This window comes from Hansschlegelia sp., assembly GCF_035538955.1.
Lineage (GTDB): Bacteria > Pseudomonadota > Alphaproteobacteria > Rhizobiales > Methylopilaceae > Methylopila.
Map to the genome: position 1 here is coordinate 166,716 of NZ_DATLJK010000014.1, position 113,308 is coordinate 280,023.

At 68.3% G+C, this 113,308-nt stretch carries 105 protein-coding genes, 1 tRNA gene and 1 riboswitch (2 of these 107 only partly in view); of the genes, 66 read left to right on the forward strand and 40 right to left on the reverse strand.

Translation table 11 applies throughout. From position 1 onward, the window contains the following. Positions 1-183, forward strand: partial view of a CTP synthase gene (locus VM780_RS10235; protein WP_325447170.1) — the final stretch only. 1,446 nt of this gene lie to the left of the window's left edge; 183 of the gene's 1,629 nt are visible here — the last part of the coding sequence; its start codon lies beyond the left edge, outside the window; its stop codon occupies positions 181-183. A 23-nt stretch (positions 184-206) separates the two neighbouring features. Here VM780_RS10235 and VM780_RS10240 read toward each other — a convergent pair whose 3' ends face one another. After that, a complete protein-coding gene (locus tag VM780_RS10240) occupies positions 207-1,235 on the reverse strand; it encodes a hypothetical protein (protein WP_325447171.1) in 1,029 nt (342 codons plus the stop codon). Positions 1,236-1,425: 190 nt separating this feature from the next. Further along, on the reverse strand, positions 1,426-1,872 hold the full coding sequence (queF, locus tag VM780_RS10245) for a preQ(1) synthase (RefSeq protein WP_325447172.1): 447 nt from the start codon (positions 1,870-1,872) through the stop codon (positions 1,426-1,428). Between the two features lie 169 nt (positions 1,873-2,041). On the opposite strand from queF, the gene eno reads away from it, so the two are divergent. From eno to recO, 3 genes are all read left to right on the forward strand, one after another. Then, positions 2,042-3,328: a phosphopyruvate hydratase gene (gene eno / locus VM780_RS10250; RefSeq protein ID WP_325447173.1), complete on the forward strand. Its 1,287-nt coding sequence runs from the start codon at positions 2,042-2,044 to the stop codon at positions 3,326-3,328. Positions 3,329-3,399: 71 nt separating this feature from the next. After that, positions 3,400-4,326, forward strand: coding sequence for a cation diffusion facilitator family transporter (locus VM780_RS10255; RefSeq protein WP_325447174.1), 927 nt, complete (start codon positions 3,400-3,402; stop codon positions 4,324-4,326). Positions 4,327-4,504: 178 nt separating this feature from the next. After that, positions 4,505-5,233: a DNA repair protein RecO gene (gene recO, locus VM780_RS10260; protein WP_325447175.1), complete on the forward strand. Its 729-nt coding sequence runs from the start codon at positions 4,505-4,507 to the stop codon at positions 5,231-5,233. Positions 5,234-5,236: 3 nt separating this feature from the next. Here the strand turns inward: recO and VM780_RS10265 are convergent, their stop codons facing one another. Continuing rightward, entirely contained in the window at positions 5,237-6,100 is an 864-nt protein-coding gene (locus VM780_RS10265; RefSeq protein ID WP_325447582.1) for an ATP-binding protein, read from the reverse strand. Positions 6,101-6,410: 310 nt separating this feature from the next. On the opposite strand from VM780_RS10265, the gene yajC reads away from it, so the two are divergent. The 5 genes from yajC (at position 6,411) to VM780_RS10290 (ending at position 10,716) form a co-directional block, all read left to right on the forward strand. Continuing rightward, entirely contained in the window at positions 6,411-6,755 is a 345-nt protein-coding gene (gene yajC / locus VM780_RS10270) for a preprotein translocase subunit YajC (RefSeq protein ID WP_325447176.1), read from the forward strand. Between the two features lie 42 nt (positions 6,756-6,797). After that, positions 6,798-8,408: a protein translocase subunit SecD gene (secD, locus tag VM780_RS10275; RefSeq protein WP_325447177.1), complete on the forward strand. Its 1,611-nt coding sequence runs from the start codon at positions 6,798-6,800 to the stop codon at positions 8,406-8,408. Positions 8,409-8,426: 18 nt separating this feature from the next. After that, positions 8,427-9,392, forward strand: a complete 966-nt coding sequence (secF, locus tag VM780_RS10280) for a protein translocase subunit SecF (protein WP_325447178.1) — start codon at positions 8,427-8,429, stop codon at positions 9,390-9,392. A gap of 86 nt (positions 9,393-9,478) precedes the next feature. Further along, on the forward strand, positions 9,479-9,865 hold the full coding sequence (locus tag VM780_RS10285) for an Mth938-like domain-containing protein (RefSeq protein ID WP_325447179.1): 387 nt from the start codon (positions 9,479-9,481) through the stop codon (positions 9,863-9,865). Next, entirely contained in the window at positions 9,862-10,716 is an 855-nt protein-coding gene (locus VM780_RS10290; protein WP_325447180.1) for a phytoene/squalene synthase family protein, read from the forward strand. The genes VM780_RS10285 and VM780_RS10290 overlap by 4 nt, the downstream gene beginning before the upstream one ends. Before the next feature lie 7 nt (positions 10,717-10,723). Here VM780_RS10290 and VM780_RS10295 read toward each other — a convergent pair whose 3' ends face one another. Next, positions 10,724-11,329: a TIGR00730 family Rossman fold protein gene (locus tag VM780_RS10295; protein ID WP_325447181.1), complete on the reverse strand. Its 606-nt coding sequence runs from the start codon at positions 11,327-11,329 to the stop codon at positions 10,724-10,726. Between the two features lie 138 nt (positions 11,330-11,467). On the opposite strand from VM780_RS10295, the gene VM780_RS10300 reads away from it, so the two are divergent. From VM780_RS10300 to VM780_RS10315, 4 genes are all read left to right on the forward strand, one after another. Then, positions 11,468-12,913, forward strand: coding sequence for a LysM peptidoglycan-binding domain-containing protein (locus tag VM780_RS10300; protein WP_325447182.1), 1,446 nt, complete (start codon positions 11,468-11,470; stop codon positions 12,911-12,913). A gap of 106 nt (positions 12,914-13,019) precedes the next feature. Next, positions 13,020-14,996, forward strand: coding sequence for an ABCB family ABC transporter ATP-binding protein/permease (locus VM780_RS10305; protein ID WP_414652811.1), 1,977 nt, complete (start codon positions 13,020-13,022; stop codon positions 14,994-14,996). Between the two features lie 53 nt (positions 14,997-15,049). Further along, positions 15,050-15,757 carry a phosphatidylserine decarboxylase gene (locus tag VM780_RS10310; protein WP_325447183.1) on the forward strand — a complete coding sequence of 236 codons (708 nt, stop codon included), beginning with the start codon at positions 15,050-15,052 and terminating at the stop codon, positions 15,755-15,757. 2 nt (positions 15,758-15,759) lie between these two features. Continuing rightward, positions 15,760-16,581, forward strand: a complete 822-nt coding sequence (locus VM780_RS10315; RefSeq protein ID WP_325447184.1) for a phosphatidylcholine/phosphatidylserine synthase — start codon at positions 15,760-15,762, stop codon at positions 16,579-16,581. Positions 16,582-16,590: 9 nt separating this feature from the next. Here VM780_RS10315 and VM780_RS10320 read toward each other — a convergent pair whose 3' ends face one another. Next, positions 16,591-16,800, reverse strand: a complete 210-nt coding sequence (locus VM780_RS10320; RefSeq protein ID WP_325447185.1) for a hypothetical protein — start codon at positions 16,798-16,800, stop codon at positions 16,591-16,593. A gap of 294 nt (positions 16,801-17,094) precedes the next feature. Here VM780_RS10320 and VM780_RS10325 point away from each other — a divergent pair, with 294 nt between their 5' ends. Next, positions 17,095-18,297, forward strand: coding sequence for a lytic murein transglycosylase (locus VM780_RS10325; protein WP_325447186.1), 1,203 nt, complete (start codon positions 17,095-17,097; stop codon positions 18,295-18,297). An 82-nt stretch (positions 18,298-18,379) separates the two neighbouring features. On the opposite strand, the gene VM780_RS10330 is transcribed toward VM780_RS10325, so the two are convergent. Further along, positions 18,380-18,769, reverse strand: a complete 390-nt coding sequence (locus VM780_RS10330) for a hypothetical protein (protein ID WP_325447187.1) — start codon at positions 18,767-18,769, stop codon at positions 18,380-18,382. A 152-nt stretch (positions 18,770-18,921) separates the two neighbouring features. Between VM780_RS10330 and VM780_RS10335 the strand changes: the two genes are divergently transcribed. The 5 genes from VM780_RS10335 to VM780_RS10355 are packed head-to-tail and all read left to right on the forward strand — an operon-like array spanning position 18,922 to position 24,384. Next, positions 18,922-20,175 carry a hypothetical protein gene (locus VM780_RS10335; protein WP_325447188.1) on the forward strand — a complete coding sequence of 418 codons (1,254 nt, stop codon included), beginning with the start codon at positions 18,922-18,924 and terminating at the stop codon, positions 20,173-20,175. A 26-nt stretch (positions 20,176-20,201) separates the two neighbouring features. Further along, a complete protein-coding gene (locus tag VM780_RS10340) occupies positions 20,202-20,876 on the forward strand; it encodes a precorrin-8X methylmutase (RefSeq protein ID WP_325447189.1) in 675 nt (224 codons plus the stop codon). Then, positions 20,873-21,598, forward strand: coding sequence for a precorrin-2 C(20)-methyltransferase (locus tag VM780_RS10345; protein ID WP_325447190.1), 726 nt, complete (start codon positions 20,873-20,875; stop codon positions 21,596-21,598). The genes VM780_RS10340 and VM780_RS10345 overlap by 4 nt, the downstream gene beginning before the upstream one ends. Next, positions 21,595-23,277, forward strand: a complete 1,683-nt coding sequence (gene cobJ / locus VM780_RS10350) for a precorrin-3B C(17)-methyltransferase (protein ID WP_325447191.1) — start codon at positions 21,595-21,597, stop codon at positions 23,275-23,277. The genes VM780_RS10345 and cobJ overlap by 4 nt, the downstream gene beginning before the upstream one ends. A 9-nt stretch (positions 23,278-23,286) precedes the next feature. Further along, positions 23,287-24,384 (forward strand): cobalt-precorrin-5B (C(1))-methyltransferase, encoded by a 1,098-nt coding sequence (locus VM780_RS10355; protein WP_325447192.1) that lies wholly within the window; start codon positions 23,287-23,289, stop codon positions 24,382-24,384. 9 nt (positions 24,385-24,393) lie between these two features. Here the strand turns inward: VM780_RS10355 and cobM are convergent, their stop codons facing one another. From cobM to VM780_RS10370, 3 genes are read right to left on the reverse strand one after another with little or no spacing between them, the layout of a single operon-like run. Next, a complete protein-coding gene (gene cobM / locus VM780_RS10360; protein WP_325447193.1) occupies positions 24,394-25,152 on the reverse strand; it encodes a precorrin-4 C(11)-methyltransferase in 759 nt (252 codons plus the stop codon). Positions 25,153-25,159: 7 nt separating this feature from the next. Continuing rightward, positions 25,160-26,410, reverse strand: coding sequence for a precorrin-6y C5,15-methyltransferase (decarboxylating) subunit CbiE (gene cbiE, locus VM780_RS10365; protein WP_325447194.1), 1,251 nt, complete (start codon positions 26,408-26,410; stop codon positions 25,160-25,162). 33 nt (positions 26,411-26,443) lie between these two features. Beyond that, positions 26,444-27,310 (reverse strand): cobalt-precorrin-6A reductase, encoded by an 867-nt coding sequence (locus tag VM780_RS10370; RefSeq protein WP_325447195.1) that lies wholly within the window; start codon positions 27,308-27,310, stop codon positions 26,444-26,446. Here VM780_RS10370 and cobA point away from each other — a divergent pair. Both cobA and VM780_RS10380 read left to right on the forward strand, forming a co-directional pair. Further along, positions 27,278-28,135, forward strand: a complete 858-nt coding sequence (gene cobA / locus VM780_RS10375; protein WP_325447196.1) for a uroporphyrinogen-III C-methyltransferase — start codon at positions 27,278-27,280, stop codon at positions 28,133-28,135. The two genes, VM780_RS10370 and cobA, sit on opposite strands and share 33 nt — an antisense overlap. Beyond that, positions 28,132-29,439, forward strand: coding sequence for a cobyrinate a,c-diamide synthase (locus tag VM780_RS10380; protein ID WP_325447197.1), 1,308 nt, complete (start codon positions 28,132-28,134; stop codon positions 29,437-29,439). The genes cobA and VM780_RS10380 overlap by 4 nt, the downstream gene beginning before the upstream one ends. Here the strand turns inward: VM780_RS10380 and VM780_RS10385 are convergent. Continuing rightward, entirely contained in the window at positions 29,377-29,841 is a 465-nt protein-coding gene (locus VM780_RS10385) for a DUF1636 domain-containing protein (RefSeq protein ID WP_325447198.1), read from the reverse strand. The genes VM780_RS10380 and VM780_RS10385 overlap by 63 nt on opposite strands. 110 nt (positions 29,842-29,951) lie before the next feature. Between VM780_RS10385 and cobD the strand changes: the two genes are divergently transcribed. After that, positions 29,952-30,947 carry a threonine-phosphate decarboxylase CobD gene (gene cobD, locus VM780_RS10390; protein ID WP_325447199.1) on the forward strand — a complete coding sequence of 332 codons (996 nt, stop codon included), beginning with the start codon at positions 29,952-29,954 and terminating at the stop codon, positions 30,945-30,947. A gap of 3 nt (positions 30,948-30,950) precedes the next feature. Then, a complete protein-coding gene (gene cbiB, locus VM780_RS10395) occupies positions 30,951-31,931 on the forward strand; it encodes an adenosylcobinamide-phosphate synthase CbiB (RefSeq protein ID WP_325447200.1) in 981 nt (326 codons plus the stop codon). Between the two features lie 3 nt (positions 31,932-31,934). Here the strand turns inward: cbiB and VM780_RS10400 are convergent, their stop codons facing one another. The 9 genes from VM780_RS10400 to VM780_RS10440 form a co-directional block, all read right to left on the reverse strand. After that, positions 31,935-33,404 (reverse strand): cobyric acid synthase, encoded by a 1,470-nt coding sequence (locus VM780_RS10400; protein ID WP_325447201.1) that lies wholly within the window; start codon positions 33,402-33,404, stop codon positions 31,935-31,937. Positions 33,405-33,450: 46 nt separating this feature from the next. After that, positions 33,451-34,056, reverse strand: a complete 606-nt coding sequence (gene cobO / locus VM780_RS10405; RefSeq protein WP_325447202.1) for a cob(I)yrinic acid a,c-diamide adenosyltransferase — start codon at positions 34,054-34,056, stop codon at positions 33,451-33,453. Then, on the reverse strand, positions 34,040-37,795 hold the full coding sequence (gene cobN / locus VM780_RS10410) for a cobaltochelatase subunit CobN (RefSeq protein ID WP_325447203.1): 3,756 nt from the start codon (positions 37,793-37,795) through the stop codon (positions 34,040-34,042). The genes cobO and cobN overlap by 17 nt, the downstream gene beginning before the upstream one ends. Before the next feature lie 106 nt (positions 37,796-37,901). Beyond that, positions 37,902-38,942, reverse strand: a complete 1,041-nt coding sequence (gene cobW / locus VM780_RS10415) for a cobalamin biosynthesis protein CobW (protein WP_325447204.1) — start codon at positions 38,940-38,942, stop codon at positions 37,902-37,904. After that, positions 38,939-39,478, reverse strand: a complete 540-nt coding sequence (cobU, locus tag VM780_RS10420) for a bifunctional adenosylcobinamide kinase/adenosylcobinamide-phosphate guanylyltransferase (RefSeq protein WP_325447205.1) — start codon at positions 39,476-39,478, stop codon at positions 38,939-38,941. Before cobU ends, cobW begins: the two co-directional genes overlap by 4 nt. 7 nt (positions 39,479-39,485) lie before the next feature. Continuing rightward, a complete protein-coding gene (locus VM780_RS10425) occupies positions 39,486-40,184 on the reverse strand; it encodes a CbtA family protein (RefSeq protein ID WP_325447206.1) in 699 nt (232 codons plus the stop codon). A gap of 10 nt (positions 40,185-40,194) precedes the next feature. After that, the gene (locus VM780_RS10430) at positions 40,195-40,380 is read right to left on the reverse strand and encodes a CbtB domain-containing protein (RefSeq protein ID WP_325447207.1); all 186 of its coding nucleotides are present in this window, start codon (positions 40,378-40,380) and stop codon (positions 40,195-40,197) included. A gap of 31 nt (positions 40,381-40,411) precedes the next feature. Then, positions 40,412-40,612: riboswitch (cobalamin riboswitch) on the reverse strand. A gap of 46 nt (positions 40,613-40,658) precedes the next feature. Beyond that, entirely contained in the window at positions 40,659-41,012 is a 354-nt protein-coding gene (locus VM780_RS10435; RefSeq protein ID WP_325447208.1) for a hypothetical protein, read from the reverse strand. Then, on the reverse strand, positions 41,009-42,352 hold the full coding sequence (locus VM780_RS10440; protein ID WP_325447209.1) for an aspartate aminotransferase family protein: 1,344 nt from the start codon (positions 42,350-42,352) through the stop codon (positions 41,009-41,011). The genes VM780_RS10435 and VM780_RS10440 overlap by 4 nt, the downstream gene beginning before the upstream one ends. Positions 42,353-42,741: 389 nt before the next feature. Between VM780_RS10440 and VM780_RS10445 the strand changes: the two genes are divergently transcribed. Both VM780_RS10445 and VM780_RS10450 read left to right on the forward strand, forming a co-directional pair. After that, the gene (locus VM780_RS10445; RefSeq protein ID WP_325447210.1) at positions 42,742-44,007 is read left to right on the forward strand and encodes a porin; all 1,266 of its coding nucleotides are present in this window, start codon (positions 42,742-42,744) and stop codon (positions 44,005-44,007) included. 298 nt (positions 44,008-44,305) lie between these two features. Further along, on the forward strand, positions 44,306-45,676 hold the full coding sequence (locus tag VM780_RS10450) for a carbohydrate porin (RefSeq protein ID WP_325447211.1): 1,371 nt from the start codon (positions 44,306-44,308) through the stop codon (positions 45,674-45,676). A 51-nt stretch (positions 45,677-45,727) separates the two neighbouring features. Here the strand turns inward: VM780_RS10450 and VM780_RS10455 are convergent, their stop codons facing one another. After that, positions 45,728-47,809, reverse strand: coding sequence for a lytic transglycosylase domain-containing protein (locus VM780_RS10455; RefSeq protein ID WP_325447212.1), 2,082 nt, complete (start codon positions 47,807-47,809; stop codon positions 45,728-45,730). A gap of 281 nt (positions 47,810-48,090) precedes the next feature. Between VM780_RS10455 and dapA the strand changes: the two genes are divergently transcribed. Continuing rightward, a complete protein-coding gene (gene dapA, locus VM780_RS10460; RefSeq protein WP_325447213.1) occupies positions 48,091-49,023 on the forward strand; it encodes a 4-hydroxy-tetrahydrodipicolinate synthase in 933 nt (310 codons plus the stop codon). A gap of 13 nt (positions 49,024-49,036) precedes the next feature. Continuing rightward, a complete protein-coding gene (smpB, locus tag VM780_RS10465; protein ID WP_325447214.1) occupies positions 49,037-49,513 on the forward strand; it encodes an SsrA-binding protein SmpB in 477 nt (158 codons plus the stop codon). 36 nt (positions 49,514-49,549) lie between these two features. On the opposite strand, the gene VM780_RS10470 is transcribed toward smpB, so the two are convergent. Beyond that, positions 49,550-50,215 (reverse strand): uracil-DNA glycosylase, encoded by a 666-nt coding sequence (locus tag VM780_RS10470; RefSeq protein WP_325447215.1) that lies wholly within the window; start codon positions 50,213-50,215, stop codon positions 49,550-49,552. 12 nt (positions 50,216-50,227) lie between these two features. Beyond that, positions 50,228-50,815 (reverse strand): NYN domain-containing protein, encoded by a 588-nt coding sequence (locus tag VM780_RS10475; RefSeq protein WP_325447216.1) that lies wholly within the window; start codon positions 50,813-50,815, stop codon positions 50,228-50,230. Between the two features lie 173 nt (positions 50,816-50,988). On the opposite strand from VM780_RS10475, the gene rpoZ reads away from it, so the two are divergent. From rpoZ to VM780_RS10580, 21 genes are all read left to right on the forward strand, one after another. After that, on the forward strand, positions 50,989-51,375 hold the full coding sequence (rpoZ, locus tag VM780_RS10480; RefSeq protein WP_325447217.1) for a DNA-directed RNA polymerase subunit omega: 387 nt from the start codon (positions 50,989-50,991) through the stop codon (positions 51,373-51,375). A gap of 159 nt (positions 51,376-51,534) precedes the next feature. Further along, on the forward strand, positions 51,535-53,748 hold the full coding sequence (locus tag VM780_RS10485; protein ID WP_325447218.1) for a bifunctional (p)ppGpp synthetase/guanosine-3',5'-bis(diphosphate) 3'-pyrophosphohydrolase: 2,214 nt from the start codon (positions 51,535-51,537) through the stop codon (positions 53,746-53,748). Positions 53,749-53,774: 26 nt separating this feature from the next. Continuing rightward, positions 53,775-54,530, forward strand: a complete 756-nt coding sequence (locus VM780_RS10490) for a pyridoxine 5'-phosphate synthase (RefSeq protein ID WP_325447585.1) — start codon at positions 53,775-53,777, stop codon at positions 54,528-54,530. Then, positions 54,527-54,928: a holo-ACP synthase gene (gene acpS, locus VM780_RS10495; RefSeq protein WP_325447219.1), complete on the forward strand. Its 402-nt coding sequence runs from the start codon at positions 54,527-54,529 to the stop codon at positions 54,926-54,928. The genes VM780_RS10490 and acpS overlap by 4 nt, the downstream gene beginning before the upstream one ends. 94 nt (positions 54,929-55,022) lie before the next feature. Next, a complete protein-coding gene (lepB, locus tag VM780_RS10500; protein ID WP_325447220.1) occupies positions 55,023-55,787 on the forward strand; it encodes a signal peptidase I in 765 nt (254 codons plus the stop codon). Beyond that, positions 55,784-56,494 carry a ribonuclease III gene (gene rnc, locus VM780_RS10505; RefSeq protein WP_325447221.1) on the forward strand — a complete coding sequence of 237 codons (711 nt, stop codon included), beginning with the start codon at positions 55,784-55,786 and terminating at the stop codon, positions 56,492-56,494. Before lepB ends, rnc begins: the two co-directional genes overlap by 4 nt. Beyond that, positions 56,491-57,420, forward strand: coding sequence for a GTPase Era (era, locus tag VM780_RS10510; RefSeq protein ID WP_325447222.1), 930 nt, complete (start codon positions 56,491-56,493; stop codon positions 57,418-57,420). The genes rnc and era overlap by 4 nt, the downstream gene beginning before the upstream one ends. A 159-nt stretch (positions 57,421-57,579) precedes the next feature. After that, positions 57,580-59,403, forward strand: a complete 1,824-nt coding sequence (locus VM780_RS10515; RefSeq protein WP_325447223.1) for a potassium/proton antiporter — start codon at positions 57,580-57,582, stop codon at positions 59,401-59,403. Positions 59,404-59,437: 34 nt separating this feature from the next. Continuing rightward, positions 59,438-59,749 (forward strand): septum formation initiator family protein, encoded by a 312-nt coding sequence (locus VM780_RS10520; protein WP_325447224.1) that lies wholly within the window; start codon positions 59,438-59,440, stop codon positions 59,747-59,749. A 152-nt stretch (positions 59,750-59,901) separates the two neighbouring features. Next, positions 59,902-60,984 carry a pyruvate dehydrogenase (acetyl-transferring) E1 component subunit alpha gene (pdhA, locus tag VM780_RS10525; RefSeq protein ID WP_325447225.1) on the forward strand — a complete coding sequence of 361 codons (1,083 nt, stop codon included), beginning with the start codon at positions 59,902-59,904 and terminating at the stop codon, positions 60,982-60,984. A gap of 67 nt (positions 60,985-61,051) precedes the next feature. Continuing rightward, a complete protein-coding gene (locus VM780_RS10530; RefSeq protein ID WP_325447226.1) occupies positions 61,052-62,560 on the forward strand; it encodes a pyruvate dehydrogenase complex E1 component subunit beta in 1,509 nt (502 codons plus the stop codon). Further along, a complete protein-coding gene (locus tag VM780_RS10535) occupies positions 62,557-63,234 on the forward strand; it encodes a hypothetical protein (protein WP_325447227.1) in 678 nt (225 codons plus the stop codon). The genes VM780_RS10530 and VM780_RS10535 overlap by 4 nt, the downstream gene beginning before the upstream one ends. Before the next feature lie 17 nt (positions 63,235-63,251). Continuing rightward, a complete protein-coding gene (locus VM780_RS10540; protein ID WP_325447228.1) occupies positions 63,252-63,854 on the forward strand; it encodes a Uma2 family endonuclease in 603 nt (200 codons plus the stop codon). A gap of 6 nt (positions 63,855-63,860) precedes the next feature. Beyond that, positions 63,861-65,219: a pyruvate dehydrogenase complex dihydrolipoamide acetyltransferase gene (locus tag VM780_RS10545; RefSeq protein ID WP_325447229.1), complete on the forward strand. Its 1,359-nt coding sequence runs from the start codon at positions 63,861-63,863 to the stop codon at positions 65,217-65,219. A 70-nt stretch (positions 65,220-65,289) separates the two neighbouring features. Continuing rightward, positions 65,290-65,670 (forward strand): tautomerase family protein, encoded by a 381-nt coding sequence (locus VM780_RS10550; RefSeq protein ID WP_325447230.1) that lies wholly within the window; start codon positions 65,290-65,292, stop codon positions 65,668-65,670. Further along, positions 65,670-66,281, forward strand: coding sequence for a nucleoside 2-deoxyribosyltransferase (locus VM780_RS10555; RefSeq protein ID WP_325447231.1), 612 nt, complete (start codon positions 65,670-65,672; stop codon positions 66,279-66,281). Before VM780_RS10550 ends, VM780_RS10555 begins: the two co-directional genes overlap by 1 nt. Beyond that, on the forward strand, positions 66,274-67,713 hold the full coding sequence (gene lpdA, locus VM780_RS10560) for a dihydrolipoyl dehydrogenase (protein ID WP_325447232.1): 1,440 nt from the start codon (positions 66,274-66,276) through the stop codon (positions 67,711-67,713). Before VM780_RS10555 ends, lpdA begins: the two co-directional genes overlap by 8 nt. Before the next feature lie 84 nt (positions 67,714-67,797). Beyond that, positions 67,798-68,055, forward strand: a complete 258-nt coding sequence (locus tag VM780_RS10565) for a GlsB/YeaQ/YmgE family stress response membrane protein (protein WP_325447233.1) — start codon at positions 67,798-67,800, stop codon at positions 68,053-68,055. 153 nt (positions 68,056-68,208) lie between these two features. Further along, complete coding sequence (lipA, locus tag VM780_RS10570; protein ID WP_325447234.1) at positions 68,209-69,186, forward strand: lipoyl synthase; 978 nt, start codon at positions 68,209-68,211, stop codon at positions 69,184-69,186. A gap of 17 nt (positions 69,187-69,203) precedes the next feature. Beyond that, a complete protein-coding gene (locus tag VM780_RS10575) occupies positions 69,204-70,154 on the forward strand; it encodes a nitronate monooxygenase family protein (RefSeq protein ID WP_325447235.1) in 951 nt (316 codons plus the stop codon). Between the two features lie 165 nt (positions 70,155-70,319). Further along, positions 70,320-70,967, forward strand: a complete 648-nt coding sequence (locus tag VM780_RS10580; RefSeq protein ID WP_325447236.1) for an outer membrane protein — start codon at positions 70,320-70,322, stop codon at positions 70,965-70,967. Positions 70,968-71,146: 179 nt separating this feature from the next. Here VM780_RS10580 and VM780_RS10585 read toward each other — a convergent pair. Beyond that, positions 71,147-71,236: transfer RNA gene (locus VM780_RS10585), tRNA-Ser, on the reverse strand. Positions 71,237-71,761: 525 nt separating this feature from the next. Here VM780_RS10585 and VM780_RS10590 point away from each other — a divergent pair. From VM780_RS10590 to mazG, 8 genes are all read left to right on the forward strand, one after another. Next, positions 71,762-72,739, forward strand: coding sequence for a septal ring lytic transglycosylase RlpA family protein (locus VM780_RS10590; protein ID WP_325447237.1), 978 nt, complete (start codon positions 71,762-71,764; stop codon positions 72,737-72,739). 77 nt (positions 72,740-72,816) lie between these two features. Next, positions 72,817-74,019 carry a D-alanyl-D-alanine carboxypeptidase family protein gene (locus tag VM780_RS10595; RefSeq protein ID WP_325447238.1) on the forward strand — a complete coding sequence of 401 codons (1,203 nt, stop codon included), beginning with the start codon at positions 72,817-72,819 and terminating at the stop codon, positions 74,017-74,019. Further along, the gene (tmk, locus tag VM780_RS10600) at positions 74,019-74,672 is read left to right on the forward strand and encodes a dTMP kinase (protein WP_325447239.1); all 654 of its coding nucleotides are present in this window, start codon (positions 74,019-74,021) and stop codon (positions 74,670-74,672) included. The genes VM780_RS10595 and tmk overlap by 1 nt, the downstream gene beginning before the upstream one ends. After that, on the forward strand, positions 74,669-75,736 hold the full coding sequence (locus VM780_RS10605) for a DNA polymerase III subunit delta' (protein ID WP_325447240.1): 1,068 nt from the start codon (positions 74,669-74,671) through the stop codon (positions 75,734-75,736). The genes tmk and VM780_RS10605 overlap by 4 nt, the downstream gene beginning before the upstream one ends. Positions 75,737-75,764: 28 nt before the next feature. Continuing rightward, the gene (gene metG, locus VM780_RS10610) at positions 75,765-77,327 is read left to right on the forward strand and encodes a methionine--tRNA ligase (protein ID WP_325447241.1); all 1,563 of its coding nucleotides are present in this window, start codon (positions 75,765-75,767) and stop codon (positions 77,325-77,327) included. After that, positions 77,324-78,142 (forward strand): TatD family hydrolase, encoded by an 819-nt coding sequence (locus tag VM780_RS10615; protein ID WP_325447242.1) that lies wholly within the window; start codon positions 77,324-77,326, stop codon positions 78,140-78,142. Before metG ends, VM780_RS10615 begins: the two co-directional genes overlap by 4 nt. After that, positions 78,139-78,975: an MBL fold metallo-hydrolase gene (locus VM780_RS10620; protein ID WP_325447243.1), complete on the forward strand. Its 837-nt coding sequence runs from the start codon at positions 78,139-78,141 to the stop codon at positions 78,973-78,975. Before VM780_RS10615 ends, VM780_RS10620 begins: the two co-directional genes overlap by 4 nt. A 214-nt stretch (positions 78,976-79,189) precedes the next feature. After that, entirely contained in the window at positions 79,190-80,017 is an 828-nt protein-coding gene (gene mazG / locus VM780_RS10625) for a nucleoside triphosphate pyrophosphohydrolase (protein ID WP_325447244.1), read from the forward strand. A 16-nt stretch (positions 80,018-80,033) separates the two neighbouring features. Here the strand turns inward: mazG and VM780_RS10630 are convergent, their stop codons facing one another. Then, positions 80,034-80,927, reverse strand: coding sequence for an alpha/beta hydrolase (locus VM780_RS10630; protein ID WP_325447245.1), 894 nt, complete (start codon positions 80,925-80,927; stop codon positions 80,034-80,036). A 173-nt stretch (positions 80,928-81,100) separates the two neighbouring features. On the opposite strand from VM780_RS10630, the gene parE reads away from it, so the two are divergent. The 4 genes from parE to VM780_RS10650 all read left to right on the forward strand — a co-directional run bounded on the left by parE (position 81,101) and on the right by VM780_RS10650 (position 86,687). Continuing rightward, positions 81,101-83,140, forward strand: coding sequence for a DNA topoisomerase IV subunit B (gene parE, locus VM780_RS10635; protein WP_325447246.1), 2,040 nt, complete (start codon positions 81,101-81,103; stop codon positions 83,138-83,140). A 300-nt stretch (positions 83,141-83,440) separates the two neighbouring features. Next, positions 83,441-83,773, forward strand: a complete 333-nt coding sequence (locus VM780_RS10640; RefSeq protein ID WP_325447247.1) for a hypothetical protein — start codon at positions 83,441-83,443, stop codon at positions 83,771-83,773. Between the two features lie 227 nt (positions 83,774-84,000). Next, positions 84,001-85,491, forward strand: a complete 1,491-nt coding sequence (locus VM780_RS10645) for a DEAD/DEAH box helicase (protein WP_325447248.1) — start codon at positions 84,001-84,003, stop codon at positions 85,489-85,491. Positions 85,492-85,622: 131 nt separating this feature from the next. After that, positions 85,623-86,687, forward strand: a complete 1,065-nt coding sequence (locus VM780_RS10650) for a GGDEF domain-containing protein (protein ID WP_325447249.1) — start codon at positions 85,623-85,625, stop codon at positions 86,685-86,687. A 21-nt stretch (positions 86,688-86,708) separates the two neighbouring features. Here VM780_RS10650 and VM780_RS10655 read toward each other — a convergent pair whose 3' ends face one another. The 9 genes from VM780_RS10655 to VM780_RS10695 all read right to left on the reverse strand — a co-directional run bounded on the left by VM780_RS10655 (position 86,709) and on the right by VM780_RS10695 (position 95,573). Then, positions 86,709-87,830 carry an alkene reductase gene (locus tag VM780_RS10655; protein ID WP_325447250.1) on the reverse strand — a complete coding sequence of 374 codons (1,122 nt, stop codon included), beginning with the start codon at positions 87,828-87,830 and terminating at the stop codon, positions 86,709-86,711. 171 nt (positions 87,831-88,001) lie between these two features. After that, entirely contained in the window at positions 88,002-88,388 is a 387-nt protein-coding gene (gene sufA / locus VM780_RS10660; protein ID WP_325447251.1) for a Fe-S cluster assembly scaffold SufA, read from the reverse strand. Positions 88,389-88,460: 72 nt separating this feature from the next. Continuing rightward, the gene (locus VM780_RS10665) at positions 88,461-88,856 is read right to left on the reverse strand and encodes a VOC family protein (protein ID WP_325447252.1); all 396 of its coding nucleotides are present in this window, start codon (positions 88,854-88,856) and stop codon (positions 88,461-88,463) included. A 58-nt stretch (positions 88,857-88,914) separates the two neighbouring features. Beyond that, positions 88,915-89,283, reverse strand: coding sequence for an SUF system Fe-S cluster assembly protein (locus tag VM780_RS10670; RefSeq protein WP_325447253.1), 369 nt, complete (start codon positions 89,281-89,283; stop codon positions 88,915-88,917). Between the two features lie 13 nt (positions 89,284-89,296). Beyond that, on the reverse strand, positions 89,297-90,550 hold the full coding sequence (locus tag VM780_RS10675; RefSeq protein WP_325447254.1) for a cysteine desulfurase: 1,254 nt from the start codon (positions 90,548-90,550) through the stop codon (positions 89,297-89,299). 80 nt (positions 90,551-90,630) lie between these two features. After that, the gene (gene sufD / locus VM780_RS10680; protein WP_325447255.1) at positions 90,631-91,947 is read right to left on the reverse strand and encodes a Fe-S cluster assembly protein SufD; all 1,317 of its coding nucleotides are present in this window, start codon (positions 91,945-91,947) and stop codon (positions 90,631-90,633) included. A 14-nt stretch (positions 91,948-91,961) separates the two neighbouring features. After that, a complete protein-coding gene (gene sufC, locus VM780_RS10685; protein ID WP_325447256.1) occupies positions 91,962-92,711 on the reverse strand; it encodes a Fe-S cluster assembly ATPase SufC in 750 nt (249 codons plus the stop codon). Between the two features lie 121 nt (positions 92,712-92,832). After that, positions 92,833-94,302 carry a Fe-S cluster assembly protein SufB gene (gene sufB / locus VM780_RS10690; RefSeq protein WP_325447257.1) on the reverse strand — a complete coding sequence of 490 codons (1,470 nt, stop codon included), beginning with the start codon at positions 94,300-94,302 and terminating at the stop codon, positions 92,833-92,835. 89 nt (positions 94,303-94,391) lie between these two features. Then, on the reverse strand, positions 94,392-95,573 hold the full coding sequence (locus VM780_RS10695; protein WP_325447258.1) for a cysteine desulfurase family protein: 1,182 nt from the start codon (positions 95,571-95,573) through the stop codon (positions 94,392-94,394). A 151-nt stretch (positions 95,574-95,724) separates the two neighbouring features. On the opposite strand from VM780_RS10695, the gene VM780_RS10700 reads away from it, so the two are divergent. Next, complete coding sequence (locus VM780_RS10700) at positions 95,725-96,414, forward strand: alpha/beta hydrolase (protein ID WP_325447259.1); 690 nt, start codon at positions 95,725-95,727, stop codon at positions 96,412-96,414. Positions 96,415-96,426: 12 nt separating this feature from the next. Here the strand turns inward: VM780_RS10700 and VM780_RS10705 are convergent, their stop codons facing one another. After that, entirely contained in the window at positions 96,427-97,521 is a 1,095-nt protein-coding gene (locus tag VM780_RS10705; protein WP_325447260.1) for an anhydro-N-acetylmuramic acid kinase, read from the reverse strand. A 24-nt stretch (positions 97,522-97,545) separates the two neighbouring features. Further along, positions 97,546-98,877, reverse strand: coding sequence for a tlde1 domain-containing protein (locus VM780_RS10710; RefSeq protein ID WP_325447261.1), 1,332 nt, complete (start codon positions 98,875-98,877; stop codon positions 97,546-97,548). Between the two features lie 233 nt (positions 98,878-99,110). Here VM780_RS10710 and tyrS point away from each other — a divergent pair, with 233 nt between their 5' ends. Then, positions 99,111-100,370 carry a tyrosine--tRNA ligase gene (gene tyrS, locus VM780_RS10715; RefSeq protein WP_325447262.1) on the forward strand — a complete coding sequence of 420 codons (1,260 nt, stop codon included), beginning with the start codon at positions 99,111-99,113 and terminating at the stop codon, positions 100,368-100,370. Between the two features lie 15 nt (positions 100,371-100,385). Here tyrS and VM780_RS10720 read toward each other — a convergent pair whose 3' ends face one another. Continuing rightward, positions 100,386-103,709: a DUF3971 domain-containing protein gene (locus VM780_RS10720; RefSeq protein WP_325447263.1), complete on the reverse strand. Its 3,324-nt coding sequence runs from the start codon at positions 103,707-103,709 to the stop codon at positions 100,386-100,388. Positions 103,710-103,980: 271 nt separating this feature from the next. Between VM780_RS10720 and VM780_RS10725 the strand changes: the two genes are divergently transcribed. Together VM780_RS10725 and VM780_RS10730 are read left to right on the forward strand one after the other, a co-directional pair. Continuing rightward, the gene (locus tag VM780_RS10725; RefSeq protein ID WP_325447264.1) at positions 103,981-104,454 is read left to right on the forward strand and encodes a peroxiredoxin; all 474 of its coding nucleotides are present in this window, start codon (positions 103,981-103,983) and stop codon (positions 104,452-104,454) included. A 76-nt stretch (positions 104,455-104,530) separates the two neighbouring features. Next, positions 104,531-105,739, forward strand: coding sequence for a M23 family metallopeptidase (locus tag VM780_RS10730; RefSeq protein WP_325447265.1), 1,209 nt, complete (start codon positions 104,531-104,533; stop codon positions 105,737-105,739). 202 nt (positions 105,740-105,941) lie between these two features. Here VM780_RS10730 and prfB read toward each other — a convergent pair. Beyond that, positions 105,942-107,073 (reverse strand): peptide chain release factor 2 gene (gene prfB, locus VM780_RS10735; protein WP_325447266.1). Its coding sequence is split into 2 segments (ribosomal slippage): positions 105,942-107,003 and positions 107,005-107,073, totalling 1,131 coding nucleotides; the frame shifts between segments, so codons are not numbered across the junction. Positions 107,074-107,233: 160 nt separating this feature from the next. Here prfB and VM780_RS10740 point away from each other — a divergent pair. Next, the gene (locus VM780_RS10740; protein ID WP_325447267.1) at positions 107,234-107,539 is read left to right on the forward strand and encodes an EthD family reductase; all 306 of its coding nucleotides are present in this window, start codon (positions 107,234-107,236) and stop codon (positions 107,537-107,539) included. 7 nt (positions 107,540-107,546) lie between these two features. Here the strand turns inward: VM780_RS10740 and VM780_RS10745 are convergent, their stop codons facing one another. The 3 genes from VM780_RS10745 to VM780_RS10755 all read right to left on the reverse strand — a co-directional run bounded on the left by VM780_RS10745 (position 107,547) and on the right by VM780_RS10755 (position 111,986). Next, the gene (locus tag VM780_RS10745) at positions 107,547-108,101 is read right to left on the reverse strand and encodes a cation transporter (protein ID WP_325447268.1); all 555 of its coding nucleotides are present in this window, start codon (positions 108,099-108,101) and stop codon (positions 107,547-107,549) included. Positions 108,102-108,159: 58 nt separating this feature from the next. After that, entirely contained in the window at positions 108,160-110,619 is a 2,460-nt protein-coding gene (locus VM780_RS10750) for a penicillin-binding protein 1A (protein WP_325447269.1), read from the reverse strand. Between the two features lie 140 nt (positions 110,620-110,759). Next, positions 110,760-111,986 (reverse strand): N-acetylmuramoyl-L-alanine amidase, encoded by a 1,227-nt coding sequence (locus tag VM780_RS10755; RefSeq protein WP_325447270.1) that lies wholly within the window; start codon positions 111,984-111,986, stop codon positions 110,760-110,762. Positions 111,987-112,721: 735 nt separating this feature from the next. Here VM780_RS10755 and VM780_RS10760 point away from each other — a divergent pair. Beyond that, positions 112,722-113,308: the 5' end (the start) of a ribonuclease E/G gene (locus VM780_RS10760; RefSeq protein WP_325447271.1), read on the forward strand. 2,065 nt of this gene lie beyond the right edge of the window; the window shows 587 of its 2,652 coding nt (coding positions 1-587); the start codon lies at positions 112,722-112,724; its stop codon lies beyond the right edge, outside the window.

Consider the following 113,308-nt stretch of genomic DNA (forward strand, 5'->3'; position numbering starts at 1 on the left):
AACGGCCTGATCTTCTCCGGCATGTCGCCCGACGGCCTGCTGCCGGAGATCGTCGAGTACGCCGATCATCCCTGGTTCCTCGGCGTGCAGTTCCACCCGGAGCTGAAGTCGCGGCCGTTCGAGCCGCATCCGCTGTTCGCCTCTTTCGTCGAGGCGGCGCTGATGCAGAGCCGGCTGGTCTGAAGGCCCAGCCGACTTCCGGCTCCTCAGGCCTGCGCGACCAGATAGCCGCCGGCGCGATCGTAGCGGATAAGGGCGGCCGGCGAGACATGCACGCCGCCGACCCAATGGTCGACGCGGTTGAGGACCCGGTGGTCGGCGCGACCCGCCAGCACCGCGCGGCCTGCCTTGGTCAGCCGCACGGGCGCGCGCGCGAACTCTGCATAGCCTTCGCCGATCGACTGCCGACCGAGACCGCAATAGGCCTGTGAAGGGCCGGGCAGTCCTTCGATCAGCGGCCGGTCCGCGAAAGCGAGCCCGTCGAGCCGCCGGAAAAAGCTGGCGTCGCCAAGAAACTGAGCGTCGTCCTGACGCGTCACGTCGCGGAACAGCTCGCCGCTCGTGGCCTCTCCTTCGGCGAGGCGACCGAGCGTGCGCTCCTCCGTGAGCGTCAGCCCCCGCAGCGGATCCGGCAGTTCGGCGAGCAGCCGCTTCAGCGCCGGTCCGAGGTGCGGCAGCGCTTCGACGTCGCGCGCGGCGAGCCGCGCCAGGGCATGCGGGGTCGGCGAGGTGAAGGCGCTCCACGCTTCGCTGGCGAGCGCGAGCTGCTCTTCCGTCACCGGCTGCGCGGAGCCCGAGAGCCGGCGCATTGCGTCGGCCGGCTGCCGGCCGAGATAGTCGTCCGCCTGAACGAGATAGAGGCCGTCCAGCCGCCGTTCGGAGCGGAAGAAGTCGAGGATCTGCAGGAGCTGGAGCTGGTCGTAGAGATCGTGCTCGAGCCAGATCTCGATGCGCGGGAAGCAGACGTGACGGCGCACGGTCGCGTCGCGTGCGCGGAATTCGGCGGCCACCTCGTCGGGCGCGATCCCGAGATCGGCGGCGATGAAAGCGGCGCGGATCGCCGACAGCCGCTCCAGGCCGCTGATCGCCGGCACGGGACCGTCATGCAGGACGTCCCGCCACGGCAGGATCGAGCGTGCGACCCCGGCCTCCTCGAGCCGCGCGGCCGCGCTGTCGCCATTGGTGATGACGAGCGTGTCGGGCCGGCTGGCGCCGTCAGTCTTCTGGGGTTTCATGAAGCAGTCTCCCGCCGACGGATCGTTGGTGTTCGGCGGCTGCGAATCTTTCTGCTTCGTGGGGCGTTTCCGGGGCGGCCCGCTCACGAATCCGAGGGCTCAAGCGCTTCTCGGGACGAGGAGTCCTCCGGCGACGATCCGCAACAGACCGATGACGGCGAAAGCCGCATTTACGCCGCTTCCAGCCGGCTCAGCCGCGGCCACGATAGGGCGGCACGCCTTGATCCGGCGCCCAGACGTTTTCCGGCAGCGTCCCATGCTGCCAGAACACGTCGATCGGGATGCCGCCGCGCGGATACCAGTAGCCGCCGATCCGCAGCCAGCGCGGCGCGATCTCGGCGACGAGCCGTTTGCCGATCCCGACGGTGCAGTCCTCATGGAAAGCGCCGTGATTGCGGAACGCGCCCAGGAACAGCTTGAGCGACTTGGACTCGACCAGCCAGTCGCCCGGCACGTAGTCGATCACGAGATGTGCGAAGTCAGGCTGGCCGGTCACCGGGCACAGCGAGGTGAATTCCGGCGCTATGAAACGGGCGACATAATTCGTGTCCGCGTGCGGGTTCGGCACCCTGTCGAGCGTGGCTTCGTCGGGGGAGGTCGGCAGCGGCGTCTGCTTGCCGAGCTGAAGATCGGTCATCTGGGTTCTCGGAGTGCGTCATTCGGCTAGGCCGCCTCTCGGGCGGCCGGAGCGGGGCGGCGTCTACGACGGATGTAGCGTCGCAGCGGGCGTTCCGCGACTTTCACGTGTCGCATGGTTCCTTTAGAGGTGCGGCGCCGCTCACTCGGAAAGCCGGAGCTCTGCGCCCATGACCGCCATTGTCGACATTGTCGCCCGCGAAATTCTGGACAGCCGCGGCAACCCGACCGTCGAGGTGGACGTCACGCTCGAGGACGGCTCGCTCGGCCGCGCGGCGGTTCCCTCCGGCGCCTCGACGGGCGCGCATGAGGCGGTGGAGCTGCGCGACGGCGACAAGAAGCGCTACGGCGGCAAGGGCGTGACCAAGGCGGTCGACGCGGTCAATGGCGAGATCTTCGACGCGATCGGCGGCTTCGAGGCCGAGGCGCAGGTCCAGATCGACGAGACGCTGATCGCGCTCGACGGCACGCCGAACAAGGAGCGCCTCGGGGCCAATGCCATCCTGGGGGTCTCGCTGGCGGTCGCCAAGGCGGCGGCGGCGGCGGGCGCCGCGCCGCTCTACCGCTATGTCGGCGGGACCTCGGCCCGTGTCCTGCCGGTGCCGATGATGAACATCGTCAATGGCGGCGCGCATGCCGACAACCCGATCGATTTCCAGGAATTCATGATCATGCCGGTCGGCGCGGAGAGCTTCTCCGAGGCGCTGAGGACCGGCGCCGAGATCTTTCATGTGCTGAAGAAGCAGCTCAAGGACGCTGGCCACAACACCAATGTGGGCGACGAGGGCGGCTTCGCGCCGAACCTGAAGTCGGCCGAGGAGGCGCTCGGCTTCGTGATGAAGGCGATCGAGACGGCCGGCTACCGGCCGGGCGAGGACGTCTTCCTGGCGCTCGACTGCGCCTCGACCGAGTTCTTCAAGGACGGCAAGTACGTCTATGAGGGGGAGGGCGCGACGCGCGACCCGCAGGCGCAGGCCCGCTACCTCGCCGACCTCGTCTCCAACTACCCGATCGCCTCGATCGAGGACGGCATGGCGGAGGATGACTGGGAGGGCTGGAAGGCCGTCACCGATCTCTGCGGGAGCAAGACGCAGCTCGTCGGCGACGACCTGTTCGTCACCAACGTGGCGCGGCTTTCGGACGGCATCCGGCGGGGGGTCGCCAATTCGATCCTGGTCAAGGTCAACCAGATCGGCTCGCTGACCGAGACCCTCGCGGCGGTCGATATGGCGCACCGAGCCGGTTACACGGCGGTGATGTCGCACCGCTCCGGCGAGACCGAAGACTCCACCATCGCGGACCTCGCCGTCGCGACCAATTGCGGGCAGATCAAGACAGGATCGCTCGCCCGCTCCGACCGGGTCGCGAAGTACAACCAGTTGCTGAGGATCGAGCAGGAGCTCGGCGCGACCGCCAAATATGCGGGCAGGGCGGCGCTGAAGGCGCTCGCCGGCTGAACGGCCGGAGTGTTCTAGCATAACGTCGCGCCCCAAAGGTATCACGGCCCGGTCTTGAGGAGACCGGGCCAATGCATGACCACGCGGCGCACGATCACAGCCACGGCGCGGGACATTCGCACGCGCCGGCGAGCTACGGGCGCGCCTTCGCGGTCGGCGTGGCGCTCAACGTCGTCTTTGTGCTGGTCGAGGTCGTCTATGGCGTCCTCGCCGATTCGACCGCTCTGCTCGCCGACGCCGGGCACAATCTCTCAGACGTGCTCGGTCTGTTGGCGGCCTGGACCGCAGCGACGCTGGCGCAGCGCCCGCCCTCGGGCCGTTACACCTACGGCATGCGCAGCACATCCATTCTCGCCGCGCTGTTCAACGCGCTGCTGCTGCTCGCGGCGGTCGGCGGGATCGTCTGGGAGGCCATCCGGCGCTTCGCCGAGCCTGTGAGCGTCGCCGGAATGACGGTGATGGTGGTGGCGGCGATCGGCGTCGCCGTGAACGGCGCCACCGCCGCGCTCTTCATGAAAGGGCGCCGGGACGACATCAACATCAGAGGCGCCTTCCTGCACATGGCGGCGGACGCCGGCGTCTCGGCGGGCGTGATCCTCGCCGGCCTCGCGATCGTCTACACGGGCGCCGCCTGGATCGACCCCGCAGCCAGCCTCGCGATCGCTGCGCTGATCTTCTGGAGCACGTGGGGCCTGCTTCGGGACAGCGTGACCATGTCGCTCGACGCCGCGCCGCGAGGTCTGAACGTCGAGGAGGTCGCGGCTTTTCTGGGCGACCGCCGCGGCGTCACCGAAGTCCACGATCTTCACGTCTGGTCGATGAGCACCACCGAGGTGGCGCTGACGGCGCATCTGGTGATTCCGTCGGGCCATCCTGGCGACGACTTCCTGCGCGGCCTGCAGCATGATCTTCACGTCCGCTTCGGCATCGCGCATCCGACCATCCAGGTCGAGCGGGCCGCCGAGACCTGTCCTCTCGCTCCGCCGCACGTCGTTTGAGGCAGGCCGTGCCGTCGCGGCCCGCGTTGTGCTGAAAGAGCAGGAGCGGGTGTGGCGGCGACATTAGCTAGTTGCGGCATGCCCCCCGGCGCGTTTTCTGCGGCTTCACGGCGGCGGACGGGAAGCTTGCGGCTCGCCGCCGTGGACGCCGCCGCGCGCGGGCGCCATTTTCCTCCTGATGCAATGGACCGATGACGGCTTGATCCTCGGGGTGCGGCGGCACGGCGAGACCTCCGTGGTGCTGGAGCTCTTCACGCGCGCCCATGGCCGTCATCTCGGGCTGGTGCGCGGCGGACGATCGCGCAGGCTGCAGGCGGCGCTCCAGCCAGGAAATACGGTGCGGGCGACATGGCGGGCGCGACTCGAGGACCATCTCGGCGCTCTCACCGTCGAGCCGCTCTTCGCGCGGGCCGGCCGGCTGATGGAACGGGCGGACGCGCTGCACGGCGTCGGCCATCTCGGCGGGCTGCTGCGCCTTATCCCTGAGCGCGATCCGCATGAAGCGCTCTACGAGGCGGCGGAGATCGTCGCCGATCATCTGGACGATCCGACGAGCGCGCCGGCGCTGCTGGTCCGGCTCGAGCTTGCGGTGCTGGCGGAGCTCGGCTTTGGACTGGATCTGTCGAGTTGCGCCGCCAGCGGCGGGACCGAGGACCTGATCTACGTCTCGCCGAAGTCGGGGAGGGCGGTCGGCCGCGAGGCGGGCGCGCCCTACGCCGAAAAGCTGTTCGCGCTGCCGCCATTTCTGGTGGCCGGCGGGGCCAACGCGTCCCCCACCGCTGCGGACGTGGCGGCGGGCTTCGCGCTCACCGGCTACTTCCTCGACACGCGGGTCTGGGCGCCCCGCGGCATGCGGCCGCCGGACTCGCGCGCCGCCTATCTGGCCCTGCTGCGCCGCGCCGCCTGAACGTCAGGCTCCGGCGCGCCCGGCGAAATCCTGGATGAACTGCCAGGCGACACGCCCGGAGCGGGAGCCGCGCGTGGTGGCCCATTCGAGCGCCTCGCGCCGCAGGTCCTCCGGCTCCGCCTCCAGCCCGAAATGCCGGGCGTAGCCGGTCACCATCGCAAGATATTCGTCCTGGCTGCAGCGGTGGAAGCCGAGCCAGAGGCCGAAGCGGTCCGACAAGGAGACCTTCTCCTCGACCGCCTCGCCGGGATTGATCGCGGTCGAGCGCTCGTTCTCGATCATCTCGCGCGCCAGAAGATGCCGACGGTTGGAGGTCGCGTAGAACAGCACGTTCTCGGGCCGTCCTTCGATGCCGCCGTCGAGCACCGCCTTGAGCGACTTGTAGGAGGTGTCCTCGAGGTCGAAGGAAAGGTCGTCACAGAACAGCACGAACGGGTAGGGCGCCGGCCGCAGCAGGCCCATGAGAATCGGCAGGGTCTCGATGTCCTCGCGATGGATCTCGACGAGCTTGAGCTTGGGCCTCCCCTCCGCTTCGAGGGCAGCCGAGACGGTCGCGTGAGTCGCTTTGACAAGCGAGCTCTTGCCCATGCCGCGCGCGCCCCACAGCAGCGCGTTGTTCGCGGGCTTGCCGCGCGCGAAGCGGAAGGTGTTGTCGAGCAGCTGGTCGCGGGCGCGATCGATTCCCTTCAGGAGCACCATGTCCACGCGCGACACCTTCGCGACCGGCGAAAGCCGCCGCTCGGGCGCCTGCCACACGAAGGCGTCGGCGGCGGAAAAGTCCGGCGCTTCTGCGCGCGCCGGGGCCATGCGCTCCAGCGCGTCGGCGATCCGCGCCAGCAGCGCGTCGCGCGTGTCGGTCGCCGGCATAGAGTAGAACGGGTCGGACAAGGCTCTGCTCGCTCTTGGGATTGCGACGCCTGAGCCACCAAGCGCCAGCGGCAGCCGTGGTAGCGGCGCGCGCCGGCAGCGTCCACCGCTGCAGGCGACTGGGGAGGGCTGCGTCGGCCTCATGTCCGACGAAAGGAGAAGAGCTCGCCGCCGGCTGAGGCGTGATTTGATTTCATGGGGGCCGTGGCTATAGTCCGCGCGCTTTCGCCGGGGCCCGCTCCGGCGGCGTTCCCCAAGGTTGAAGCCGGCTCTCCAGAGCGAGGCGGAAGACCCCGCCATCGGAGCTCTCATGTTGATCACCCCCGCCTTCGCTCAGACGGCCACGGGCGCCGCGCCCGGAGGATCGGAGTTCCTGATCCAGCTCCTGCCTTTCGTGCTGATCTTCGTGATCATGTGGTTCCTGATCCTGCGCCCGCAGCAGAAGCGCGCGAAGGAGCACCGGGAGATGATCAAGAACGTCCGCCGCGGCGACACGATCGTGACCTCGGGCGGGCTGATCGGGAAGGTCAGCAAGGTCGTCGATGACGCGGAAGTTCAGGTCGAGATCGCCGACAACGTGCGGGTCCGGCTGGCGCGCGGGATGATCGCCGAGGTTCGCGCCAAGGGCGAGCCGGTCAAGACCGAGGCCCCCTGACGCTCATCGTCAGGAGACCGCCAGCAGGACTTTCGGCGCTCCATGCTCTATTTTTCAACCTGGAAGACGGTCGCAGTCATTGCGCTCTGCGCCCTCGGCATCCTGTTCGCGCTGCCGAACGTGCTGCCGCAGTCCGTGCGCGACCAGTATCCGAGCTGGTTCCCGGCGAGGACCGTGGTGCTCGGCCTCGATCTGCAGGGCGGCTCTCAGCTTCTGCTTGAGGTCGACGGCGACGCGCTGCGCAAGTCGCGCGCGACGGCGCTTCAGGAAGACGTGCGCCGGGTGCTGCGCGAGGCCCGCATCGGGACCACCGCGATCCAGCTGAACGGCAACACCGTCTCGGCGACCCTGCGCGATCCGTCCCAGCGCGATCTGGCGCTCGAGAAGTTGCGGACGCTCGCCACTCCGGTCGGAGGCTCGCTGTTCGGGGGCGCCGGGCCGGTGGAGGTCGACGTCTCCTCACAGGGCGACCGCGGCGTCGCCGCGACGCTGACGGAAGCCGCTCTACAGGCCCGGATCCGCTCAGCCGTCGACCAATCGCTGCAGATCGTCGACCGCCGCGTGAATGAGCTCGGCACCGTCGAGCCGTCGATCCAGCGCGAGGGCGCGGACCGCATCCTGCTTCAGGTGCCGGGCCTTCAGGACCCTCAGCGGCTGAAAGATATCCTCGGCCAGACGGCGAAGCTCGAATTCCGCCTCGTCGATCTGTCGATGCCCCCCGAGCAAGCCGCGGCCGGGCGCCCTCCCGAAGGTTCGGAGGTTCTGCAGGAGGACCGCGGCGGTCAGACGGCCCCGATCCTGGTCGAGAAGCGCGTGCTGGTGTCGGGCGAAGATCTCACCGACGCCCAGGCCGGCTTCAACCAGCAGACTCACGAGCCGATCGTCAATTTCAAGTTCAACACCAAGGGCGCGCGCGCCTTCGGCGAAGTCACGCAGGCGAATGTCGGCAAGCCGTTCGCCATCGTGCTCGACGACAAGGTGATCTCGGCGCCGCGCATCAATGAGCCGATCACCGGCGGCCAAGGGCAGATCTCCGGCAACTTCACCGTCCAGAGCGCCAACGACCTCGCCGTGCTGCTGCGCGCCGGCGCGCTGCCCGCGCCTCTGACGGTCATCGAAGAGCGCACCGTCGGCCCGGGCCTCGGCCAGGATTCGATCAACGCCGGCACCCGCGCGACCTGGTACGCCGCGCTGTTCGTCGTCGTCTTCATGTTCGCGACCTACGGCGTGTTCGGCTTCTTCGCGAACATCGCGCTCGCGATCCACGTCATCTTCATCTTCGCGCTGATGTCGCTGCTCGGCGCGACGCTCACGTTGCCCGGCATCGCCGGCATCGTGCTGACGATCGGCACGGCGGTGGACTCGAACGTGCTGATCTACGAGCGGATCCGCGAGGAGTTCCGGGCCGGCCGCAGCATGGTGTCTGCGATCGAGGCCGGCTTCCGGCACGCCTTCGCGGTCATCTTCGATTCCAATTCGACCATGGCGATCGCCGCGGTCATCCTGTTCCTGCTCGGCTCGGGCCCGGTGCGCGGCTTCGCGGTCGTCTTCCTGCTCGGCATCCTGACGACGGTCATCACCGCCGTGACGATGACGCGCATGATGATCGCCGTGTGGTACCGCCGCACGCGGCCGCAGACCATGCCGTTCTGACGGAGCCAAGCGAGACCCATGCGCCTTCTCCGCATCTTCCCCGACGACAGCAAGTTCCGCTTCGTGCGCTGGCGCGTGCTGAGCTTCCCGTTCTCCGCGGCAATCTCGGTGTTGACCATCGTGCTGTTTCTCACGATGGGCCTGAACTTTGGGATCGACTTTACCGGCGGCACGCTGATCGAGATCCAGCCCAAATCGGGCGCGGCCGATCCCGGCGCTGTCCGGACGCTCGCGCGGAGCTTTGAGGTCGGCGACGTCGAGGTGCAGGAAATCGGCTCAGCCGGCGACATCTCGGTGCGCTTCCGCACGCAGCCGGGCGGCGAGGCGGCGCAGAGCGCACTGGTTCAGCGGGCCCGCGCGGCGTTCGAGAAGGACTTCAACATCCGGCGCGTAGAGACTGTCGGGCCGCGCGTCTCGGGCGAACTGGTCCAGTCCGGAACGCTCGGCGTCGTGCTCTCGATCGTAGCGGTGCTGGCCTACCTTTGGTTCCGGTTCGAACTGCAGTTCGCGATCGGCGCCATCATCGGCACGCTGCACGACATCGTTCTCACGCTCGGCTTCTTCGTGATCACCCGCGAAGAGTTCAACATGACCTCGATCGCTGCGATCCTGACGATTGTCGGCTATTCGCTGAACGAGACCGTGGTGGTGTTCGACCGCACGCGCGAGCTGCTGCGCAAATACAAGAACCTGCCGACCCCCGAGCTGCTCGATCTCTCCATCAACTCGACGATGTCGCGCACGGTGATGACCGCCACGACGACGGCGCTGTCGCTGCTCGCCTTGGTGCTGTTCGGCGGCCAAGCGATCCAGGGCTTCGCCAACGTGATGCTCTACGGCGTCATCATCTGCACCTATTCGGCGATTTTCGTTTCGAGCCCGATGCTGATCTATCTCGGCGTGAAGACCTCGGCGCGCGCCGCGGCGGACGACAAAGCGGCGGCCGCGGCGAAGGCGGCTGCGATCTCTCGCCGGCCCGCCTGAGGCGCCGCGTCCCCAGGGTCGCGGACCGGCGCGGTGGCGGCGGCCGCGGCTAAGCGGTAGGTCGTTCTGGTGAAGCGAGCGGCCTCATGCCTTTTGCCGAAGAAGACGAGCGCCATCTCCCGGGACGTCACCCGATCGACGCCTATGGCGGCGGCGGTTTCCGCTTCGGGGAGCTATCCCATCGCGGCTCGCTGCTCGCGACGCCGTCGGGCATGTGGGCGTGGCGCTGCGCGGCCGCATCCGAGTTCGACGAGGCGGCTTTCGAGCGCGTGTTCCGGGAGGCCGAGGCCATCGACACGCTGCTGATCGGCACAGGCGTCGATCTTGCGGCGCTGAAGCCGGGGCTGCGACAGGCTTTTCGGGACGCAGGGCTCGTCGTGGAGGTGATGGCGACCGGCGCCGCCGCGCGCACCTGGAACGTGATGATCGCCGAAGAGAGGCGGGTGGCGGCGGCGCTGCTCGCAGTCCCATGAACGAAACCGGCGCGCCACGGGTGGTCGTCGGCGATCCGATCGCCTCGCTGGCGCGGGACTGGGACTTCGACCGCTACGCCTCCACCTTGTTCGCGCCCGCCGCGGCGCGACCGCATCTTCTGGCGCTCTACGCCTTCGACGCCGAGCTCGCACGCGTTCGTGGGCTGGTCCGCGACCCCATGGTCGGGGAACTCCGCCTGCAATGGTGGCGCGACGCGTTGAACGATCCCGAGCGGGCGGACGCCGTGGCCCACCCGGTCGCGCGGGCCCTGGAAGCCGCGGCCCGCTATGGTCGGCTGCCGCGCCAGGCGCTGCTCGACCTCGTCGACGCCAGGACGGACGACCTCTATGACGATCCGATCGCCTCGTCCGGCGAGCTCGAGGGCCGTCTGGGCGCGACGTCGTCCGCCGTGCTGCGACTCGCCTCGCTGATCTGCGCCGCCGGCGTCGACCCTGGCGGCGCGGAGGCTGCGGGTTACGCGGGAGTGGCGCGCGGTATCGTCCGGCTGCTGCGCCGGCTGCCTCGTTCGAACGCCCTGCTGCCTGTGGACCGAATGGCTGCGCTCGGCGTCGTTCGGGAGGACTTCTTCCAGACCCGCGCGACCCCGGAGCTTGGCTCGCTCACGGCCGAGCTTCGCGACCTTGCGCGGCAGAGGCTCCGTGAGGCGCGAGCCGCGGCGAGGGCGCTTGATCCTGTAGCCGCGCCAGCCTTTCTGCCGATCGCTGTTCTGGAAGGCGATCTCAAGCGGCTCGACCGCGCCCCGTCTCCGCTTGCGCCCCCGCCGGAGCCGGCGCGCTGGCGACGGCTGCTGCGGCTGTGGCGCGCGAGCCGCCGGGCGCCCCCCTTCTGATCTCCCGTCAGAGCTGCTCGAGAGTGGCCGCCGAGGCCTCGTCGTCCAGCGCCTCCAGAAGCGGGGCGGCGCCTTCGAGCGCAGGAAGAATGTCCTCGATGCGGTTCGCAACCAGATAGGGCAGCGCGAGCCCCTGCCTCAGGAAGCCGTGCTCAGCCATGTGATCGAGCAGCGCCAGCAGCGGCGACCAGAAGCCAAACAGGTCGGCGATCAGGATCGGCTTGTCGTGACGGCCGAGCTGCGCCCAGGTCAGCTGCTCGACAAGCTCCTCGAGCGTGCCGATGCCGCCCGGTAGCGCCACAAACGCGTCCGACCGTTCGAACATCAGTCGCTTTCGTTCATGCATGTCGGCGGTGACGAGCAGTTCCTGCACATCGCCAAGCATCACCTCCCGGTCGACGAGGAACTGCGGGATAATTCCGGTGACGTGCCCGCCGGCGTCGAGAGCGGCGCGCGCGACCGCCCCCATCAGGCCGATATTGCCGCCGCCATAGACGAGGCCGACCCCAGCCTCAGCGAGCGTGCGGCCGAGATCCTCGGCCGCAGCCATGTAGTCGCGGCGCCCGCCAGGGCTGGAGCCGCAATAGACGCAAACGTTCTTGATCTGATTCATCTGTTGAGATGGCCCCGCCGCTTCGACTGCGGTCAAGGCGCGTTCCTTCCTGCGTTTTTCATACAGATAGTGTGCATCCACGCTGGTTCCCTTGTAGGAGAGTCGAATTGAACCCTCTGTGACGGATGTGCTTCTGCCATGGCGATGGACCCCGCGGTCAGGAACGGCTTCGCGATCGGTTTCGCGGTCGTCGCCGGGCTCGTCGCCCTCTACGCTTGGCGCGAAGGTGGCCTGAGCCGGCTCGGCGCGGGTCCGGAAGGACCCGGCGAGCTAAGCGCGCCGCCCGCGCAGGATCGGGCGCCGCCGCAGGCTCCGAGCGAGGCGAAGCCCGAAGCGAAGGCTGAACCGCCGGCTGGTCCGAGCCCGCCTCCAGCGGAAGCCGCTCCCGAGTCGCGCACAACGCCGAATCCTTCAGCCCCGCCCGCGGATCAGCCGTCCTCCCCCAAAGCGTTAGTTCAGCCTCCGCAGGCGTCGACGCCGACCGCGGAGCGGCCCGCCGCGGCTCCGCCGCGCGCATCCGCTGGCGCGACCTTCGACGTGGTGCGGGTCGAGCCGTCGGGCGAACTCGTCGTGGCCGGGCGCTGCGCCGGCCCATGCGACGTCGAGCTTCTCGCGAACGGGCGCCCCCACGACGCCGCGAAGGCCGATCCGCAGGGCCAGTGGGCGATGACGCCGCCGCCGCTCGCGCCCGGCGATTACGAGCTGGCGCTCAAGACGCGTGGGCCCGGGGGCGATGAGCATGTCTCGCAGCAGAGCGTCACCGTCTCCGTGCCGCAGCCTCCGTCCAAGGATGTGATGGTTGTGCTGAACGAGCCGAACGCGCCCTCCAAGATCCTGCAGAAGCCCCAAGCCCCCTCGACTGCGAAGGCGGAGGCTCCGGCAGAGGAGGCGCGGCGCGCAGCCCCTGCCGCGGCGGCTGGCGGGGAGTCTCGGCTCTCAATCGGGGCGGTGGACGCAGAAAGCGGGCGGTTCTTCGTGCAGGGGGCGGCGCCTCAGGGCGCCAACCTGCGCATCTATCTCAACGACGCCTTGGTCGCGCAGGCCGTCGCCGGAACGGACAGCCGGTGGTCGCTCCGGGTCGAGCGTGGTCTGAGCCCGGGCGACTACACGGTTCGCGTGGACAGGATCGAGAACGCCGCCGGGAAAGTGGCCGAGCGGGCGGAAGCGCGCTTCACCTATCAACCCGAGGTCGCCGCGGCCGACGAGAAGCCGCAGCCGCGCCGCGAGGCGGCGAAGACCGTCCCTCGCGAGCCGGAGCCTGCGCCAGTACCGAGCGGGTCATCGGATCTTCCCAAGGCGCCGGACGCGAGTCCCGAAGCCCCGGCCGCCGCGGCGACGCCCCCGGCCAGCGCCTCCCCGTCGGCGTCGGATGCCGCAAATCCCGTGATCGTTTCGCTTGAGACCGTAAAAGTCCGCCGCGGCGACAGCCTGTGGCGCATCTCCCGCAGCGCCTATGGGCACGGCCGCCGCTACACGATGATCTTCCAGGCAAATGACGCGCAGATCCGGAACCCCAACCTGATCTATCCCGGCCAGGTGTTCGTTCTTCCGGCGGGATCGCCCAACCCGTCGGCCGCCCGCTGACCAGCGCCGGCCTTGCCGCAGCGGCTGGCGCACCTTACCTCCGAGCGCTCATGACAACAGCGTTCAGTCAGTTCGCGCACGGCGCCATTCTTCCCAGGCGCCGGCCATGGTGAGGCGTCGCCGCGACGGCGGACCCGCGGAGATGACGGCTGGCGGCTTTGCGTTCTTTCGGACGATGCGGCGGCTCCAGGCTTTCATCTGGCCGGGCGACCGGCCAGACCTGAAACGCCGGATCGCAGTCGCGGTCGTTCTGCTGGTTTTGACCAAGCTCGTCACGGTCCTCGTCCCCTACGGGTTCAAATTCGCGACCGATGCGCTCGCGCTGCTCGCCAAGGGCGACGCTCCGGCGGCGGGCGACAGCTGGCGGAGCTTCGCGCTCGCGGCGCCGGTCGCCATGGTCGTGGCCTACGGACTCGGTCGCATCCTGATGGTGGCGCTCGCCCAGGCGCGCGACGGCATCACGGCCCCGGTTGTCATGCACGCCGTTCGCCGGCTGTCGCTGCTGGTGTTCCGCCACATGCACCGGCTGAGCCTCAGGTTCCATCTGGCCCGCCGGACGGGGGCGGTGAGCCGCGTGGTCGACCGCGGCCGGCTCGCGATCGAGACGCTGACCCGCACCGCGCTGCTCACGGTCGTCCCGACGATCCTGGAATTCGCCCTGGTGCTCGGGGTGCTGGCCTGGCAGTTCGGCGCCGCCTATTCCGGCGTCGTGGCCGTGATGGTCGCCTGCTATCTGGTGTTCACCTATTTCGCGACCGAGAGGCGCATCGGCTTCCGCCGCATTCTCAACGAGAACGACACCGACGCCAGCTCCAAGGCGATCGACAGCCTGCTCAACTACGAGACGGTCAAATATTTCGGCAACGAGGTCCGGGAGGCCAACCGCTACGACCGTTCGATGGCGGGCTACGAGAAGGCGGCGATCCGGACCTACACCTCGCTCGCCTGGCTGAACGCCGGACAGGCCGTGATCTTCTCGGTCGGGCTCACCGTCTGCATGATTATGGCGGTCGGCGACATCCGGGCAGGACGCAACACGCTTGGCGACTTCGTGCTGATCAACGCCATGATGATCCAGCTCTACGTGCCGCTGAACTTCATGGGGTTCGTGTATCGCGAGATCAAACTTGCGGTGGCGGACCTTGAAGCGATGTTCCGGCTGCTGGAGCAGTCGCCCGAGATTCAGGATCGGCCGGACGCGCGGCCCCTGGCGGTGACCGGCGGCTCGATCCGTTTCGAGGACGTGCGCTTCGCCTATGATCCCGAGCGGCATATCCTGAAGGGCGTCAGCTTCGAAGCGCCAGCGGGTAAGACGGTCGCGATCGTGGGCCCCTCAGGCGCCGGCAAGTCGACGATCTCGCGCCTGCTGTTCCGGTTCTATGACGTGCAGTCCGGCCGCATCACCATCGATGGCCAGGACATCCGCGACGTAACGCAGGCATCGCTGCGCGACGCCATCGGGATGGTCCCGCAGGACACGGTCCTGTTCAACGATACGGTCCGCTACAACATCCGCTACGGGCGGTGGGACGCGACGGACGAAGAGGTCGAGCGCGCCGCCGAGCTCGCGCAGATCGACGGCTTCATCCGCCTGCTCCCGAAGGGCTACGACACGGAGGTCGGAGAGCGCGGTCTCAAGCTCTCGGGCGGCGAGAAGCAGCGCGTCGCGATCGCCCGCACGATCCTCAAAGGACCGCCGCTGCTGATTCTCGACGAGGCGACCTCCGCGCTCGACAGCGCGACCGAAAAGGAAATCCAGGACGCGCTGGAACGGGTTTCCCGAGGCCGCACCACGATCGTGATCGCGCATCGCCTGTCGACGATCGTCGCCGCCGACGAGATCCTCGTGCTGGACGCCGGGGAGATCGTGGAGCGCGGCGCCCATGCGGAGCTGATCGCGCAGGGCGGTCTCTACGCCAGCCTCTGGAACCGGCAGCGCGAGGCTGATCAGGCGCGCGAGACGCTCGCGAGGATGGGAGAGGCGGCTCCCATCGCGCCCGCTCCGGCAGCAGTTGCAGCGGCGTCGGATGACGATGGCGAGCCGTCACTGGAGGACGATGAGCCCCGCGACGCCGCCGAATAGGGGAGCGCCGGCTCGCTTGGTTCAGACGGCGCGATCGCGTAAGACCTGCCGCCATGGCTCTTGATGACGTCACCACCTCCATCCGCAACGCGATGGTTCCGATCCATCGCGAAGGGCGCCCGTTCATCGCGATCTTCGCGATCGTCGCCTTCATCCTGTTCCTTATCTGGCAGCCGCTGGGCTGGATCGGGGTAGGGGCCACTATCTGGTGCGCCCTCTTCTTTCGCGACCCCGACAGGGTCACGCCGATTCGCGAAGGGCTGGTGGTGAGCGGGGCCGACGGCACTGTGTGCGACGTGAAGCCCGCGGTTCCGCCGGCGGAACTCGGCCTCGGCGCGGAGCCGCTGCCGCGCGTCGCGGTTTTCATGAACGTGTTTGACGTACACGTGAACCGTGCGCCCGTCGCGGGCCGCGTCACCCGGATCGCCTACACGGCCGGAAAGTTTCTCAACGCCGACCTCGACAAGGCGAGCGAGGACAATGAGCGCAACGGCCTTGTGATCGAGTCGCTTCGGGGCCGGGTCGGCGTGGTGCAGATCGCCGGGTTGGTCGCGCGACGCATCGTGTGTTTCGTCCGGGAGGACGAGCCGCTCGCGGCCGGCCAGCGCTTCGGCCTCATTCGCTTCGGCAGCCGGGTCGACCACTACCTGCCTGCCGGCGCCACGCCGCTGGTCGGGGTCGGGCAGAAGACGATCGCCGGCGAGACGGTGATCGCCGATCTCGCCGCCATGGGCGAGACCCGGACCTTCTTTAAGGGCTGAGCATGGATCCGTCGCTCGAACAGGACGACCACTCGCCCACAGCGCCGGTCCACAAACGGCGCGGGCTGCGCAGCGTGCCGCTCAGACTGCTGGTCCCGAACTTCGTCACCCTTCTGGCGCTGTGCGCCGGCCTCACCGGCGTCCGCATGGCCCTGGAAGGGCGGCTGGAGCTCGCCGTCTATCTGGTCGTGCTGGCGGCGGCGCTCGACGGCGTCGACGGGCGCTTGGCGCGGCTGCTGAAGGGCACTTCCCGCTTTGGCGCCGAGCTCGACAGCCTCACTGACTTTGTGAATTTCGGCGTCGCGCCGGCCCTCATCCTCTATATCTGGGGCCTGAACGGCCTTGGAAACATCGGGTGGATCGGATCGCTCGTGTTCGCGATCGCCGGGGCGCTCCGACTGGCCCGCTTCAACGTCGCGCTCGACGATCCGATGAAGCCGGCCTGGTCGAGCGCCTTCTTCACCGGCGTTCCGGCGCCCGCCGGCGCGATCTCCTCACTACTTCCGATCTATCTGGGCTTTCTGGGCTTTCCGCGGACCCCGCTCGGCGAGCCGGTGGTCCTTGCGTACGTCATCGCGATCGCGCTGCTGATGGTGAGCCCGTTTCCGACTTGGTCGGGCAAGCAACTCGGCGCGCGGATCAACCGCGTCTATGTCGCCCCCGCGCTGATCGCAGGCGCGCTGTTTGTGACGCTGTTGATCGGATATCCGTGGCTGGTGCTGACGCTCGTCACGCTTGGCTACCTGGCGACGCTGCCTTTCGCCTTCATGCACCACCGCAGGCTGATCGAGCGCGACCGATCCGCCGCCAAGGCGGCGGCGTAACTGGATCGGCTATTCTCCGGCGAGGCCGCAGGCCGCCACCCGCAGTCCGAGCGGCGCATCCGGATAGGCGGCGCGCAGCAGCCGCAGCGCCTCCGACGGAGTCTGGGGGCGCGTCCGCGCCAGAAAGGCGCGCATGTCGGCGACCGAAGTTTCCGGCTCCGGCAGTACGTGCGGAAGCTTCTTTGATGGTGCTGACAACGCGGCGGCGGCGGACGGCATCGGCAGGTCCTTGCAGCTTTGCGTGACGAAGACGCTAAGCTGGCGTGGTTAACGAGAGATTAAGCTGCTTGCGACGATTCGGTAGCTACTCAGTTCGGCGAGTTGACGAACGCCAACGCTCCTGCGGAACGCCGCGCTTGCGCCCGCAGAACGCAGATTTGCTTCGGAGCGTTCCATCCCGATACGAGGAATGATCATGCATCTGAGCGCCGGCGGCGCCTGCGAAAACGGCAGTACGCTTTGACATTGCTGCGTCACAGATTGGGCCGGAGCGGATTGCTGGCGCTCGCCTTCATGAGCCTCGCTTGCGGCGAGCTCCGCGCTGCGCCCGATCGGGCGCAGGTCGAGGCGCAGTTTCAGTCCTGGCTTGGGGCCGACGTACGGCCGGCGGCGCTGAAGGCCGGCGTGTCGGGGAAGACGTTCGACCGGGCGGCCAGCGGGCTTAACCTCGACTGGAGCCTTCCGGATCTGGCGCCGCCGGGCGCGCCGCCTCTCGCCGCCCCCCAGCGGCAACCTGAATTCGCCGACCCAGGGCGCTACGTGGCGGAGGCCAATTTCGCCGCGCTGACCGTCGAGGGGCAGGCCGAACTCACGCGCTGGCGAAAAACGCTCGACGCCATCGAGCGCCGCTTCGGCGTACCGCGCGAGATCGTCGTAGCGATCTGGGCGCGCGAATCCCGCTTCGGTCGGGCGAAGATCGCCAATGTGGCGATACGGGCGCTCGCCACCGAGGCCTTTATGGGCGCGCGTAAGGAACAGTTTTTCCCTGAACTGATCGCGGCTTTGAAGATCCTCGAGGGCGACCACATCGCGCTCGAGGAGATGAAGAGCTCCTGGGCCGGCGCGATGGGCCAGCCACAGTTCCTTCCGTCAAAATACCTCGAGAACGCCGTCGACATCGACGGCGACGGCCAGCGGGACATCTGGAAGTCGGTTCCGGACAGCCTGGGCTCGATCGCGAACTACCTTCGCCGACACGGTTGGGTCCCCGGTCGCGACTGGGGCTTCGAGGTCGCGCTTCCGGCGGACGTCGCCTGCACGCTCGAGGGCCCCGACCAGGGCAAGGCCGCCGCGGAGTGGACAAAGCTTGGCGTCCAGCCGTCAGGCGGCGGAGCGCTCCCCGGAAACCGTGAGGCGACGCTGCATCTGATGATGCCGGCCGGCCGGACGGGACCGGCCTTCCTGGTCTCCAAGAACTTCTACGTTCTGAAGGAGTACAACGAGTCGGACCTGTACGCCCTGTTTGTCGGCCATCTCGCGGATCGGCTTAAGGGCGGCGGACCGATCAAGGGTAAGTGGACGACGCCGAAGGGCGTGGCGCGCTCCGAGATCGCTGCGATGCAGCGGCGGCTGGAGGCGCAGGGTCATGACGTCGGGACGGCGGACGGGCTTATCGGCTTCCGTACCCGCGTCGCCGTCGGCCGCTGGCAAGCGGCGCAGGGCAGGGGAGCGACGTGTTTCCCCGACCCTCAGGACGTCAAGACGATCGGCCGCTGATGTCTGCCAGGCGGTCGCGCCGTCGACTCAAAGGCCGTGACGCAAAGAAGGCGGCGCGGAAATGCGCCGCCTTGCTCCTGTCTCAGAACCAGCCGCCCCGACGGCGTTCGTACCAGCGGCGGTCGTCTTCCTGCATCGCATAAACGACCGCGGCGATCACGCCGACGCCGATGGCGAGCCCGAGCAGAGACATGCCCGGATTGTTCCGTACGGCGGAGCCGGCGCGCCGGCCATAATACAGGGCGCTGTCGCTCGCAGACTGGAGCGCCTCCACGCCATCGTCGTACATGCTGCTGGCCTGATCGCTCACCGAACGCGCCATCGAGCTCGCGCGCCTGCGCGCGGCCCGCGCACGCTCGGCGCTGAGTTCGCCAACGCGCTCGGTGAGGTCCGAAACCGTCGCCCTAAGCTCGGACAGCTGAGAGCTGGCGTCGTGGCTCATCGCGCTCGGGCTCATCTTCCTGTCCACCATGATCGATCCTCGCAAAGGTTCGGGGCGGAAAAACCCGCCGATTGCCTGTACAACGTGGCCACGGAGCCGGGGTTCCGCGGCGCCGCACATTCCCGGCCGAGGAAGGCTTCGGCGGCGCTTGCGTCCGTGCGAGGAAGCCGCAAGGAAAGATGATGGCGGAATGTCCGGGCGTCCTCCACCTCGCCGCGATGGCCGATGGCGCGCTTGCGCGGGTGCGCGCGCCGGGCGGACGGCTTGGCGTCGCGCAGGCCCGCGCGGTGGCGCGCGCGGCCGCCACGCTCGGGTCGGGCGCTATCGACCTGACCAATCGCGCGAATCTGCAGATCCGCGGGATGGCCGCTGAGGCGGGCCCGGCTCTCGCTGCACAGCTTTCCACGGTCGACCTGTTCGTGGACGGGCCGGCGGACCGCCGCCGGAACATCCTGATCGATCCGTTCTCGGGGTTGGATCCTTGGGAAACGCGAGACATGCGTCCGCTCGCATCAGCGCTGGACGAGGGGCTCAGGGCATCCGGCTGGATCGGAAGACTCTCGCCCAAGTTCTCCTTCGTGCTGGATGGCGGAGGGCGCGCGGGCGTCGCGGCGATCGCGTCAGATGTCGTCTGCCGGGCCGGCGCCGATGGCGGAACAACCATCGGCGTGGGCAATCTGCTCGTTGAGGCCGCCGACGATCGCGCCTGCCTGTCCCTCCTGCTCGCAGCCGCGGAAGCCGCCGCAGCAGCCGGACCCGACGCCCGTGCGTCCGCCCTCGATCCTGCGGCGCTCGCCGCACTGGCCGCCATCGCAGGTGTCCGGAGCGCGGCCGAGGCGCCTGCGGCGCGACAGCTTCGGCCGCTGTTCGGGATCACGCCGCAACGCGTTCGAGACGACCGTGTGTCTCTCAGCATCCCGGTCCCAGTCGGGCGGCTCGACGCCGACATGCTCGACTGGCTCGCCGAGCTCGCCGAGCGGCACGGGGAGGGCTGGCTGGCGCTCGCGCCCTGGTCTGCCGTCGTAATTGGCGGCATGCCGGCTCCTGCGGCTGAGTTGAAGCTCGCCGAGTCCGTGACGCGTGGCTTCACGCCCATCGGCGTCGCTGAACGATTGCTGGTCGTCGCCTGCGCCGGATCGACCGGCTGCGCGCGGGGCCGGGAGCCGGCCAAGGAGCTCGCCCGGGAGATTCTTGCGCTCGCTGCTGCCGAACCAGAGCGGCTGCCGCCGGAGCCGACGCGGGTGCATCTGTCGGCGTGTCCCAAAGGCTGCGCGGGTGGAGCGATGTCCGACGTCCTGCTGCTCGGCGCGCAGGACCAGCAAGGCTGGAGCGCACATCGCGGCGGGTCTCCGCGCGCTCCCGGCGAGACGATCCGCCGTCTTGCCCAGGCGAGCGCGGGCGACGTTTTCGAGCTTCTGGCGGCGCGGGACCGATAGGCGCTGCGGCCAAGGAATGGCTTGCCATGCGGCAGGCCCCCCGTCACAAGGCTGTCGCGAAAACCGAAGCGGGCGTGATGGACTACATCAAAGACGGGGCCGAGATTTATCGTCGCTCTTTCGCGACGATCCGGGCGGAGAGCGTGCTCTCCGGCCTCCCGGAGGACGTCGCCGGCGTCGTCGTCAGGATGATCCATGCCTGCGGCATGACCGACCTGCCGGCCGATATCCGCTTCGACTCGGCCGTGGTCGACGCTGCGCGGTCCGCTCTCCGGGAGGGCGCCCCGATCCTGTGCGACGCCAAGATGGTGGCGTCCGGCGTCACCCGCGGCCGGTTGCCTGCCGAAAATGAGGTGATCTGTCTGCTCGACGATCCCGCCACGCCCGGCCTCGCCGCCGAGCTCGGCACCACCCGTTCCGCCGCCGCGGTCGAGCTCTGGCGCGACCGCCTCGAGGGCGCGATCGTCGCCATCGGCAACGCGCCGACGACGCTGTTCCATCTGCTCGAGCGGCTGGACGACGGCTGGCCGAGGCCCGCCGCGATCGTCGGCCTGCCGGTCGGCTTCATCGGCGCAGCGGAATCGAAGGAAGAGCTGGCGCGAAACGCGCGCGGCGTCCCGTTTCTCACGCTGCTCGGCCGGCGCGGCGGCAGCGCCATGACGGTCGCGGCGCTCAATGCGCTTGCGGACCCACGCGAATGACGCGCGGCAAGCTCTCCGGCGTCGGCGTCGGTCCCGGTGACCCCGAACTGCTGACCCTCAAGGGGCTGCGCCTCATCCGTGAAGCGGATGTCGTGGCCTATCCGGTGGCGAAAGGCGGCGACGGCGTCGCGTTGTCGGCAGCGCGTCCCCATCTGCGCCCGGACCAGGAGCTCCTGCCGCTGGTCTATCCCATCACCGCCAGTCCGGAGGCGGACCTGCCGTCCTATCCGCAGGTCATGCGCGCGTTCTACGACCGCAGCGCGGAGGAAATGGCCGCGCTGATGGACGCCGGCCGCAATGTCTGCGTGCTGTGCGAGGGCGACCCGTTCTTCTACGGCTCCTTTATCTATTGGCACGCGCGCCTGAAGGATCGCTACGAGACCACGGTGACCCCCGGGATCTCCTCGATCATGGCGGGGCCGGTCGCGCTGGGACGGCCGCTTTGCCTGCGCAAGGACACCGTGACCGTCATACCCGGCACTCTGCCTCCGGAAGAGCTGACCCGGCGCCTCGCCGCGGCCGACGCCGCCGTCGTGATGAAGCTTGGCCGCACCTTCGGCAAAGTGCGCGCGGCGCTGGAGGCCGCGGGGGTCCTCGACCGGGCCCTCTATGTCGAGCGGGCGAGTCAGACGGGGCAGCGCACCTTGCCGGCCGCTGAGGTCGATCCCGCCTCGGTGCCGTATTTCTCGATCATCGTCGTGCCGAGCCAGGAAACGCCGTGAGCCGGCCCGCGATCATCGTCTTCAACGCCTCCGGGGTCGCGGTCGCGGCGCGCCTGGCGGAGGCAATTTCCGGCGAGACTTTTGGACTCGCCGGCCGCGTAGATTCGCTCGACGCCACGTTCGAGAACTCCGCCGAGCTCGTCGCGGAGCTTTTTCGCGCAGGCCGCCCGATCATCGGCCTGTGCGCAGCCGGCATCCTGATCCGGCTCGTGGCGCCGCTGCTGCAGGACAAGCGCGCCGAGCCGCCGGTGGTCGCGGTGAGCGATGACGGCGCCGTCGCGGTCCCGCTGCTCGGCGGCCTTGTCGGGGGCGACGCTCTCGCCCGCTCGGTGGCCGACGCGCTCGGCGGAACGGCGGCGATCACCGGCGCAGGCGCCCGGCGCTTCGGGGTGATCCTCGAGGCGCCGCCTGAGGGTTACGCGCTGGCCAATCCGGGGGACGCCAAGAAGGTGACAGCCCGACTTCTCTCGGGCGAAGGAGCGCGGCTCGAAGGGCACGCGCCCTGGCTCGAGCGCTCCGGCCTGCCGCTCGATCCGGGGGGCGCAGTGCTCCTGCGGGTCGACGCCGCCAGCGCCGCTCCGCCCGAAGGCGGGCTGCTGTACTGGCCGAAAGTCATTCTTGCGGAGTTCGACAGGCCTGACGCGACGACGCTGGAGCGCATGGACGAGGCGCTTTCGCGCCTCGGGCTTGCGCCGGAGGCGCTGGCGTTGGCCACGGCTCCCGAAGGCGCTCCGATCCATCACAGATTCGCAGAACGCCTTGCTGAGCGCGGCATTCCGCTTCGGATCGTGGAATCGCGCATCGAAGACGGCGAGATTCTCCACGGCGAGCCGGGACTGAGAATTCATCGCTTCGCGGCGCCGGCCTCGCCCGACGCCTTCGGGCGCGCGCCGGGCCGGGTGACGGTCGTCGGCCTGGGTCCGGGAGAGCGCGGCTGGCTGACGCCGGAGGCCGCCGCGGCGCTGGATCGGGCGAGCGACCTCGTCGGTTACGAGGTCTATCTCGCGATGGTCGCTGAGCGTCCCGGCCAGCGTCGGCATGGCTCCGACAACAGGGTGGAGATCGAGCGCGCCCGCGCCGCGCTGGTGCTTGCCGGACAGGGCAGGGAGGTTGCGGTCGTCTCCTCCGGCGACGCCGGCGTGTTCGGCATGGCGGCGGCCGTCATGGAGGCGCTCGCTGCGGAGCCGGCGCGGTGGCCAAGCGTCACGGTCGAGATCGCGCCCGGCGTCTCGGCGATGCAGGCGGCGGCGGCGCGGCTCGGCGCGCCCCTCGGCCATGACTTCGCGGTGATCTCGCTTTCGAACCTGCTCAAGCCCTGGGAGATTATCGCGCAACGCCTTGAGGCGGCGGCGCGGGCGGATTTCGTGCTGGCGCTCTACAATCCGACCTCCCGCAGCCGTCAGCCGCAGCTCGAGGCGGCGCTCGACATCCTTCGACGCCATCGCGCGCCTGAGACAGTCGTGGCTCTCGCCCGGAATGTCGGGCGCGACGGGGAGAAGGTCACGACCGTGACGCTTGGGAGCCTCGACCCGAACGAGATCGACATGCGCACGCTCGTCCTTGTCGGCTCTTCGCGCAGCCGCGTATTCGCGCGCGCCGACGGGCGCCCGTGGATGTTTACGCCCCGCGTCTACGAGGTCGCGCCGGAGCCTGAGACGCAGGAGCCTCTGGCGCTGTAGGGTGCCGGAATGGAAGAACCGCTCGACGCCCCGCCGGACGATGGTCGGCCGCTCCGCCGCGGCTGGACGACGGGCGCCTGCGCCACCGCCGCCACCAAGGCCGCCTACGCCGCCCTGCTGACCGGCTCATTCCCCGATCCGGTTCAGATCACCCTGCCGCGCGGCGAACAACCCGCCTTCGCCCTGGCGCTAGAAGAGCAGGGCGTCGACTATGCGCGCGCCGGCGTGATCAAGGACGCCGGCGACGATCCGGACGTCACGCATGGCGCGCTGATCATGTCGCGGGTGCGGCTGCTGCCGGCCGGGACAGGCGTCGTCTTCCGCGCGGGCGAAGGGGTCGGGACAGTAACCCTGCCCGGGCTGCCTCTTGCGCCGGGCGAGCCGGCGATCAACCCGGCGCCGCGCGAGATGATGCGTGCCGCCGTCGCCGAGGTTGCGGCCGCGGAGGGCGCGTCAGGCGACGTCGAGATCGAGATCTCCATCCGGGACGGCGCCGCCCTCGCGCTCAAGACCTGGAACCCGCGCCTCGGCATCATTGGCGGCCTGTCGGTGCTGGGCACGACAGGCGTCGTGGTGCCGTACTCATGCTCCGCCTGGATCCACTCGATCCATCGCGGCGTCGATGTCGCGCGCGCCGCCGGCTACCCGCATATCGGCGCGAGCGTCGGGGCGACCTCCGAGAACGCGCTGAAGCGGCTCTATGGCCTGCCCGACACCGCGATCATCGACATGGGCGATTTCGCCGGCGGACTGCTGAAATATCTCCGCAACCATCCCGTCCCGAAGCTCACGATCGCGGGGGGCTTCGCCAAGATGTCCAAGCTCGCCGCCGGCGCGCTGGACCTGCACTCCGGCCGCAGTCAGGTGGATCTCGATGCGCTCGCGCGACTCGCCGAAGAACGCGGCGCCGGCCGCGACCTCGTGGCCAGCATCGCCGCGGCTCCGACGGGACTCGCCGCGCTGCGTCTTGGCCATCAGGTGGGTCTCGGCGACGCGGTCGCAGGCCGGGCTCGTGAGGCCGCGATCGCCGCCCTGCGCGGGTCGGAGGTCGAGATCGAAGTGCTGGCGATCGACCGGGAGGGAAACATCGTCGGCCGCGCCAGCTAGACGCGGGGCTTACGCCTTCGGCCTCAGATGGCGGCCGTGATGCGGATCGTAGAGCGCGCTGGCTCTCTCCGATATTCCCGCGAGCGCCGGGCCGATGATCACCAGCGCCGTCCGCTCGACGCCAAGCGGGGCGGCTTCCTCGACGATCGTCGCCAGCGTTCCCCGTGCGATCGCCTCGTCCGGCCAGGTCGCGCGGGCGACGAATGCGGCCGGACAGTCCGCTCCATAGAGGGGCGTGAGCTCTTCGACGATGCGGGGGAGCTGTTTGGCGGCGAGGTGGAGCACCAGCGTGCCGCGCGAAGCCGCCACAGCCTCGAGCGTCTCCCGCTCCGGCATACGCGACGCGCGGCCGGAGAGGCGGCTGAGGATGACGGTCTGCGCGACCTCGGGAACGGTGAGCTCCACCCCAAGTCGTGCCGCGGCGGCGGCGAACGCCGGCACTCCCGGCACGATCTCGAAGGGAATCTCACGTTCGCGCAGCGCCCCGAACTGCTCCGCCGTCGCGCCGTAGATCGAGGGGTCGCCCGAATGCACGCGGGCGACGTCGAGGCCTGAGGCGTGCGCGCGGTCGAACTCCGCGACGATCTCCTCGAGCGACATCCCCGCGGTGTCGAGCACGCGGCAGCCTTCGGGAGTGGAGGCGACGACGGCCGGCGGCACCAGCGATCCGGCATAGAGGCATACCGGGCAGCGCGCGATCAGATCGCGTCCGCGCACCGTGATGAGATCCGGATCGCCGGGTCCGGCGCCGATGAAATAGACGGTCATCGGAGCGCTAGCGCGGCTTCACGGCGGCGAACTGGGTCACCGGCATGGCCGGGCGCCATCCGGTCATGCCGCCGACCGGCCCTGCGTAAGCGGTCTCGATGCGCACGAGTTCGCCGCCGAAGTTGCGGCGGGCCTCGATCAGCCGCGCCTCGGTCTCCAGCGTCACGGCGTTCGCCACAAGCCGTCCGCCGGGCTTGAGACGCCGCCAGCAGGTCTCGATCACGCCATGCGCGCCTGCGCCGCCGCCGAGGAAGATGGCGTCGGGCGCAGGCAGGTCGGCCAACCCTTCGGGCGCGCGCTGTTCGCGGATGTCGAGGCGGGGCACGCCCAGCCGCCGCCCGTTCTCCCGCGCGCGCGCCGCCCGGTCCGACCGGGGTTCGAGCCCGATCGCTCGCGCGCCGACCGCCGTGCGCATCCACTCGATGCCGATGGCCCCCGAGCCGGCGCCGACGTCCCACAGCAGCGCGCTCGGAACCGGCGCAAGCCTCGCGAGCGTGACTGCGCGGATTTCGCGGCGCGTGATCTGGCCGTCATTGTCGAACGCCTCGTCAGGCAGCCCGGGGATACGCGGAAGCAGCTTCGCGCCGGGCCCAGCGGCCGCTTCGATCGCGACCAGGTTGAGCGGATGGAAGCCACGCTCGCCCATTTCGCGCGCGGTCGTGACGATCGCCTGCGCCTGCGGAGAGCCGAGCCGCTCCAGCACAGTCATCCGGCTGTCGCCGTACCCTTGCGCGGCGAGCAGCGCCGCCGCCGCCGAGGGCGTCGAGCCGTCCGCGGAAAACAGCACGATGCGCGCGCCGTTGAACAGCGCGAGGGAAAGCGTCTCGATTGGGCGGCCGCAGGCGGTGACGAGTTGGGTCTCTGTGACCGGCCAGAGCATCGCCGCGCAGGCGAGTTGAAAGGCCGACACCCCCGGCAGCACGATCACCTCTGAAGGATCAAACCGCCCGAGCAAAGTCGCCGCGACCCCGTGCAGCAGCGGGTCACCGCTCGCGAGCACCGCCAGGCGACGGCCACGCCAGCCCGCCATGACTTCAAGGAACGGCAGCATCGGCGACGGCCAAGGCCGCCGCTCCGCCGCGGGGGTCAGTTCGGCAGGCAGCAGGGCCAGATGCCGTGCGCCGCCGACGACGATTTCAGCCTCGTTCAGCGCACGCAGCGCATCTCGCCCGAGAGAGGCTGGGCCATCCTCGCCGATCCCGATGACGGTGAGCCAGCGGGGGGCGGCTGGCGGATGGGCGAGGGCGACGGCGGTCATCAGCGATTCCGGAACGAGGATCGCCTCACGCTATCATGCGCTTGGGCGACCCAGCATCTCAGCGGCCGCAGCCACGGCCTCCTCGACGCTCGAGAACACCTGGCCGTCCACCGGCGTGGGGCGGTCGACGATGATGACCGGAACGCCGCGCTCCCGCGCGACCGCGAGCTTCGCCTCAGCCGCCGAAGAACCGCTGTTCTTGGTGACGAGGCAGGTCACGCGCCGCTCCTCGAACAGCGCGCGTTCAGCCTCTAGGTTGAAGGGCCCGCGATCGAAAATGAAATCCGCCCGCGGATGCCGGCACGGCTGCTCGGGCGGGTCGATGACGCGGAACAGAAGGTCGAGGTCGTGGCGCTTTTCGAAGTGATGCACGTGCTGTCGGCCGAGCGTGACGAAGCACACACCCTCCGAGGCCGGAGCGAGTTCGGCTGCGGCGGCAGGATCGGGAACGATCCGCCAGTCATCGCCGGGCTGCCGCGTCCATTGCGGGCGATCGATGTGGATCAGGGGCGTGCCGAGTTCTGCGCAGGCCGCTGAAGCGTTGCTCTTCATCCGGGACGCGAAGGGATGAGTCGCGTCCACCACGAGCGCGATGTCCTCGACCGCAAGATAGGCGGCGAAACCGTCGACGCCGCCGAAGCCTCCGACCCGGCTTGCGCCGAGGGGATCGCGCCTTCGCTTGGTGCGCCCGGCGAAGGAGGTGATGACGTCATAGCCGCGTGCGACCAGCGCCTCCGCCGCCGCGAAGCCTTCGGTCGAGCCGCCGAGCACCAGCACCCGTGGCCCGGATGACGCCAGGACGGTCGCCGCCGCAATTGCGCCTTCGACTCCGGGCTCCGAGCATTGTGCGCCGCGACGCGACTCGTCATGGTCCGCCGCATGTCGGCCGATCTGCGTCACTCGCCCCTCCCTCGTGCTTCCGTCGCGTTTCCGGACGCGATCGTCGCGGCGATGCCGCCGTTCCCGCGCGGCTGCGTCTGGCTCGTCGGCGCCGGGCCGGGCGATCTCGGCCTTCTCACGCTTCAGGCCGCCTGGGCCCTCGCGCAAGCCGACATCATTTTCTTCGATGCACTGGTGAATGAGGAGGTTTTGAGGCTCACGCGCGCCGACGCCGAATTGCGCTTCGTCGGCAAGCGGGCGGGACGCCCTTCGCCAAAGCAGTCGGAGATCACGGATCTGCTCGTTTCTGCGGCTCGCGCCGGGGAACGGGTGGTGCGGCTGAAGGGCGGCGACCCCTATGTCTTCGGCCGGGGCGCCGAGGAAGCTCAAGCGCTTGTGGCCGCTGGAATCCCGTTCCGGGCGGCGTCCGGCGTGACCGCCGGGGTGGGCGGACTTGCCGCAGCAGGGATTCCCGTCACCCACCGGGACATCAATCAGGCGGTGACCTTCATCACGGCGCATGACGCGGCCGGCGGACTCTCGGAGCGGCTGGACTGGGCGGCGCTCGCCGCCGGGTCGCCGGTTCTGGTCGTCTATATGGGTTTTCGACTCATGCGCGAGATCGCATCGCGTCTGCTCGGCGCCGGCCGATCTTCCGAAGAGGCGGCCGCGATCGTCTGCCACGCCACCACCGCTCGGCAGAAAGTCATCCGCACCACGCTTGGGCGGCTCGCCGCCGGCGCCGACGCCGAGGGGGCCGAGGCCCCGGCGCTGATCGTGGTGGGCGAGGTGGTGGCGCTCGCGCCGGTGCTCAGCCCGTTCCTCTTCGCCGAGCCGGCCGCGTGACCGGCGCTCCGGCGATCGTAATCGCCGCGCCTTCAAGCGGCTCCGGCAAGACCATTCTCACACTCGGCCTGCTGCGCGCGTTTCGCGACGCGGGACTGGCCGCTGGCTCGGCCAAGATCGGCCCCGACTATATCGATCCGCGCTTCCACGAAGCGGCGACCGGGCGGCCGTCTGTCAACCTCGACGGCTGGGCGATGCGGCGTGACCGAATCCTGCGGCTGGCTTCCGAGGCCGGGCAGGGCGCGGATATCCTCGTGGTCGAAGGCGTTATGGGCCTGTTCGACCACGCCCTGGAGCCCGGGGTCGAAGGCTGCGGCGGCGCGGCGCAGGTGGCGGCGACGCTGGGCGCCCCGGTCGTGCTGGTGATCGACTGTTCGGGCATGGCGCAGTCGGTCGGCGCGCTCGCCGCAGGTTTTCGGAGCTTCGCCGGCGGCTCCTCGGTCGCCGGCGTGCTGCTGAACCGGGTGGCGAGCCCGCGGCATGAGGCGCTGCTCCGCCAGGGCTGCGAGGCTGCGGGCATTGAGGTGCTCGGCGCGATGCCGCGGAACGCCGGCCTGCGCGCGCCCTCGCGGCATCTCGGCCTGGTCCAGGCCGAAGAACTGCCCGAGCTTGAGACGCTTATCCGCACAGCAGCCGAACTGGTCGCCCGTCACGTCCGGCTGGACCGGCTGCGGGCGCTCGCCAGCGCGACCCCTGCGCCGCTCGCCACAGCCCTGCCGCCGCCGGTTCCGCCGCTCGGCTCGCGTATTGCGGTCGCCTCCGATCTCGCTTTCCGCTTCGCCTATCCGCACGTGCTGGAAGGCTGGCGCGAGTCGGGGGCGGAGCTGACCTTCTTTTCGCCGCTCGCCGACGAGCCTCCGGACGCGGAAGCCGACGCGGTGTTTCTGCCGGGCGGCTATCCGGAACTGCACGCTGGCCGCCTGTCCGCCGCGAGCCGCTTTCGCGCCGGAATCTACGCGGCGCGAGATTGTGGCGCAGCCATCTATGGCGAGTGCGGGGGCTACATGACCCTCGGACGAGGTCTGATCGACGCCGATGGCGCGCGGCACGAGATGCTCGGCCTGCTTGAACTTGAGACGTCTTTCGCCGAGCGCCGCCTGCACCTCGGCTACCGGCATGCGGAGCTTGTCTCGCCGAACCCGCTGGGGGCAGCCGGATCCGTCTGCCGGGCCCACGAGTTCCACTACGCGACCACGTTGAGCGAGGAGGGGCCGCCGCTGTTCCGCCTGCCTGGCGGCGGGTCAGCCGGCCTCGTTCGCGACATCGTCTGCGGTTCGTTCCTGCACGTCATCGACGCCGGCTGAGGGCGCGTCGGCGACTGGTTCGACCAGCGGATGCTCGGCTCCCGCCGCCGGCACGCGCGCGATCGTGCTCTTGCGGATCTTGACCGGCCGATCGCGCCAAGCGGGAATTCCGTCTGCGCTCTCGGCGTGTTTGAGCGCGAAGGCGAGCAACGCCTCGGCGTCTTGGGGCTCGAGATCGCCGATCACGTAGGAGAACTTGCCCGGCGCCGCCACCGCCGCTGAACAGGCGCGGGAACAAGCCGAAAGGCAGGCGATCGCCCTGACCTCCACTGACGGGGCCGCAATCGCCGAGAGCGCGTCGCGGACCGCCTGGCCGAGAATGGCGCCGGGGCGCTCCGCCGTCTCCGCCGCCCCTTCCGGGCGACAGGTGCGGCAGATTGTGACGATCGTGCGCGGCGGCATCAGCGCGCAACCCAGGGACGCGGCCCGTACGTAGCCGCCTGGGCTGAGGGCGCGTTGACGCGGACGCATTTCCGCCCGAATCTCAGGCGTTGAGCGGGCAAGGGAACGGTATGAGGCATGGCGGGGATCTCGCGCGGGCGGAAGCCGCCTATGGACGACCACGCGGGGGATGGCTCGACCTGTCCACCGGCGTCAATCCGCACGCTTATCAACTCCCGCCGATCCCGTCCTCATCGCTGACGCGGCTCCCGGAGCCGCCGGAGGTCGAACGCCTGCTGGATGCGGCGCGGACGGCCTATGGCTGGCCTTCGCACGCCTCGATTGCGGCAGGACCAGGCGCGCAGGCGATGATCCAGTTGCTGCCCTACCTGCGCGTCCGAGGGTCGGTCGCGGTCGTCGGCCGGACCTATGAGGAGCACGCCTATGTCTGGGCCCGCGCGGGCCACCAGGTGACGATCTGCGACATGCAGACGGCCGAAGACGCCGATGTCGTCATCATCGTAAACCCAAGCACGCCGTTCGGCCGCATGTCGTCGCCCGAGACTTTGCAGAAACTCGCCGAGCGCCTTTCCGAGCGCGAGGGTCTTCTGGTGGTCGACGAGACCTTCGCGGACGTCGCGCCGGAAACTGCGCTCGGAGACCGGCTGGCTTCGCGCGGGGTCGTCGTTCTGCGTTCCGTGAGCAAGTTTTTCGGCCTCCCTGGGCTGAGACTCGGCTTCGCCGCCGGGGACGAGGAGATGGTCAGCGAACTCGCGGGCGAACTCGGGCCTTGGCCGGTCTCGGGCCCGGCGCTCGCCGCCGGCCTCGTGGCGCTCGCCGACGAGGCCTGGATCGCGACCATGCGGCTGCGCCTGACGGTCGACGCGATGCGGCTTGATGGCGTGCTGGCGCAGGCGGGCTTTACGCAGCTCGCAGGCTGTGACCTGTTCCGCGCCGGCCGTCACACGCGAGCGGCGGCCATTCACGACTCGCTCGCCCGCTCCGGCGTCTGGTGCCGGAGCTTTGAGGAGCGTCCGGACTGCCTGCGCTTCGGGCTGCCGGGCGACGACGATGGGTTCAGCCGGCTGGAATCGGCGCTCAAAGCCGCATTCGAGAAGGCGCTCTGATCCTTGTTCCTGATTCACAACGCCACGGTCGTGCTGATCGCGCTCGCGCTCGACGCGATCATCGGGGACCCGGCGGTCGTCTGGAAGCGCTTGGCTCACCCGGTGGTCGTCGCGGGCGCTGCGATCGACTGGCTCGACAAGCGCCTCAACAGGCTCGAACTCGACGAGCGAACGCGGCGCAGGCGGGGAGTTTGGGCTGTTGCGCTCCTGCTGAGCGGCGCCGCGGCGATCGGCCTGCTGTTGGCGTGGACGTTTGGCGGTCTGCCTTATGGCGTCCTGCTGGAGGGCGCGGTCGCCTCGACCCTGATCGCCCAGCGAAGCCTCTTCCTGCATGTCGCGGCCGTAAAGGCGGCGTTCGAGGCCGGCGGCCTCGCGGCGGCCCGGCAGGAGGTCTCGATGATCGTCGGGCGCGATCCGAAGCGGCTGGACGAGGCCGGGGTGTCGCGCGCGGCGATCGAATCCTGCGCGGAGAACTTCGCGGACGGAGTGGTGGCGCCGGCGTTCTGGTGCCTGCTGCTCGGCCTGCCGGGCCTCTTCGCCTACAAGGCCCTGAACACCGCCGACAGCATGATCGGCCACAAGACCGAGCGGCATCTCGCCTTCGGATGGGCTGCCGCGCGGCTCGATGACTGGGCGAACCTGATCCCGGCGCGCATCTCCGGCCTCGCGGTCGCCATTGGCGCGGCGCTGAGCGGCCGATCGGCGCGCGCCGGCCTGCGAGCCATGCGCCGCGACGCGCGCCGCCACGCCTCGCCCAACGCGGGGTGGCCGGAGAGCGCGATGGGCGGCGCTCTGGGCCTCGCGCTTGGCGGTCCCCGCATCTATTCGGGCGCTCTGGTCGACGACCCATGGATGAACGCAGGCGGTCGAGAGGCTGCGACCCCCGCCGACGTCTCAGCCGCCCTGAAGCTGTTCTGCTGGGCCTGCGCTGTCCACGGGGCGCTGATCGCGGCCGTCTTGGGGTTGGCGCTGCTCGTCTTCTGAGGGTTAGACGCGTCCTCGGGCGATTGCGAGCAGCGCGCCGACGTCCAGATGCTCTTCGAGGTGGTCGGCGAGCCGGTCCAGAACGGCCTCGACCGCAGCCTCATAGGTGAACCCCGAACTCGGGGCGCCGAGCTCCGCCAAGAATGCGCGGCGGAATCCGTCCTGCGTGAAAACCCCGTGGAGATAGCAGCCGCTTACACGTCCGGAGGCGTCGGCCGCGCCTTCCGGCCGCCCGCCCACCTCGAAGGGCGCGCGCGCGGCGTCCGGGCCGTCGGTCCGGCCCATGTGGATCTCGTAGGCTTCGACGAGTTCGCCGCTTCCTCGATGCCGGCCGCTGATGCGCGCGAGCGTCTTGTCGCCGCCGAGTGTCGTGGCGACGTCGAGCAGGCCGAGCCCGGGCGCCGAGCCGGGCGCGCCCTCGACGCCCTCCGGATCCGAGACGACGCGGCCAAGCATCTGGTAGCCGCCGCACAGGCCCAGAACGCGGCCGCCGCGGCGGACATGGGCCTTGATGTCTTCCTCCCAGCCGCAGGCGCGTAGCGCCGCGAGATCGGCGATCGTCGCCTTGGAGCCCGGGATCAGCACTAGGTCGGCGTCGGTCGGGATCGGCGCGCCGAGCGGCAGCAGGTCGAGCGACACCTCAGGCTCCAGTCGGAGCGGGTCGAGGTCGTCGAAGTTCGCGATGCGGGGCAGGGCGAGCGCGACGATTTTCACCCGGCCCCCGGGCGTCCCGGCGCGGGAGGCGAGATCCGCCGAATCTTCGGCGGGCAGCTTCACGGCGTCCGCGAACCACGGGACGATTCCGAAGGAGCGCCAGCCGGTCCGCTCGGCGATGGTCCGCAAACCTTCATCGAACATGCTCACGTCGCCGCGGAAGCGATTGATCAGAAATCCCTTCACGCGACTGTTGTCCGCTCGCGGCAGCAGCGCGTGAGCGCCCACGAGCGTCGCAATCACGCCGCCCCGGTCGATGTCGCCGACCAGCGTCACCGGCACGTCGGCGGCTTCGGCGAAGCCCATGTTGGCGATGTCTCCATCGCGCAGATTGACCTCAGCGGCGCTGCCCGCGCCTTCGACCAGGACCAGGTCTGCGGTGGCTGCGAGGCGCTGAAAGCTCTCGAGCACGGCTGGCATCAGCGACGGCTTGAGCGTCGTATAGGCCCGGCCCTTGTAACTGCCGATCCGTCGCCCTTGCACGATCACCTGGCTGCCGGTCTCGCTTTCCGGCTTGAGCAGCACGGGATTCATGTCGATGACCGGCTCGCGCCGGGCGCTGCGCGCCTGCAGCGCCTGCGCGCGCCCGATCTCGCCGCCGTCGGCGGTCACGGCGGCGTTGTTCGACATGTTCTGCGGCTTGAACGGCGCGACAGAGAGTCCGCGGCGCGCACAAGCCCGGCAGAGGCCCGCGACGATCAGGGACTTGCCGACGTTGGAGCCGGTCCCCTGGAACATGATCGCCGGGGTCCGGATCATCGCGCCGGCGGCTCCGAAGCGCGCCGGGCAGGGCGCCCGCTCGTAGTCAAAACTCGATGCCCGCCTGCGCCTTCACGCCGTCGCGGAACGGATGCTTCACCTGCGTCATCTCGGTGACGAGGTCGGCGGCCTCGATCAGCTGCTCCTTGGCGTTGCGGCCGGTCACCACGACATGCGTGTCGCGGGGCCGCGCGGCGATCGCGGCGAGCACCTCGTCGAGATCGAGGTAGTCGTAGCGCAGCACGATGTTGAGCTCGTCCAGAATGACCAACCTGATCTCCGGATCGGCGATGAACCTCTTGGACATCTCCCATGCCTCGCGCGCCGCGCGAATGTCGCGCTCGCGATCCTGAGTCTCCCAGGTGAAGCCTTCGCCCATGGCGTGAACCTCCACCTGCTCGGGGAACTTGCGAAGCAGATCGCGCTCCCCCGATTCCCACGGCCCCTTGATGAACTGCACCACGCCGACCTTCATGCCGTGCGCGATCGCGCGCATCGCCATGCCGAAGGCGGCGGTCGACTTGCCCTTGCCTTTGCCGGTGTGGACGATCAGCAGGCCTTTCTCGGCCTGCCGCTCCGCTACGATCTTGTCCTGATGGGCCTTGCGGGCCTTCATCTTCTCGGCGTAGCGCGCGTCATCCGCGGTCGTCATGTCGAACCTCCATCTTGATCGGCTGGGCGAGCCGTTCGAGCTCGTCGCGCGCGCTGTTGCGCCTGGGGCGCCAGAAACCGCGCCGCTCTGCGTCCAGGAAGGCGCGCGCCATCGTCTCCAGCGCCGCCGGGTTCGCGTCGGCGATGAAGCCGCGGACGCCGTCGTCGCCGAGATAGGCCTCGTAGAGCGCGTCGAATTGGTGGTTCGCGACGGCGTCGGTCGTGGCCGCGAAGCCAGATAGGTTCTGCACCGTCGCCAACATCTCGGCCGCGCCCTTGTGGCCATGCTCGCGCATGGCCGCGATCCATTTTGGATTGGTCGCGCGGGCGCGGACGACCAACGCGATCTCTTCCTGGAGCGAGCGCACGACGGGGCTCTCGGCGCGCGACGTGTCGAGGTGATAGATCGAGGGCGCCGCTCCGGAGATCTTTTCGACCGCCGCTGACAGCCCGCCGGCGAATTCGTGCACGTCGTCCGAGTCGAGAAGATCGTACTCGCGCGCGTCCTGCGTCTGGATGACGGCGTCGACCGACGCGGCCATCCTCTCCAGCTCACCGCGCGCCGGCGCGCCCTCGACGCCCTGCGCATAGGCGAAGCCGCTCGCCGCCAGATAGGCCTCGGCGAGCTCGTCGCGGGTCTCCCACGCGCCTTCGTTGAGGAGCGGAGCGAGCCCGGTGCCGTAGGCGCCAGGTCGCGCGCCGAAGATCGAATGCGAGGCCCGGCCTGCCGCCTGCTCGATCCGCAGACGCGCTGCGACGGGGTTGTCCTCGTCGGCTTCGGGAAGCGCGCCAACGAGCCGGACAGCTTCGTCGATCATGTCGATCTGAAACGGGAAGGCGTCCCGGAAGAAGCCAGAGATTCGGAACAGCACGTCCACGCGCGGCCGCCCGAGCGCCGACAGCGGCAGGATTTCGAGGCCGACCACCCGGCTCGAGCCCGCCTCCCATTGCGGCGCGACGCCGATCAGCGCCAGCGCCTGTGCGACGTCATCGCCGCCAGTTCGCATATTGGCTGTGCCCCAGGCGGAAATCGCCAGCCGCCGCGGCCACTCGCCATTGTCCTGGAAGTGCCGCCGGCAGAGCAGGTCGGCGGCGGTCCTGCCCAGCCGCCAGGCGGCTTCGGTCGGCGCCGAGCGCGGATCGAGCGCGAAGAAGTTGCGGCCCGTCGGCAGTGCGTCGAGCCGCGCCCGAGTGGGCGCGCCGGAGGGGCCGGGCGGCACGAAGCGGCCGTCGAGCGCTGCAAGCAGGCCGGCGATCTCCGCGCTGCCGCTGACGTCGACGCGCGGCGCGATCGTAGTCGCGATCTCGCGCAGAACGGCGGCGGTTCGAGGCAGGTCGCGGACGGGGTGAGCCTCGTCGCGCCCGGATGTCGGCTGCTCGACCAGCTCGAGCGCCAGGGCCTCCAGACGCTCCACCGTGTCGCCCTGCGTCCGCCATGCCTCTGGGCTCATCCCGGCGAGCGCCTGAGGCCGCGGGCCATCCCATCTGGCGGAGAAATCGGCAGCCAGCGGGTCGAAGCCGTCGAGCCCGAGATCGGCGCCGAGCGCTCGGGTGAGCGAGGCGTCCTCCGGCCGCGGGCCACGCTGCGGGCGAGCGAGGGCGACCAGCAGTTCGGCGCGCTTCCGACCGACGGGCGAACGGCCGAACACGTGCAGCCCGTTGCGGATCTGCAGCTCCTTCACCTCGCACAGGAAGGCGTCCAGCTTGCCGAGCGCGTCGTCGGGATCGTCGGCGATCGAAAAGCCGCAGTCCCGGTCCAGTCCGAGATCAGCCGCCCGCGCGAGGATTTCTCTGCCGAGCAGCTTCGCGCGCCGCGGATCAAGGCCTTGGGCTTCGGCGTACTCATCGACCAGCGTCTCGACCTCGCGAAGCGCGGCCGCGCCTTCGGCGCGGGCCAGCGGCGGGGTCAGATGATCGACGATGACGGCCGCCGCGCGCCGCTTCGCCGCCGCGCCCTCGCCCGGATCATTGACGATGAACGGATAGATGTGGGGCAGGGGGCCCAGCGCGATCTCGGGCAAGCAGCTTTCCGAAAGCGCCAGCGCCTTGCCGGGCAGCCATTCCAGATTGCCGTGCTTGCCGACGTGGACCACCGCCTGGGCGCCGAACTCCTCCCGGAGCCAGCAGTAGAATGCGAGATGGCCGTGCGGCGGCGGCAGGTCGGGGTCGTGGTGAGCGGCCTTGGGGTCGACATCGAAGCCGCGCGAAGGCTGGACGCCGAGCGCGACGCTTCCGTAGCGGCGGATCGCCAGACGAAAGACTCCGGCGGCCCTGTCGAACGTCGGGTCGCTCTCCGGCGCGCCCCACCGGCTGATGATCTTCTCACGTGGCGCGTCGGGAATGGCGGAGAAGAAGCGTCGGTAGCTCGCCAGCGGCAGGGTGACGGTCGCGCCGGCTTCTTCGGGAGCCGCTGTGCTCCCGACAAGAACCGCCGTCATGTCTTCGATCACGCCCGCGCCCGTGTCGGGCGCGCCATCGGCCGGATAGCCGGCGTCGCGCAGAGCCTTCAGGATCACCGCCGTGCTCGCCGGCGTGTCGAGGCCGACGCCGTTTGCGAGCCGCGCCGCGCCCGTCGGATAATTCGCGAGCACGAGCGCGACCTTGCGCTCCGCAGGCGGCGCGCGGCGCAGGCGCGCCCAGTTCGCGGCGAGGTCCGCCACAAAGGCGATCCGGTCCGGAACTGGCTCCAGCGCGATCACTTCGGTTTCCGTTGCCGGGTCGAAGCGCCCGGCCGACTTGAACGCGACCGCGCGGGTCATCAGGCGGCCGTCGATCTCCGGGAGTGAGACCGACATCGCCAGATCGCGCGCGCCGAGCCCACGCGGGGAACCCTCCCAAGTGGCGCGATCCATCCCGGCGAACACGACCTGCAGCACCGGCGCGTCCGCCGAATCCAGCGGCGTCGCCGCCCAGGCGGCTCCGGGCTTCGACACCGCGAAGGCGGTCGCGTTCAGCACGACGTCCGGCGCGACCGTGGCGAAGGCGTCGCGCACGAAGGCTGCGGCGGACGCCTCCTTGAGCGAAGAAACATAGATCGGCAGCGGCGCGAGGCCGCGCTCGAGCAGCGCCTCGATCAAAGCGACGACCGGCGCGACGTCGCCCGCCTGGAACTGCGCCCGATAGAACACCAGCGGCGCGACGGGAGCGGCCTTCGGCCAGCGCGCCCGTATCGTCGCGAGGTCAGGCGCCGGAAGGTCCGGCCAAAACAGGCCGGCGGCCGGAATCGGCGCGGGCCGCTCCTCGACGGCGCGGCCTTCGAGCAGCGCCCGGCAGGCGCGCAGCGCCAGCGCCAGATTTCCCGGCCCACCCTCTACGAGGCCGCGCCACAGCCTTTCGACCTCTGGGGCGGGCAGGGTGGACCGCGCGATCAGGTCCGGATCAGCGTTGCCGCAGCCGGGCATGACCGCGAGCTTGATCCCGTAGCGGCGCGCGACCCGGACGCACTCCTCGACGCCATAGGGCCAGTAGGACGCGCCGCCGAGCAGCCGCAGCACCAGAAGCTTCGAGCGGGCGACCGTGTTTTCGAGGAACAGGTCGACCGACATGTTGTGACGGAGCTTCTGCAGGCTCGCGAGCCTGAGGCTCGGCGCGTCCGGCCCAAGCGTCTCCTGCGCCCTAGCGAGACCGGCGATCTCGGTGTCGGCAGCGGACACGATGACGATGTCGGCCGGCGACAGGCCGAGATCGACCGCCTCCGCTCCATCGCCGATCGGCTGTCCCTGGGCCTTCAGAAGATGCATGCGGCTCTCACAAAGCTGACGCTAGGTTCCCGCGCCTGAGCCGAGACCATAACCATGACGCTCCTCGGCATGAGCGCCGAGTCCCGGCTCCGGCGTGACCCGCCAATCAGCTCGCCAGCGCAGCGGCGATCGCGCTCGGGTCGATGCCCTTCTCGCCGATGACGACCAGCCTTCCTTGGCGAGCCTCGCCGTCCCGCCAAGGGCGGTCAAAATAGCTGTCGACCCGCGATCCGACCGCCTGCACGACGAGACGCGCGGCTTTGCCGGCGACCGGCACAAAGCCCTTCAGCCGCAGCACCTCGTGTGCCTCGATCACCCTCCGGATCCGCGCCTCCAACTCGGCGGCGTCGGCGGCCTCCGGCGTCTCGGCGACGAAGCTCTCGAAATCGTCGTGATCGTGCTGCGTCTCGCCTTCCATCTCATGTGATGTCGGACGCCCATCGATCTTGTTCTCGACTGCGCTCCCAATCCCCAGCAGCACCTCCGCGGGGAGCGCGCCATTTGCGGCCGCGACGACGCGAACGCCGGCGCTGGCGTGGGCGAGGACTTCCGCCTTGACCGCCTCGACGTCCTGCTCCGACATGAGGTCCGCCTTGTGCAGCACCAGCAGGTCGGCTGAGCGGACCTGGTCCTCGAACAGTTCCTCGATCGGGTCGTCATGGTCGAGCGTCTCGTCGGCTGCGCGCTGCGCGGCGACGGCCTCCTCGTCATGCGCGAAACGGCCCGCGCGCACCGCCGGGCCGTCCACGACGGTCACAACCCCGTCGACCGTCACGCGGGTTGCGATCTCGGGCCAGCGGAACGCCTTGACCAAAGGCTGCGGCAGCGCGAGGCCCGACGTTTCGATGACGATGTGGTCGGGCTGAACCGTGCGCGCGAGAATCTTCTCCATCGCCGGGATGAAGTCGTCGGCGACCGTGCAGCAGATGCAGCCATTGGCGAGTTCGACGATGTCGTCTTCGCCGCAGGCCTCGCTCGCGCAGGCTCTCAGCACCTCGCCATCGATGCCGACGTCGCCGAACTCGTTGACGATGAGCGCAATCCGCCGCCCGCCGGCGTTCGCGAGCAGATGGCGGATCAGCGTGGTCTTGCCCGCGCCGAGGAAGCCGGTGACGACGGTCGCGGGGATTTTGCCGGAGGTAGTCATTGCGGCTCCTTTGGGAGCTTGAGGTCGAGGGGAAGACCGGCGGCGACGAGCGTCACACGATCCGAAAGGCCGGCCACGCGCTGGTTCAGCCTGCCCTGCTGGTCCCGGAAAGCGCGCGCGAGCGCATTGTCGGGCACGATGCCGAAGCCGACTTCGTTGGACACGAGAACGACGGGTCCTGCGGCGGCGCGCAACGCGCCGAGCAGGCGCTCGATCTCGAGCGGCGCATCAAGTTCCGCCAGCAACACGTTGCTGAGCCACAGCGTCAGGCAGTCGACCAGCACCGCGCGGTCCGGCGCGGTCTGGGAGGCCAAGGCGCCCGCGAGGTCGTGCTGCGCCTCGACCGTGCGCCAGCCGTTCCGGCGGGCGCGATGCTCCGAGATGCGATCCCGCATCTCCTCGTCATAGGCCGACGCGGTCGCGACGTAGACGCGGTCGAGGCCGGCGGCCTCGATTAGTTCCTCGGCGAAGCGGCTCTTGCCGGAGCGGGCGCCGCCGAGGACCAACGTGACCCCGCGCAGAGCGGGAGCGGACATGACCGGCTCAGGCGTCCGAGAAGCGCGGCCGCAACGCGCCGGCGAGCGCCCCGAGGGTGGCCCAGAACAGGAAGCCCGTGACGATGACGGCGACCACGAAGCCATGCTCGAGGTCGTGCGGGATCGCCGGCGCCTCCGCGGCCTGCGGCGCGCCGACGATGTGGGGCGCGACGATCAGCGCGACGGCCGCCAGAGCGGTGAGCGGCGAACGGCCATAAGCGATCAGCGCAAGCCCCACGGCCGTCGCCGCGGCGGTGGCGACCCACCAGATCTGCCGGTCGAGCAGCGGCGCGCCCTCGACGCCCGGCGCCTCCGGCGGCAGGCCGACGCTTGGCGCCAACGTGAAGACCGCGAACCCTGCGAGGCCCCAGAGCAATCCCTCGCGCCAGGATTTGAGGCCGCCCTTCAGCTCGCTCGCCGACACCAGAAGCAGGGCGAAGCCGACCCCGCTCAGGATATTGGCGACGAGCGTCCAGCCGAAGCGCTCGGCGCCCTCCGCAGGCTCCCACGCGCCCTCTTCATGGTGGTGGTCGCCCGCGGCGTGCCCGTGCGGCTGCGCTTCGGCCGCAGCGTCGCGCGCCTTCTCGAAGATCTCGGCCTTCACGATCAGCGGCTGCGTGCCAAACTGCTGGACAGCGGTCAGCACGAGACCCGCGGCGAGCCCGACGAGGGCCGCCACGAAAACGATGTTCCGGAAAATGTGCACGGCGCTTCCCTCAGTGGCAGGGGAAGCCGATGGCGTGACGCTGATCGTGAGCGGCGTTGTGCACGGCCGAGATCGAGACGAAGCCCGTGCCGGCGATCAGCATGACGCCGAGCAGCATGGCCGAAACGATCGGCAGAGCCCGAGCCTGAACCAGGCTCGCCGCAGAGGATTGGGTCCGGGACGTGACGTTTGACATAAGGCCTCTCTTGCCCTCCCGCCGAGGGCGCTGGCGTTCTTCCCTTCCGGCAGGTCTCCTGGCTCGCGGGTCGCTGCGGAGCGCCGGCCTTCCCGGATCGTCGATCCAGTGGCCTCAAGCTGGCGCGCCGCTCGCCGCTCACAGTTGCGGGGGCAGCTCCGGACTCGAGGCCTGCGCCTCCCACCGGATTCCCTTTCAATCCCTCTCGGGAACCGAAACGAACGGATTACCCGTAGCAGACCCGCGGGCGCGTCACAATCGAGCCGAAAGCCGAAGCTTCAGCCAAGCGCTGCGGCGATGAGCTCGATCGGCGAGAACGCAGAGCCGATCCCCAGCGCCACCGTCTCCCAGAGGAACGCCGCCAGGCCGAGCGCGGCGAGCGGCACGGCGGCGCGACGCAGAATCTCGCCAGGTTTCGTCGCGGCCGGCGTCCGCGAAAGGTGGAAAAGGACAGTGGCGGTCGCAGCGACCACGATGGCGACGACGATCCAGTACTGGATGTTGGCGTCGCCACGAAGGCTGCGCGCATGGCCGATTCCGACCACCGAGAGCTCGATAAGGGTGATGAAGGCGAGCAATCCGCCGAGGAAGGCGGCGCGGCCGACGGGGCGATCCACCGACATCAGGCTCAAGCGATCTCGCGCAGCACGTCGGCGAGCGTGCCGACGAGTTCGTCGAGCTGCGCCTCCGACACGATGAGCGGCGGAGAAAGCGCGATCGTGTCGCCGGTGGTCCGGATCATCACGCCCTTCTCGAAGGCCTTCAGGAAGGCTGAGAAGGCGCGGCGGCTCGGCTCCCCCTCGATCGGCTCGAGCTCGATCGCGGCCACCAGGCCGATGGTGCGGATGTCGATCACGTGGGGAAGGTCCCGCAGCCCAAAAGCCGCGTCTTCGAACCGCTTCTCGAGGCTGGCCGCACGGGTGAGGAGGCCTTCCTCCAGATAGGTGTCGAGCGTGGCGAGCCCGGCTGCGCAGGCGAGGGGATGCCCGGAATAGGTGTAGCCGTGAAAGAGCTCGATCATCTGCTCCGGGCCGGACATGAAGGCCTGGTAGATGGCGTTCGACGCGAACACGGCGCCCATCGGCACGACGCCGTTGGTCACGCCTTTGGCGGTCGTCATGATGTCGGGGGTCACGCCGAAGCGCTCGGCCGCGAAAGGCGCTCCGAGCCGGCCGAAGCCGGTGATGACCTCATCGAAGATCAGCAGGAGGCCGTGTCGGTCGCAGATCGCCCGCAGCCGCTCGAGATAGCCCCGCGGCGGCAGCAGGACGCCGGTCGAGCCTGCGACCGGCTCGACGATCACCGCCGCGATGGTCTCCGCGCCGTGCAGCGCGACGAGCCGCTCGAGATCGTCCGCGAGCTCCGCGCCGTGCTCCGGCAGGCCGCGCGAAAACGCGTTGCGGGCCGGGTCATGGGTGTGACGCAGGTGGTCGACGCCCGGCAGCCCGGTGCCGAACGACTTGCGGTTCGCCACCATTCCGCCCACCGAGATGCCGCCGAACCCCACCCCGTGATAGCCGCGCTCGCGGCCGATCAGCCGCACGCGCTGCCCTTCTCCGCGGGCGCGGTGATAAGCGAGCGCGATCTTCAGCGCGGTATCGACGGCCTCGGAGCCGGAATTGGCGAAGAAGACATGATCGAGTCCGGCCGGCGCCAGGGCGGCTAGCCGGCTGGCGAACTCGAACGCCTTCGGGTGGCCCATCTGGAAAGCCGGGGCATAGTCGAGTTCGGCGACCTGCCGCTGGACGGCCTCCACGATCTTCGGCCGGCCATGACCGGCGTTCACGCACCACAAGCCCGCCGTGCCGTCCAGGATCCTGCGGCCGTCGGCGGCCACGTAATGCATGTCTTTGGCGGACACGAGCATCCGCGGCGCGTCCTTGAACTGCCGGTTCGCGGTGAACGGCATCCAGAACGCATCGAGGTTGTTGGTCGCGGCGGGATGGAGCGCGGCGACATTGCTCGTGTGCATCAAGCGGAACTCGCTCGGTTGAGAAGATTGAGGCGAGCGTGTTCACGCGAGTCCGGCAAGGTCAAGGCGACGCCGATTCGAGTCGGAGCGCCGAAACGCCGCCGATTGATTGACGGCGCCATAGATCAAGGCGCGGCAACCTCATTTTGCGGCCGGTCCACGGCGATCTAAGTGGCATTCCAGTCACAGGCCCGGCCAAAGCCCGCCCACGGAACCGTCACAATCGTGATCACGCTTGCACACATGAACGCCACGCATATGGTCAGTTTGCGACGCCGGTTCGACCGGCGCGGGGTGATCGTCGGGGGTCGGCGGTCTTCTGATGTCAACGTTCGGCCCTGAGGGGCCGACGCCTGAAGTCTGTCGATCTCGGGGGTTGGAGGACAACAATGAAACTGGTCAAGAGCCTTGCGCTTGGCTCCGCTGCGGCCTTCGTCGCGCTTTCGGGGGCGCAGGCTGCCGATCTTCCGGGCGCCGAGCCCGTCGAGTACGTGAAGGTCTGCGACGCCTACGGGGCGGGCTTCTTCTACATCCCGGGCAGCGACACCTGCCTCCAGATCGGCGGCTTCGCCCGGTTGGATTTCTCGGCCGGTGAGGTCACCAAGACGCTCGCTGGCGCCAAGCCGAACAACAACACTGGCTTCCGCGCCCGCGCCCGTCTGTGGTTCGACGCGCGCACCGACACCGAATACGGCACGCTGCGCACCTACATCCGCGCTCAGTTCCAGCGCCAGTCCGGTGGCAACAACGGCACGGCGGCGACGGACGTCGGCGGCGACGACTCGGTGTTCGACAAGGCCTTCGTGCAGTTCGCGGGCCTCACCGCCGGTCTCACGGACTCCTTCTGGGACTTCAAGCCCTATCCGACCTTCGCCAACCCCTACCTGTCTGACCGCACTCTCGCGGTGATCGGCTACACGGTCGAGTTCGGAGGCGGCTTCTCGGCCAGCGTCGCGATCGAAGACGGCACCGCCCGCCGGGCGCTCGGCGGCGCTCCGGGCAACATCATCGGCGGCATCGCCCCGCTCTACAACGAGCAGAAGTACCCCGATCTGGTCGGCAATCTGCGCGTTCAGCAGGGCTGGGGCGAGGCGCAGCTGTCTGGCTTCGCGCACAACATCACCAGCGAGCAGGCCGGCGGCGCCCTCCGCGACACCGCCTGGGGTTATGGCGGCATGATCGGCGCCAAGATCAACCTGCCGGCTCTGGCCAAGGGCGACTTCATCTGGGGCAGCGCGGGCTACGCTTCCGGCGCCCTGTCCTATCTCGGCTTCGGCACATCCGGCGACGAAGTCCAGGGCATCGCCAGCACCCAGAACATCGAGCGCGCCAACCGCCTGGTCGATTTCGAGATCGGCGCTGGCGGCTCGATCCGCAAGACCGAGGCCTACGCGTTCAACCTCGGCATGCTGCACTACTGGGATCCGAAGTGGCGTTCGGCCGTCACGGGCAGCTACATCGACGTCAACGTGAAGAGCGCGGGCAACGACTGGGCCGCCTACACCCTCACCGGCAACCTGATCTGGAGCCCGGTGAAGAAGCTCGATATCGGCGCCGAGGTGAACTACGTGAAGGTCACCAACCGGTCGGCGACCTACAACCTCCGCGACACGGACGAGATCATCGGTCGCTTCCGCGTTCAGCGCGACTTCTGATCCAAGACAGACGACGCTTGAACGGCCCCGCTTCGGCGGGGCCGTTTTCGTTTGTGACGCACGGCACCAAGAGAAGCCGAAAGCTTCTTTAGAGTCAGAATAAATATAAAACGCATATTATTGTTGTATATTGGCGACGGCGAGATCTAAAGCGCCGCGGGGATGTGGTTTCGCCTCCGGAGGCTGTTGTTTCGCGACTCGTCGCCTTCTAGCGTGAACTTGGCGGTTCCGGTCGGGGGAGCCGTAGCGACGTGACTGGCTTTGGTCGGAAACGTCGCGCATCCGCTGGACAACACAGATGCCATTTGTGACACCTTCACGCAGCGCCCGCTTGGCGCTTGGACTTTCCGCGTCCATCCTCTGCTACGGATCGCTCTGGGCGACGCCAGCGCTTGCGGACGAGGATGCGCCGCCGCAACTGACGGCCGACCTGGTGGAGCGCGAGAAGCTCACGGGCGACTGGGGCGGCGCGCGCACGCAGCTGCGCGAAGCGGGCGTCGAGATCGACGTCGATCTGACCGCGGACTCCTCCTACAACCTTGGCGGCGGACTGAAGAAGGGCAAGGGCTTTACGGGCCTCCTCCAGCTCGGCCTGACGCTCGACCTCGAGAAGCTGGTCGGCTGGACGGGCGGCGAGTTCTACGCGGGCGCCTATTTCATCCGCGGTCACGGCATCACAGCCAACGAGACCGGCAATCTGCTGGGCATCTCGAACATCGAGTTCCCGCACGCGAACCTGCTCGGCGAGGTCTACCTCAAGCAGACGCTGCTGGACGACAAGCTCGTCTTCAAGATCGGCCAGCTCGCCGCCGACGGCGACTTCATCACCAGCGACACCGCGGCGCTGTTCGTGAATTCTACGTTTGGCTGGCCGGGACTGAACGGCGCCAACCTTTACAGCGGCGGTCCGGCCTATCCGGTGCCGACGCCCGGCGTCTACGCGTTATACGCCTTCACTGAGGCGTTGAGCGTCCAGGCCGGCCTCTACAACGGCGATCCGGCCGGGCGAGACAACCTCAACAAGCACAATCTCGACTTCCCCGTGAATGACGGGGCGTTCGCTATCGGCGAGGCGATCTACAAGACCGAGATTTCGGGCCTGCCCGGGACCTACAAGGTCGGCGCCTGGTACAATTCGCTGCACTTCGACGATCTGCGCCGAGTGGACGGCGCCGGCGCGCCCATCCGCAACAAGGGCGACTACGCGCTCTACGGCGTGATCGACCAGACCCTGTGGCAGTCCGGAGGGGAGGCCGCCGATCTCAAGAACCCGACGCCGTCCGGTCCGGCGCAGAGCCTTTCGGTCTTCGCACGGGCGGTCGTCGCGCCGCAGAGCGACCGCAACCTGATCGACTACTATTTCGACGGCGGCTTCAACGCGAAGGGCTTTACGCCCGGTCGTCCTGACGACGTGTTCGGCGTCGCGGTCGGCTATGCGCACATCAGCAAGGACGCGCAGCGGGCCGATCGGATCGCCGGCGCGCCGGTGCGGTCTTCCGAGATCGCGATCGAGGCGTCCTACCAGGCGAAGGTGACCGGCTGGCTGAACATCCAGCCCTACTTCCAGTACATCGTCCGTCCCGGCGGCGGCGATCCCGATCCTGACCGCCCGAACCGCCGGGTGAAGGACGCCAAGGTGATCGGGTTCCGGACACAGGTGGCGTTCTAAAAAGAACGGCCCGGCGATGCGCCGGGCCTTTTTTTCGCGGCGACCTGAGAGCTAGCGGCCGGCCGTCTTGTCTCCGGCGCGCTGGCCGAGGTCGCGGTCGATCAAGAGCGCGGTGCGGCCATTGAGCCGCGTGCGATAGATCTGCGTGTTCTCCATCACCCGCTGCACGTAGTTGCGCGTCTCCGCGAACGGGATGCGCTCGACCCAGTCCACCGGGTCGGTGTCGGGACGGCGCGGATCGCCGTAACGCTGCACCCACTCGGTTACCCGGCTCGGTCCCGCATTGTAGGCGGCGAACACCATCGGGTAGCAGTCGTCGAAGTTGCGGGCGAGTTCCCCGAGATGCGCGGCGCCGAGCTGAGCGTTGAAGGCCGCATCGGCCGTCAGGCGCTTCGCGTCGAACGAAACGCCGGCCTTGCGGGCCGTCTTGGCTGCGGTGCTCGGCAGCAGCTGAAGCAGCCCGCGCGCATTGGCGTGGCTCACCGCCTTCGGGTTGAATGAGCTCTCCTGGCGCGCGATCGCGTGCACCACAGCTGTTTCGATCGAACCCTGAGCCGGCTGGAAGCGCGGAATGCCGCCGGTCGGATAGGCCAGAGCGTCGACCGCAAAGCCGCTGTTCAGGCCCGCCTTGCCCACCACGAGCGTCGCGCGGGGGTCCTTGTAGCGCTGGGTGAGGGCGCCGAGCAGCACGACCTCGCCGGGGCTCTTGAGATCGCTTGCGAGCGCCGCCACCAGCGGCAGGGCCAGTTCCTTCTCGTCGGCCCGGTAGAGCAGGTCGATGGCGCGGACCGACAGTCTCGCTCCGAAGGTGGCCCGGTCGGCGGTCGTCGGATTCGGCAGCGAACGGATCGGCAGATCCTGCAGTCCAAGCCGGGCGCGTGCGACCTGGCCATAATAGCTGGTGACGTAGCGGGAGGCCTTCTCATAGGCGACGCGCGCGGAGCGCATGTCGCCGAGAGCCTCGAGCGAGCGGCCCTGCCAGTACAAAGCCCGCGAGACCGTGCCGGGAATCGTCGCCTCGCCCAAAACCGCCGAGAAGTGGCGGTAAGCGGTCTTGCCGTCGCCCAAAGCGCGAAGCGCGATGAAGCCGGCGAGCATGTGCGACTCGACCTTGTCGCTGTCGGACGCCGGCTCGTCGCGGGTGAGGACCGCATAGGCGCCGCGGGCGTCGCCGGCGTCCAGCAGGTCGCGTGCGACGACGCGGCGCTCCACCGACCATGCATCGGGGTCGATCAGGGCGGCTCCGCCGCGCGGCGCCTTGGCGAGCGCCGACGCCGCCTCGCGAGGACGCTCGGCGCGCCGCTCGAATTTGGCGACCGCGAACAGATAGCCCGGATCGGAGCGTGCAGAGCTGGGCACCGCGGCAAGCGCCGCGGCGGCGCTCGGCAGCTTGCGAATGACGGCGGCGCGGGCCTTCGCGACTGCCAGATAGGCGCCGCCCGCGCGCGCAGCCGCCCGAAGCCCGGCGTCCACCTCGTCGGCCAGGAAACGCTTTTCGGCCCGGGCCCGATAATCAGCCGCGGTGAAGAACTTCGAGAACGCCGCATGCGCCTGCGCTTCCAGAGCGCCGCCCAGATCTTCGTTTCGCCACGCCTCGCGGGCGATTGAAGCGGCTGCCTCGTTGTTCCCGGCGGCGAGCAGGGCGCGCGCCAGGGCGAGCTTGCCCTCGGCGCGTTCGGGGCGGCCATTGGCGGCGAAGAAGCCCCGGACGGTCGCGGGCGCCACGTTCTCGAGCCACAGGGCCTCCTCGGCGCGCCGACGGACCCAGCTCGCCATCGGCCAATCGCGGTGCCCGCGATAGAACGCGTCGATCTGTGTGAAGCCGACCTGGCGCGACGCCAGCCGGATGCCGAGCCAGTCGAGAAGCGTGACCGCGCCAGGATCGCGAAGGGCGCTGCGCAGGGCTCTCGCGCCGGCGACGTCGCCGCGCTCGAACGCTGTGATGGCCGCGCGAATCTGCGCGACGTCGCCCGCCGAGACAGCCGCGCTCGGCGCCGCGCGAGAGCTGGCCGAGATCGCGCCGGTCGTGGTGGCGTCGTAGGCGACCACGATCTCCGCGGACGACAAGGTGGCGGCTGAGGTCGGATCGGCGTCGGCTTCGCCGGCGATCGAATTCGTTGCTGCGGCGAGCAAGCTGAGGACGGCGACTCCGCAACGGAGGGCGTTCAACGCAGACATGGCTCTCGGTTCGGGTTCGTGCGGGGGGCGGGGATCTGACGCCTCAGTTTCGCCCGGTGGGCTTTACGAAAAGCTAACCCAGACGCCTCGGCTCGCTGCGCCGCAGCGAACGTGAGCGGGCTTCCCGTTCGGGGTTTGCGCGAGTACAAGTCGGGGAACGTGACGACCTCAAGGCGTCGCGGCCCTCAATCGCGGACCCGCTCACGTCGCGGCGGATCCGGAGACGACGCTCAGCAATGACCCTCCCCATCTTTCACGGCTCCATCACCGCTCTCGTCACGCCCATGCTGGAGGATGGCTCGCTCGACGAGGCCTCGTTCCGCGCGCTGGTCGACTGGCAGATCGCGGAGGGCACGCATGGCCTCGTACCAATGGGCACGACCGGCGAAAGCCCGACCGTCACGCATGATGAGCACAATGACGTGGTGCGCTGGTGCGTGGAGGAGGCGAGGGGCCGCGTGCCGGTGATCGCGGGGGCCGGGTCGAATTCCACCAGGGAGGCCGTCTCGCTCGCGCAGCGGGCGGAGAAGGACGGCGCCGATGGGCTGCTGATCGTCACGCCGTACTACAACAAGCCGAGCCAGGACGGTCTCTACGCGCATTTCCGGGCGGTGGCGGAAGCCACCGGGCTGCCCGTGGTGATCTACAACATTCCCGGCCGCTCGGTCGTCGACATGTCGGTCGAGACCATGACGCGGCTCTACGAGCTGCCGAACATCGTCGGCGTCAAGGACGCGACCGCCAATGTGGCGCGGGTCAGCCTGCAGCGCGCGGCGATGGGGCCCGATTTCATCCAGCTCTCCGGCGAGGACGCCACCGCGCTCGGCTTCATGGCGCATGGCGGCCATGGCTGCATCTCGGTCGCCTCCAACGTCGCGCCGGGGCTGTGCGCCGCATTCCAGGAGGCCTGCATCGCCGGCGATTTCCGTTCCGCGCTGGCCTATCAGGACCGGCTGATGCCGCTTCATGTGGATCTGTTCTGCGAGACCAACCCCGGTCCGGCGAAGGTCGCGCTGGCGATGCTCGGCCGGTGCTCCGAGACGATGCGTCTTCCGATGGTCCCCTGCAGCGACACCGCGCGGACCAAGGTGCGCGCGGCGCTGCTGCACGCCGGGTTGATCTCCGCTGAAGAGACGGCTCTCGGCGTCAGGGCCGTCGCGGGCCGCTGAACGGCATCAGGCCATGAACGCCAAGGCGCCAAATCCTCGGTTCAAGATCGTCGCGGACAACCGCAAGGCGCGCCACAATTACGAGATCGGCGACACGATCGAGGCCGGCATCGCGCTGGTCGGCACGGAGGTGAAGTCGCTGCGCGGCGGCAAAGCGACGATCGGGGAGTCCTACGCCGGCGAGTACAATGGGGAGATGTATCTCTACAACGCCTACATCCCGGAGTACCTGCAGGCCAATCGCTTCAACCACGAGACCAAGCGGCCGCGAAAGCTGCTGCTGCACCGGAACCAGATCAACAAGCTGAGCGGCGCCGTCACCCGCGAGGGCATGACGGTCGTGCCGCTGAAGATCTATTTCGACGACCGCGGCCGCGCCAAGGTCGAGATCGCGCTCGCCCGCGGCAAGAAGCTCCACGACAAGCGCGAGGCCGACAAGGAGCGCACCTGGAACCGCGACAAGGCCCGTATCATGCGGGATAGAGGCTAGGCGCAGCGCCTTCGCGGACTGGGGCGGATTGGGTCGTCAGGCTGACGTCGCGCGGCCCAGATGGTCCGCGACCCGGGCGAACACCGCCTCGAACATCCCGGTCGTCAGCACCCCCGTGTTCGTGTTGTAGCGGGAGCAGTGATAGCTGTCGAAGAGGCGGAGCCGATCGAGCGCGTGTTCCGCGCCGTGGCCGAACGGCGCGTCCTTCAGCCTGATCTCGAGCGCACGGCAGACGCTATCATGCGCGATCCGACCCAGCGCCACCACCGCCGCGCCTTCAGGCAGGGCCTCAAGCTCCGGCTCCAGAAATGTGCGGCAGGTGCGGATTTCTGACGGCGCGGGCTTGTTCTGCGGCGGCACGCACCGGACGGCGTTGACGATCCGCGCATCGACCAGCCAGAGGCCGTCGTCGGGCCGAGCCTCGTATTCGCCCGCGGCGAAGCCGAACTTCAGAAGCGTTCCGTAGAGCAGCTCGCCCGCATAGTCGCCGGTGAAGGGCCGGCCTGTCCGGTTGGCGCCGCGCAGGCCGGGCGCGAGGCCGACGATCAGCAGCCGCGGCGCGGCCGGTCCGAAGGAGGGGACCGGCGCATTGTGCCACTCGGGAAAGGCGGCGCGCTGTTCGTCGCGGAACGCCGCCAGCCGCGGGCAGAGCGGACAATCGCGCGGCGGCGCAGGGGGCTCCGCCACGGCGGCGAGCGACACCAGAGCCGTCCGTCAGCTTTGAGGCGTGGCGTCGACCGGGGCCTGGCGGCGGGCCTCACGCGCGACGCGCTCGGCCGGATCACGCCCGATTTTCGCAGCGAGGTCGGCGAGATCGAGGAAGTGGTCGGCGCGCCGGCGGAGATCGTCGGCGATCATCGCCGGCTGCGTGGTCACGGTCGAGACGACGGTCACCCGCACGCCGCGCCGCTGCATCGCCGCGACCAATGGGGTGAAGTCGCCGTCGCCCGAGAACAGCACCATGTGATCGAGTTTCTCGGCGAGCTCGAGCGCGTCGATGGCGAGCTCGATGTCGAGATTGCCCTTCACCTTCCGCCGCCCTTGGGAGTCCGTGAACTCCTTGGTGGGCTTGGTCACGACCGTATAGCCGTTGTAGTCGAGCCAATCGATCAGCGGACGGATCGTCGAGACCTCGAGGTCCTCCGCCAGCGCCGTGTAGTAGTAGGCGCGGATCAGATACCCGCGGCCCTGGAACTCGCGCAGCAGCCGACGAAAATCGATGTCGAAGCCGACGCCGCGCGCTGTCGCGTAGAGGTTGGCGCCGTCGATGAAAAGGCCGAGACGCTCATCGGAATAGAACATGTGAGAAACGGTCTTTCGTGAGGTCCTGAAGAAGCGCGCCGCCTCGCCTTGCCGCCCCGGGGGCGGGACCCGGGCGAAGCGCGCACAGCCGCATGGTCCTTGCCATGGGAACGGCCGCGCGGTAAAGACCGCCTTCATCCCCTTCAAATGGCAACGAGAGGAGCGACGGTCCGATGGCCCGCGTCACTGTCGAGGATTGTATCGACAAGGTCGAGAATCGCTTCGATCTGGTCCTGCTCGCCGGTCATCGCGCCCGGCTCATTTCAGCCGGTCAGCCGATCACGATCGATCGCGACAACGACAAGAATCCTGTCGTCGCGCTGCGCGAGATCGCCGAGGAGACCGTTGCGCCTGACGATCTGCGCGAGGATCTGATCCATTCGCTGCAGAAATATGTCGAGGTCGACGAGCCCGAGGCGGAAGTGGTTCCGGCGCTCGCCGGCACCGCCGGGCAGCCCGCCGACGACGGCAACATCGCATTCGATCGCATGACCGAAGAGGATCTGCTACGCGGCCTCGAGGGCCTCGTGCCGCCGGCGGAGACCGAAGACGAGGAGTAAGTCCCGGCTTCTAAGCGACCATCTCGAAGCGCCGCCGCGGATCTCCGCGCGCGGCGTTTTTGTATCTTGGCCCAGAATTCTTGTGCGCTGCGGCGGCGGCCACGATATTCCGGGCGTCCGCGCGCGTCGCGCGACGTCACTTTCGGCGGCCCTCGCCCCATGATGCGGCAATACGAGCTCGTCGAGCGCGTCAAGGCGTACAATCCCAACGCCGACGAGGCGCTCCTGAACCGCGCCTACGTCTACGCCATGAAGGCGCACGGCGCGCAGACCCGCGCCTCCGGGGATCCGTACTTCTCCCATCCCCTTGAGGTCGCCGCGATCCTGACGGATCTCAGGCTCGACGACGCCACCATCGTGGCGGCGCTGCTCCACGACACGATCGAGGACACCGACGCCACCCGGGACGAGATCGACGCGCTGTTCGGGCCCCAGATCGGCGAACTGGTCGAGGGACTGACCAAGCTCAAGCGGCTCGATCTGGTCACCAAGGAAGCCGCCCAGGCGGAGAATCTGCGGCGGCTCCTGCTCGCGATCGCGGCGGATGTGCGGGTGCTGCTCGTCAAGCTCGCCGACCGGCTGCACAATCTGCGCACGCTGCACTTCGTGCCGCCCGAGAAGCGCGCCCGGATCGCCCAGGAGACGCTCGACATCTACGCGCCGCTCGCCGCCCGCATGGGCATGCAGGGGCTGCGCGAAGAGCTCGAAGACATCTGTTTCCGGACGCTCTTTCCGGACGCCTACGAGACGATCCTCGGCCGTCTGAACCGGCTGGCTGAGCGCAACCTCGACGCCATCGCCGGCATCCAGCAGGAGTTCGAGGTCAGGTTCGAAGCGCTCGGCATCAAGGCGAAGATCAGCGGACGTTCCAAGAAGCCCTATTCGATCTGGCGGAAGATGGAGCGCAAGTCGGTCGCCTTCGAGCAGCTTTCCGACATTTTCGGGTTCCGCGTCGTGGTCGGGGACGTGCCGGACTGCTACCGCGCGCTTGGCGCGCTGCACTCCGGCTGGCCGACGGTGCCGGGGCGGTTCAAGGATTACATCTCGACGCCGAAGGCGAACGACTACCGCTCGATCCACACCACGATCGTTGGGCCGGGGCATCAGCGCGTCGAACTGCAGATCCGCACCGAGGCGATGCAGCGCCTCGCGGAATACGGCATCGCCGCGCACGCGCTTTACAAGGACGGATCGGCGTCCGAGCCCGACGGCTTTGCGCGCGAAAGCCGCGCCTATGGCTGGCTCCGTCGGACCGTGGAGTTGCTCGCTGAGGGCGACAACCCCGAGGAATTTCTCGAGCACACCAAGCTCGAGCTGTTCAACGATCAGGTGTTCTGCTTCACGCCGAAGGGACGCCTGATCGCGCTGCCGCGCGGCGCGACGCCGATCGACTTCGCCTATGCGGTGCACACCAACGTCGGCAATGAGTGCGTCGGCTGCAAAGTGAACGGCCGCAGCGAATCCCTCGTCACGCCGCTGAACAATGGCGACGAAGTGGAGATCATCCGCTCCGAGGCGCAGGTGCCGCCGGCCGCATGGGAATCGATCGTCGTCACCGGAAAGGCGCGCTCCGCGATCCGCCGCGCCACGAGATCCGCCGTGCGGGCGCAATATGCCGGACTTGGGCGTCAGATCGTGCAACGCGCCTTCGAGCGCGCCGGCAAGCCTTTCGCCGAGGACCGCCTGAAGGCGTTTCTGCACCGGCTTGCGCGCAACTCGGTCGAGGACGTGCTTGCCGCGGTCGGCCGCGGCGAGATGCACTCGATCGACGTGGTGCGGGCCGTGCACCCCGACGTCAAGGACGACCGATCCCAGACGTCCCATGGCGTGGTCGCGCCCGAAAGCGGCTGGTTCGGGCTCGATCACGCGGGCGCCCTTCGCTTCAAGGCGCCTGGGGGAGAGCCGGGCGACGGAACCTTGCCCTCGCTGCCGATCCGCGGACTGCGTGGCGACCTGCCGGTGCGGTTCGCGCCTGACGGCGGCGCGGTCCCGGGCGACCGCATCGTCGGGATCCTGGATCCGGGGCAGGGGATCACGATCTATCCGATCCAGTCGCCGGCGCTGAAGGCGTTCGACGATCAGCCGGAACGCTGGCTCGACGTTCGGTGGGACGTCGATTTCGCCAAGCGCGAACGCTTCCCGGTGCGCATCAAGGTGACCTCGATCAACGAGCCGGGGTCGCTGGCGCTGATCTCCGGCATCATCAGCAATTACGAAGCCAATATCGACGACGTCAGGATGCTCTCGCGCTCGCCCGATTTCCATGAGATCCGGTTCGACCTCGGCGTGTTCGACGCCAAGCATCTGGGCGCGATCATCTCGGATCTCAGACAGGCGCCGGTCGTCAGCGACGTCGAACGGGTCAACGGCTGAGCGTCGCTCGGGATCGAAGGGACATGATGGCTGGTCAGGTGAGACTCGGGGTCAACATCGATCATGTGGCGACCGTGCGGAACGCCCGCGGTGGCGCGCATCCTGATCCGGTGCGGCTGGCGCGGCTCGCCGCCGACGCCGGCGCGGACGGGATCACGGCGCATCTGCGGGAGGATCGCCGTCACATCCGGGACGCCGATATCGAGCGCATTCGCGCGGAGATCGACCGCCCGCTGAACCTCGAAATGGCCGCGACCGCAGAAATGCTCGCGATCGCGCTCAAGGTGAGGCCGAACGCAGCCTGCCTCGTCCCGGAGAAGCGGCAGGAGCGGACGACCGAAGGCGGTCTCGACGTCGTCGGACAGCGCGCGCAGCTCGCTCCCGTGGTGGAGCGGCTTGGCGGCGCGGGGGTGCGGGTCTCGTTGTTCGTCGAGCCTGACGCCGCGGCTCTTGACGCCGCCGCGGATCTCGGGGCGGCGATCGTCGAGCTCCATACCGGGTCCTGGTGCGAAGCGCTGGCGGCCGGCGACGCCGGCCGTGCGGCTCTGGAGTTCGACCGGCTCGCCAGCGGCGCGGCGCGCGCCGCACAGCTGGGGCTCGAGGTCCATGCCGGCCACGGCCTCGACTATGCAAGCGCCGAGACGATCGCGGGCTTGGCCGAAATCGCCGAACTAAACATCGGCCATTTTCTTATTGGCGAGGCGCTGGCGGTGGGGCTGCCGGAGACCATTCGGACCATGAAGGCCGCGATCGCGCGCGGCAGGCGGAAGGCGGCGGCATGATACTCGGGATCGGAAACGACCTCTGCGACGTCCGCCGGATCGAGCGGACGCTCGAGCGGTTCGGCGACCGTTTTCTGCAGAGGGTGTTCACGGACGTCGAGCGGAAGCGCGCTTTCGCCAAGGGCGCGCCGGCCGCCACGCTCGCGAAGCGCTTCGCGGCCAAGGAAGCCTGCGCCAAGGCGCTCGGCACCGGTTTTCGCAATGGCACCTTCTGGCGTGACATGGGCGTGGTCAATCTGCCGTCCGGCCGTCCGACGCTGGCGCTGACCGGCGGCGCCAGAGAACACCTCGAGAAGATGACGCCGCCGGGCTATGAGGCGCGCATCGATCTCACCCTTACCGACGAGGAGCCGCTCGCAGCTGCGGTCGTCGTCATCAGCGCGACCCCGAGACCGTGACCGGCGCAGCCGCGCGCCTTGATTGCCACTCAGCGCGGCGGGGTCTATCACGCCTTCGCGCCGCGGGACGGCGTGCGCTTCGAACAGGACGGCGATGAGCGTGACGACTGAAAAGAAGCAGGCCGCCGAGGGCGGCTTCGCCGAAATCGTCAAGATCTGCGCGCAAGCGCTGCTGATCGCAGTCGTGATCAGGACGCTGATCTTCCAGCCCTTCAACATCCCGTCAGGATCGATGGAGGACACGCTGCTGGTCGGCGACTACCTGTTCGTGAACAAGTTCGCCTACGGCTACAGCCATCACTCGCTGCCGTTCAGCCCGCCGATTTTTTCGGGACGGGTGTTCGAGGCGCTTCCCAAGCGCGGCGACGTCGCCGTGTTCAAGGTGTGGGTGCCGCAGGACGGCTGGACCGACTACATCAAGCGCGTGATCGGCTTGCCCGGCGATCGGATCCAGATGATCGACGGCGTGCTCAACATCAACGGCAAACCGGTTCCGAAGGTGCGGCTGCCGCAAGACTACATAGAAGGCGAGGGCGGCGCCGCCCGTCGGATCCCGCGGTACCGCGAGACGCTCGACAATGGCGTGTCCTACGAGGTCCTCGACATGGACCCCAACGGCTTCCTGGACAACACGCCGGTCTACGAGGTTCCGCCGGGGCACCTGTTCATGATGGGCGACAACCGCGACAACTCGACCGACAGCCGCGTGCAGTCCGCGGTCGGCTATGTGCCGGTCGAAAACCTGGTCGGCCGCGCCGAAATCCTGTTCTTCTCGGTCGAACGCGGCGAGCACGCCTGGGCCTTCTGGAAGTGGCCGTGGAGCGTGCGCTGGTCGCGGATCGGAACGCTGCTCGAATGAAGCGGGCGGCCGTCGCGCGCCAGGAGCTCGAAGCGCGTCTCGGACACGTCTTCGCCGATCCGACGCTCCTCGAACGCGCGCTGACCCATATCAGCGCGGCCAAATCGTCGGAGGGGCGGCTCGGCAGCTACCAGCGGCTCGAGTTCCTCGGCGATCGGGTGCTCGGCCTCGCCATCTCGGGGATGTTGATCGCCGAGTTTCCGAAGGCCGACGAAGGCGAGCTCTCGCGGCGTCTGGCTGAACTCGTGCGGGCGGAGGCGTGCGCCGAAGTCGCCGAGGCGATGAACCTCGCGTCGCACATCCGCCTCGGGCAGGGGGAGGCGAGTTCCGGCGGCCGCAAGAAGATCGCTATCCTGTCCGACGTCTGCGAAGCTGTCATCGGCGCCGTCCACCTCGACGGCGGGTACGAGCCGGCGGCCGCGTTGGTCGACCGGTTCTGGCGACCGCGCATGCTGGCCCCCCGGCGTCCGCTCCGCGACCCGAAGACCGAACTGCAGGAATGGGTGCAGGGACGAGGATTGGCGACGCCCTGTTACCGGGAGATCGAGCGCTCCGGTCCGGACCACAACCCGCAGTTCCGCGTCGCGGTAGCCGTCGAGGGGCTCTCGGAGGCGGAAGGCGAGGGTCCGTCGAAGCGGATCGCCGAACAGGCCGCCGCACGGGCGCTGCTCGTCAAGGAAGGCAAGCTGGCGAGGAATGCCGAATGAGTGACGATCAGAGCCCGCAGGGCGAGGAGGGCCGGACGCGCTGCGGCTTTGTCGCCCTGGTCGGCGCGCCGAACGCCGGCAAGTCCACCCTCGTGAACCAGCTGGTCGGGACCAAGGTCTCAATCGTCAGCCACAAGGTGCAGACGACGCGCGCGCTCGTGCGCGGCCTGGTGATCGAGAACGGCGCGCAGATCGTGTTCGTCGACACCCCGGGCATCTTCCCGCCGAAGCGGCGGCTCGATCGCGCGATGGTCAGCACGGCATGGAGCGGCGCGACCGACGCCGACGTGATCGCGCTGCTGATCGACGCGCGCAAAGGGCTCGATGAGGGCAACCTTGCCATCCTCGACAAGCTCGCCGAGGCGCCGCGGCGAAAAATCCTGCTGCTCAACAAGATCGACACGGTCCGCCGCGAGTCTCTGCTTGCCGTTGCGCAGGAGGCGGCGGCGCGGGTCGGCTTCGACCGAGTCTTCATGATTTCGGCGCTGACCGGCGACGGCGTGCGCGACGTGGTGGCCTATCTGGCGGACGAGATGCCCGCCGGCCCCTGGCTCTATCCGGCCGACGACGTCTCGGACCTTCCGCTGCGCGTTCTCGCCGCCGAGATCACCCGTGAGAAGCTGTTCGCTCGGCTGCACGACGAACTGCCTTACGCCTCCACGGTCGAGACCGAGAAATGGGAGACGCGCAAGGACGGCTCCGTGCGGATCGAACAAACGATCTATGTCGAGCGCGAAACCCAGAAGCGCATCGTGATCGGCAAGGGCGGCCAGACCGTGAAGCAGATCTCGACCGAAGCGCGGAAGGAGATCTCCGAGATCATCGAGGCCGAGGCTCACCTGTTCCTGTTCGTCAAGGTGAGGGAGAACTGGGCCGACGATCCGGAGCGCTACCGCGAGATGGGGCTCGATTTCCCCAAGGCGTGACGGCTGACGGCTTAAAAGCCGGCGCGGAGCGCGTCACCGCCTTGATCTCGCAGCAATCGTCGGTGAAATTTCCGTCTTCCATCTGAGGCTTCGGCGCTCGGACGACGTCTGCGGCGCGCAGACGCCCGACGCGTCGCGCCGCGAGCTATGTCGGGGGACATGGACAACATCACCGTCGTCAACGCGATTCTGCTGTTCGGCTCCGCGCTGATGCTGGTCGGTATCCTGTCCTCGCTGGTCGCCTCCCGCTTCGGCGCCCCGCTGCTCCTTGTGTTCCTCGTTATCGGGATGCTCACCGGCCAGGACGGCCCGGGCGGCGTCGCGTTCGACAACTACCGGCTGACCTATCTGATCGGCTCGCTCGCGCTCGCGATCATCCTGTTCGACGGCGGCCTTCGCACGCGCCTCTCACATATTTCGGGCGCCGTCGCGCCAGCCGTGATGCTGGCGACCCTCGGGGTCGTGCTCACCGCGGGGATCGTGGGCTCTTTTGCAGCCTGGATGCTCAACCTCACCTGGCTCGAAGGACTGCTGGTCGGCGCCACCGTGGCCTCGACAGACGCCGCGGCCGTGTTCTTCCTGATCAGGTCCAGCGGTCTTCAGCTGCAGCGGCGGGTCAATGCGACACTCGAGATCGAGTCGAGCACCAACGATCCGATCGCCGTCTTTCTCACCGTCATGCTGGTCGGGCTGGTCTCGGCGGGAGGCGGCGAGGGCGGTCTGTCGATCTTTGGCCATTTCCTCCAGGAGGCCGTGATCGGCGCCGCCGCCGGCGTCGCGGGCGGTTTCGCGCTCGCCTTCGTGCTGAACAAGGTGGAGCTTCCGTCGGGCCTTCATCCGCTGTTCGTGGTGGCGAGCGCCGTCGCGCTGTTCTCGCTCGCCGCGGTGCTGCACGGCTCAGGCTTCCTTGCGGTCTACCTTGCGGGGATCGTGGTCGGGAACCGCCAGGTGCGCGCGCTGCCGAGCATCATTGCGTTCCACGACACCGTAACCTGGCTCTGCCAGATCGTCATGTTCATCGTGCTCGGAATGCTGGTGACGCCGTCGCAGCTGTTGCCGGCCGTGCCGTCCGCGGTGGCGATCGCGGTGGTGCTGATCTTCGTCGGTCGCCCGGCGGCCGTGGCCGCATGCCTGGCGCCGTTCGGCTTTTCCCGGAAGGAGATCACCTTCGTCGGCTGGGTCGGCCTGCGCGGCGCGGTTTCGATCTTCCTGGCGGCGATCCCGACGCTCGCGCAGGTTCCGAACGCGCAGGTCTACTTCAACATCTCCTTCGTGGTGGTGATCATCTCGTTGGTCGTCCAAGGCTGGACGATCACGCCGCTCGCGCGCCGCCTGAACCTCGCGGTTCGCCAGACGCCCCGCGCCGTCAACAGGGTCGAGATCGATCTCCCCGGTCAGCTGGCGCAGGAGATGGTCGGCTACGCCGTGACGCCGAACTGCCCGATCCTGGCGCGCGACTCGATCCCCCGCTGGGCGCGGCCCATCATGGTCGTCCGCGCGAACGAGATCCTCGATCCGGCCGAGGCGGGGAGTCTGAAACCAGGCGATTACGGCTACTTTCTCGCCGCGCCCGAGCGGGTCGCGGAGCTTGACGGGCTGTTCGCGTCGACCGAGGCGGGCCGCGCGCGGCCTGCGCTCGGCGAATTCCCGCTTCGGGGCGACGCGGCGCTCGCCACCCTCGCCGAGCTCTACGGCCTTCAGGTTCCTCCCGAGGAGCGCGACCGGACGGTGGCGGATTTCTTCGCGAGCCGATTCGAGAGCCGGCCGGCGCTCGGCGACGTGGCCGAGTTCGGACCCGCGACGCTCATCGTCCGCGGCCTGGACGACGACCGCGTGATCCGGGCCGGGCTCAGGCTTGAGGACGAGGGCGAACCCTCCGTCTCACTGACGCCCGGCGCCGAAGGCGAACCGCTGACCGGCCGCAGGGCCGCGCTCGGGCGTCTGGCGTCGCGGCTCCGCGACAGACTGAAACGCGCCGCGTAACGGATCGGAAACCATGACAGGCTATTCTCGCGGCATGATCGTCCGCACCCGTTGGCGCATGGCCGCCGCACAGCTCACCCTGTGGATCGTCGCCGCAGGCGCGGTCAGCTATTTCGGGCAACAGGCCTACGCCGGCGCCCACGGGCTGATCGCGAGCCGGTCGACCGAGATTGAGGTGCAGCAGCTGACCGCGGAACTTGTCGCGGTGAAGGCCGACCGCGCCGCAATCGAGCACCGCATCGACCTGCTCAGCACCGATCGGCTCGATCCGGACCTGCTGGACGAACGGGCGCGCGCGGACCTCGGCTGGTTGCGGCCCGACGATCGCGTGATCCGCCCGCACTGACCTGATCCGGCGAATTCCGCCTGCCCCCTTGCTACTTTCGTCGATCATCTGTCAGATCGGAGATGGAAGCCGCTCGCGCGGACGCGTCTCGCCTTCGTCGTGCCCGCGCGCTAGCTTCCTCAGAAAATAAGAGGAAAAAGCCAGGGACCCGGATGGCAGCCACAGCCGCCAAGAAGCAGCCGTCGAAACGCGCCAGCGCGTCGCCGGCCTCAAAGTCCGCGACGCCGGCAAAGTCGGCGAAGTCAGAAAGCGGCGGCGACGCCGCCGGCGTAGCGCCGTTCTCGAAGGAGCAGGAGCTCCACGCGCATCGCGAGATGCTGCTGATCCGTCGCTTCGAGGAGAAGGCCGGCCAGCTCTACGGCATGGGTCTGATCGGAGGCTTCTGTCACCTCTATATCGGCCAGGAAGCCGTCGTGATCGGGATGCAGATGGCGCTGACGCCGGGCGACCAGGTGATCACCGGCTATCGCGACCATGGCCACATGCTCGCCTGCGAGATGGACCCGAAGGGCGTGATGGCGGAGCTCACGGGCCGCCGCGGGGGCTACTCCAAGGGCAAGGGCGGCTCCATGCACATGTTCAGCGTGGAGAAGCAGTTTTACGGCGGTCACGGCATCGTCGCCGCACAGGTGTCGCTCGGCACCGGGCTCGCCTTCGCCAACAAATACCGCAAGAACGGCAAGGTGACGCTCGCCTATTTTGGCGACGGCGCGACCAATCAGGGGCAGGTCTACGAGAGCTTCAACATGGCGAAGCTCTGGAAGCTGCCGGTCGTCTACGTCATCGAGAACAACAAATACGGCATGGGCACCTCGGTCGAGCGCGCCTCTTCGACGACCAACCTGTCCCATCGCGGCGCGAGCTTCGACATCCCGGGCGAACAGGTCGACGGCATGGACGTGCGTGCGGTGAAGGCCGCGGGCGACCGGGCCGTGAAACACGCGCGTGAGGGCAACGGCCCCTATATCCTCGAGATGGTGACCTACCGCTATCGCGGCCACTCCATGTCGGACCCGGCGAAGTACCGGTCCAAGGAGGAGGTCCAGAAGATGCGGGAGACGCACGATCCCATCGAGCAGATCCGCAAGCGGCTGATCGAGAACGGCCAGGCGACCGAGGATGAGCTCAAGGCCGTCGACAAGGAGGTGCGGGACATCGTGAACGCCGCCGCGGAGTTCGCGAGTTCCGACCCGGAGCCCGATCCGTCAGAGCTCTGGACCGACGTCCTGCGCTGACCGGCAGGCCGCCCCCGCGGGGGCGGCCGATGAAAAGAAGACTTGAAAGAAAGAGAGACGCGCCCCGATGCCGATCGAAGTCCTCATGCCGGCGCTTTCGCCGACCATGGAGGCGGGCAAGCTCGCCAAATGGTTGAAGAAGGAGGGCGACGCGGTGAAGTCCGGCGACGTGATCGCCGAGATCGAGACCGACAAGGCCACGATGGAGGTCGAGGCGGTCGATGAGGGCACGCTTGGCAAGATTCTGATCGACGAAGGCGCCGAGGACGTAAAGGTCAACACGCCGATCGCGCTGCTCCTCGGCGACGGCGAAGACGCGAGCGCCTTGAACGGCGGCGCAAAGCAGGCGGGATCGGGCGAGAAGCAGCAGAAGGCGGACGCCGCGCCTCCCGCCGAGGGGCCGACGTCCGGCGGAGAGGCGGCCGCGAAAGCCGCCGAAGAGGGAGCCGCGAAGGACGAGGCCGGCGGCAAGCAGCCGCCGCAGGAGGCGAAGGCGACGGGTTCGGCGGCCGCCGCTCCGCCCCAGCCCGAGGCTGCGCCGGAGCCTGACGTTCCTGAGGGGACGGAGATGGCGACGATCACCGTCCGCGAGGCGTTGCGCGACGCAATGGCCGAAGAGATGCGGGCCGATGACCGCGTGTTCCTGATGGGGGAAGAAGTCGCCGAATACCAAGGGGCCTACAAGGTGAGCCAAGGCCTTCTGGACGAGTTCGGCGCCGAACGGGTGATCGATACGCCGATCACGGAGCACGGCTTTGCGGGCGTCGGCGTTGGCGCCGCGCTGGCCGGCCTGAAGCCGATCGTCGAGTTCATGACGTTCAACTTCGCCATGCAGGCGATGGACCAGATCATCAACTCGGCCGCCAAGACGAATTACATGTCGGGCGGCCAGATGAGCTGCTCGATCGTGTTCCGCGGGCCTAACGGAGCCGCGGCGCGCGTCGCCGCCCAGCACAGCCAGGACTACTCGGCCTGGTACTCGAGCGTTCCCGGCCTGATCGTGGTTGCCCCCTATACGGCCGCCGACTTCAAGGGGCTGCTCAAGGCCGCAATCCGCAACGAAAACCCTGTCGTCTTCCTCGAGAACGAGATTCTGTACGGCCAGTCCTTCCCAGTGCCGAAGCTCGACGACTACGTCGTGCCGCTCGGCAAGGCGAAGGTCGCCCGTCCGGGCAAGGACGTGACGATCGTCGCCTGGTCGATCGGCATGACCTACGCGCTGAAAGCCGCCGAGGAACTCGCCAAACAAGGCATTGAGGCGGAAGTCATCGACCTACGGACGCTGCGGCCGATGGACACCGACACGATCATCGAGTCGGTCAAGAAGACCGGACGCTGCGTGACGGTCGAGGAGGGGTGGGCGCAGTCGGGCGTCGGCGCCGAGGTGGCGGCCAGAGTCATGGAGCGCGCGTTCGACTGGCTCGACGCGCCGGTGACGCGGGTCTCCGGCAAGGATGTCCCGATGCCATATGCGGCCAACCTCGAGAAACTCGCGCTGCCGAGCGTGGCTGAGGTGGTCGAGGCCGCGAAGGCGGTCTGCTACCGGTCCAGGTTTAGGACGGGCCTGGGCACATGACGATAGACGTTAAAGAAGTGTTCAGAGATCTGCCAGTCGAACCACTTGCTGCTATAGGTATAGTCTTTGAAAGACTGGACGGTTATTTACGTAAAGATGATTCTGACAGCGAGTATAGAGCTGCGGTAAACTTAATAAGGCGCTTCATCGAAGCTGCTGAATTGAAGATTAGTGTTGAGCTAGGAGTGAATACTCCGTGGAAAGATGATTATTATGAAATTAAAAATAACTACCACGCCCTAATCGTCGAGAATTATGTGGGCCGCATTGAGTCGGAGTCGATCGATGAAATTAGGCAGTGGAAAGAATCTTCTGATACCGAGGAGTTCGGTTTCGCGCGCTTTAGCAACGATGAGCGGGAGAAAGTTTTTTCTCACATCGAGAAGATCAGGGTTTTAATAACGAGCTCTGGTTTAAGTGAGAAGAAGAAAGCAAAATTACTTGATCGTCTCGGCGATCTGCATGACGAGGCAATGCAGGAAAAGACCCGCACCGAAAGGTTTTTTGCTTTTATGGGCGACATGGCGTTTGTAGTAGGTGATATGGCCGAGAAGGCGAAGCCTGCCATTAGCGAGGTAAAGGACATCCTGCGGATAGTTATGGGTAGCCGGGCGAGAAATGAAGGCGTCGTGCTTCCTGCGCCAGATGATCTTCCGCAGTTGCCGACATCTTGAGTTGAGTGGTCAGCCCTATGAGCGCCGATCCGGCCCTGCGCCGCGCCACCTACGCCGACCTCGAAGCGGTTCCGTCGCATCTCGTGGCGGAGATCGTCGACGGCGTGCTGGAGACGCATCCGCGGCCGTCGCCGCGCCACGGGGCGGCCGCTTCTGGTCTCGGAGCCGAACTGAGCGGCCCGTTCCAACGTGGTCGCGGGGGGCCAGGGGGCTGGATTTTCCTTGTTGAACCCGAACTGCATCTCGGTTCGGATGTCGTCGTTCCTGACCTGGCCGGGTGGCGGCGCGAGCGGCTGTCGGCTGAGCCTGACACGGCTTTCATCGAGGTCGCTCCCGATTGGGTCTGCGAAATCGTCTCGCCTTCGACCGAGCGACTGGACCGCGGTCCGAAGCGGCGGATCTACGCTAACGCTGGCGTCGGACACCTTTGGCTTCTTGATCCCCGCGCCCGCGTCCTCGAAGCGTTCGCCAACGCCGCCGGGCAGTGGCTCCTGCTCGCCACCTTCGAGCCCGGCGAAGAAGTTCGAGTCGCGCCGTTTGACGCTGTCGGCTTTCCGCTCGACGCGCTGTTTCCGTTCGACGAGCCGCAGCCGCCACAGACGCCTTCCGCAGAGGCCTGACGCCCGATGCCCACCAACATCCTGATGCCCGCGCTCTCGCCGACCATGGAGAAGGGCAACCTCGCCAAGTGGCTCGTGAAGGAGGGCGACGAGGTCAAGTCGGGCGACGTGATCGCGGAGATCGAAACCGACAAGGCGACGATGGAGGTCGAGGCGGTCGACGAGGGCCGGATCGGCAAGATCGTGGTGCCGGAAGGCGCCTCGGACGTCGCCGTGAACGAGCCGATCGCGATACTGCTCACCGAGGGCGAGGACGACAGCGCGCTGAACGAGGCTTCAGCGCCTCAAGCCAAAGCCGCGCCGGAGCCGGCGAAGACCGAAGAGCCGAAGCCGGCGGAGCCTCGGCCTTCGGAGGCGAGGCAGGACGAGACGCCGAAGGCGGAGCCGACGGCCGGCAAGCCCTCGAGCCCGGTCGCGAACGGCCAAGACAAGGGCGAGCGCGTCTTCGCGTCGCCGCTCGCACGGCGGCTCGCGAAGGAAGCAGGCCTCGACCTGAAGGCGCTGTCCGGCTCCGGACCGCATGGCCGCATCATCAAGGCCGATATCGAGGAGGCGAAAGGCGCCGGCGGGGGCAAGGCCGCGCCTGCACAGGAAGCCCGCGGGAGCGCCCCGGGCCCGACGCCTGCCTCCGACGAAGCGATCCGCAAGCTGTTCCCGGAGGGCTCCTACGAAGAAGTCCCGCATGACGGCATGCGCAAGACCATTGCGCGCCGCATGACGGAGGCGCGTCAGACCGTGCCGCAGTTCTACGTCACGGTGGACTGCCGGATCGACGACCTGCTGGCGCTTCGCGAACAGGTCAACGCCGCTGCGCCCGAGAAGGACGGCAAGCCGGCGTGGAAGGTCTCGGTCAACGACATCGTGGTGAAGGCGCTCGGCGTCGCGCTCTCGCGGGTGCCGGACGCCAACGTCACCTGGACTGAGGGCGCATTGCTGCGCCACAAGCACGCAGACGTCGGCGTCGCGGTCGCGCTGCCAAACAATGGCCTGATCACGCCAATCATCCGCGCCGTCGAAACCAAGACGCTGTCGACGATCGCGAAAGAGATGAAGGACCTCACGGCGCGCGCCCGCGACCGGAAGCTGAAGCCGGAGGAGTATCAGGGCGGCACGACGGCGGTGTCCAATCTCGGCATGTACGGCGTCAAGGATTTCACGGCGGTGATCAATCCGCCCCACTCAACCATTCTGGCGGTGGGCGCCGGTGAGAAGCGCGCCGTGGTGGTAGGCTCCGAGATCAAAGTCGCGACCGTGATGAGCATCACGCTGTCCTGCGACCACCGCGCGGTCGATGGCGCGCTCGGCGCGACCCTGGTGGCCGAAATCAAGAAACTGATCGAAAAGCCGATCGCGATGCTGGCGTGAGTCGATCGTCTCTTCCTTTTGAGGAGAAGAAACGGCGCCGCATCGCAGATCCTCACGGCAAGGAAAACCAATGCCTCTGGTCCGCATCTCGCTCCTCAAAGGCCGCAACGAGGCGCACAAGCGCGCGATGGCGGAGAGCGTCTACGAGGCGCTGCGGGAAGCTTTCAACGTGCCGGAGAACGACAAATTCGTGGTGATCCACGAGCATGACAAATCCGAGTTCGTCTACGCAGCGAGCTATCTCGACGTCGCTCATGACGATGATCTGGTGATCGTGCAGATCACCGCGAACGAAGGTCGTTCGACCGAGATGAAGCAGGCGCTCTACCGCAACATCGCCGAGCGGCTCGAGATGAGCGCAGGCGTGAAGCCGAACAACGTCGTCATCAACCTCGTTGAGGTGAAGAAGGAGAACTGGTCCTTCGGCGACGGCGTCGCGCAGTACGTGTAATGATGAAGGCCTATCTCGCCGGGCCAGAGGTCTTCCTGCCGGATCCGTCGGCCTTGGCGGCGCGGAAGAAGGCGATCTGCCGGCGCTATGGGTTCGAAGGGCTCGATCCTTGCGAGAACGACCTCACGCCGGAACCATCGCCGTCCCCCGCCTCGCTGTTCGCCGGGAACCTGCGGATGGTCGAGGCTTGCGACGTCGTCGTGGCCAACCTCACGCCGTTTCGCGGCCCGAGCGGAGACATCGGCGTGGCGTTCGAGGTTGGCGTCGCCTTCGCCATGGGGAAGCCGGTCTTCGGCTACTCGAATGATCCGCGCGTTCTGCGCGACAGAGTCTTGCAGAACCCGTCAGAGGCGGTCGGCTCCGGGCGACCGTTCCACACCGACGGACTGGCGGTCGAGGATTTCGGTCTCCCTGAGAACCTGATGCTGTCGGAGGCGGTTCGCTCCTCGGGCGGCATTTTCGTCCGCGGCGAGCCGGGGCCGGCGCTGCCGCTGACCGATCTGAGGGTCTTCGAGTCCTGCGTCGCCGAAGCGGCGCGCATTTTGGTCAACCGGAGAGGCCCCACAGGGATCCTCGCAGAGAACCGACAGGCGGCGCGAAGCCATGGCTGAACCCTACGACGTGCTCATCATCGGCGGCGGGCCCGGCGGCTATGTGGCGGCCATTCGTTCCGCTCAGCTGGGCTTCCGAACGGCGGTGGTGGAGCGCGAGCACCTGGGCGGCATCTGTCTGAACTGGGGCTGTATTCCGACCAAGGCGCTGCTGCGCTCGGCGGAGATCTATCACTACTTCCAGCACCCCGACGCTTACGGGCTGACCGCGGAAAAGATCGGCTTCGACATCGCCGCCGTCGTCAAGCGTTCGCGCGGCGTCTCCGCCCAGCTCAACGGCGGCGTCGGCTTCCTGATGAAGAAGAACAAGATCGACGTCATCTGGGGCGAGGCGACGATCGTCAGGCCCGGCGAGGTCAGGGTCGTTCCGCCGAAGAAATCCGTGCAGGGCCCGCCGGCGCCGGCGCCGAAGGGCGCGTTCGGGGAGGGGACCTATCAGGCGAAGAACATCATCGTGTCGACCGGCGCCCGGCCACGCGCTTTGCCGGGCCTCGAACCCGACGGGAAACTCGTCTGGACCTATTTTGAGGCCATGGTTCCGGACGTCATGCCGAAGTCGCTGCTGGTGATCGGCTCCGGCGCGATCGGGATCGAGTTCGCCAGCTTCTACCGCACCATGGGCGCGGAGGTGACGGTCGTCGAGGTGCTGCCGCAGATCCTGCCGGTCGAGGACGAAGAGATCGCCGCCCACGCCCGCAAGCGTTTTGAGAAGCAGGGCGTCCGTATTCTGACCGGCGCGAAGGTCGCCAAGCTCGACAAGGGCACGAACGAGGTGACGGCGACGGTCGAGCTCGGCGGCGGCAAGACCGAGACGATCAAGGCCGAACGCGTGATCTCAGCCGTGGGCGTTGTCGGCAACATCGAGAATCTCGGCCTGGAGGCGCTCGGCGTGAAGACCGAGCGCGGGATCATCGTGACCGACGGGCTCGGCCGCACCAGCGTGAAGGGGATCTTCGCCATCGGCGACGTCGCAGGGCCGCCGATGCTCGCCCACAAGGCCGAGCATGAGGGCGTCATCTGCGTCGAGGGCATCAAAGGGCTGCCGGTCCATCCGATGGACAAGGCCAGGATTCCTGGATGCACCTACTGCAACCCGCAGGTCGCCTCGGTGGGATTGACCGAGAAGAGCGCCAAGGAGAAGGGACGCAAGATCAAGGTCGGCCGCTTCCCGTTCAGCGGCAACGGCAAGGCGATCGCGCTCGGTGAGCCCGAAGGCCTGGTCAAGACGATCTTCGACGCCGAGACGGGCGAACTGCTGGGGGCCCACATGGTCGGCGCGGAAGTGACCGAACTCATCCAGGGCTTCGTCATCGCCATGAATCTGGAGACGACGGAAGAAGAGCTGATGCATGCGGTGTTTCCGCATCCGACGCTCTCCGAGATGATGCACGAGAGCGTCCTCGACGCCTATGGCCGGGTGATACACACCTGAGATACGGGTTTTTCCGCACAGGAGCGGAACCCTCCTGCCTCAACCCGGTTTCCTTCCGGTGGAACATGCAGGGGAGTCTGCTTCATGGAAGGCGTCGGCTGGATTATGGCGATCATTCTCGGCGGCATCGCCGGCTGGATCGCGGAACAGATCATGAAATCCGACATGGGGGTGATGATGAACATCATCCTCGGCATCGTGGGTGCGCTGGTCCTGAACGCCATCCTCAAGATGCTCGGCGTAATCCCGCCCGAGGGCTGGATCTGGCAGTCCGTCATCGCCGTGATCGGAGCGTGCCTGTTGATCTGGATCTGGCGGATGGTTCGCGGACGGACCGCCTGACCGGCGTTTTGCGGAGGTCTGGCGCGCGTCGTCGCGCCGCCGGGCGCATCGACGGCGCCCTCGTGATGGCCTAGGTTTGAGGGAGAGCGGGCGAGCGTCGGCTCTCCCTTTTTCTTTGCCGCCGTGAGCGGCGAGCAGGACACGCAGCGAGCCATGGTCACGGTGCTCGACCGCACCAGCGGCGCCCCGCGCCCCCGCCACCCGGAGAAGGCCAACCGCCCGGAAAGCGAGGCGCTGCGCAAGCCGGCCTGGATCAGGGTTCGCGCGCCGACCTCACCGATTTACCGCGAGACGCAGGACGTGGTGCGGGCGAACAAGCTTGTCACGGTCTGCGAAGAGGCGGGTTGCCCGAACATCGGCGAGTGCTGGTCGAAGAAGCACGCGACCTTCATGATCCTCGGCGACACGTGCACGCGCGCCTGTGCGTTCTGCAATGTGCGGACCGGAATGCCGGAAGCCGTCGATGCGGCGGAGCCGGATCGGGTGGCGGATGCCGTAGCGAAACTCGGCCTCCATCATGTCGTGATCACGTCGGTCGACCGGGACGACCTTCCGGACGGCGGCGCGCGCCATTTCGCCGAGGTGATCGGAGCGATCCGGTCCGCGAGTCCGGGCACGACCATCGAGGTGCTGACCCCGGATTTCCTGCGGAAGGCGGGGGCGCTCGAGATCGTCGTCGAGGCGCGCCCGGACGTGTTCAACCACAATCTCGAATGCGTGCCGTCGCTTTATCTGACGGTCCGGCCCGGTGCGCGCTACTTCCATTCGCTCCGGCTGCTCCAGCGCGCCAAGGAGCTCGACCCGACGATCTTCACCAAGTCCGGCATCATGGTCGGCCTCGGCGAGGAGCGGAACGAGGTGCTCCAGCTGATGGACGATCTGCGTTCGGCCGAAGTCGACTTCCTCACGATCGGCCAATATCTCCAGCCAACGCGACGCCACCACCGGGTCGAGCGCTTCGTTCCCCCCGACGAGTTCGCCTCCTATGAGACGATCGCCTATGCGAAGGGTTTCCTGATGGTCGCCGCCAGCCCGTTGACGCGCTCTTCGCACCATGCCGGCGAGGATTTCGAGAAGCTCCGCGCTGCGCGAGCCGCCACACGGACGGGACCCGCGATCGCGGCCGAGTAAGCGGGCCGGGTCCGGCGATGCCGCTTCCCGACATCTTGCGGGGCAGGCTTGCGCTGCCAGTCATCGGCGCGCCGATGTTCATCGTGTCCGGGCCGGACCTCGTGATCGCGCAATGCAAGGCCGGCGTGGTCGGCGCATTCCCGGCGCTGAACGCGCGTCCCGCCCAGATGCTTGATTCCTGGCTTACGCGGATCGAGCGAGAGCTTTCCGAATTCGCCGCGGCCAATCCTGAGCTGCCGGTCGCGCCCTACGCCGTCAACCAGATCGTCCATGCGTCCAACGCCCGGCTGGCGGACGACATGCGGGTTTGCGAGGCGCATCGCGCGCCGATCGTCATCACGTCGCTCAGGCCGCCGGACGAGGTGGTGGCGGCGGTTCACGGCTGGGGCGGGATCGTACTGCATGACGTGATCTCGGTGCGGCACGCCGAGAAAGCCGTGGCGGCGGGAGTGGACGGTCTGATCCTCGTTTGCGCAGGCGCAGGCGGCCACGCCGGCGCGTTGAGCCCGTTCGCGTTGCTCCAGGAGGTCCGCGCCTTCTATGACGGGCCGATCGCTCTCTCGGGCGCCATCGCGAGCGGGGCTGCGATTCTCGCCGCGCAGGCGCTCGGCGCTGACCTCGCCTATATCGGCACCCGGTTCATCGCCACGGCCGAAGCCGACGCGGATCTTCGCTACAAGCAGATGCTGATCGACGGCGCCGCCGCCGACATCGTCTACACGCCGTTCTTTACCGGCGTCGCCGGCAACTACCTGAGGTCCTCGATCGCGGCGGCCGGCCTTGATCCGGAGCATCTCGCCCCCCGCGACAAGAGCCGCATGGACTTCGCGACATCCGCCAAGGCTTGGCGCGACATCTGGGGCGCGGGGCAAGGCCTCGGCGCGATCGACGACGCGCCGGCAGTTGATTCACTCGTGCGGCGGCTTTCGTCAGAATATGTGGCGGCGAAAAGGCGGCTCTGCGGCTAGTAGATGTCGCAATCCCGAGGCATTCGCGGGAGATCAGTTGCAGAAAATCCTCACGCCGCCAGGAAGACCAGAATGGCTGTCGACAACGACGCGCGAGGAGGTCATTTAGCCATCACCGCGCGCCGCCGTCGGGGGTTCGCGTTCAAACTGGTGATTGGGTAAAAAATGATCCGCAATATCGTTCTCGGCGCGGCCTCTGTGGCGGCGCTGACCTTCGCGTCGGCTGCGTTCGCGGCCGATCTTCCGGCTTACGAGCCGGCTCCCGCAGTGGCGGCTCCGGTGGTGCCGTCCTTCAGCTGGACCGGACCCTATGTCGGCGTCCAGGGCGGCTACAGCTGGGGCGACACCAACATTCCGGGCGTCAAGCCGAAGGGCTTCGTCCTCGGCGGCTACGCGGGCTACAACTACCAGTTCGACAATTCGCCGGTCGTGGTGGGTGTCGAGACCGACCTCAACTATGCCGACATCGACGACAAGTCGGGCGGCGTGAAGGCCACGACCCGCTGGAACGGCGCGACCCGCGCCCGCGTCGGCTACGCGTTCGACCACTTCCTGGTCTACGGCGCCGGCGGTCTCGCCTATGCGGACCGCAAGGTTCGCGTCGCGGGCTTCGGCAAGGACAGCAAGACGGCGGTCGGCTGGACGGTCGGCGGCGGCCTTGAGTACGCCGCGACCGACAATGTCTCGGTCCGGGCCGACTACCGTTACGCCGACTACGGCAAGGACACGTTCCGCGCCGGCGGCGGCCGCGGCCGGGCCGACTATGACGAGCATCGCGTGATGGCCGGCGTCGCCTACAAGTTCGGCTGGTAAGCTTTTCGTCTACTCGAAATGAAGAGCCCGGGCGCTGGCGCGTCCGGGCTCTTTTTCGTTCAGGCGACGAGGCGCCGGTTGGTCAGACGATCTCCGCTGCGCGCACGCTGAAGCAATGGTCGCGCACGCGCTCCTCCTCTCGGGAGAGCGCGGGGGACGATGCGAAGCCTTGTGGGAAGTGGCGGAAGGGGTGGGATTCGAACCCACGGTACGGTTGCCCGCACGGCGGTTTTCAAGACCGCTGCCTTAAACCGCTCGGCCACCCTTCCGCGGTCGCCGAAGCGCCGCGGACATTTAGCGTTTCCATTGGGCGAGCCGCAAGCCGTCGCGCCGACGGCTCGTCCATGCGAAGTCTCCGCAAGTTTCTCACGGCCGGTTAAGGAACGTGGTTGAGGCTTTCTTGCCACGCCCCATTCCCGCCGCAATTGCGCGACCATTTTGTCAACGAAGCGTGACGGCGCGGACACATGCGCCGGTCTGATTCGGGGGGATACGCCGGAACCCGCTTGGGTTTTGGCTTGGCCGTGCGGGCTTGATACACAGGCCCGACGCGTGCAATCTCCCCGCGTCAAACGGGGAAGAACGGCATGAACGCTGCGGCGGAACGGCTTCACACGAAGCGTCATAGCTTTCCCGCAAGTTCGCGCACCGCATCGACAAAGCGTCTTTCTCTCTCCTCCGCAGCAGGGCTCGCCGCGCTGGCGAGTCTGCTCGCCGGCTGCTCGGCTCAGAACCGAACGGCAACCGCCTCTGTCGAGCCTGCCGCACTGACCGCAGAAGCTTCATCCGAGCAGGTGGCGGCGGTCGCCAACGCGACGCGCGCGCCCGGCGCAAAGCGTTACGTTTTGGCCGAAAAAGCGGCGGCGCCCCGGAAGCGACCGCAGGTCGGGCTGGCTTCCTGGTACGGCTCCGCGTTCCAGGGGCGCCGGACGGCCAATGGAGAAACGTTCGATCTCAGAGGCTTCACGGCGGCTCATCCGAACCTGCCGCTGCCGTCCTACGTCCGGGTGACGAACGTCAAGAACGGCCGCTCCATCGTGGTGCGGGTGAACGACCGGGGCCCCTATCATAAAGGCCGCATGATCGACGTCTCGCGCCGCGCGGCCGACGTGCTCGGCTTCCGCGGCGACGGCGTCGGCAATGTCAAGCTCGACTACATCGGGCTGGCGCCTCTCTCGGGCCGCGACGACGAAAAGCTCCTCGCCACCTATCAGGAGTTCGGCCGTCCCCGCGCGCCAGAAGGGGTGCAGATGGCTTCGCTCAAGCCCGTGACCGACTCTGAGCTCGCCTCCGAGGTGCGCCAGCCGGCGGAGACGCTGGTGGCGAGCGTCACCCCGGCGCCGGCCGCGACGGCTCCGGTTCCTGCGCCGGCGCCGCTCGCCTATGCGTCGGCGGAGAAGCCTGCGGCGACCGACCAGGCGGCGACCGTCACTCTCGCTGCAGCCCCTGTCGCCGCTGCGCCCCAGCCGGCCCCGGTTCCGGCCTCGATCGCCAAGGCCGAACCGCAGGCGCCCGCCTCCGCGCCGACGAAGGTTGCTTCGACCAAGCGCGTCGTGCGTCCGGCGGAGCCGGTGCTCGCGAGCTCCGCGCCTGATCTGCGCAAGACGATCGGCGCGGAGACGACGCCTGAGCCGGCTGCCGAGCCGGTCGCCAACGGCCAAGTGGCCTCCCGGATCGCCGCGACCTTCGACAGCTTCGGATCGGCCGCGTTCGCTTCCGCGGCCGAGGCTCCGCAGCCCGGCCTCGCCAGCGCATACGCTTCCTTCCGCTAACTCTGAACCGCATCCTCGATTGTGCGCTGACCTGACGCGGCCTATCCTCTGCGCCTGAGGAGAGGCGTAGCGTCGCGATGATCGGGTTCCTTTCCGCCGGCGCAGCGCGCCGCGCGAGTCTCTTCGGCCTCGTTTTCCTGGCGGCCATCCTTCCGCGCGCGACACTGGCTGCAGCGCCCGCAGGCCCCACCGCCGCGCCGATCGCCTATCTTTACGACGTCGGCGCGGGTTCGACGCTGTTCGCCAGACAGGCGGACCTGCCCGCTGCTCCGGCCAGCATGGCCACGCTGATGACGCTCGAGCTCGTCTTCAAGGCGATCCATGAAGGACGTCTGAAGCCCGAGGACAGCTTCAAGATCACCGAGGACGCCTGGCGGCGGGGCGGCGCCCCCTCGCGCGGCTCGACGATGTTCGCCAAGCTCAATTCCGAGGTTCCGCTGCCGGATCTGCTGCGCGGAATGATCGTCCAGTCCGGCGGCGACGCGGCGATCACGCTGGCGGTGGCGCTTGCAGGCTCAGAGCCCGCCTTCGCCGAGATGATGAACCGCCGCGCCCAGGAACTCGGGCTCACGCGGTCGACTTTCCGCAACGCAACCGGGCTGCCCGACCCCGAGCAGAAGATGACGGCGCGCGACATCGCGCGGCTGGCGCTGCACATCATCGAGACCTATCCGGATGAATACCGGATCTTCGCCGAGCCGGAGTTCACCTGGAACAAGATCACTCAGCGCAACCGAAACCCGCTGCTCGCCGACTACCAGGGCGCGGACGGGCTCAAGACCGGGTACACGCAGGACTCCGGCTTCGGCCTGGTCGGTTCGGTCGAGCGCGACGGCAGGCGCCTGATCCTCGTGCTCAACGGACTCGAAACCGCAAAGGACCGCGCCCAGGAAGCCCGCAAGCTGCTCGATTGGGGATTCACCGCCTTCGAACAGCGCGAGCTGTTCCCGGCTGACGAGCAGATCGCCGAGGCCCGGGTCTTTGGCGGCGCGGCCCTGTATGTGCCGCTCGTCGCCAGTCGCGCCGTTGAGCTGCTCACCCCAAAGGGTGATCAGACGCGGGTGGTTGCGCGGGTCAGCTATGACGGACCGGTCCTGGCGCCGATCGCGAAGGGCGCGCGGATCGGCACGCTCAGAGTTTGGCGCGGAGACACGTTGACGGTCGAGACCGCCCTTGTCGCCGCTGAAGACGTGCCGGCGGGCGATATGAGCCGACGCGCCTTTGACGGCGCGCTTGAACTCGTGAGCGGCTGGTTCGACAAGATCGTCGCCCGGATCTGATGGGGCGCTTCGTCACTTTCGAGGGCGGGGAAGGGGTCGGCAAATCGACCCAGATGCGCCGCTTGGCGGCGCGGCTTCAGGCGTCCGGCCATGAGGTCTTGACCACGCGCGAGCCCGGCGGGTCGCCGCGCGCCGAGCATCTGCGCGAGGTGCTGCTGTCGGGCCGGGCGAAGCCGTTTGGTCCGATGGCGGAGACTGTGCTGCTCGCTTCGGCCCGGGCCGATCACGTCGACCGCGTGATCCGGCCGGCGCTCGGACGGGGCGCCTGGGTGCTGTGCGACCGCTTCATCGACTCGACGCGTGCGTATCAGGGCGCGTTGGGCGATATCGACTTGGGCGTGATCTCAGCGCTTGAACGCGTCGCGGCAGGCGACTGCGTGCCGGATCTGACGCTGATTCTGGACGCGCCCGTCGAGCTCGGGCTCGGACGCGCCGGGGCGCGCGCCGGGGACGGGGCCCAACGCGACCGGTTCGAGGCGGAGGGCGCCGCATTCCACGATCGGTTGAGGCGGGCCTTCATCGACATCTGCCGGCATGAGCCGCGGCGCTGCGTCCTGGTGGATGCGACCGGCGCAGAGGAGGAGGTCGAGGCCCGCGTCTGGGACATCGTCACGCGCCGGTTCGATCTGACCGCCGCTATGGCGCCGGCATGAGCATCCCCTCGGAGGGGACGCCGGAATCCGACCGGCGCGAAGGCTGTCCTCCGCCGCGCGAAACGCTTCGTCTGGTGGGCCACGCCGCAGCCGAGCAGGCGCTGCTTTCCGCGTACCGCTCGGACCGGATGCACCACGCCTGGCTGATCTCGGGGCCGGAAGGCGTCGGCAAGGCGACGCTGGCCTATCGGTTGGCGCGCTTCGTCCTCGCCCATCCGGATCCGGCCGATGCGGCCGTCCAGACCGCGCAGGACCTGGCGGTTGCAGAAGATCACCCCGCGGCCCGCAGGCTGGCGCGGCTGTCGCACCCGGATCTGCTGGTGCTGCGGCGCGGCTGGAACGCGGACCGGAAAACGTTCTTCGCCGAGATCCGGGTCGACGATGTCCGGCGCACCGGCTCGTTCTTCGGCTCGACCGCAGGCGAGGGCGGCTGGCGCGTCTGTGTCGTCGACACGGCGGACGACATGAACGGCGCGGCCGCGAACGCGCTTCTCAAGGCCCTGGAGGAGCCGCCGCCGCGCGCGCTGTTTCTGCTGCTCAGCGCGGCTCCGCGGGCGCTTCCGGCGCCGGTGCGCTCGCGCTGCCGCTCTCTGCGGCTTTCGCCGCTGCGCCAAGCGGAGACGCTCGAAGTGCTGAAAGGCCTTCCTGAGGTCGCCGAGGAGCACGAGGCTGAGGCGCTTGCGACAGCCGCCGAGCTTTCGGAGGGCAGCGTGGCGCGCGCCTTGTCTCTGCTTGCAAGCGACGGCGCCGCGCTCCGCAACATGGTGACAGGCCTGCTGGATCGTCTGCCCGCCGTCGATGTGAGGGCGGCGCATGCGCTCGCGGAGGACGTCGCGCGCCGCGGGGCCGAGGCTCGCTTTGCGCTGTTCGTCACGCTGGTGGGCGATTGGCTGCACGCCCGCGTGTCCGCCGGCGCCGCACTGCGGGAACCGCGCCTTGCGCGCTTTGCGGAGCTGTGGGAGAAAACCGCCCGTTCGGCCCACGATATCGAGGTGTTCAACCTCGACCGGCGGCCCTTCGTCCTAGAGACGCTGACCGAGCTCGCCGGCCTCGCGCGCCGCTGACGGCGGCCCGGCGAGACCCGAGCCCGGAATGTCGGACGCCAAACCGCCTTTCTACGTCACCACCGCCATCGCCTACCCGAACGGCGCGCCGCATATCGGCCACCTCTACGAGGCGGTCGCGACCGACGCGATCGCCCGCTTCCACCGTCTCGACGGCCGCGACGTGCGCTTCTTGACGGGCACCGACGAGCATGGGCTCAAGATGGCCCAGACGGCAGCGCGCGAGGGCGTGACGCCGCTCGAGTGGGCGACCCGCAACGCGGGCCGGTTCCGCGAGATGGACGAGCGCTACGGCGTCTCCTTCGACCGCTTCATCCGGACCACGGATCGTGACCACTACGCGGCGAGCCAGGAGCTCTGGCGGCGCATGGCTGCGGCCGGCGACATTTATCTCGGCAAGTATGAGGGTTGGTATTCGGTTCGGGACGAAGCCTATTTCGACGAGAGTGAAACCGTTCTCGCCGAGGACGGCAGCCGGAAGGCGCCGACCGGCGCGCTGGTGGAGTGGGTCGTCGAGGAGAGCTACTTCTTTCGCCTGTCCGCCTACCAGGAGAGGCTCCTCAAGCTCTACGAGGAGCAGCCCGGCTTTGTCGGGCCGGAGGCGCGGCGCAACGAGGTGCTCGCCTTCGTCAAAAGGGGTCTTTCGGACCTGTCGATCAGCCGCACCACCTTCAACTGGGGCGTGCCGGTTCCGGGCGACCCCAAGCATGTCATGTATGTCTGGGTCGACGCGCTCACGAACTACATCACCGGCTGCGGCTTTCCCGACGATATGGCGAGCTTTGAGCGCTACTGGCCGGCCAATCTGCACGTCATCGGCAAAGACATCATCCGCTTCCACACGGTGTTCTGGCCGGCGTTCCTGATGTCGGCCGGGCTGCCGCTGCCCAAGCGCGTGTTCGCGCATGGCTTCCTCTACAATCGCGGGGAGAAGATGTCGAAGTCGGTCGGCAACGTCGTCGACCCCTTCGCGCTTGCGGACGGCTATGGCGCGGATCAGGTCCGCTACTTCCTGCTCCGCGAAGTGCCGTTCGGGCAGGACGGCAGCTACAGCCACGAAGCGATCGTCGGCCGCATCAACGCAGACCTCGCCAACGACCTCGGCAATCTCGCGCAGCGCTCGCTCTCCATGGTGGCGCGGAACTGCGAGGGAAGGGCGCCCTCGCCGAGTGCCTTCGCTGAGGCGGACCAGACCCTGCTCTCCGCGGCGGACGCGCTCCGCGGCAAAGTGCGCGCAGCCTTCGACGACCTCGCTCTGCACAATGCGTTGGCGACCATCTGGGCCGTCGTGGCGGACGCCAACCGCTATTTCGCGGGCCAGGAGCCTTGGGCGCTGAAGAAGACGGACCCGGAGCGGATGGCGACGGTGCTCTACGTCACGCTCGAAGTGGTGCGGCAGGTCGCCGTCCTGGCGCAGCCCTTCATGCCGCAATCGGCCGCAAAGCTGCTCGACCTGCTCGGCGTTTCACCCGAGAGGCGCCTGTTCGCCTCGCTCGGAGAAGGCGGCCGGCTGGCTGCAGGCGCCGCGCTGCCGGCGCCGCAGGCGGTCTTCCCGCGCTATGTCGAGGCTCCGGCGGAGGCGGCGTCATGACCGCTTTGGTCGACAGCCACTGCCATCTCGACTTCGAGGACTTCGCTCCTGAGCGCGACGCCGTGGTGGCCCGTGCGATCGACGCCGGCGTCGGCTTGATGGTCACGATCTCGACGCGCGTTCGGCAGTTCGACCGCATTCTCGCGCTCATCGAACGCTATCCGAACGTCTTCGGCACGGTCGGCACGCATCCGCAGAATGCGCACGAAGAACTCGACGTCACCGCGGACGATCTGATCCGGCTGGCCCGACACCCAAAGATCGTCGGCTTCGGCGAAGCCGGTCTGGACTTCCATTACGACACCAGCCCGCCGGAAGCTCAGGAGCAGGGTTTTCGAGTTCACATCGCGGCGGCGCGTGAGACAGGACTGCCGCTGGTGATCCATTCACGGGCGGCGGACGAGCGCATGATTGAGGTTCTGGAGGACGAGGCGGGGAAGGGGCCCTTCCCGGCGGTCCTGCACTGCTTTTCGTCCGGCGCGGAGCTTGCGCGGCGCGGCGTGGCGCTCGGTCTCTACGTGTCGTTCTCCGGAATCCTGACGTTCAAGAAATCCGACGAGCTTCGCGCCATCGCCGCGGAGGTCCCGGCCGACAGGCTGCTCGTCGAGACCGACGCGCCATACCTCGCTCCGGACCCGTTCCGCGGCAAACGCAACGAGCCGGCCTACACCGCGCGCACGGCGGGCGTTCTGGCCAGGACGCGCGGCTGGACCGAAGACGAGACGCGACGCATCACAACCGACAATTTCTTCCGTCTTTTCAGTAAGACAGACAGGAACGCTCTGGTGAGCTCGAAAGACTCGGCGGCCGCGTGAGGCTGCGCGTCACGATCCTTGGCTGCGGCTCCTCCGGCGGCGTCCCGCGCGTGGCCAGCGGCTGGGGCGCCTGCGACCCGAACGAGCCGCGGAACCGGCGCAGGCGCTGCTCGATCATGGTGGAGCGCCTGGGGCCGCACGGCGTCACGCGGGCCGTCGTGGACACCGGCGCCGACCTGCGCGAGCAGCTGATCGACGCCCGGGTGGAGCGCGTCGATGGCGTGCTCTACACCCATGAGCACGCCGACCACACCCATGGCATCGACGACCTCAGGCCGCTCGCCATCCATGCCCGAGGGCGCGTCGACATCTGGTGCGACGAACAGATGTCGGGCTTTCTGAACAGCCGCTTCGGCTACGTCTTCGCCACGCCGCCCGGCAGCGACTACCCGCCGATCCTGAACGAGCGCCGTCTACATATCGGCCGGCCGGCGAGCATCAGCGGCCCCGGCGGCGAGCTCGAGGCGCTGCCGATCGCGCTGGTCCATGGACGCGAGCGGGCGCTTGGATTCCGTTTTGGAGACGTGGCTTACACGCCAGACGTCAACGAGATCCCGAAGTGGGCGGAGACATATCTCGAGGACCTCGACGTCTGGATCGTCGACGCGCTCCGGTACACGCCGCATCCGAGCCATTTCTCAGTCAGTGACGCGCTTGGCTGGATCGAACGGCTGAAGCCGCGCCGCGCCGTCCTCACGAACCTGCATACGGACCTCGATTACGCGACGCTCAAGGCGAGCCTGCCGCCATCGGTCGACGTTGCGTTCGACGGCATGGTCATCGAGAGCGCGACGAAAGCCGCTGAACCGAGCGATCGCGAAGCCGTAACGTGAGCTGATCGCTGCCGGAAGGCTTCGTCGGAGACCAGTGGAGCACGAGCCCGGGGACGCCAAGAGCCAGGCCCAGACCTCCGGGAAAGTTCCATAATATATCTTATGCGATTCACGAAGGGCTGCGCCGGCGTGCTGTTAGTCGCCGTATTGTCGTCCTCTCTCAGGCCCTTTCCGCAGCCGTGAGCGCGCCTCGAGCGCTTGCCCGGAGCCCCTCATGACGCCGTCCAGTGACATCGCCCGCCTCATCGAGATCATGGCTGCGCTGCGCGCGCCCGGGACGGGCTGTCCGTGGGACCTCGAGCAGACCTTCGAGACGATAGCTCCCTACACCGTGGAGGAAGCCTATGAGGTCGCAGACGCCATCCAGCGCGGCGATCTTCTGGATCTGAAGGAGGAGTTGGGCGACCTGCTGCTGCAGGTCGTCTACCACGCGCGCATGGCCGAGGAGCGCGGCGCCTTCGGGTTCGGTGACGTCGTCGAAGGCGTCACGCGGAAGCTGATCCGCCGGCATCCGCACGTCTTCGGCGAAGCCCGTGACCTCGCGCCGGAAGCGATCGCGCGGCTCTGGAGCGCCATCAAGGCTCAGGAGAAAGCGGAGAAGGCAGCTGCGAGGGGCGGGCGCGACGACGGCCATGCCAGCCTGCTCGACGGGATCGCACTCACCCTGCCCGGCCTCACACGCGCCGTGAAGCTTCAGGAGAAAGCCGCGACGGTCGGCTTCGACTGGGATGACGTCGCGCTCGTCATAGGCAAGGTGCGCGAGGAGGCTGACGAGGTCGCCGAAGCGGTCGCCTCAGGCGACCGGGACGCCGTGGAGGACGAGATCGGCGATCTGCTCTGCGCGGTCGCCAACCTCGCGCGGCATGCCGGGGTCGATCCCGAGGCGGCCGTGCGGCGGTCGAACTCGAAATTCGAACGAAGGTTCCGCTCGATCGAGCAACAGCTTGCGAAGATGGGGAAAACGCCGGCAGACAGCGACCTCGACGAGATGGACTCGCTGTGGAACCGCGCAAAGGAATTGGAGCGGCGGGCGAGGGAGTAGCTCGTCGCCCTGCCCCTCAGGCCGCGCGCTGAGCCGCGTCTTCATCCGGCAGCCGCTCGCGCAGGAAACGACAGATCCGATCGAGGGCCGTGCGCGCTTCCGGGATGATACGCGCGAAGGCCTGCCAGACATGCGGCATCTCGCTCCAGACCTCGAGCTCAGCCGGCACGCCCGAGGCCTGCAGCGCCCGCTGCATCCGAACCGCGTCGTCGCGCAGGATTTCGTCGCTTCCGCACTGGATCAGGCAGGCCGGCAGGCCGCCAAGATCTCCGAACAGCGGCGACAGCAGAGGGTTCTTCGGGTCACAATGCGGAGCATAGGCTCCGATGACGGCCGGAAGCCCCTCGACATGCAGCAGCGGGTCGAGCGCGGCGTTCGCCCTCAGGCTCTCGCCGCTGCCGGTCATGTCCACGAAGGGCGACATCGCGACCGCGGCTGCCGGCATCGCGACGCCTTCGGCCTTGAGCTTCAGCAACAGCGCGAAGACCAGATTGCCCCCGGCGGAATCGCCCACGATCGCGAGCCGGCGCGGCGAGACGCCCCGGTCAAGCAGCGCGCGATAGGCGGCGGCGGCGTCATCGAGGCCGGCCGGAAACGGATGTTCAGGAGCGAGCCGATAATCGATCACCGCGACGCGCGCTGCGGCTCCACGCGCAATTCGTCCCGCGATGCCGCGGTGCGTGCGCGGGGAGCCCGAGACGAAGCCGCCGCCGTGGAGATACAGGATCCGCCGGTCCGTCACGAGACCTGAGGGCGCGTTCCACTCGACCGGCACGCCCGCAAGCCCGGCGCTCCTTACGGTGACGCCTGCCGGCCGGTCCGGCGCAAACCGCGCCACCAGTTCCATGGAGCGCCGGATGCGGTCCAGATCCGGCTTGGCGTGCATGCGCGTCTTAACCGCGTGCCGCATGAAGAATCGGAGAAGTCGCGCGCGAGCGCTCACGGCTGAAGACATGCATGGTCCCTGACGCGGCGACTGAACGCGCGACGCGCGGCGTCTCCGCCCCGCGGGGAGACGCCGTCACTTCGCATATGCAAGAATGTTGTCGCTCGCGTGTCGAAGCGAATCAGCGATCAGGGCAAATGGCCAAAACAAACGACCTTTTTGCCGGAGCGGCCCCAGAAGCGCCGCGTCGTCCCGGGGCGCGGGAAGCTGCGCGCGCCCTGCCCCGCGCCGCGGCGCCAGCCGAGGCGAGCTACACGGCTGCCGATATCGAGGTGCTCGAAGGGCTCGAGCCGGTGCGCCGCCGTCCGGGTATGTATATCGGCGGCACCGACGAGAAGGCGCTGCACCACCTGTTCGCGGAGGTGCTCGATAACGCGATGGACGAGGCCGTCGCCGGCCACGCCACCTTCATCGCCGTGGACGTCGGGACGGACGGATCGGTCACGGTCACGGACAATGGCCGGGGCGTGCCGATCGATCCCCACCCGAAGTTTCCGGAGAAGTCGGCGCTCGAAGTGATCATGACCACCCTGCACTCGGGGGGTAAGTTCGACTCCAAGGTCTACGAGACGAGCGGCGGCCTGCACGGCGTCGGCGTCTCCGTCGTGAACGCGCTTTCGGAGCGGCTGGACGTCGAGGTCGCGCGCAATCAGCGACTCTATCGACAGTCCTTCGCGCGCGGTCTGCCGCTCGGCGCGCTGGAGGAGGTCGGCCCCGTCCACAACCGGCGGGGAACGAAGGTGCGGTTCCTGCCGGACCCGCAGATCTTCGGCGTCGGCGCCCGGCTGCAGCCTGCCCGCCTCTACCGCATGGCGCGGTCAAAGGCCTATCTGTTCTCCGGCGTGGAAATCCGCTGGACCTGTCCGGCGGAGCTTATCGCTAGCGGCGACGACACGCCGGAGCGCGCGACGCTGCATTTTCCGGGCGGCTTGAAGGACTTCCTCGCCGCGAGCCTGTCGGACCGGGAGCTTTCCGTCGAGATATTCGCGGGCGCCCACAAGAAACCCGGCGGTCACGGTTCGGTCGAATGGGCCATAGCCTGGACCGACGATGGCGAGGACGGTTTTTGCCGCTCCTACTGCAACACCATTCCGACTCCCGAGGGCGGCACGCACGAGAACGGCTTGCGGATCGCGCTGCTGCGCGGGCTTCGCGGCTACGCGGAGCTCGTCAACAACAAGCGCGCCGCGATCCTGACCGGCGACGATGTGATGCTTGGCGCCGCCGCAATGCTTTCCGCCTTTATCCGCGAGCCAGAATTCCAGGGGCAGACCAAGGAGCGGTTGGCCACGGCGGAGGCTTCCCGGATCGTCGAGCAGGCGGTCAAGGACGCGTTCGATCACTGGCTCGCCGCCTCCCCGCAGCAGGCCAACCGGCTGCTCGAGAGCGTCATCCTGCGCGGCGAGGAGCGGCTGCGCCGCCGGCAGGAGAAGGACGTCGCGCGCAAGACTGCGACCCGCAAGCTGCGCCTGCCGGGCAAGCTGGCGGATTGCAGCCAGGCCGGCGCGAAAGGCTCGGAGCTCTTCATCGTCGAGGGCGATTCCGCCGGCGGCTCGGCCAAGCAGGCGCGCGACCGCGCCACCCAGGCGGTGCTGCCCCTCCGGGGCAAGATCCTCAACGTCGCCAGCGCCGGGGCCGACAAGCTCGCCCAGAACCAGCAGCTCGCCGACCTGCTGCTCGCACTCGGCTGCGGCACGCGCTCGCGCTACTCGGACGCCGATCTCCGCTATGACCGGGTGATCGTGATGACCGACGCCGACGTCGACGGCGCGCATATCGCGTCGCTGCTGATGACCTTCTTCTTCCGCGAGTTGCCGGAGCTGATCCGCAACGGCCACCTGTTCCTTGCGGTGCCGCCGCTTTACCGCTTGAGCCATGGCGGCGTCACGCTTTACGCGCGGGACGACGCTCACAAGGACGAGCTCGTCGCGAAGCGTTTCAAGGGGAAGAACGTCGAGATCGGCCGCTTCAAGGGCCTTGGTGAGATGATGCCGGCCCAGCTGCGCGAGACCACCATGGACCCTGCGCGCCGCACCCTGCTTCGCGTCGGGATCGACGGCGCCGAAGAGGAGCCCACCCGCGACGCGGTCGACAGGCTGATGGGAACCAAGCCGGAGGCCCGCTTTCGGTTCATCCAGGAGCGGGCGCCCTTTGCGGCCGAGCTGATCGACGTGTGAGCGGCGCTTGGGGTGGCTTTGCTCGGATCGGCCCTATAACGGCTGGACGATGCGCAAGGATCGGAATCTGCGATGCGACGCCGCCTGAAGCTTGTCCTTCCGTGCCTCCTCTGCGTTGCGGCCGCGCCGGCACTCGCCCAGACTCCGCCGCCGCCGGCCCCGCCCGCTTCCGTCACGGCCCCGCCGGACAAGATCGATCCTGGACCCATCAGGCCTGACAAGCCCGCTGCGCCGGATGGGAAGACTGAAGCGCCCTCCCCGTCGGCCGACGCTTCGACGAAACCCGACGACGCCCTCGGCGTGCCGGCGCAGGTCACCGCCTTGCGGGTCGCCGGCCCCTGGCAGGCCAACGGCAAACGCGGCTTCTCGCGCGTCATTGGCGTGCTCGACGGCGATCGCCAGCGTTTCTACGTCCAGTGGCTCGAGGATCCGGACTTCCACGTCGTCGAAACAAAGGAGCTCGAGGATCCGGACGCGGCAGAGCTGACGTTCGGCGATGTCCGCGCCGAACCCGCCGACGCTGGCGTCACCGTGTTTCTCGACACCGTGCCGGACAAAGAGGGGATGCGTGACACCTGGGTGGTGGTCATCGGCGAGCCGGGCGACGTCCGCTTCGGTCCTGCGACGAACTGAGCGGCCGCCGATCCGCGCGGCTGACGGCGCGCGTGGGTCGGTTGCAGGACCGCTCGCAGTAACCGCGATCACGTTTTCGCCGGTCGCGGCAATTGACAATCGGCCGCCAAAGCCTCATTTCCCAACGTGGATCACGGGCGCCGCGCGTGTTGGCGCGCGCCCGAGGCGAGCGATCGCGGCGCTGTTGCGCCGCGCCCTCCCCTGGCCGGCCGGCTTTTAAGGACGTCATGACCTTTTCAGAACTTGGACTGAGCCCGAAGGTGCTCGCCGCCGTCGAGACGTCGGGCTACACCGAGCCGACGCCCATTCAGGCGGCTGCGATCCCGCATGTGCTGGAGCGCAAGGACGTTCTCGGCATTGCGCAGACCGGCACGGGCAAGACGGCGTCGTTCACCCTGCCGATGCTGACCCTGCTCGAACAGGGTCGCGCCCGCGCGCGAATGCCCCGCACGCTCATCCTAGAGCCGACGCGGGAGCTGGCGGCGCAGGTCGAGGAAAGCTTCGGCAAGTATGGCCGCAACCATAAGCTTTCGATGGCGCTGCTGATCGGCGGCGTCTCCTTCGGCGACCAGGACGCGAAGCTCACCCGCGGCGTCGACGTGCTGATCGCCACCCCTGGACGACTGCTCGACCACTTCGAGCGCGGGCGACTGCTGCTGACCGGCATCGAGATCCTCGTCATCGACGAGGCGGATCGGATGCTCGACATGGGCTTCATCCCCGACATCGAGCGCATCTGCAAGCTGATCCCGCCGTCGCGCCAGACGCTGTTCTTCTCGGCCACCATGCCGCCGGAGATCCAGCGGCTCACCCAGCAGTTCCTGCGGGACCCGGTCCGGATCGAGGTGGCGCGCCCCTCGACCACGGCGGCCACTGTAACCCAGCTGCTGGTGGCGGCGAATGATGAGCCGTCCGAGAAGCGCGAAGCGCTTCGCCGGGTCATCCGTGAGGCCACCGACTTCAAGAACGCGATCATCTTCTGCAATCGCAAGCGTGACGTCGCGGTCGTCTACAAGTCGCTCCAGAGGCATGGCTTCAAGGTCGCGGCGCTGCATGGCGATCTGGACCAGCGGGCCCGCATGGCGGCGCTCGACAGCTTCAAGAATGGTGAAGTCGATCTGCTGGTGGCGAGCGACGTCGCCGCCCGCGGCCTTGATATCCCGGCTGTCAGCCACGTCATCAACTACGACGTCCCGATCCATGCGGAAGACTATGTGCACCGCATCGGCCGCACCGGGCGCGCGGGCCTGAGCGGCGTCGCCGTCAGCCTGGTGGCGCCCTCTGACGCCAAGCATCTCGGCGCCATCGAGAAGCTGACGCAGTCCTCGATCCGGTGGCAGGGCGAGCCGCTCGATCTCGAAGCTGCTGCGGCCGAGTCCAAGGGCCGTTCGAGGACCGCGCGTCGGCCGCGGAGCGAGAGCCCGTCAGCGGCTGCCCGTCCGGCTCGCGGACCGCGGCGCTCCGCCGCCTCCGAACGGAATTCCGAACGCCCGGCGATCGAGCCGGCCTCGGCGCCTGCGCCGCGCGCGGTCGAAGCGGCCCGTCCTGCCGAGGCCGCTCCCCGTCCGTCGGCGCCTCGCCAGCGGCGCAGCCCCGAGCGGACGCCCGCCCCGGCGGAACGTCGTCCGCAGGCGGCCGGCGGGGACGAGCGCGTGGTCGGCCTCGGCGACCATGTGCCTGCGTTTCTTCTTCGTCCGGTGCGCGCCAAGCGCGCCTGACCGGTCGGAACCGCTGATCGTAACTTCGCCTTTACGGGTTCGATAAAATTATACGTGCCGGCACTGCCGGCGCGCCCAAAGCCCGCTCGCGACGCGCCTGACTGACATCGCGAGTACGGGGGCCTTGGAAGATGAGCGGCGCGAACGATTTCGACCGCACCATCGCGTTCTGCGAAGCGGCGATCCAGCGTCTGAGGGTGCACCGCCACCCCGCCTACCCGCGCAATTACGAATTCTGGTATACATACGCGACGGGCTACAACGCGGCGCTCAACCGCGCGGTGAACGAGTCGCTCGACCGTGATCCTGCGATCTCGGAAGCTGATCTCGACCTCCTCTACGAGACATATCTTTCCCCGTTGCGGCTGTCGGAACGGGTCGATCACGTCGGCTCCCGTATCCTGACCGAAATTTCCGAGGTCGCTGACGTCCTCAAGGACGCTCGCAAATCCAGCGACGATTACGCCGCCACGCTGCAGCGCGTCTCCAATGAAGCGGATCGGCTTGGGCCGGTGGGCCAGGCGCTCAGCGAGCTCGCCAGAGGCCTCCGGGACACGACCGAACGGATGGTGGATCGCACGCGTGAGCTCGAGCGCCAGCTTGCGGCCTCGCATGACGAGATGCAGGAGCTCCACAACACGCTCGAGGTCATCCGCGCGGAATCGTTGACCGATCCGCTGACGGGGCTGGCCAACCGGAAGTTCCTGCAGGGCGCGCTCGACCAGAACCTGGTCGAGGCCGCGCACGGCCAGCGCTTCTCGCTGCTCATCATCGACATCGACCACTTCAAGGCGTTCAACGACAACTACGGCCACCTGACGGGCGATCAGGTGCTCCGGCTCGTCGCGCTGGCGCTCAAGCAGAACGCCAAGAACGAGGATGTCACGGCGCGCTTCGGCGGCGAGGAATTCGCCATCGTGCTGCCAGACACTCCTCTGTCCGCGGCGGCCGCGATCGGCGAGAGAATCCGCCGCGCGGTCATGGCGAAGGATCTCGTGAAGCGGTCGACCGGCGAGCACCTCGGCCGGATCACGGTGTCGGTGGGCGTCGCCACCTGGCGACGCGGCGACAGCGCCCAGAGCATCCTGGATCGAGCCGACAGCTGCATGTATGTCGCGAAACGATCCGGCCGGAACCTCGTGGTGGCCGAGGACGATCCCCGCGCGATGGAGCCCGCCGCCGCCAGGGTGGCCTGACGGCGGCGCGTCTCGCTGTTCTCAGGCGACTTTGCTCGCCTGCTCTTCAGCCTCGAAAGTCGGGTAGTCGGTATAGCCTGCAGCGCCGCCGCCATAGAGCGTGTCGCGGTCGGGCTCGGCCAGCGGCGCGCCCCGGCGGATACGCTCCACCAGGTCAGGGTTCGCGATGAACGGCCGGCCGAAAGCGACGAGGTCGACTGCGCCCGATGCGACCCGCTCGATCGCCAGCGCGGGATCGTAATTGTTGTTGCCGATATAGACACCCTTGAAGGCCTGGCGCAGCCGGGCGAGGTCGAAGCCGCCCTCCGGCGCGCGCGCGCCCTGAGTTTCGCCTTCGATGACATGGATATAGGCGATCCCGAGCTCTGACAGGCGCTCGACGGCGCGAACGAACAAGGGCTCGGGGTTCGAGTCGGAGATGTCATTGAACGGGCTGAGCGGCGATAGCCTGACGCCCACCCGATCCCGGCCGATCGCCTGCGCCGCGGCCTCGGTCGCTTCCACGAGAAACCGCGTGCGGTTCTCGATCGAGCCGCCATAGGCGTCGGTCCGCTTGTTCGTCTTGTCGCGCAGGAATTGGTCGATCAGATAGCCGTTGGCGGAATGGACCTCGACGCCGTCGAACCCGGCTTCGATCGCGTTCGCGGCCGCCTTGCCGTACTGGGCGACGATGCCGGGGATCTCGTCCAGCTCCAGGGCGCGCGGCGTCTCGAACGGCTTGAAGCCGGACTCGGTGAAAGCCGCTCCTTCCGGCTTGATCGCCGACGGAGCCACTGGCGCCGCGCCGCCGGGCTGAAGATCCGGGTGGGAGATGCGGCCGACATGCCAGAGCTGCAGCACGATGCGGCCGCCCTTGGCGTGGACCGCATCGGTGACCTTGCGCCATCCGGCGATCTGTTCGGCCGAATAGATCCCGGGCGTCCAGGCGTAGCCCTGCCCTTCCGGCATGATCTGGGTCGCCTCGGCGATAATCAGCCCCGCGCTCGCCCGCTGCGCGTAATAGGTCGCGTTGAGATCGTGCGGGGCGAGCGTCGTGTGATCGGCGCGCGATCGCGTCAACGGGGCCATGACGATCCGGTTCGGAAGCGTAAGCGGGCCCAGCGCGAGAGGCTGGAAGAGCACGTCAGCGTTCGGCTGCGACATGAAAGAGCTCCGGGATGTGAGGTCGCCGGCGAACGCCGGCCATGCTCCCACATAGGCGCTCTTTCGGGAGCCACACCCCTCCCGGCCAAACTGCCGCGCAAGCGACGTTTGCGCCGCCGCTAGGATCGGGCGCTCGGCCCTATTCTCTGCCGCTCTCGCGGCCGCGCGGCGTCACGCGGCAGGCACGTAGCTGTCAGGCCTGGCGGGCGTGATCGCGACCGACTCTCCGCAGCCGCAGGCGGACGTCTGGTTCGGATTGTTGAAGACGAAGCGTTGCGTGAGCTTCTCGGTCACGAAATCCATTTCGGTGCCGAGCAGATAGAGGATCGCCTTCGGATCGATGAGGACCCGGACCCCCTTCTCCTCCACGACCTCGTCTGTCGGACCCGGCTCAGCCGCATAATCGAGCGTGTATTCCATGCCGGCGCAGCCGCCGGTTTTCACGCCGATCCGCAGGCCGAACACCGGCGTCTCCGACCGCTCGATGACGGAGCGAACGCGCTCCGCGGCGCGGTCCGTCATCGTCATCACCTTGGGACGCGGGCGCGTCGACGCCATGTCCTCGACTCCTCTGGTCTGTCGCTCGAATATAAGGGCCGGCGGCTGAATTATCGAGACAGGCTACGGCGCTCAGTAGGTCGTCCAGATGCCCGGCGTGGCGATCTCCAGCAAATTGCCGTCGGGATCGCGGAAATAGATGCTGGTCCCGCCGCGCGGCCATGAGACCCGCCCCTCGATGGGAACGCCCTGCTCGGAAAGCCGCGCCTCCCAGAGCGGGAGCTGGTCCGCATCCGCCGCGAACGCGAAGTGGATGTGGCCCGAGGCGTCATGCCCGGGGATCACGCCGCCGGGCGGTGTCTGCGTCTCCGCTGAGCCTCCGCGCCGGAATAGCAGCAGGATGCTCCGCTCCGCGACATCGAGGGCGACCAACGCGTCGTTCTCGAACAGATGCGGCAAACCGAACAGCCGGTCATAGAACGCGACGGCGCGGCCGAGGTCCTCGACGTAGACGCCAGTCTCAAGCACGCCGGCGAGGCGTGGCGCAGTCCTGCTGCTGAAGGTTCCGGCGGCGCTCAGAGCCGCCTCACCACATGTCGAGCGCGACCCGGGCCTCGTCTGACATGCGGCTCTGATCCCACGGGGGATCGAACACCATGTTGACGTCGACCTTGCCGACGCCCGGCACCGCGCCCACCGCGTTGACGACCCACTCCGGCATCTCGCCCGCGACAGGACAGCCGGGAGCGGTCAGCGTCATGTCGATCGTGACGTCGCGGCTGTCCGCGATGTCGATCCGGTAGACGAGGCCGAGCTCGTAGATGTCCACGGGGATCTCGGGATCGTAGACGGTCTTCAGCGCCGAGACGATGTCGTCCGTCAGCCGCGCGAGCTCCTCGGGAGGGATCGCGCTGTCAGCCGCGACCGGAGTTGGGGCCGTCGCTACGTCGCTCATTGTCGAGCCTTTCTCAAGCGAACAGGTCTCGCGCCCTGGTCAGCGCTTCCGCCAGACGATCGATCTCGTCGGTCGTGTTGTAAAGCGCGAAGGACGCACGGCAGGTCGAGGTCACGCCAAGCCGCTTCAGCAGCGGTTGAGCGCAATGCGTGCCCGCGCGAACCGCCACGCCGGACCGATCCAGCACCGTGGCGACGTCATGCGCATGGGCGCCCTCGAGGTTGAACGAGACGATCGCCCCCTTCCCCGGCGCGCGGCCGAAGATCCGCACGGCGTTGATCGCGCCGAGCCGCTGATGCGCATAATCCCTCAGCGTCGTCTCATGCGCGGCGATCGCCTCGCGGCCGACCTGCCGCATATACTCGAGCGCCTCGCCGAGGCCGACCGCCTGCACGATCGGCGGCGTCCCCGCCTCGAACCGGTGAGGCGGATCGCCATAGGTGACGAGGTCCTCGGTGACGTCGCGGATCATTTCGCCGCCGCCGTTGAACGGCGCGAGCGCCTCGAGCCGCTCTCTCTTGCCGTAGAGCACGCCGATGCCGGTCGGCCCATACACCTTGTGGCCCGTGAAGACGTAGTAGTCGCAATCGATGTCTTGCACGTCCGTCGCGAGATGGACGGCGCCCTGGCTGCCGTCGACCAGCACCTGCGCGCCGCGCTCATGCGCGAGGCGGCAGATCTCCTTCACCGGCACGACCGTGCCGAGAACGTTGGACATATGCGTAATCGCGACGAACTTCGTCCGCTCGCTCAGCGCCGCCTCGAAGGCGTCCAAGTCGAAGGAGCCGTCCTCGCGCACCTGCACCCACTTCAGCACCGCGCCGCGGCGCTCGCGCAGGAAGTGCCACGGCACGACGTTGGAGTGGTGCTCCATGATCGAGAGCACGATCTCGTCGCCCTCCCGGATGCCGCCAAGACCGACGCCGTTCGCGACGAGGTTGATCGACTCGGTCGCCGAGCGCGTGAACACGATCTCGTCCACGGAGCCCGCGTTCAGGAAGCTCCGGACCCGCTCGCGCGCCTCCTCGAAGGCTTCAGTGGCGGCGTTCGCGAGGTGGTGCAGACCACGGTGAACGTTGGAATATTCGGTCTCATAGGCGCGCCGCATCCGGTCCAGCACCTGGACCGGCTTCTGCGCCGAGGCGCCATTGTCCAGATAGACCAGCGGCTTGCCGTGGACCTTCAGGCTCAGGGCGGGAAAGTCCGCGCGCAGCCGCGCGACGTCGTAAGGCGCGGGGGCGGACCGGATATCTTCGGCAAGGGACATAGGGTTGATCTAACGGCTGCGGCCGCGAACGCAAGGCCGCAGCGCGGTTTATGGACCGAGCTCTCCCGATTAGCCCCTGCTCAGTCGCGCTCTCGGAGCCACCGCTCCACGCGCGTCGTCAGCGCCTCTCGGAGTTCGTCGTTCGCGACAGACTCGATCACCTCGCCGACGAACGCCCGCACCAGAAGCGCCTCCGCCTCCGGTTTTGGGACGCCGCGCGACATCAGGTAGAACAGCAGTTCATCGTCGATCGCGCCGACCGTCGCGCCGTGACCGCAGACCACGTCGTCGGCGAAGATCTCGAGCTCCGGCTTGGCGTCCGCTTCCGCGTCATTCGACAGGAGCAGCGCCTTCGCCATCATCTTGCCGTCGGTCTTCTGCGCGTGCGGCTGGACGACGATCTTGCCCTGGAACACCGAGCGCGCCTGGCCGTCGAGCGCCGTCTTGAACAGCTCGCGGCTCGCGCAGCCTGGCGCCTCATGATGGATGACGAGCGTCGAGTCGATGTGCCGCCTGCCGCCGGCGAAGCCGGCTCCGTTGATGTTCGCGACCGCCTTCTCGCCCTTGAAGGCGAGGAACACCTGCTGGCGGGCGACCGCGGCTCCTGACGAGACGGAGACCGAGGTCAAGTCGGCGCGGGCGCCCATCCGCGCGGCGAGCGTGCCGAGGTGCAGCGTCCCGAGCCCCTCGTCCTGAAGCTTGACGTGCGTCACGCGCGCTTCGTCAGCGAGATCGAGCCCGATCAGCGTATTCGTCTGATGGCCCTCAGGGTCGCCCGTATGGCTTTCCACGAGCGTGATCGAAGCGCCCTTCCCGACCGAGACCAGCACGCGCCCATAGGCTGCGTGCGCGCCGCCGGTCTGGACGCTCGCGACGTGGATCGGCTTCTCGACGGTGACCCCCTCGTGGACGGCGATCATCAGACCGTCCGAGGCGAAAGCGGTGTTGAGCGCTACCGCCGCATTGTCCGGCGGCGCGCCTTCGAGCATCAGCGCGTGCTGCGCGTCGGCCGCCAAGGCGTCCGCCAGGAGCACGATGCGCACCCCCTCGGGGGCGTCGTCGAGCTGGGAAAGCGCCGGCGCGAGGCGGCCGTTGACGAACACGATGCGCAGCGCGTCGGCGTCGGCGAACGGCAGCAGGTCACGCGCCGCCGCGACGTCAGCGTCGGAAAGCGTGACGACGAGCGGCCGAGCTTCGCGCATCAGCGCCCGGAGATCGGTGTACTTCCACTCCTCGACCCGCCGGTTCGGGAGTCCCTTCGCGGCGAAGGCGCGGAACGCGGCGTCGCGCAAGCCTGCGGCGGTCTCGCCGCCAGGCAGCGCCGCGCGCACGGCCTCGAAGGCTTCGATCAGGCCGCTCTCGGCGGCGGTTCGTATCGGGCGGACTTCCGCGTTCATCGCGTGGTCGGTCCTCAAGCGGCTTCTTCGACGTAGTCGGCGTAGCCCCGAGCCTCGAGCTCGTGGGCGAGCTCGGCGCCGCCGGTGCGGACGATGCGGCCTTTCGCCATCACGTGGACGACGTCCGGCACGATGTGGTCGAGCAGGCGCTGGTAATGGGTGATGACCACGAAGGACCGATTCTGCGCGCGCAGTTCGTTCACGCCCTGCGCAACGATCCGAAGCGCGTCGATGTCGAGACCGGAATCGGTCTCGTCGAGGACGCAGAGCTTCGGCTCGAGCAGCGCCATCTGCAGCACTTCGTTGCGCTTCTTCTCGCCGCCGGAGAAGCCGACGTTCAGGCCGCGCTTGAGCATGTCGGTTGAAATGCTGAGTGAATCAGCTTTTTCCCGCACCAGCTTCATGAACTGCGGAGTCGGCAGCTCCGCCTCGCCGCGCGCGCGGCGCTGGGCGTTCAGCGCCGTCTTCAGGAACGTCATGGTCGCGACGCCGGGAATCTCGAGCGGATACTGGAAGGCCAGAAAAAGACCGGCCGCGGCGCGCTCGTTCGGCTCCATGGCGAACAAGTCCTGTCCGTCCAGCGTCGCGGAGCCTGCGGTGACCTCGTAATCATCCTTGCCGGCTAGCACGTAGCTCAGCGTCGACTTGCCGGAGCCGTTCGGACCCATGATGGCATGGACCTCGCCGGCCTTCACCTCAAGGTCGAGCCCCCGCAGGATCTCCTTGTCCTCGATGGAAGCGTGGAGGTTCTTGATCGAGAGCATCTTGCCTTCGTCCCGTATGCGTCATCCCGGCTGACCGAAGCGAGCCGGGATCGTCTTTCAAAAGCCGTCATATCGCGCGTCATTCAGGAACCGCCCGCGGCCGCCGGAATGACGCAGTGTCTTAACCCACGCTGCCTTCGAGCGAGATCGAGATCAGCTTCTGGGCCTCGACCGCGAACTCCATCGGAAGCTGCTGCAGCACGTCCTTGACGAAGCCGTTGACGATCAGCGCCACCGCCTCCTCGTCGGAGAGCCCGCGCTGCTGGCAGTAGAACAGCTGATCATCCGAGATTTTCGAGGTCGTGGCCTCGTGCTCGAACACCGCGCTCGACGTCTTCGCCTCGAGATACGGAACCGTGTGCGCGCCGCATTTGTCGCCGATCAGCAGGGAGTCGCAGTTCGTGAAGTTGCGCGCGTTCGTCGCCTTCCGATGCGCCGAGACGAGCCCGCGATAGGTGTTGTTGGAGCGGCCCGCCGAGATGCCCTTGGAGATGATCTTCGAAGTCGTATTCCGGCCGAGATGGATCATCTTGGTGCCGGAATCCACCTGCTGGCGGCCGTTCGAGATTGCGATCGAGTAGAACTCGCCGCGGCTGCCGTCGCCGCGCAGGATGCAGCTCGGATACTTCCAGGTGATGGCCGAGCCGGTCTCAACCTGAGTCCAGGAAATCTTCGAGTTCTTGCCTCGGCAGTCGCCGCGCTTGGTGACGAAGTTGTAGATCCCGCCCCTGCCCTCGGCGTCGCCCGGATACCAGTTCTGGACGGTCGAGTATTTGATCTCGGCGTCGTCCAGCGCGACCAGCTCGACGACGGCCGCGTGTAGCTGGTTCTCATCGCGCATCGGCGCGGTGCAGCCCTCGAGATAGCTCACATAGGAGCCCTCGTCGGCGATGATGAGCGTGCGCTCGAACTGCCCGGTGTTCCGCTCATTGATGCGGAAATAGGTCGACAGTTCCATCGGGCAGCGGACGCCCTTGGGGATGTAGACAAACGAGCCGTCGGAGAAGACCGCCGAGTTCAGCGTGGCGAAAAAGTTGTCCGAGGTCGGCACGACCGAGCCGAGATATTTCTTCACCAGCTCGGGATGTTCGCGGATGGCCTCGGAGATCGGGCAGAAGATGACGCCTGCCTTGGCGAGCTCGGCCTTGAACGTCGTCGCGACCGAGACGCTGTCGAACACCGCGTCCACCGCGACGCGACGCTGCTCCACGCCGGCGAGAACCTCCTGCTCCCTCAGCGGGATGCCAAGCTTCTCATAGGTGCGCAGCAGTTCGGGATCGACGTCGTCGAGCGTCTTGGGCGCAACGAACGCCTTTGGCGCCGAATAATAATAGAGGTCTTCGTAATCGATCGGCGGATAGTCTACCCGCGCCCAGGTCGGCTCGGTCATCGTCCGCCAACGGCGATAGGCGTCCAGCCGCCACGCGAGCATCCACTCCGGCTCTTCCTTCTTCGCCGAGATGAACCGCACGGTGTCTTCCGTGAGGCCCTTTTCGGCGCGATCGGACTCGATGTCGGTGACGAAGCCGTACTTGTACTGGTCGACGTCGATCGACCGCACGCGGGCTACCGTCTCCTGAACTGCCGGCATTCTCTTGCTCCATCGGCCGCAGGACGCCTGCGGCTGTCGTTAGAAGTCTTCTAGCAGGGCTTCGGCGTGAGCGGAACGCCTCGCGGCCATCAGGCGGCCGAGACAGCGGGCTCTCGCCCGCTTGGCCGCAGCATATCGGCCCATGCCCTCAGAAGAAGCTCCCCGTCCGCGGGATCCGAGGACCAGCCGAAGCTGACGCGCAGCATGCCTGACGACAGATTGTGATCGACTCCCATGGCGTCAAGCACCAGAGAGGCCTTGGTTTTGCCCGAGGAGCATGCGGAGCCGGCGGAAACCGCGATCCCGGCGAGATCGAGCGCAATCATCGCGCGCGTCGAGGAGATCGCGGGCGCCGCGAAGCACGACGTGTTCGGCAGGCGCGGCGCGCCTTCGCCAAAGATCACCACCTCACCCAGCCGCCGAAGCCCTGACTCCAGCGCGTCCCGCAGTTCCGCAAGACGCGCAAAGGACGCGAGCTCCCGAAGAGCCTCTTCGGCCGCGACGCCGAGGCCGGCGATCCCGGCGACGTTCTCCGTGCCGGCCCGCCAGCCCTTTTCCTGCCCGCCGCCGCGCACCACCGGCTCCCCGACATGCAGATCTTCACGGGCGCGCACCAGGGCGCCGACGCCCGCCGGGCCGCCGAACTTGTGGGCCGCCAGCGCAAGGAAATCGCAGCCGAGCGCCGGCATGTCGACGGGGATCTTGCCGGCGGCCTGCACGGCGTCGACGTGGACCAGACCGCCGAAACGTCGAGCGACGGCGCAGGCCTCCGCGACCGGCTGGATCACGCCGGTTTCATTGTTGGCGAGCATCAGCGCGAGCATGGCGCGCTCCTGGGGGCGTTCGGCGGCATGGCGGGCGAACGCCGCCTCGATCGCCGCGACGTGGACGACGCCGTTCGCATCCACCGGAATGGTTTCGACCGCCCCGGCAGGAAATCGCGCTCCGGCCGCGACGGCGGGATGCTCGATCGCGGACACGAGCAGCCGCGTCACCGGCCGGGGGTCGCGGGGGTCGCGGACCGACGGAGTGAGCGCCAGGTTCGAGGCTTCGGTTCCGCCGCTCGTGAAGGTCACGCAGGCCGGTTCGCCGCCGACAAGCGCCGCCACCTTCGCCCGCGCGTCCTCGACGATCCGGCGCTTGGCGCGCCCCTCTGCATGAACCGATGAGGGATTGCCGACCGACGCCAGAACTTCAGACATGATCGCGATCACGGCCGGTCGGGTGGCGGTCGTGGCGTTGTGGTCGAGATAGACCCGTCGTCCGCTCATGAGCGAGGCTCCTTTTGCGGCCGCCGTCCGCGCACTAGATGACAGACGACGCGCGATCCTTGCAATTCGCAGGTTCTTCCGTGCTAGAGACGGCCGCTCGCCCGCGCAAGACGACCGTCGGCGGGCGCGCCAAGAAGTCAAGGAACCCACTATGCCCGAGGTGATCTTCAGCGGACCCGCCGGCAGGCTCGAAGGCCGCTACCACCCCGCTAAGAAGCGCCGCGCGCCGATCGCCCTCATCCTGCACCCCCATCCGCAATTCGGGGGCACGATGAACAACCAGATCGTCTACAACCTCTACTACGCCTTCCTGAACCGCGGATTTTCGGTGCTGCGCTTCAACTTCCGCGGCGTCGGCCGCAGCCAGGGCTCGTTCGACCACGGCTCGGGCGAACTTTCCGACGCCGCCTCGGCCCTCGACTGGGCGCAGAGCCTGAACCCGGACGCGCGCGCCTGCTGGATCGCCGGCGTCTCCTTCGGCGCCTGGATCGGGATGCAGCTGCTGATGCGCCGTCCCGAGGTCGAAGGCTTCATTTCGGTCGCGCCGCCCGCGAACCGCTTCGATTTCTCGTTCCTCGCGCCCTGCCCGTCGTCCGGCCTGTTCGTCCATGGCGACCAGGACCGGGTCGCGCCGATGCGTGACGTGCAGACGCTGATCGAGAAGCTGAAGACCCAGAAGGGCATTGTCATCGATCAGTCGGTGATCCCGGGTGCGAACCACTTCTTCGAAAACCGCATCGACGAGCTGCTGGTGGAGGTGAACGCCTACCTCGACAAGCGCCTTGGCGTGATCGAAGAGCCTGTGGCGCTGCCCGCGCCGAAGGACGAGGACGCCGCCTGACGGGCCGCGTACCTACGGCCGCGCCAAAACCCCGCCCGTCATCGGGCGGGGCGCGCCAGTGGTGCCCGGATAGGTCAGCGGAAGCCCTCTGAGGCTCCGCACCGCCAGCACTGCGAAAGCCTGCGCCTCGAGCGCGTCGCCTGAAAGACCTACCTCGTCGGCGGTCTGAACCTTGGCGCCGAGCCGCTCCCTGAGCATCCGCAACAGCGTCGGATTGCGCGCGCCGCCGCCGGCGACGATCCATTGCGCCGGCGGCTGCGGCAGCTGCGCCGCTGCGCTCGCCACCGTTGCGGCCGTGAAGGCTGCGAGCGTCGCGAGCGCGTCCGGGAGCGGGAGCGCCTCCGTGACGGAGGCGTCGAAGGCGTTGCGGTCGAGCGACTTCGGCGGCGGCAGCATGAAATAGGGATGCGTCATCAGGCGTTCGAGCGCGCGCTCATCGACGCGCCCCGCCGCCCCAATTGCGCCGTCCCGGTCAAACGCCGCCCCGGTTTCGCGGGCGATGCGATCGTCCATCAAGGCGTTGGCCGGGCCGGTGTCGAATGCGATCAGCTCGCCGTCTTCGCCCACGAAAGTGACGTTGCCGACGCCGCCGAGGTTCAGCACCGCGAGCGGCCGAGGCAGGTCGAGATCCCTTGTGAGCACAGGGTGGATCGTGGGAGCGAGCGGCGCTCCCTGCCCGCCTGCGGCGACGTCGGCCGCGCGGAAATCATAGACGACAGGGCGGCCGATCGCGCGCGCCAGCGCTTCGCCGTCGCCGATCTGGACCGTCAGGCGAGCCTCCGGCCGATGCAGCACGGTCTGCCCGTGAAAGCCGATGACGTCGATCTCCGAGCGGGAGATGCCGTGCTGAGCAAGGAAGTCCTCGACCGCCATCCGGTGGGCGCCCGTCACGATCGCCTCCGCCACGGCGAGCGTTCCGGGCCGCGCCGTCCGGTCCGTGAGCGCCGCCGCCTCGGTCATCGCCTTCGACAGAACGGCGCGTTCGGCGGCGTCATAGCGGTGATAGCCGCTCGGCCCGAGCCGCTGGACACGCTCGCCATCCGTGTCCACCAGCGCGACATCGACGCCGTCGAAGGAGGTTCCGCTCATCAGTCCGATAGCGCGCATCAAGGGCCTTGCCGACTTCAAAGGTCAGAGCGCAGACATGTAAGTCGGCAGCTCCGCCATGCTGGACACGACGACGAGCTTCCTGATCTCGCCGGCCTTGAAGGCCCGCAGGAAGCGCCCGTAATTCTTGAACACGACGCATCCGTTCGACTGCGAGCGGTCGCCGCCGCCGACATACATGTAGGGGTGCGCGAGCAACCCGTCGCGATTGAAGACCTTTCGCTGGTCTCGGGGCAGCAGGCGGATGGCCTCCGCGCCGTGGAACCGCGCCTCGCGCATCCTGAGATCGTAGATGTTGGGCGGCGTGGGCCCGCGGTTCTTCTCACGGACATAGACCGGATTGTCCTGCCTATGGCCGAGGCCGGAATGAGCTTCGAGCTTCTCGCCGCTCGGAAGCCGGACCGTCGCAGAGGCGATGTCATAGACTGCGATCCCGCTTCCGCGACCCGGTAGCCTGGCCGTCTCGCTCCGACCCAGCAAATTGCTGAAGAAGTCGTTCGGCGCGTCGCTTCTGCTCTCAAGCTCGGGCGCCGCGTAAGCCAGCGCCGTGCGAGGCCGCGGCGTTGGCGCGCCCGGCGCGAAGCTCCCGGGACGGGCGGAAGAGACCGCGGGACGCGGTGGCGCGCTGTCAGCCGGGGCCGCCCGCAGGACATCCGTGGGACGAACCATGGGCAGAGGCGGGACGGGCAGCGGCTCTGGCGTCGGGTCGCTTACGCTGGAGACGGCGCTTTCCGGAAGGGGCGCAGGGGCGCTTTCCGCCGGTTCGGATCTGGATGGGGGCGCCTCCAAGGACGCGAGCCGGATCACCGGCGCAGACGGAACGGCGGAGGCCAGCGCGACCGCCGCGTCGGCTGAGATGACGCGCGGCGCCGGGCGCATGGCGAGTTCGGTCGGCGGCGGAGGGGTCAGGGACGCGCTTGCCGGCTCGGCCGCGATAGGCGCGGAAGCCAGCAGCGTCGCATCGTCGCCTGCCTCGCTCGCCACCGGCTGAAGCGGAACGCCTCGCGTCGCCGAAGGCTCCCCGTCCAGCATCAGACGGGCTTCGACAAGCTTCGCCCCAAGCATCGAAAGATCGCGGCTGAAGTCAGCTCCCGCCGGTCCGAACCGCGCATCATGCTCCGCGAAGATCGAGACGGCCTTGCTGGCCTGCGAATGCGCCTGCAGCGCGGCGGGCGGGGCCCATACTTCGAGCGCCGCCGGACGATGCACCGCCGCGACCATGAGATTCGCCGTCGCCGTGGAAGCGATTGCAAGGAGGGCGACGGCGGACCCCGCGCTCGCGAGCGTCAGGGCCGCCCCCACGGCGACCAGCCGGGTTGTGCGGGCGACGTCCGCAATAGGAACGCTAGAACTCATCGACCGGCTTTCCCCCAACGCCAGCGGCGCGGTCGGCTACTCCTGTGACTTTTGCCGGCGGGCCGCCGGAACAGGCGGCGCGACGCAGCGGCGAAGTCATTCAGGAGCGTGGCGCAGATTGGTTAACCATCTCTGCCGGCGCGCGCCATTCAGGCGCGGGGCGTCGGCGCCCGAATGGATTCGGCGCGGGAACCTGCTACACACCGCGCCCTGACCTTGCGACGGGCCTGCCGATGACCGCCTACCGTTCCGATTTCCTGCGCCTGCTCGACGAGCGCGGCCAGATCCACCAGATCTCCGACGCTCCCGCGCTCGACGCTCTCGCGCTCGAGGGCACGGTCACGGCCTATATCGGCTACGACCTCACGGCGCCGAGCCTGCATGTCGGCCACATGGCCAACATCATGATGCTGCGGAGGCTTCAGCAGAGCCAGCACAAGCCGATCGTGCTGATGGGCGGCGGCACCACAAAGATTGGCGACCCCTCCTTCCGCAACGAGCAGCGGCCGCTGCTCGACGACGCCCAGATCAAGGCCAACAAGGAGACCATCAAGTCGGTCTTCACTCAGTTCATGACCTTCGGCGACGGCGCGAGCGACGCCATCATGGTCGACAACTCGGAATGGCTCGACCGGCTGGAATACGTGCCGTTTCTCCGCGAGATCGGCCGGCACTTCTCCGTCAACCGGATGCTGAGCTTCGACAGCGTGAAGTCGCGTCTCGAGCAGGAGCAGCCGTTCTCGTTTCTCGAGTTCAACTACATGATCCTCCAGGCCTATGATTTCCTGGAGCTCAAGCGCCGCTACGACTGCCGGCTGCAGATGGGCGGCTCCGATCAGTGGGGCAACATCATCAACGGCATCGAGCTCGGCCGCCGCGTCGACGCCGCCCAGCTCTTCGCCCTCACCTGTCCGCTCATCACCACGGCCTCCGGCGCAAAGATGGGCAAGACCGCCGGCGGCGCCGTCTGGCTGAACGCCGACATGACCAGCCCCTACGAGTTCTGGCAGTATTGGCGGAACACCGAGGATGACGACGTCGTCCGCTTCCTGAAGCTCTTCACGGATCTGCCGCTGGCCGAGATCGAGCGACTTGGAGCCCTGCAGGGCTCCGAGATCAACGAGGCCAAGAAGGTCCTCGCGACTGAGGCGACCGCGATCGTCCATGGCCGCGCGGCGGCTGAAGAGGCCGAGGCCACCGCGCGTAAGACGTTCGAGGAGGGCGCGCTCGCCGAGACGCTGCCGACGGTCGAGATCGACCGCCACGCGCTGGAGCGCGGCGTCGGCGTGCTCAGCGCCTTCGCCGAGATCGCCAGATTGGTCGCCTCGAACGGCGAGGCGCGCCGGCAGGCGAAGGGCGGCGGGCTGCGGGTCAACGACCAGCAGGTTTCGGACGATCGCGCGATCCTCACCGCGGCCGATCTCACGCCCGAAGGGGTGATCAAGCTGTCGCTCGGACGCAAGAAGCACGTGCTGATCCGGCCGCGCGCCTAAGGCGGCGAGGCTCGGTCAGCGCTCGGTCGGCTCGGCCGGGGCCGAGGCGGCGGGAGCGTCCGGCCGCCCGTCCTGGCGGAACTCGAAAAGCTTCCGCATGAAGCCGGGCGCCACGGCTGACATCGGGTTGATGGTGATCGTCGGAGCCGCGGTGCGGCCCTGCACCTTGAAGGTCACGCCCAGCAGGCCGCCATGTTCGCCGCCGCCGAGCAGCGCGCCGAACAGCGGAACGCGACTGAAGAGGTTGTTGAGCGCGTAGACGGGCACGAAGGTCCCGACCAGGTCGACTGAATCCGACGCGTAGTTCACGGCGCCCGACAGGGTCGCGCCGAGTTGCGGTCCGTAGACCACAGCTTCCTTCACGGCGATCCGGCCGCCGCCCTGAACGAAATCCACCTTCAATCGGTCGAATCGCGTCGCGCCGCCGCGCGCCGGCGCTGCGCTGTCCGCGCCGGTGGTGCGCCTGACGCGCTCAAGCGCGTTTTCGTTCCGCACCGAGAAGTCGCGAATGCGCAGCACCCCGGGTCCTCCTGAAAGCGAGGCGGCGAGCACGAACGCGCCGCCATCCACCCGGCCATAGAGATCGGCGAAGCGCAGCGCAGCGCCGGCGTCCTCGCCGGCAAGGTTCAGCCGTCCGCCCTCGCCGGTCGACAGCTTGATGGCGCCCGCTCCGATCCGCCCGGCGCCGTCGGCGTCGACGACTTTGCCGTCGCGCACGCCGAGTCTCAGGTCGAGTCCGGCCACCGCCTCGCCGCCATAGCCGAGCCCTGTCCCGAGCTTAGCGCTCACGTCCAGATTCTTGGCCGCGCCGCCGCCCGCGTCGCCGCCTCCTCCGCCGCCCGCGTCCGACGTCTTCTTGCGATAAGCGTCCATCAGCGGCTTCAGATCGAGCGCTGCGCCCTGGACCGACACCTTGGTGACGCCGCCGCGACCTTTGTCGATCTCCACCCGCGCGTCGTCGCCCGCGGCGGGACGATAGATCGGAAGCGTCGCGGCGATCAGATCTCCCTTGGCGCCGAATTCGATCGCGCCGCGCACGCTTCGGTCGCCGCTTTCGAGCACGAAATCACGTACGATCGTCTTCTCGGGGCCGCGCTCGACCTTGAAGCTCAAGCGCCCCGCCCGGCCCGCGGGTTTAACGAACCCCGGAATGACGCCGTCGATCCCGACCTTCGCGAGATCGGCCGTGACGGTCATCGGAGCGCTTGGCTCGTCGAGATAAAGCTCCGCCGAGAGCGGCACGGCGCCGCGAAGCGAACCCGAGACGTCGAGGCCGAGCCGCGTCAGGTCTCCGGCGTCGGCGGTCAGCGTGACCGCCAGCTTGCGCCGGGCTTGCCCGCCGGCGGGCGCCGGCTCCTCGAGCATCGATACCGTCGCAGGGGCGCCCCGCACCGAGCCGCTGCCGGTCAGAGTGGGCGGGCCGTCGGCTACCTTGAGCTGGAACGCGCCCTTCTCGAAGCTGCGGCCTGCAAACAGGTTTGCGATCTTCACGTCGCGCATGTCGGCCAGGACGTTGATGACCGGCGGGGGGCCCGCGTCAGCGTGATCGAGTTCCATCTTGACCGACACGTCGGCCGCGATGCGTCCCGAGACGTTCGCAATCTCAAGCTGGCTCGGCAGCGGATTGCGGCCGAACGCTCCCGACGCGACCATAGACAGGGCGCGGCGGAGCGAACCGTCCATCTTCAGGTCCACGGTCGCAGGCGGATAGCGCGGGCCAAGCTGAGGCACCACGAAGTGGACGTTCGAGACGGAGAGCGCCCCTTCCTCTCCGGGATCCGCGACATAGGCCTGGTCGATCATGACGTCGACGCGTTGCGAGGTGGCGATCACCTTGCCTTTCGCGCCCTCGATCCACGGCATGCCCGGACGCCCACGAAGGACGCCGTCGCCGAAGCGGATGTCGAGGTCCATCGAGCCCGGCGGCAACGGGTCGTGCGGCCCCATCTTCGCGAGCGCTCCGACCGGTATGTCGAGGGTCAGCGAGACCGAGTCCACCCGCCCTGCGCTGACGTTCTCCACGATCCAGCCACGCACTGAGCTCGCCAGGAAGAACGGCCAGAGCCGCTTCACCGCCGAGGCCGGCATCGGCGAGCTCACGAGCCCGAGCTGGACGGCCGGGCTCTCGCCGTTAAACCGGATCAGCCCGCTGATGGCCGCTCCGGCGGTCGGGCCAAGGATCTGGCCTTTGTCAATTTCCAGCACGCCGGTGGTCGGCTCGAACCGCGCCTCGATTTCGATCCTGTCGAGCCGCAGGGGCGCGTCGCTCGGGCTCTCGCCGGAGAGCAGAATGTCGGTTCCGTGGAGCTGCGCGAGCCACGGCTTCCCCGGCTTGTCGGGGGCCGCAAGCGAGCCCGCGAAGCTCATCTGGCCGCCATGTCCCCGGATCTGGGAAGGCTCGAGCAGCAGGGCGCGCCCGACAGGATCCCAACGCAACGCCAGCTGCACGCGGTCGAGACTCATCTGCCGCGGCGGCTCCGGCGCGGCAGGTCCTGGGAGAGAGAGCTGCAGCGAGCGGGCGTCGAGGCGGCCGTCGCCCGCCAGCAGCTTGCCGTCGCCGCCAATTTCGGCGTTGAGGTGCCCCGAAACACGTCCGGCCACAGGCGCCGCGCCGGCCTTCTCGGCGAGCGGCGCCGAATAGGGGGCGAGGTTCACGTTCTCGAGCCCGACGTCGATGACCCGCGCTTTGTCCGCCCGCACCGAGGTGACCGTGACGGCGGTGGTCCAGCGATCGTCGGCTCGGGCGGAAGAGGCAGTGAGCGCTATCGCTCCTCCGGGCCCGCGCGAGAGCCGCAGGTTGACCCCGTCGAGAGCAAGCGGCGCCCGGCTGCGCGGCGCGACCAGGATGGTGGCGTCGGCGACCTCCACCTCCTCGAGCGCTCCGGCTGCGCCGTCCGGTCCAAGCAGGCGATCGAGGTCGCCGATCGCGGCCAGAACGCGGGCCGGCAGATCGGCGTTCTTCGAGGCGGCGTCGACAGTGTCGTCAAAGCGCATGTCGAGGCGCGGACTGGTGACATGCACGGAGCGGACTTCGACGTCGCCGCCAAGCAACCCCAGGCCGTCGAGACGCAGTTCGGCGCGCGGAACGCTCGCCACGACCGGCCCTCCGCCGACCTTCGAGATCGCGAGCTCGACGAGTCGAAGCTCGACGCCGTCGCCGCCGCGATGCAGTTCCGCATCCGCGATCTCGACCGCATATTCGGGGCCGAGGCGCTGCTGGATGGCGGCCTTGACCCTCGGGATCACCTGGGAAGCCGGGAGCGGCATGTAGAGGATCGCGAGCCAGGCGGCCCCGATGGCGACACCGAGCGCCAGCACGCCGCCGGCGGCGAGGCTCAAGATGCGGCGGGAGGTAGGGCGAGGCGCTGCAGGCAGGCCATCAGCCCTGCGGGCGCTGCGTCCCCTGCCCATCCAGGGCAGCGCGGCTGCGCGGAGGCGCGAGGACGGCTCAGGTTTGCGCGCATCCGCCATCAGATCAGGTCGTCTTCCTCCGTCGCGGCCGACCGCCGCTGCGGCTTCGATTCGACCTGTTCAAACTCGGTCATGGACCTTGCCGCAGCAAGCCTATGAGGGACTATGCGGGCGTTTTCATGAAGGGAAGCAGAACGCCATGACCAGCAGCGCACCGACCGTCGGCCAGACTGCCCCGGATTTCGCCCTGCCGGCCGCAGGCGGCGGAGTGATCCGCCTCAGCGACCTGCGCGGCCGCAAGGTCGTCCTGTACTTCTATCCGAAGGATGATACCTCCGGCTGTACGCGCGAGGCGATCGACTTCAACCGGCTCAGACCGCAATTCGCGGAGGCCGGAACCGAGGTGATCGGTCTTTCCCCCGACAGCGTCGCGAGCCACGACAAGTTTCGAACGAAACACGGCCTCGGCTTCGCCCTCGCCTCTGACGAGGAGAAGCAGGCGCTCGCCGCCTATGGCGTGTGGGTCGAGAAAAGCATGTATGGCCGTCGCTATATGGGCGTGGAGCGCACGACCATGCTGATCGACGCCGAAGGCAAGATCGCGCGGATCTGGGACAAGGTGAAGGTCCCCGGACACGCGGACGAGGTTCTGCGGGCGGCGCAAGAGATCTAACGTCCGGCGACCGATCATTAGCGAGAGGTTAACCTTAACTGTCTAGCGTTGCTCGGCGCGATCGTCGGGGAACGGTATGGCGGCCCACTCACACGACAAGTCGCGCCACGCCGCGGCGGACCGCATCGTCATCGAGCGCGGGGGCCGACGCACCACGGTGAGCCTGCCGCGGCACGGCGCAACGGTCCTCTGCCTGTTCATCCTCGGGCTCCTGGTCTGGTCGGCAGGCGCAGGAGCCTACGTCCTGTTCCACGACACGGTCGTTGCGGAGCTTCGACACGGCGCCCGCGCCGCCCAAAAGGGTTACGAGGCGCAGATCTCCACCTTGCGCGACGAGCTCGGCCGCGCCCGTACGCGCCGGCTCGTGGAGAGCGCGGGGCTCGACGAGCGGCTGGCGGAGCTCGCCCGGCGCCAGGAAGCTCTGGAACGACGCCAGCTCACGCTGGCCGAGCTTTCCGATCCCGTCGCGGCGGACGCCGGCGATTCCGGCTCCGCCCTCGCCTATGCTGCAAAGCCGCAGCCGCTCGAGTCCCGCGCCGCGCTCGACGACATCGGCGCAGATGAGGCCGCAGGGTCCTCCCGCTCGCCCTCAAATCTGTCCGAACGCCTCTCGACCTCAATAGACGAGGCCGAACAGCGCCAAGCGCGGACCCTGGAGGGCATTGCGGCAAAGACCGGGCAGCGGCGCCGGACGCTCGAAAAGGTCTACGACGCGGTGGGCGCCAGGAAGCCTGCCTTGACCGACGGCAAAGCGCGCGGCGGCCCTTTCGAGCCCCTGCCCGCGCGCGCCCTGAGCTTCGAGGCGCGAGTCGCGCAGATCTCCGCCGAGCAGGCGGCCGTCGAGGCGCTCGATCGCGGCCTGGCCAATGTCCCCCTTAGGACGCCTGCGCCGCGCGCGCCGGTTACGAGCGGCTTCGGCGCGAGGTCCGATCCCTTCCTGGGGCGGCTGGCCTTCCACGCCGGCGTCGATTTCGAGGAAGCGTATGGCGAAACCGTCAAGGCGACTGCGGCCGGGCAGGTCACCGTCGCCGGGCCCACCGGGGGATACGGCAACATGGTCGAGATCGACCATGGCGGCGGCCTCACGACCCGCTACGGGCACATGTCGTCAATCGCCGTGACGCCGGGCCAGACGGTCAAGCTTGGCACGACCCTCGGCCGCGTCGGTTCAACCGGCCGCTCGACAGGGCCGCATCTGCACTACGAGACGCGGGTGAACGGCGAGGCGGTCGACCCGTTCCGCTTCCTCAACGCCGGCCGGATGCTGGCCGCCATGGAGCGCTGAGACGACCGGCTCACTGCCTGCGGCAGAACATGCCGTTGCGCAACGGCTCTCCGTCCGTCTCCCGCCTGGGGACACGTTGCATCTTGGCTCCCCCGCTCGGCGCGGCCGGTAGCGCACGGCGCGCCAAACTACCAATCTGGGCGGCGAAGAATGGTCGCCCGGGCTCCTCGTCTCCCAGACTGGTCAGCCGGACGCCATTGGATCAGTCGACGTCCTCGACCTCCTCGGCGGCGCCGCCATAGGCGCGCTGCGCCAGCGTCGCCTCCATGAAATCGTCGAGATCGCCATCGAGCACGTCCTGCGGCGAGGTCGAGGTGTGGCCGGTCCGCAGATCCTTCACGAGCTGGTACGGCTGCAGCACATAGGACCGGATCTGGTGGCCCCAGCCGATGTCGGTCTTGGCGGCCTGGTCGGCAGCCGCGGCCTCCTCGCGGATCTTCAGCTCGCGCTCGTAGAGCTTGGCGCGCAGCATGTCCCAGGCGGTCGCCCGGTTCTTGTGCTGCGAGCGGTCGCCCTGGCTCACGACCATGATGCCCGTCGGGTTGTGCACGAGGCGCACGGCCGATTCGGTCTTGTTGACGTGCTGACCGCCGGCGCCGCCGGAGCGCATCGTGTCGACGCGCACATCCGACTCGTTGATCTCGATTTTGATGCTGTCGTCGATCACCGGATAGACGTCGATCGACGCGAAGCTCGTCTGTCTGCGGGCGTTCGAATCGAACGGCGAGATGCGCACGAGGCGGTGAACCCCGGCCTCGGTCTTGAGCCAGCCATAGGCGTTGTGGCCCTTGATCTGGAGCGTCGCCGACTTGATTCCGGCCTGCTCGCCGTTCTGGTGGTCGACGACCTCGACCTTGAAGCCGCGCCGCTCGGCCCAGCGCGTGTACATGCGCAGAAGCATCTCGGCCCAGTCCTGGCTCTCCGTGCCGCCTGCGCCGGGGTGGACCTCCAGGAAGGTGTCGAAGGCGTCGGCTTCGCCCGAGAGCAGCGACTCGAGCTGGCGTCTGCCGGTCTCGTCCTTCAGCGCCTTGAGCGCCTTCTCGGCGTCGGCGACGATGGTCTCGTCGCCTTCCATCTCGCCGAGCTCGATCAGCTCGATGTTGTCCTTCAGCTCGCGTTCGATCCTGAGGACGCCGCTCATGGCGTCGTCGAGCGCGGTGCGCTCACGCATGATCTTCTGCGCGCGCTCGGGATCCTCCCAGAGCGATGGGTCTTCAGCGATGTGGTTCAGTTCTTCGAGGCGGGACTGGGACTGATCCCAGTCAAAGATGCCTCCTCAGCAGCCCGACTGACTGCTCGATGTCCTGGACGAGGGTTTCGATCTCGGCGCGCATGGCCAGTTCGGATCCCGGATGGGTGTGAATGGGCGGCGACTGGTAGCGGCCGACCGGCGGTCTGTAAACCGTGCGCTGCGTTCGGCCGCTATCGCAGCGCGCGGGTGGAGAAAGCCGGGCGCGGGCTCTAGATGGTGCGCTCCAACATGGAGACGCCCCCTTGACCAAGCTCATCGTCATGTACCCGAAGCCCGCCGATCCGGCTCAGTTCGACCAGCATTTCCGCTCGGTCCACATGCCGCTCGTGCAGAAGATGCCCGGCCTTAAGCGCTTCAGCTACGGACCCGCAAAGGGTCTGGACGGCGCGGACGGCGCGTTCTTCTGGATGTTCGTCGGCACGTTCGACAGCGTCGACGCGATCAAGACCGCCCTTGAGTCCCCCGAAGGACAGGCGGCGGTGGCGGACATTCCGAACTATTCGCCCGCTGCGCCCACCATTCTCACGCTCGAAGAAACCGAAGGCTGATCAGACCTCAGGCCGCCGCGCGGCGTTCCGCGCCGGCGGCCTCCCAGACCTCGCGCGCCGCGTCGAGGTTCATCGCTGCGATCGCCAGGCCGACCACCAGGTCAGGCCATGGCGACTGCAGCGCGTAGGTCGCGGCGCCCGCCGCCACGATGCCGATATTGGCCGCGACGTCGTTTCGGGCCGACAGGAAGGCCGCCCGCGTGAGGCTGCCGCCATGGCTGCGCCAGCGCGCCAGCATGAGCGCGCAGGCGAGGTTCACGAGCAGCGCTCCGCCGCCCGTGAGCGTAAGGGCGATCGGCGCGGGCACCGCCGGATCCCAGAACTTGTCCCACGCGGTCCAGAGGGTGGCTGCCGTCGGCGCGAGCAGGATAGCTGCGAGCAGCATGCCGACCCGCCCGCGCGCTCTCAGCGACCAGCCCAGCGCCATCAGGATCAGCAGATTGACTGAGGCGTCCTCGAGGAAGTCGACGCTGTCGGCGAACAGCGAAACGGAGCCGATGGCCAGGGCGACCGCGATCTCGACGCCGAAATAGCCGAGGTTGAGCAGCGCCACAGCAGCCACGACGCGGCGGAGGTCAGCGGAGCCGTCTCGATCACCCGCCGCCACTGCGGTCGCGCGCTCAGTACAGCCCGCCGGTGCCGGTGCGAACCGCCCGGTCGGCCTCGGGAGTCACGACCTGCGGCCGATCCGAGGGCGCGGCCTGGCCGATGATCGAATAGCTGTCCGCCGGCGCGGTGCCGGGCTTGAACGCCTCCAGGATCACCTTGGGATCGCCGGCGGCCGCGCGCATGCCCGTGGTCGGGTTGATGCGGATCAGCTTGATGCCCGGCGGCACCCGGAACGGCGTCGCCGGCTTGTCGGCGAGCGCGGCTTTCATGAACTCGGTGAACACCGGCGCGGCGACCGAGCCTCCGGTCTCGCCGGCGCCCAGCGAATGCGGCTTGTCGTAGCCCAGATAAACCCCGACCACGAGATCGGGCGAGAAGCCGACGAACCAGGCGTCCTTGTAATCGTTGGTCGTGCCGGTCTTGCCGGCGATCGGCTTACCCACCGCCTTCACTGCCGTGCCGGTGCCGCGCAGCACCACGCCCTCCATCATGGAGGTGATCTGATAGGCCGTCATGGGATCGAGCACCTGCTCGCGGCTGTCGACCAGTTTCGGCTCGTCCTGCTTCGCCCAGGCGGTCGCCGTGCAGCCGAGGCACTGCCGATCGTCATGCCGGTAGATGGTTTTCCCGGTGCGGTCCTGGATCCGGTCGATAACGCTCGGCGTCACCCGCTTGCCGCCGTTCGCGAACATCGAATAGGCCGCGGTCATCTTCAGGACGGTTGTCTCGCCCGCGCCGAGCGCCATCGAGAGGTAACGAGGCAGATCGTCCATCACGCCGAAGCGACGGGCATATTCGGAGATCAGCGGCATGCCCATGTCCTGAGCGAGCCGCACCGTCATGACATTGCGCGACTTCTCGATCCCGAAGCGCAGCGTCTGGGGGCCGTAGAACTTCTTGCCGTAATTTTCCGGCCGCCAGATCCCGATCCCGGGTCCTTGATCGATCTCAATCGGTCCGTCGAGCACGACGCTCGAGGGCGTATAGCCATTGTCGAGCGCCGCGGCGTAGATGAACGGCTTGAACGACGAGCCCGGCTGCCTGAGCGCCTGGGTAGCGCGGTTGAACTGGCTCTCGTCATAGGAGAACCCGCCGGCGAGCGCGAGCACGCTGCCGGTGTACGGGTCCATGGCGACGAGCCCGCCGGAAACCTCGGGAACCTGCCGGAGCCGATATGCCGACGAGCGGTCTTTCATGGGCTCGACATAGATCACGTCGCCCGCCTTCACGACCTGCGACACCGTCTTGACCGCGCGCCCCCGCTCCGGACCTGTGGCCCACTTCGCCCAGCGGACGCCGTCCAGCGGCAGGGCGCCGACCTCGCGCTCGCGCGTCACGCCGCCCGATTTGTCGCGCCCCGGCTGCAGGCCGATCGTGGCCTCGTTCGAGCCCGCGTCGAGAACCACGGCGAGCCGCCACGGGCTGATGTCGCCATAGGCTGGGATGTCAGCGAGCGCCACGCCCCAGTCGCCGCGCGGGTCGATTTCGCGCAGCGGGCCGCGCCAGCCCCGCTCCTCATCGTAGCTCACCAGTCCGTCGCTGAGCGATTTCCGCGCCAGAAGCTGAAGGTGCGGGTCAAGCGTCGTGCGGACCGACAGACCGCCCTCGTAAAGCCCCTTCTCGCCATAGCGCTCGTAAAGGACGCGCCGCACCTCCTCGTTGAAATACTCGCTGGCGGGAAGCTGCGTTCCGGTGGGCCGGGGGTCCACGTCGAGCGGCGATTTCTTGGCGGCTACGCCTTCCTCGGCGGTCGCGTAGCCATTCTCCACCATCCGATCGATGACCCAGTTCCGCCGCTCGATCGCGCGATCCGGATACCGGAACGGGTGGTAGTTGTTCGGGGCCTTCGGAAGCGCCGCCAGATAGGCCGCCTCGGCGAGCGTCAGCTCGCTCACCGATTTATCGAAGTAGACCAGCGCTGCGGCGCCGACGCCGTAGGCGCCGAGGCCCAGATAGATCTCGTTGAGATAGAGCTCGAGGATGCGGTCCTTCGAATAGGTCTGCTCGATCCGGAGGGCGAGCAGCGCCTCCTTGATCTTGCGCTCGTAGTCCTGGCGGTTCGTCAGCAGGAAGTTCTTGGCGACCTGCTGGGTGATGGTCGATGCGCCCTGCGGTCGGCGACCCTGGTTCTGGAAGTTCAACAGCGCCGCGCGCGCGATGCCGCCGAAGTCCAGCCCGCCATGCTCGTAGAAATTCTTGTCCTCGGCGGAAGTGAACGCCTGGATCACGCGCTTCGGCACCGCCTGGATCGGCAGGAACAGGCGACGCTCCTTGGCGTACTCGGCGATCAGGCGGCCGTCGTTGGCGTGCAGCCGCGTCATGATCGGCGGCTCGTACTTCGCGAGCTGCTCGTAGTCCGGCAGTTCCTTCGAATACTTCCAGACGAAGTAGCCCGCGACCGCGGCCCCGGCGAGACCCAGGAGAGCTCCGGTCGCGAACAGGAAGCCGATGAAACGGACTAGCAGGCGCAAGCGATCCTCGCATGTCTGGCGCGGCGCGAGGCGCCGGGCCGCCCATCGGGCGCAGACGCTCGCCTCAGCGCGCTCGCGCTTCCGCTATGCCACGGCATCGGGCCGCTTTGTGGAGAATATGCGGCGTGAGGCGGAAGCGGTTAATTTACCGGGCGGGGTGTGCCCTGCGCGATACGGGTGTCGAAGTACCGCTCTACCGCCTCGGCGACCGCGCCCGTCGCCTGCTCCCGCCACTTGTCGGACATCATCAGCTTGGCGTCCTCAGGGCTTGAGAGGTAACCGAGCTCGAGCAGCACCGAGGGAACGTCCGGCGCCTTGAGCACGCGGAATCCCGCGGAACGCAGCGGGTTCTTGTTGAGCTTGGCGGCTTCCTTCAGCTCCTTGACCAGGCCGCGCGCGAACTGCGTCGTGAAGGCTTTGGTCTCACGGCGCGCCAGGTCGAAGAGGATGCCGGCGACCTCCTCGGGCTCTTCGGAAAGATCGACGCCGGCGATCAGGTCGGCGCGGTTCTCCTTCTCGGCGAGCCGCTCGGCTTCCTTGTCGGACGCCCTTTCGGACAGGGTGTAGATCGTGGCCCCGCGGACGCCGAACGGATCGGCCAGCGTGTCGGCGTGGATCGAGATCATCAGGCTGGCGCCGTTCTCCCGCGCGACCTTCACGCGGCCGGGCAGCGAGATGAAGGTGTCGTCATCCCGGGTCAGCACCACGCGTCGCGCCCCGCCTGCCTCGATCTTCTCTTTCAGCCGCTTGGCGAAGGCCAGCACGATATCCTTCTCGCTTGCGCCTGCGGGCCCGGCCGCGCCGGGATCGACGCCGCCATGGCCCGGGTCGATGACGACGACCGGCAGGTCACGCTCCTCAGGCGGCGCTGCAGAGGCTGTTTTGTCGACGGCGCCGGTGGGGTCCCCTTCGCGCGCGGAGAGCGACTGCAGAAAGGTTTTTCGGTCGCTCGGCGTGAGGTCCAGCACGAGCCGCGCCGGCTGCCCCGCGACCGCGTCGAGCACAAAGGCCTTGTCGATCGCCACCGGCCGCTTGACGTCGACCACGATCCGCGACCGGCCTGGCGCAAGGAGGCCGAACCGGTAGGCGCTGATCAGCCCCCTTCCCTCGCGGCCGGCCGTCTCAGGCAACCGGAAGGCGATTTCCGGAAGATCGATGACGACGCGATAAGGATCGGCGAGCGTAAAGGCCTTGATCGCGGCCGAGGCGGACAGGTCGATGACGAGGCGGGTGCGCTGCTCGTCGCCGGCGATTCGGGCGTCGGTCGCCACCGGGCGCGCGTCGGTTGCGGGCTCGGCCAGCGCGAAGCGGCACGGAGCGACCAGCGCTGCCAGGATCAGGAAGGCGAAGAGCGGCGAACGGATCATCTGAATCGCGAAGCTTCCCGAACGGCGAGATTATCGGGCGCCTGTAGGCCGTGTTACGGCCCCCAGGGTTAACCGTCCTTAAATCACCGGACCGTCATGCGCACCCCGCTGACGCGGGAAGTCGCCAGCTCCGAGCTTCGGGCGGTCTTGACGCTTGGCGCGGCGGCCTCTGCTTCTTGTCACAGGTTCCCGCCTCGGCTAAACATCAGCGCCCACGGCGAAACGCGGCGAGTCTCTATTCCGGCCCGTTTCGTCTGAGCGGCCTCAGTGCGCCGCCCTGAAGCGTAGCGCGCCACTCCAAGACAACTGGTCCGGGAATGGCTTGCGTCGCTGAAGACGACGGATAACGGCCGCCAGCGAAAGCGTTCCGCACCCAGTCGGCGTTTAGACGCAGGCCGGGACGACGCCGTGAGCGGCCCCCGACTGTGTCGCCGGGCCCGCTGTGACGTCACGAGACGCGCTCCGGCGACCGAGCCCGGGCCGTTCCAGATTTGCGAGGTGGCTCGGACCAATGCGCACGGCGAGACACGCCGCTTTCGCTCCGTCCGAAACCTCGATCCGTCGGCTTCGCCGGCGTTCGCCGGATACGCGCGCCGCGCTGGCTCTGCGAAAGCGGCGCCGCTCCGGCTCAATCATTCCAACCGCCGCCGAGCCCCCGCGCGTTCCGCGCGCCCTGCCCGCGCTGTCGATCTCGACGGCTGCAGGCCGGCTCGGCCGTACCCAAGAGTTCTATACATGGCCAATAAGATGCTCATCGACGCCACCCATCCCGAGGAGACGAGGGTGGTCGTCGTGCGAGGCTCGCGAGTCGAGGAGTTCGACTTCGAGAGCGCAAACCGCAAGCAGCTTCGCGGGAACATTTATCTCGCGAAGGTGACGCGGGTCGAACCGTCGCTTCAGGCGGCGTTCGTCGAATATGGCGGCAACCGCCATGGCTTCCTCGCCTTCAGCGAAATCCATCCCGACTACTACCAGATCCCGGTCGCCGACCGGCAGGCGCTGATCGCGGAAGACGAGAAGGCCGAAGCCGAGGAAGAGGCCGCCGAGGAGAAGCCTGCGGGCGGACGGCGGCGGCGCGGTCGCGCGCGTCCGAAGGCGACGTCTTCAGACGGAAGCGACGCTGTCTCCGCCGATGCCGAGGCGTCCTCCGACGGGGACAACGCTTCCGCTGAGAAGCCTGAGGCGCAGGAAGGCGACGACGCCTCCCGGAGCGAGGCTGACGCTGCGATCGAGCAGCACGTCGCCGAGCAGGAGGAGAAGGTCGAGAACGGCGATCCGGAGGAGCATCCGGTCGAGTCGGTCGGCGCCGGGGAGGCCTTCGA

Coding starts and splice junctions, on each gene's coding strand:
- dapA (WP_325447213.1), top strand. CDS start 48,091: ATGACCCTCCCCATCTTTCACGGCTCCATCACCGCTCTCGTCACGCCC.
- cobD (WP_325447199.1), top strand. CDS start 29,952: ATGAGGCATGGCGGGGATCTCGCGCGGGCGGAAGCCGCCTATGGACGA.
- recO (WP_325447175.1), top strand. CDS start 4,505: ATGCAATGGACCGATGACGGCTTGATCCTCGGGGTGCGGCGGCACGGC.
- VM780_RS10565 (WP_325447233.1), top strand. CDS start 67,798: ATGGAAGGCGTCGGCTGGATTATGGCGATCATTCTCGGCGGCATCGCC.
- VM780_RS10575 (WP_325447235.1), top strand. CDS start 69,204: ATGCCGCTTCCCGACATCTTGCGGGGCAGGCTTGCGCTGCCAGTCATC.
- VM780_RS10320 (WP_325447185.1), bottom strand. CDS start 16,800: ATGCCGTCCGCCGCCGCCGCGTTGTCAGCACCATCAAAGAAGCTTCCG.
- VM780_RS10555 (WP_325447231.1), top strand. CDS start 65,670: ATGATGAAGGCCTATCTCGCCGGGCCAGAGGTCTTCCTGCCGGATCCG.
- VM780_RS10385 (WP_325447198.1), bottom strand. CDS start 29,841: ATGCCGCCGCGCACGATCGTCACAATCTGCCGCACCTGTCGCCCGGAA.
- pdhA (WP_325447225.1), top strand. CDS start 59,902: ATGGCAGCCACAGCCGCCAAGAAGCAGCCGTCGAAACGCGCCAGCGCG.
- queF (WP_325447172.1), bottom strand. CDS start 1,872: ATGACCGATCTTCAGCTCGGCAAGCAGACGCCGCTGCCGACCTCCCCC.
- VM780_RS10700 (WP_325447259.1), top strand. CDS start 95,725: ATGCCCGAGGTGATCTTCAGCGGACCCGCCGGCAGGCTCGAAGGCCGC.
- cobO (WP_325447202.1), bottom strand. CDS start 34,056: ATGACGACCGCGGATGACGCGCGCTACGCCGAGAAGATGAAGGCCCGC.
- VM780_RS10605 (WP_325447240.1), top strand. CDS start 74,669: ATGAGCATCCCCTCGGAGGGGACGCCGGAATCCGACCGGCGCGAAGGC.
- VM780_RS10520 (WP_325447224.1), top strand. CDS start 59,438: ATGATCGTCCGCACCCGTTGGCGCATGGCCGCCGCACAGCTCACCCTG.
- VM780_RS10670 (WP_325447253.1), bottom strand. CDS start 89,283: ATGAGCGACGTAGCGACGGCCCCAACTCCGGTCGCGGCTGACAGCGCG.
- VM780_RS10695 (WP_325447258.1), bottom strand. CDS start 95,573: ATGAGCGGACGACGGGTCTATCTCGACCACAACGCCACGACCGCCACC.
- VM780_RS10595 (WP_325447238.1), top strand. CDS start 72,817: ATGATCGGGTTCCTTTCCGCCGGCGCAGCGCGCCGCGCGAGTCTCTTC.
- rpoZ (WP_325447217.1), top strand. CDS start 50,989: ATGGCCCGCGTCACTGTCGAGGATTGTATCGACAAGGTCGAGAATCGC.
- lipA (WP_325447234.1), top strand. CDS start 68,209: ATGGTCACGGTGCTCGACCGCACCAGCGGCGCCCCGCGCCCCCGCCAC.
- VM780_RS10515 (WP_325447223.1), top strand. CDS start 57,580: ATGGACAACATCACCGTCGTCAACGCGATTCTGCTGTTCGGCTCCGCG.
- cobN (WP_325447203.1), bottom strand. CDS start 37,795: ATGCATCTTCTGAAGGCCCAGGGACAGCCGATCGGCGATGGAGCGGAG.
- VM780_RS10550 (WP_325447230.1), top strand. CDS start 65,290: ATGCCTCTGGTCCGCATCTCGCTCCTCAAAGGCCGCAACGAGGCGCAC.
- VM780_RS10755 (WP_325447270.1), bottom strand. CDS start 111,986: ATGATCCGTTCGCCGCTCTTCGCCTTCCTGATCCTGGCAGCGCTGGTC.
- sufB (WP_325447257.1), bottom strand. CDS start 94,302: ATGCCGGCAGTTCAGGAGACGGTAGCCCGCGTGCGGTCGATCGACGTC.
- lepB (WP_325447220.1), top strand. CDS start 55,023: ATGAGCGTGACGACTGAAAAGAAGCAGGCCGCCGAGGGCGGCTTCGCC.
- VM780_RS10490 (WP_325447585.1), top strand. CDS start 53,775: ATGGCTGGTCAGGTGAGACTCGGGGTCAACATCGATCATGTGGCGACC.
- VM780_RS10535 (WP_325447227.1), top strand. CDS start 62,557: ATGACGATAGACGTTAAAGAAGTGTTCAGAGATCTGCCAGTCGAACCA.
- VM780_RS10300 (WP_325447182.1), top strand. CDS start 11,468: ATGGCGATGGACCCCGCGGTCAGGAACGGCTTCGCGATCGGTTTCGCG.
- VM780_RS10540 (WP_325447228.1), top strand. CDS start 63,252: ATGAGCGCCGATCCGGCCCTGCGCCGCGCCACCTACGCCGACCTCGAA.
- VM780_RS10545 (WP_325447229.1), top strand. CDS start 63,861: ATGCCCACCAACATCCTGATGCCCGCGCTCTCGCCGACCATGGAGAAG.
- rnc (WP_325447221.1), top strand. CDS start 55,784: ATGAAGCGGGCGGCCGTCGCGCGCCAGGAGCTCGAAGCGCGTCTCGGA.
- smpB (WP_325447214.1), top strand. CDS start 49,037: ATGAACGCCAAGGCGCCAAATCCTCGGTTCAAGATCGTCGCGGACAAC.
- era (WP_325447222.1), top strand. CDS start 56,491: ATGAGTGACGATCAGAGCCCGCAGGGCGAGGAGGGCCGGACGCGCTGC.
- secF (WP_325447178.1), top strand. CDS start 8,427: ATGCGCCTTCTCCGCATCTTCCCCGACGACAGCAAGTTCCGCTTCGTG.
- VM780_RS10445 (WP_325447210.1), top strand. CDS start 42,742: ATGAAACTGGTCAAGAGCCTTGCGCTTGGCTCCGCTGCGGCCTTCGTC.
- VM780_RS10265 (WP_325447582.1), bottom strand. CDS start 6,100: ATGCCGGCGACCGACACGCGCGACGCGCTGCTGGCGCGGATCGCCGAC.
- VM780_RS10240 (WP_325447171.1), bottom strand. CDS start 1,235: ATGAAACCCCAGAAGACTGACGGCGCCAGCCGGCCCGACACGCTCGTC.
- tmk (WP_325447239.1), top strand. CDS start 74,019: ATGGGGCGCTTCGTCACTTTCGAGGGCGGGGAAGGGGTCGGCAAATCG.
- acpS (WP_325447219.1), top strand. CDS start 54,527: ATGATACTCGGGATCGGAAACGACCTCTGCGACGTCCGCCGGATCGAG.
- VM780_RS10485 (WP_325447218.1), top strand. CDS start 51,535: ATGATGCGGCAATACGAGCTCGTCGAGCGCGTCAAGGCGTACAATCCC.
- cobA (WP_325447196.1), top strand. CDS start 27,278: ATGGTCCGCCGCATGTCGGCCGATCTGCGTCACTCGCCCCTCCCTCGT.
- VM780_RS10630 (WP_325447245.1), bottom strand. CDS start 80,927: ATGCGGCACGCGGTTAAGACGCGCATGCACGCCAAGCCGGATCTGGAC.
- eno (WP_325447173.1), top strand. CDS start 2,042: ATGACCGCCATTGTCGACATTGTCGCCCGCGAAATTCTGGACAGCCGC.
- VM780_RS10475 (WP_325447216.1), bottom strand. CDS start 50,815: ATGTTCTATTCCGATGAGCGTCTCGGCCTTTTCATCGACGGCGCCAAC.
- VM780_RS10345 (WP_325447190.1), top strand. CDS start 20,873: ATGACGCGCGGCAAGCTCTCCGGCGTCGGCGTCGGTCCCGGTGACCCC.
- VM780_RS10335 (WP_325447188.1), top strand. CDS start 18,922: ATGGCGGAATGTCCGGGCGTCCTCCACCTCGCCGCGATGGCCGATGGC.
- secD (WP_325447177.1), top strand. CDS start 6,798: ATGCTCTATTTTTCAACCTGGAAGACGGTCGCAGTCATTGCGCTCTGC.
- VM780_RS10655 (WP_325447250.1), bottom strand. CDS start 87,830: ATGTCGCAGCCGAACGCTGACGTGCTCTTCCAGCCTCTCGCGCTGGGC.
- VM780_RS10295 (WP_325447181.1), bottom strand. CDS start 11,329: ATGAATCAGATCAAGAACGTTTGCGTCTATTGCGGCTCCAGCCCTGGC.
- VM780_RS10330 (WP_325447187.1), bottom strand. CDS start 18,769: ATGGTGGACAGGAAGATGAGCCCGAGCGCGATGAGCCACGACGCCAGC.
- VM780_RS10255 (WP_325447174.1), top strand. CDS start 3,400: ATGCATGACCACGCGGCGCACGATCACAGCCACGGCGCGGGACATTCG.
- VM780_RS10290 (WP_325447180.1), top strand. CDS start 9,862: ATGAACGAAACCGGCGCGCCACGGGTGGTCGTCGGCGATCCGATCGCC.
- VM780_RS10580 (WP_325447236.1), top strand. CDS start 70,320: ATGATCCGCAATATCGTTCTCGGCGCGGCCTCTGTGGCGGCGCTGACC.
- cobW (WP_325447204.1), bottom strand. CDS start 38,942: ATGACTACCTCCGGCAAAATCCCCGCGACCGTCGTCACCGGCTTCCTC.
- cbiE (WP_325447194.1), bottom strand. CDS start 26,410: ATGACCGCCGTCGCCCTCGCCCATCCGCCAGCCGCCCCCCGCTGGCTC.
- VM780_RS10400 (WP_325447201.1), bottom strand. CDS start 33,404: ATGATCCGGACCCCGGCGATCATGTTCCAGGGGACCGGCTCCAACGTC.
- cobU (WP_325447205.1), bottom strand. CDS start 39,478: ATGTCCGCTCCCGCTCTGCGCGGGGTCACGTTGGTCCTCGGCGGCGCC.
- VM780_RS10430 (WP_325447207.1), bottom strand. CDS start 40,380: ATGTCAAACGTCACGTCCCGGACCCAATCCTCTGCGGCGAGCCTGGTT.
- VM780_RS10315 (WP_325447184.1), top strand. CDS start 15,760: ATGGATCCGTCGCTCGAACAGGACGACCACTCGCCCACAGCGCCGGTC.
- VM780_RS10650 (WP_325447249.1), top strand. CDS start 85,623: ATGAGCGGCGCGAACGATTTCGACCGCACCATCGCGTTCTGCGAAGCG.
- mazG (WP_325447244.1), top strand. CDS start 79,190: ATGACGCCGTCCAGTGACATCGCCCGCCTCATCGAGATCATGGCTGCG.
- sufC (WP_325447256.1), bottom strand. CDS start 92,711: ATGCTCTCGATCAAGAACCTCCACGCTTCCATCGAGGACAAGGAGATC.
- tyrS (WP_325447262.1), top strand. CDS start 99,111: ATGACCGCCTACCGTTCCGATTTCCTGCGCCTGCTCGACGAGCGCGGC.
- VM780_RS10450 (WP_325447211.1), top strand. CDS start 44,306: ATGCCATTTGTGACACCTTCACGCAGCGCCCGCTTGGCGCTTGGACTT.
- lpdA (WP_325447232.1), top strand. CDS start 66,274: ATGGCTGAACCCTACGACGTGCTCATCATCGGCGGCGGGCCCGGCGGC.
- sufA (WP_325447251.1), bottom strand. CDS start 88,388: ATGGCGTCGACGCGCCCGCGTCCCAAGGTGATGACGATGACGGACCGC.
- VM780_RS10305 (WP_414652811.1), top strand. CDS start 13,020: ATGGTGAGGCGTCGCCGCGACGGCGGACCCGCGGAGATGACGGCTGGC.
- parE (WP_325447246.1), top strand. CDS start 81,101: ATGGCCAAAACAAACGACCTTTTTGCCGGAGCGGCCCCAGAAGCGCCG.
- VM780_RS10675 (WP_325447254.1), bottom strand. CDS start 90,550: ATGTCCCTTGCCGAAGATATCCGGTCCGCCCCCGCGCCTTACGACGTC.
- VM780_RS10310 (WP_325447183.1), top strand. CDS start 15,050: ATGGCTCTTGATGACGTCACCACCTCCATCCGCAACGCGATGGTTCCG.
- VM780_RS10705 (WP_325447260.1), bottom strand. CDS start 97,521: ATGCGCGCTATCGGACTGATGAGCGGAACCTCCTTCGACGGCGTCGAT.
- VM780_RS10530 (WP_325447226.1), top strand. CDS start 61,052: ATGCCGATCGAAGTCCTCATGCCGGCGCTTTCGCCGACCATGGAGGCG.
- VM780_RS10710 (WP_325447261.1), bottom strand. CDS start 98,877: ATGAGTTCTAGCGTTCCTATTGCGGACGTCGCCCGCACAACCCGGCTG.
- VM780_RS10325 (WP_325447186.1), top strand. CDS start 17,095: ATGAGCCTCGCTTGCGGCGAGCTCCGCGCTGCGCCCGATCGGGCGCAG.
- VM780_RS10615 (WP_325447242.1), top strand. CDS start 77,324: ATGACCGCTTTGGTCGACAGCCACTGCCATCTCGACTTCGAGGACTTC.
- VM780_RS10440 (WP_325447209.1), bottom strand. CDS start 42,352: ATGCACACGAGCAATGTCGCCGCGCTCCATCCCGCCGCGACCAACAAC.
- yajC (WP_325447176.1), top strand. CDS start 6,411: ATGTTGATCACCCCCGCCTTCGCTCAGACGGCCACGGGCGCCGCGCCC.
- sufD (WP_325447255.1), bottom strand. CDS start 91,947: ATGAACGCGGAAGTCCGCCCGATACGAACCGCCGCCGAGAGCGGCCTG.
- metG (WP_325447241.1), top strand. CDS start 75,765: ATGTCGGACGCCAAACCGCCTTTCTACGTCACCACCGCCATCGCCTAC.
- VM780_RS10725 (WP_325447264.1), top strand. CDS start 103,981: ATGACCAGCAGCGCACCGACCGTCGGCCAGACTGCCCCGGATTTCGCC.
- cobM (WP_325447193.1), bottom strand. CDS start 25,152: ATGACCGTCTATTTCATCGGCGCCGGACCCGGCGATCCGGATCTCATC.
- VM780_RS10340 (WP_325447189.1), top strand. CDS start 20,202: ATGCGGCAGGCCCCCCGTCACAAGGCTGTCGCGAAAACCGAAGCGGGC.
- VM780_RS10285 (WP_325447179.1), top strand. CDS start 9,479: ATGCCTTTTGCCGAAGAAGACGAGCGCCATCTCCCGGGACGTCACCCG.
- VM780_RS10730 (WP_325447265.1), top strand. CDS start 104,531: ATGGCGGCCCACTCACACGACAAGTCGCGCCACGCCGCGGCGGACCGC.
- VM780_RS10355 (WP_325447192.1), top strand. CDS start 23,287: ATGGAAGAACCGCTCGACGCCCCGCCGGACGATGGTCGGCCGCTCCGC.
- VM780_RS10645 (WP_325447248.1), top strand. CDS start 84,001: ATGACCTTTTCAGAACTTGGACTGAGCCCGAAGGTGCTCGCCGCCGTC.